The sequence below is a fragment of the Mycobacterium sp. NGS63 genome, assembly GCF_059812295.1.
On sequence record NZ_JCALCJ010000002.1, the window covers coordinates 170,365 to 284,193 of the forward strand.

96 protein-coding genes and 2 pseudogenes (2 of these 98 cut by a window edge) are annotated in these 113,829 nt (G+C 71.2%); 52 read left to right on the forward strand and 46 right to left on the reverse strand.

Features of this window, described 5'->3' with window-relative positions; genetic code table 11:
• The 5 genes in view from AC5Y4Z_RS04175 to AC5Y4Z_RS04195 are tightly spaced (each overlapping or abutting the next) and all read right to left on the reverse strand, a layout consistent with a single transcriptional unit that may run on beyond the window.
• Positions 1-405 carry the 5' portion of a TetR/AcrR family transcriptional regulator gene (locus AC5Y4Z_RS04175; RefSeq protein ID WP_499961809.1) on the reverse strand. 210 nt of this gene lie to the left of the window's left edge, so 405 of the gene's 615 nt are visible here — the first part of the coding sequence; its start codon is at positions 403-405; its stop codon lies off the left edge, out of view.
• The gene (locus tag AC5Y4Z_RS04180; RefSeq protein ID WP_499961067.1) at positions 402-1,565 is read right to left on the reverse strand and encodes a lipid-transfer protein; all 1,164 of its coding nucleotides are present in this window, start codon (positions 1,563-1,565) and stop codon (positions 402-404) included. Before AC5Y4Z_RS04180 ends, AC5Y4Z_RS04175 begins: the two co-directional genes overlap by 4 nt.
• Positions 1,562-2,005 carry a MaoC family dehydratase gene (locus AC5Y4Z_RS04185; RefSeq protein ID WP_499961068.1) on the reverse strand — a complete coding sequence of 148 codons (444 nt, stop codon included), beginning with the start codon at positions 2,003-2,005 and terminating at the stop codon, positions 1,562-1,564. The genes AC5Y4Z_RS04180 and AC5Y4Z_RS04185 overlap by 4 nt, the downstream gene beginning before the upstream one ends.
• Positions 2,002-2,415, reverse strand: a complete 414-nt coding sequence (locus AC5Y4Z_RS04190; protein WP_499961069.1) for a Zn-ribbon domain-containing OB-fold protein — start codon at positions 2,413-2,415, stop codon at positions 2,002-2,004. Before AC5Y4Z_RS04190 ends, AC5Y4Z_RS04185 begins: the two co-directional genes overlap by 4 nt.
• Entirely contained in the window at positions 2,415-2,963 is a 549-nt protein-coding gene (locus AC5Y4Z_RS04195) for an FAS1-like dehydratase domain-containing protein (RefSeq protein ID WP_499961070.1), read from the reverse strand. Before AC5Y4Z_RS04195 ends, AC5Y4Z_RS04190 begins: the two co-directional genes overlap by 1 nt.
• Before the next feature lie 201 nt (positions 2,964-3,164).
• Here AC5Y4Z_RS04195 and AC5Y4Z_RS04200 point away from each other — a divergent pair, with 201 nt between their 5' ends.
• A complete protein-coding gene (locus AC5Y4Z_RS04200; protein WP_499961071.1) occupies positions 3,165-4,613 on the forward strand; it encodes an aldehyde dehydrogenase family protein in 1,449 nt (482 codons plus the stop codon).
• A gap of 7 nt (positions 4,614-4,620) precedes the next feature.
• On the opposite strand, the gene AC5Y4Z_RS04205 is transcribed toward AC5Y4Z_RS04200, so the two are convergent.
• Positions 4,621-4,878 (reverse strand): hypothetical protein, encoded by a 258-nt coding sequence (locus AC5Y4Z_RS04205; RefSeq protein WP_499961072.1) that lies wholly within the window; start codon positions 4,876-4,878, stop codon positions 4,621-4,623.
• A 160-nt stretch (positions 4,879-5,038) separates the two neighbouring features.
• On the opposite strand from AC5Y4Z_RS04205, the gene AC5Y4Z_RS04210 reads away from it, so the two are divergent.
• The 3 genes from AC5Y4Z_RS04210 (at position 5,039) to AC5Y4Z_RS04220 (ending at position 8,931) form a co-directional block, all read left to right on the forward strand.
• Positions 5,039-5,947 carry an alpha/beta fold hydrolase gene (locus AC5Y4Z_RS04210; protein ID WP_499961073.1) on the forward strand — a complete coding sequence of 303 codons (909 nt, stop codon included), beginning with the start codon at positions 5,039-5,041 and terminating at the stop codon, positions 5,945-5,947.
• 110 nt (positions 5,948-6,057) lie between these two features.
• On the forward strand, positions 6,058-7,470 hold the full coding sequence (locus AC5Y4Z_RS04215) for an acyl-CoA synthetase (protein ID WP_499961074.1): 1,413 nt from the start codon (positions 6,058-6,060) through the stop codon (positions 7,468-7,470).
• A 198-nt stretch (positions 7,471-7,668) separates the two neighbouring features.
• Positions 7,669-8,931, forward strand: a complete 1,263-nt coding sequence (locus AC5Y4Z_RS04220; protein WP_499961811.1) for an MFS transporter — start codon at positions 7,669-7,671, stop codon at positions 8,929-8,931.
• Here AC5Y4Z_RS04220 and dapD read toward each other — a convergent pair.
• Positions 8,928-9,881, reverse strand: a complete 954-nt coding sequence (gene dapD, locus AC5Y4Z_RS04225; RefSeq protein ID WP_499961075.1) for a 2,3,4,5-tetrahydropyridine-2,6-dicarboxylate N-succinyltransferase — start codon at positions 9,879-9,881, stop codon at positions 8,928-8,930. The two genes, AC5Y4Z_RS04220 and dapD, sit on opposite strands and share 4 nt — an antisense overlap.
• 91 nt (positions 9,882-9,972) lie before the next feature.
• Here dapD and dapE point away from each other — a divergent pair, with 91 nt between their 5' ends.
• From dapE to AC5Y4Z_RS04240, 3 genes are read left to right on the forward strand one after another with little or no spacing between them, the layout of a single operon-like run.
• Positions 9,973-11,037 carry a succinyl-diaminopimelate desuccinylase gene (gene dapE / locus AC5Y4Z_RS04230; protein WP_499961076.1) on the forward strand — a complete coding sequence of 355 codons (1,065 nt, stop codon included), beginning with the start codon at positions 9,973-9,975 and terminating at the stop codon, positions 11,035-11,037.
• 32 nt (positions 11,038-11,069) lie between these two features.
• Entirely contained in the window at positions 11,070-11,318 is a 249-nt protein-coding gene (locus AC5Y4Z_RS04235) for a type II toxin-antitoxin system Phd/YefM family antitoxin (RefSeq protein WP_499961077.1), read from the forward strand.
• Between the two features lie 3 nt (positions 11,319-11,321).
• Positions 11,322-11,717 (forward strand): type II toxin-antitoxin system VapC family toxin, encoded by a 396-nt coding sequence (locus tag AC5Y4Z_RS04240; protein WP_499961078.1) that lies wholly within the window; start codon positions 11,322-11,324, stop codon positions 11,715-11,717.
• Between the two features lie 3 nt (positions 11,718-11,720).
• Here AC5Y4Z_RS04240 and AC5Y4Z_RS04245 read toward each other — a convergent pair whose 3' ends face one another.
• Both AC5Y4Z_RS04245 and AC5Y4Z_RS04250 read right to left on the reverse strand, forming a co-directional pair.
• On the reverse strand, positions 11,721-13,217 hold the full coding sequence (locus tag AC5Y4Z_RS04245; RefSeq protein ID WP_499961079.1) for a cellulase family glycosylhydrolase: 1,497 nt from the start codon (positions 13,215-13,217) through the stop codon (positions 11,721-11,723).
• 90 nt (positions 13,218-13,307) lie between these two features.
• Positions 13,308-15,440 (reverse strand): AAA family ATPase, encoded by a 2,133-nt coding sequence (locus AC5Y4Z_RS04250; RefSeq protein WP_499961080.1) that lies wholly within the window; start codon positions 15,438-15,440, stop codon positions 13,308-13,310.
• A gap of 61 nt (positions 15,441-15,501) precedes the next feature.
• On the opposite strand from AC5Y4Z_RS04250, the gene log reads away from it, so the two are divergent.
• The 7 genes from log to AC5Y4Z_RS04285 all read left to right on the forward strand — a co-directional run bounded on the left by log (position 15,502) and on the right by AC5Y4Z_RS04285 (position 21,152).
• Positions 15,502-16,065, forward strand: coding sequence for a cytokinin riboside 5'-monophosphate phosphoribohydrolase (gene log / locus AC5Y4Z_RS04255; RefSeq protein WP_499961081.1), 564 nt, complete (start codon positions 15,502-15,504; stop codon positions 16,063-16,065).
• Between the two features lie 31 nt (positions 16,066-16,096).
• Positions 16,097-17,881: a long-chain-acyl-CoA synthetase FadD6 gene (gene fadD6 / locus AC5Y4Z_RS04260; protein WP_499961082.1), complete on the forward strand. Its 1,785-nt coding sequence runs from the start codon at positions 16,097-16,099 to the stop codon at positions 17,879-17,881.
• Positions 17,882-18,023: 142 nt separating this feature from the next.
• The gene (folP, locus tag AC5Y4Z_RS04265; protein WP_499961813.1) at positions 18,024-18,848 is read left to right on the forward strand and encodes a dihydropteroate synthase; all 825 of its coding nucleotides are present in this window, start codon (positions 18,024-18,026) and stop codon (positions 18,846-18,848) included.
• Positions 18,845-19,825 carry a glucosyl-3-phosphoglycerate synthase gene (locus tag AC5Y4Z_RS04270; RefSeq protein ID WP_499961083.1) on the forward strand — a complete coding sequence of 327 codons (981 nt, stop codon included), beginning with the start codon at positions 18,845-18,847 and terminating at the stop codon, positions 19,823-19,825. The genes folP and AC5Y4Z_RS04270 overlap by 4 nt, the downstream gene beginning before the upstream one ends.
• A gap of 35 nt (positions 19,826-19,860) precedes the next feature.
• Entirely contained in the window at positions 19,861-20,229 is a 369-nt protein-coding gene (locus tag AC5Y4Z_RS04275) for a DivIVA domain-containing protein (protein ID WP_499961084.1), read from the forward strand.
• Positions 20,226-20,807, forward strand: coding sequence for a DNA-3-methyladenine glycosylase I (locus AC5Y4Z_RS04280; protein WP_499961085.1), 582 nt, complete (start codon positions 20,226-20,228; stop codon positions 20,805-20,807). The genes AC5Y4Z_RS04275 and AC5Y4Z_RS04280 overlap by 4 nt, the downstream gene beginning before the upstream one ends.
• 177 nt (positions 20,808-20,984) lie before the next feature.
• Complete coding sequence (locus AC5Y4Z_RS04285) at positions 20,985-21,152, forward strand: DUF3117 domain-containing protein (protein WP_003406247.1); 168 nt, start codon at positions 20,985-20,987, stop codon at positions 21,150-21,152.
• A gap of 7 nt (positions 21,153-21,159) precedes the next feature.
• Here the strand turns inward: AC5Y4Z_RS04285 and glgA are convergent, their stop codons facing one another.
• Entirely contained in the window at positions 21,160-22,323 is a 1,164-nt protein-coding gene (gene glgA, locus AC5Y4Z_RS04290) for a glycogen synthase (protein WP_499961086.1), read from the reverse strand.
• Between the two features lie 167 nt (positions 22,324-22,490).
• Between glgA and glgC the strand changes: the two genes are divergently transcribed.
• Positions 22,491-23,705: a glucose-1-phosphate adenylyltransferase gene (glgC, locus tag AC5Y4Z_RS04295; protein ID WP_499961087.1), complete on the forward strand. Its 1,215-nt coding sequence runs from the start codon at positions 22,491-22,493 to the stop codon at positions 23,703-23,705.
• 15 nt (positions 23,706-23,720) lie between these two features.
• Here the strand turns inward: glgC and AC5Y4Z_RS04300 are convergent, their stop codons facing one another.
• The 6 genes from AC5Y4Z_RS04300 to AC5Y4Z_RS04325 all read right to left on the reverse strand — a co-directional run bounded on the left by AC5Y4Z_RS04300 (position 23,721) and on the right by AC5Y4Z_RS04325 (position 34,169).
• Entirely contained in the window at positions 23,721-25,397 is a 1,677-nt protein-coding gene (locus tag AC5Y4Z_RS04300; RefSeq protein WP_499961088.1) for a CocE/NonD family hydrolase, read from the reverse strand.
• Positions 25,394-26,068: a methyltransferase family protein gene (locus AC5Y4Z_RS04305; RefSeq protein ID WP_499961089.1), complete on the reverse strand. Its 675-nt coding sequence runs from the start codon at positions 26,066-26,068 to the stop codon at positions 25,394-25,396. The genes AC5Y4Z_RS04300 and AC5Y4Z_RS04305 overlap by 4 nt, the downstream gene beginning before the upstream one ends.
• Positions 26,065-27,699 (reverse strand): ABC transporter permease, encoded by a 1,635-nt coding sequence (locus AC5Y4Z_RS04310; RefSeq protein WP_499961090.1) that lies wholly within the window; start codon positions 27,697-27,699, stop codon positions 26,065-26,067. The genes AC5Y4Z_RS04305 and AC5Y4Z_RS04310 overlap by 4 nt, the downstream gene beginning before the upstream one ends.
• Positions 27,696-28,613, reverse strand: coding sequence for an ABC transporter ATP-binding protein (locus AC5Y4Z_RS04315; RefSeq protein WP_499961091.1), 918 nt, complete (start codon positions 28,611-28,613; stop codon positions 27,696-27,698). Before AC5Y4Z_RS04315 ends, AC5Y4Z_RS04310 begins: the two co-directional genes overlap by 4 nt.
• On the reverse strand, positions 28,603-29,241 hold the full coding sequence (locus tag AC5Y4Z_RS04320) for a TetR/AcrR family transcriptional regulator (RefSeq protein ID WP_499961092.1): 639 nt from the start codon (positions 29,239-29,241) through the stop codon (positions 28,603-28,605). Before AC5Y4Z_RS04320 ends, AC5Y4Z_RS04315 begins: the two co-directional genes overlap by 11 nt.
• Positions 29,242-29,432: 191 nt before the next feature.
• Positions 29,433-34,169 carry a PE family protein gene (locus tag AC5Y4Z_RS04325; RefSeq protein ID WP_499961093.1) on the reverse strand — a complete coding sequence of 1,579 codons (4,737 nt, stop codon included), beginning with the start codon at positions 34,167-34,169 and terminating at the stop codon, positions 29,433-29,435.
• A gap of 367 nt (positions 34,170-34,536) precedes the next feature.
• On the opposite strand from AC5Y4Z_RS04325, the gene AC5Y4Z_RS04330 reads away from it, so the two are divergent.
• The gene (locus AC5Y4Z_RS04330) at positions 34,537-37,137 is read left to right on the forward strand and encodes a helix-turn-helix transcriptional regulator (protein WP_499961094.1); all 2,601 of its coding nucleotides are present in this window, start codon (positions 34,537-34,539) and stop codon (positions 37,135-37,137) included.
• On the opposite strand, the gene AC5Y4Z_RS04335 is transcribed toward AC5Y4Z_RS04330, so the two are convergent.
• Positions 37,134-37,799 (reverse strand): O-methyltransferase, encoded by a 666-nt coding sequence (locus tag AC5Y4Z_RS04335; RefSeq protein ID WP_499961817.1) that lies wholly within the window; start codon positions 37,797-37,799, stop codon positions 37,134-37,136. The two genes, AC5Y4Z_RS04330 and AC5Y4Z_RS04335, sit on opposite strands and share 4 nt — an antisense overlap.
• Positions 37,800-37,992: 193 nt before the next feature.
• On the opposite strand from AC5Y4Z_RS04335, the gene sigE reads away from it, so the two are divergent.
• Entirely contained in the window at positions 37,993-38,742 is a 750-nt protein-coding gene (sigE, locus tag AC5Y4Z_RS04340) for an RNA polymerase sigma factor SigE (protein WP_499961095.1), read from the forward strand.
• 2 nt (positions 38,743-38,744) lie between these two features.
• Here sigE and AC5Y4Z_RS04345 read toward each other — a convergent pair whose 3' ends face one another.
• The gene (locus AC5Y4Z_RS04345; protein WP_499961096.1) at positions 38,745-40,547 is read right to left on the reverse strand and encodes a PE family protein; all 1,803 of its coding nucleotides are present in this window, start codon (positions 40,545-40,547) and stop codon (positions 38,745-38,747) included.
• A 126-nt stretch (positions 40,548-40,673) separates the two neighbouring features.
• Positions 40,674-43,250 carry a helix-turn-helix transcriptional regulator gene (locus AC5Y4Z_RS04350; protein WP_499961097.1) on the reverse strand — a complete coding sequence of 859 codons (2,577 nt, stop codon included), beginning with the start codon at positions 43,248-43,250 and terminating at the stop codon, positions 40,674-40,676.
• Between the two features lie 217 nt (positions 43,251-43,467).
• On the opposite strand from AC5Y4Z_RS04350, the gene AC5Y4Z_RS04355 reads away from it, so the two are divergent.
• From AC5Y4Z_RS04355 to tatB, 4 genes are all read left to right on the forward strand, one after another.
• Positions 43,468-43,776, forward strand: a complete 309-nt coding sequence (locus AC5Y4Z_RS04355) for a hypothetical protein (RefSeq protein ID WP_499961098.1) — start codon at positions 43,468-43,470, stop codon at positions 43,774-43,776.
• A gap of 146 nt (positions 43,777-43,922) precedes the next feature.
• A complete protein-coding gene (gene rseA, locus AC5Y4Z_RS04360; protein ID WP_499961099.1) occupies positions 43,923-44,309 on the forward strand; it encodes an anti-sigma E factor RseA in 387 nt (128 codons plus the stop codon).
• 87 nt (positions 44,310-44,396) lie between these two features.
• Positions 44,397-45,920, forward strand: a complete 1,524-nt coding sequence (gene htrA / locus AC5Y4Z_RS04365; RefSeq protein WP_499961100.1) for a serine protease HtrA — start codon at positions 44,397-44,399, stop codon at positions 45,918-45,920.
• Positions 45,921-46,316, forward strand: a complete 396-nt coding sequence (gene tatB / locus AC5Y4Z_RS04370) for a Sec-independent protein translocase protein TatB (protein ID WP_499961101.1) — start codon at positions 45,921-45,923, stop codon at positions 46,314-46,316. It begins immediately after the preceding gene.
• Positions 46,317-46,395: 79 nt separating this feature from the next.
• Here the strand turns inward: tatB and AC5Y4Z_RS04375 are convergent, their stop codons facing one another.
• From AC5Y4Z_RS04375 to AC5Y4Z_RS04395, 5 genes and pseudogenes are all read right to left on the reverse strand, one after another.
• Positions 46,396-47,541 (reverse strand): Mrp/NBP35 family ATP-binding protein, encoded by a 1,146-nt coding sequence (locus tag AC5Y4Z_RS04375; RefSeq protein WP_499961102.1) that lies wholly within the window; start codon positions 47,539-47,541, stop codon positions 46,396-46,398.
• A 36-nt stretch (positions 47,542-47,577) separates the two neighbouring features.
• Positions 47,578-48,837: a lytic transglycosylase domain-containing protein gene (locus AC5Y4Z_RS04380; protein WP_499961103.1), complete on the reverse strand. Its 1,260-nt coding sequence runs from the start codon at positions 48,835-48,837 to the stop codon at positions 47,578-47,580.
• A gap of 100 nt (positions 48,838-48,937) precedes the next feature.
• Positions 48,938-49,480, reverse strand: a complete 543-nt coding sequence (locus tag AC5Y4Z_RS04385; RefSeq protein ID WP_499961104.1) for a DUF1003 domain-containing protein — start codon at positions 49,478-49,480, stop codon at positions 48,938-48,940.
• Positions 49,477-50,787, reverse strand: a complete 1,311-nt coding sequence (locus AC5Y4Z_RS04390; RefSeq protein ID WP_499961105.1) for a magnesium transporter MgtE N-terminal domain-containing protein — start codon at positions 50,785-50,787, stop codon at positions 49,477-49,479. The genes AC5Y4Z_RS04385 and AC5Y4Z_RS04390 overlap by 4 nt, the downstream gene beginning before the upstream one ends.
• 38 nt (positions 50,788-50,825) lie before the next feature.
• A pseudogene (locus AC5Y4Z_RS04395) lies at positions 50,826-51,254 on the reverse strand (DUF4190 domain-containing protein); the annotation flags it as partial.
• 103 nt (positions 51,255-51,357) lie between these two features.
• Here AC5Y4Z_RS04395 and AC5Y4Z_RS04400 point away from each other — a divergent pair.
• Genes AC5Y4Z_RS04400 through AC5Y4Z_RS04425 form a run of 6 tightly spaced genes read left to right on the forward strand, consistent with a single transcriptional unit; the run spans position 51,358 to position 56,703 of the window.
• Positions 51,358-51,885 carry a YflT domain-containing protein gene (locus tag AC5Y4Z_RS04400; protein WP_499961106.1) on the forward strand — a complete coding sequence of 176 codons (528 nt, stop codon included), beginning with the start codon at positions 51,358-51,360 and terminating at the stop codon, positions 51,883-51,885.
• 2 nt (positions 51,886-51,887) lie between these two features.
• Positions 51,888-53,282, forward strand: coding sequence for an extracellular solute-binding protein (locus AC5Y4Z_RS04405; protein ID WP_499961107.1), 1,395 nt, complete (start codon positions 51,888-51,890; stop codon positions 53,280-53,282).
• Positions 53,279-54,139 carry a carbohydrate ABC transporter permease gene (locus AC5Y4Z_RS04410; protein ID WP_499961108.1) on the forward strand — a complete coding sequence of 287 codons (861 nt, stop codon included), beginning with the start codon at positions 53,279-53,281 and terminating at the stop codon, positions 54,137-54,139. Before AC5Y4Z_RS04405 ends, AC5Y4Z_RS04410 begins: the two co-directional genes overlap by 4 nt.
• On the forward strand, positions 54,136-54,960 hold the full coding sequence (locus AC5Y4Z_RS04415; RefSeq protein ID WP_499961109.1) for a carbohydrate ABC transporter permease: 825 nt from the start codon (positions 54,136-54,138) through the stop codon (positions 54,958-54,960). The genes AC5Y4Z_RS04410 and AC5Y4Z_RS04415 overlap by 4 nt, the downstream gene beginning before the upstream one ends.
• Before the next feature lie 4 nt (positions 54,961-54,964).
• Positions 54,965-56,131: an ABC transporter ATP-binding protein gene (locus AC5Y4Z_RS04420; RefSeq protein ID WP_499961110.1), complete on the forward strand. Its 1,167-nt coding sequence runs from the start codon at positions 54,965-54,967 to the stop codon at positions 56,129-56,131.
• Positions 56,128-56,703, forward strand: a complete 576-nt coding sequence (locus tag AC5Y4Z_RS04425; RefSeq protein WP_499961111.1) for a suppressor of fused domain protein — start codon at positions 56,128-56,130, stop codon at positions 56,701-56,703. The genes AC5Y4Z_RS04420 and AC5Y4Z_RS04425 overlap by 4 nt, the downstream gene beginning before the upstream one ends.
• 112 nt (positions 56,704-56,815) lie before the next feature.
• Here the strand turns inward: AC5Y4Z_RS04425 and corA are convergent, their stop codons facing one another.
• Positions 56,816-57,901, reverse strand: coding sequence for a magnesium/cobalt transporter CorA (gene corA, locus AC5Y4Z_RS04430; RefSeq protein WP_499961112.1), 1,086 nt, complete (start codon positions 57,899-57,901; stop codon positions 56,816-56,818).
• A gap of 83 nt (positions 57,902-57,984) precedes the next feature.
• Between corA and AC5Y4Z_RS04435 the strand changes: the two genes are divergently transcribed.
• The gene (locus AC5Y4Z_RS04435; RefSeq protein ID WP_499961113.1) at positions 57,985-58,974 is read left to right on the forward strand and encodes a malate dehydrogenase; all 990 of its coding nucleotides are present in this window, start codon (positions 57,985-57,987) and stop codon (positions 58,972-58,974) included.
• A 4-nt stretch (positions 58,975-58,978) separates the two neighbouring features.
• Here AC5Y4Z_RS04435 and AC5Y4Z_RS04440 read toward each other — a convergent pair whose 3' ends face one another.
• Entirely contained in the window at positions 58,979-60,649 is a 1,671-nt protein-coding gene (locus tag AC5Y4Z_RS04440; RefSeq protein WP_499961114.1) for a PE family protein, read from the reverse strand.
• Between the two features lie 115 nt (positions 60,650-60,764).
• On the opposite strand from AC5Y4Z_RS04440, the gene AC5Y4Z_RS04445 reads away from it, so the two are divergent.
• Together AC5Y4Z_RS04445 and AC5Y4Z_RS04450 are read left to right on the forward strand one after the other, a co-directional pair.
• Positions 60,765-61,937 (forward strand): NAD(P)-dependent malic enzyme, encoded by a 1,173-nt coding sequence (locus AC5Y4Z_RS04445; RefSeq protein ID WP_499961115.1) that lies wholly within the window; start codon positions 60,765-60,767, stop codon positions 61,935-61,937.
• Positions 61,934-62,773 carry a glycine betaine ABC transporter substrate-binding protein gene (locus tag AC5Y4Z_RS04450; RefSeq protein WP_499961116.1) on the forward strand — a complete coding sequence of 280 codons (840 nt, stop codon included), beginning with the start codon at positions 61,934-61,936 and terminating at the stop codon, positions 62,771-62,773. Before AC5Y4Z_RS04445 ends, AC5Y4Z_RS04450 begins: the two co-directional genes overlap by 4 nt.
• 84 nt (positions 62,774-62,857) lie before the next feature.
• Here the strand turns inward: AC5Y4Z_RS04450 and AC5Y4Z_RS04455 are convergent, their stop codons facing one another.
• On the reverse strand, positions 62,858-63,685 hold the full coding sequence (locus tag AC5Y4Z_RS04455; protein WP_499961117.1) for an SDR family NAD(P)-dependent oxidoreductase: 828 nt from the start codon (positions 63,683-63,685) through the stop codon (positions 62,858-62,860).
• Between the two features lie 140 nt (positions 63,686-63,825).
• On the opposite strand from AC5Y4Z_RS04455, the gene AC5Y4Z_RS04460 reads away from it, so the two are divergent.
• Both AC5Y4Z_RS04460 and AC5Y4Z_RS04465 read left to right on the forward strand, forming a co-directional pair.
• On the forward strand, positions 63,826-65,046 hold the full coding sequence (locus AC5Y4Z_RS04460) for a class I SAM-dependent methyltransferase (protein ID WP_499961118.1): 1,221 nt from the start codon (positions 63,826-63,828) through the stop codon (positions 65,044-65,046).
• Between the two features lie 16 nt (positions 65,047-65,062).
• Positions 65,063-66,763, forward strand: a complete 1,701-nt coding sequence (locus AC5Y4Z_RS04465) for a PE family protein (RefSeq protein WP_499961119.1) — start codon at positions 65,063-65,065, stop codon at positions 66,761-66,763.
• On the opposite strand, the gene AC5Y4Z_RS04470 is transcribed toward AC5Y4Z_RS04465, so the two are convergent.
• Both AC5Y4Z_RS04470 and AC5Y4Z_RS04475 read right to left on the reverse strand, forming a co-directional pair.
• On the reverse strand, positions 66,760-70,437 hold the full coding sequence (locus AC5Y4Z_RS04470) for a multifunctional oxoglutarate decarboxylase/oxoglutarate dehydrogenase thiamine pyrophosphate-binding subunit/dihydrolipoyllysine-residue succinyltransferase subunit (RefSeq protein ID WP_499961120.1): 3,678 nt from the start codon (positions 70,435-70,437) through the stop codon (positions 66,760-66,762). The genes AC5Y4Z_RS04465 and AC5Y4Z_RS04470 overlap by 4 nt on opposite strands.
• 158 nt (positions 70,438-70,595) lie before the next feature.
• Positions 70,596-71,360, reverse strand: a complete 765-nt coding sequence (locus AC5Y4Z_RS04475; RefSeq protein WP_499961121.1) for a hypothetical protein — start codon at positions 71,358-71,360, stop codon at positions 70,596-70,598.
• 145 nt (positions 71,361-71,505) lie between these two features.
• Here AC5Y4Z_RS04475 and AC5Y4Z_RS04480 point away from each other — a divergent pair, with 145 nt between their 5' ends.
• On the forward strand, positions 71,506-73,089 hold the full coding sequence (locus AC5Y4Z_RS04480) for a DHA2 family efflux MFS transporter permease subunit (RefSeq protein ID WP_499961122.1): 1,584 nt from the start codon (positions 71,506-71,508) through the stop codon (positions 73,087-73,089).
• Here the strand turns inward: AC5Y4Z_RS04480 and AC5Y4Z_RS04485 are convergent.
• Entirely contained in the window at positions 73,054-76,476 is a 3,423-nt protein-coding gene (locus AC5Y4Z_RS04485; protein ID WP_499961123.1) for a TM0106 family RecB-like putative nuclease, read from the reverse strand. The genes AC5Y4Z_RS04480 and AC5Y4Z_RS04485 overlap by 36 nt on opposite strands.
• A 63-nt stretch (positions 76,477-76,539) precedes the next feature.
• Here AC5Y4Z_RS04485 and AC5Y4Z_RS04490 point away from each other — a divergent pair, with 63 nt between their 5' ends.
• Genes AC5Y4Z_RS04490 through AC5Y4Z_RS04500 form a run of 3 tightly spaced genes read left to right on the forward strand, consistent with a single transcriptional unit; the run spans position 76,540 to position 77,599 of the window.
• Entirely contained in the window at positions 76,540-76,899 is a 360-nt protein-coding gene (locus AC5Y4Z_RS04490) for a hypothetical protein (RefSeq protein WP_499961819.1), read from the forward strand.
• A gap of 17 nt (positions 76,900-76,916) precedes the next feature.
• Positions 76,917-77,168 carry an antitoxin gene (locus AC5Y4Z_RS04495; protein ID WP_499961124.1) on the forward strand — a complete coding sequence of 84 codons (252 nt, stop codon included), beginning with the start codon at positions 76,917-76,919 and terminating at the stop codon, positions 77,166-77,168.
• Complete coding sequence (locus tag AC5Y4Z_RS04500; protein WP_499961125.1) at positions 77,165-77,599, forward strand: PIN domain-containing protein; 435 nt, start codon at positions 77,165-77,167, stop codon at positions 77,597-77,599. The genes AC5Y4Z_RS04495 and AC5Y4Z_RS04500 overlap by 4 nt, the downstream gene beginning before the upstream one ends.
• A gap of 9 nt (positions 77,600-77,608) precedes the next feature.
• Here AC5Y4Z_RS04500 and AC5Y4Z_RS04505 read toward each other — a convergent pair whose 3' ends face one another.
• Positions 77,609-78,157, reverse strand: coding sequence for an LppP/LprE family lipoprotein (locus AC5Y4Z_RS04505; protein ID WP_499961126.1), 549 nt, complete (start codon positions 78,155-78,157; stop codon positions 77,609-77,611).
• A 119-nt stretch (positions 78,158-78,276) separates the two neighbouring features.
• Here AC5Y4Z_RS04505 and AC5Y4Z_RS04510 point away from each other — a divergent pair, with 119 nt between their 5' ends.
• The 8 genes from AC5Y4Z_RS04510 to AC5Y4Z_RS04545 all read left to right on the forward strand — a co-directional run bounded on the left by AC5Y4Z_RS04510 (position 78,277) and on the right by AC5Y4Z_RS04545 (position 86,259).
• Entirely contained in the window at positions 78,277-78,522 is a 246-nt protein-coding gene (locus AC5Y4Z_RS04510; protein WP_499961127.1) for an AbrB/MazE/SpoVT family DNA-binding domain-containing protein, read from the forward strand.
• A complete protein-coding gene (locus AC5Y4Z_RS04515; protein WP_499961128.1) occupies positions 78,519-78,923 on the forward strand; it encodes a type II toxin-antitoxin system VapC family toxin in 405 nt (134 codons plus the stop codon). The genes AC5Y4Z_RS04510 and AC5Y4Z_RS04515 overlap by 4 nt, the downstream gene beginning before the upstream one ends.
• Before the next feature lie 46 nt (positions 78,924-78,969).
• The gene (locus AC5Y4Z_RS04520; protein ID WP_499961129.1) at positions 78,970-80,649 is read left to right on the forward strand and encodes a DEAD/DEAH box helicase; all 1,680 of its coding nucleotides are present in this window, start codon (positions 78,970-78,972) and stop codon (positions 80,647-80,649) included.
• Entirely contained in the window at positions 80,646-81,800 is a 1,155-nt protein-coding gene (locus AC5Y4Z_RS04525) for an acyltransferase family protein (RefSeq protein ID WP_499961130.1), read from the forward strand. The genes AC5Y4Z_RS04520 and AC5Y4Z_RS04525 overlap by 4 nt, the downstream gene beginning before the upstream one ends.
• A gap of 39 nt (positions 81,801-81,839) precedes the next feature.
• Positions 81,840-83,381 (forward strand): MFS transporter, encoded by a 1,542-nt coding sequence (locus AC5Y4Z_RS04530; RefSeq protein WP_499961821.1) that lies wholly within the window; start codon positions 81,840-81,842, stop codon positions 83,379-83,381.
• Between the two features lie 11 nt (positions 83,382-83,392).
• Positions 83,393-84,199 (forward strand): GNAT family N-acetyltransferase, encoded by an 807-nt coding sequence (locus AC5Y4Z_RS04535; RefSeq protein WP_499961131.1) that lies wholly within the window; start codon positions 83,393-83,395, stop codon positions 84,197-84,199.
• Positions 84,186-85,442, forward strand: a complete 1,257-nt coding sequence (locus tag AC5Y4Z_RS04540) for a lysine N(6)-hydroxylase/L-ornithine N(5)-oxygenase family protein (RefSeq protein WP_499961132.1) — start codon at positions 84,186-84,188, stop codon at positions 85,440-85,442. Before AC5Y4Z_RS04535 ends, AC5Y4Z_RS04540 begins: the two co-directional genes overlap by 14 nt.
• A gap of 85 nt (positions 85,443-85,527) precedes the next feature.
• Positions 85,528-86,259 carry a siderophore-interacting protein gene (locus tag AC5Y4Z_RS04545; RefSeq protein WP_499961133.1) on the forward strand — a complete coding sequence of 244 codons (732 nt, stop codon included), beginning with the start codon at positions 85,528-85,530 and terminating at the stop codon, positions 86,257-86,259.
• Here AC5Y4Z_RS04545 and AC5Y4Z_RS04550 read toward each other — a convergent pair.
• The 4 genes and pseudogenes from AC5Y4Z_RS04550 to tap all read right to left on the reverse strand — a co-directional run bounded on the left by AC5Y4Z_RS04550 (position 86,229) and on the right by tap (position 90,741).
• The gene (locus AC5Y4Z_RS04550; protein WP_499961134.1) at positions 86,229-86,819 is read right to left on the reverse strand and encodes a TetR/AcrR family transcriptional regulator; all 591 of its coding nucleotides are present in this window, start codon (positions 86,817-86,819) and stop codon (positions 86,229-86,231) included. The genes AC5Y4Z_RS04545 and AC5Y4Z_RS04550 overlap by 31 nt on opposite strands.
• Positions 86,819-88,036, reverse strand: coding sequence for a cytochrome P450 (locus AC5Y4Z_RS04555; protein ID WP_499961135.1), 1,218 nt, complete (start codon positions 88,034-88,036; stop codon positions 86,819-86,821). Before AC5Y4Z_RS04555 ends, AC5Y4Z_RS04550 begins: the two co-directional genes overlap by 1 nt.
• Positions 88,037-88,140: 104 nt before the next feature.
• Positions 88,141-89,508 carry an FAD-binding oxidoreductase gene (locus tag AC5Y4Z_RS04560; protein ID WP_499961136.1) on the reverse strand — a complete coding sequence of 456 codons (1,368 nt, stop codon included), beginning with the start codon at positions 89,506-89,508 and terminating at the stop codon, positions 88,141-88,143.
• Positions 89,498-90,741 (reverse strand): annotated as a pseudogene (gene tap, locus AC5Y4Z_RS04565) (multidrug efflux MFS transporter Tap). The gene AC5Y4Z_RS04560 and the pseudogene tap overlap by 11 nt, the downstream one beginning before the upstream one ends.
• Before the next feature lie 76 nt (positions 90,742-90,817).
• Between tap and AC5Y4Z_RS04570 the strand changes: the two are divergent.
• The 3 genes from AC5Y4Z_RS04570 (at position 90,818) to AC5Y4Z_RS04580 (ending at position 93,916) form a co-directional block, all read left to right on the forward strand.
• A complete protein-coding gene (locus tag AC5Y4Z_RS04570; RefSeq protein ID WP_499961137.1) occupies positions 90,818-91,630 on the forward strand; it encodes a uracil-DNA glycosylase in 813 nt (270 codons plus the stop codon).
• The gene (locus AC5Y4Z_RS04575) at positions 91,627-92,742 is read left to right on the forward strand and encodes an FAD-binding protein (RefSeq protein ID WP_499961138.1); all 1,116 of its coding nucleotides are present in this window, start codon (positions 91,627-91,629) and stop codon (positions 92,740-92,742) included. The genes AC5Y4Z_RS04570 and AC5Y4Z_RS04575 overlap by 4 nt, the downstream gene beginning before the upstream one ends.
• A 142-nt stretch (positions 92,743-92,884) precedes the next feature.
• The gene (locus AC5Y4Z_RS04580; protein ID WP_499961139.1) at positions 92,885-93,916 is read left to right on the forward strand and encodes an LLM class flavin-dependent oxidoreductase; all 1,032 of its coding nucleotides are present in this window, start codon (positions 92,885-92,887) and stop codon (positions 93,914-93,916) included.
• Between the two features lie 34 nt (positions 93,917-93,950).
• On the opposite strand, the gene AC5Y4Z_RS04585 is transcribed toward AC5Y4Z_RS04580, so the two are convergent.
• The 3 genes from AC5Y4Z_RS04585 to AC5Y4Z_RS04595 form a co-directional block, all read right to left on the reverse strand.
• On the reverse strand, positions 93,951-97,871 hold the full coding sequence (locus tag AC5Y4Z_RS04585; protein WP_499961140.1) for a diguanylate cyclase domain-containing protein: 3,921 nt from the start codon (positions 97,869-97,871) through the stop codon (positions 93,951-93,953).
• Between the two features lie 107 nt (positions 97,872-97,978).
• On the reverse strand, positions 97,979-98,428 hold the full coding sequence (locus AC5Y4Z_RS04590) for a nitroreductase family deazaflavin-dependent oxidoreductase (RefSeq protein ID WP_499961141.1): 450 nt from the start codon (positions 98,426-98,428) through the stop codon (positions 97,979-97,981).
• A gap of 4 nt (positions 98,429-98,432) precedes the next feature.
• A complete protein-coding gene (locus AC5Y4Z_RS04595) occupies positions 98,433-98,867 on the reverse strand; it encodes an HIT family protein (protein ID WP_499961142.1) in 435 nt (144 codons plus the stop codon).
• Positions 98,868-99,048: 181 nt separating this feature from the next.
• Here AC5Y4Z_RS04595 and AC5Y4Z_RS04600 point away from each other — a divergent pair, with 181 nt between their 5' ends.
• From AC5Y4Z_RS04600 to abmR, 3 genes are all read left to right on the forward strand, one after another.
• Positions 99,049-100,395, forward strand: a complete 1,347-nt coding sequence (locus AC5Y4Z_RS04600; protein ID WP_499961823.1) for an amidase — start codon at positions 99,049-99,051, stop codon at positions 100,393-100,395.
• Complete coding sequence (locus tag AC5Y4Z_RS04605) at positions 100,392-101,486, forward strand: adenylate cyclase regulatory domain-containing protein (RefSeq protein ID WP_499961143.1); 1,095 nt, start codon at positions 100,392-100,394, stop codon at positions 101,484-101,486. Before AC5Y4Z_RS04600 ends, AC5Y4Z_RS04605 begins: the two co-directional genes overlap by 4 nt.
• A gap of 246 nt (positions 101,487-101,732) precedes the next feature.
• A complete protein-coding gene (gene abmR / locus AC5Y4Z_RS04610) occupies positions 101,733-102,299 on the forward strand; it encodes an ATP-binding transcription factor AbmR (protein ID WP_499961144.1) in 567 nt (188 codons plus the stop codon).
• A 17-nt stretch (positions 102,300-102,316) separates the two neighbouring features.
• On the opposite strand, the gene AC5Y4Z_RS04615 is transcribed toward abmR, so the two are convergent.
• The 6 genes from AC5Y4Z_RS04615 to AC5Y4Z_RS04640 all read right to left on the reverse strand — a co-directional run bounded on the left by AC5Y4Z_RS04615 (position 102,317) and on the right by AC5Y4Z_RS04640 (position 111,241).
• Entirely contained in the window at positions 102,317-104,122 is a 1,806-nt protein-coding gene (locus AC5Y4Z_RS04615; RefSeq protein ID WP_499961145.1) for a serine/threonine-protein kinase PknH/PknJ, read from the reverse strand.
• A 124-nt stretch (positions 104,123-104,246) separates the two neighbouring features.
• Positions 104,247-105,953: a serine/threonine-protein kinase gene (locus AC5Y4Z_RS04620; RefSeq protein ID WP_499961146.1), complete on the reverse strand. Its 1,707-nt coding sequence runs from the start codon at positions 105,951-105,953 to the stop codon at positions 104,247-104,249.
• Positions 105,954-106,021: 68 nt separating this feature from the next.
• Positions 106,022-107,155, reverse strand: coding sequence for a BTAD domain-containing putative transcriptional regulator (locus AC5Y4Z_RS04625; protein WP_499961147.1), 1,134 nt, complete (start codon positions 107,153-107,155; stop codon positions 106,022-106,024).
• A gap of 104 nt (positions 107,156-107,259) precedes the next feature.
• Positions 107,260-107,559: a DUF732 domain-containing protein gene (locus AC5Y4Z_RS04630; RefSeq protein ID WP_499961148.1), complete on the reverse strand. Its 300-nt coding sequence runs from the start codon at positions 107,557-107,559 to the stop codon at positions 107,260-107,262.
• A 62-nt stretch (positions 107,560-107,621) separates the two neighbouring features.
• Positions 107,622-109,502, reverse strand: coding sequence for an ABC transporter ATP-binding protein (locus tag AC5Y4Z_RS04635; protein WP_499961149.1), 1,881 nt, complete (start codon positions 109,500-109,502; stop codon positions 107,622-107,624).
• Positions 109,499-111,241, reverse strand: a complete 1,743-nt coding sequence (locus AC5Y4Z_RS04640) for an ABC transporter ATP-binding protein (protein ID WP_499961150.1) — start codon at positions 111,239-111,241, stop codon at positions 109,499-109,501. Before AC5Y4Z_RS04640 ends, AC5Y4Z_RS04635 begins: the two co-directional genes overlap by 4 nt.
• 110 nt (positions 111,242-111,351) lie before the next feature.
• Here AC5Y4Z_RS04640 and AC5Y4Z_RS04645 point away from each other — a divergent pair, with 110 nt between their 5' ends.
• The gene (locus tag AC5Y4Z_RS04645; protein ID WP_499961151.1) at positions 111,352-111,906 is read left to right on the forward strand and encodes a DUF3558 domain-containing protein; all 555 of its coding nucleotides are present in this window, start codon (positions 111,352-111,354) and stop codon (positions 111,904-111,906) included.
• Positions 111,903-112,436 carry a DUF3558 domain-containing protein gene (locus tag AC5Y4Z_RS04650; RefSeq protein ID WP_499961152.1) on the forward strand — a complete coding sequence of 178 codons (534 nt, stop codon included), beginning with the start codon at positions 111,903-111,905 and terminating at the stop codon, positions 112,434-112,436. Before AC5Y4Z_RS04645 ends, AC5Y4Z_RS04650 begins: the two co-directional genes overlap by 4 nt.
• A 74-nt stretch (positions 112,437-112,510) precedes the next feature.
• Here the strand turns inward: AC5Y4Z_RS04650 and AC5Y4Z_RS04655 are convergent, their stop codons facing one another.
• Entirely contained in the window at positions 112,511-113,011 is a 501-nt protein-coding gene (locus AC5Y4Z_RS04655) for a SixA phosphatase family protein (protein WP_499961153.1), read from the reverse strand.
• Between the two features lie 32 nt (positions 113,012-113,043).
• Positions 113,044-113,829, reverse strand: the 3' portion of a protein-coding gene (locus AC5Y4Z_RS04660) for an HNH endonuclease signature motif containing protein (RefSeq protein WP_499961154.1). 573 nt of this gene lie beyond the right edge of the window; the window shows 786 of its 1,359 coding nt (coding positions 574-1,359); its start codon lies beyond the right edge, outside the window — the gene reads right to left on this strand; it ends in the stop codon at positions 113,044-113,046.

Consider the following 113,829-nt stretch of genomic DNA (forward strand, 5'->3'; position numbering starts at 1 on the left):
GGGGGCGAAGAAGTCGACGCACTCGCGCAGCAGCACGGCGGCGTCCTTGGTCAGCAGCAGGCTGATCGCGTCCTCGTCGAAGTACTTCTCGGACGAGATGGCCCGCCGCGCCTGGCTCACGAACACCGCCGCGCGGCTCAGCTTGTCCTCGAGCGAGCTGCCCCGGTCCATCGCCCTGGCCATCTCGCGGTAGAACCGCTCGGACGCGTGCTCGGCGCACGCCTCCACGATCGCGCCCTTGTCGGAAAAGTACTCGTAGACGGTGCTGCGCGAAACGCCTGCGCTCCTCGCGATGTCGACGATCGTCGCCTTCTGCAGGCCCTGCTTGGCGAAACAGGCATACGCGGACTCGATGATGAGCTCGCGGGTGTCGGTCGCCTGGGTGGGGGAGGCGTGAGTCATCAGCCCGGTGCGAGGATCAGGCCGCTGGTCGGCACCCCGGTGCCCGACGTCACCAGCACGTGCTCGACACCCTCGACCTGGTTGTACGACGTGCCGCGCACCTGACGCACGCCCTCGGTGATGCCGTTCATGCCGTGGATGTAGGCCTCGCCGAGCAGCCCGCCGTTGGTGTTGATCGGGAATTCGCCACCCAGCGATAGCCGCTCCACGGTGGCGAAGTCCTTGGCCTCGCCGCGCCCGCAGAAGCCGAGCTCTTCGAGCTGGGTGAACACGAACGGCGTGAAATGGTCGTAGATGAAGGCGGTTTGGATGTCCTGCGGCTTGAGGCCCGAGTCGCGCCACAACCGCTCGGCGACCACGCCCATCTCAGGCAGGCCGGTGATGTCGTCGCGGTAGTAGCTGGTCATCATCTCGCCGTTGGCGGCCGCGCCCTGCGCGGCCGCGGTGATGATCGCCGGCGGCTGGCGCAGGTCGCGCGCCCGTTCGGCGCTCGTCACCACCAGCGCGACCCCGCCGTCGCTTTCCTGGCAGCAATCCAGCAGGCGCAGCACGGGTTCGACGATCCAGCGCGAACTCTGGTGATTCTCCAGCGTGATCGGGCGCTGGTAGAACCACGCGTCGGGGTTGGTGGCGGCGTGCGCGCGGTCGACGACGGCGATCCGGCCGAAGTCCTCGTTGGTCACCCCGTACGTGGACATGTAGCGCTGGGCGTGCATCGCGACCCACGCTGCGGGAGTGAGCAATCCGAACGGCGCGTAGTGCGCCATGAACAGCGGGGTCTCCGCGCTGGTGCGCCCGCTGCCCCCGAACCGGAAGCCGGAGCGTTCGTTGAAGGCGCGCCAGCAGACCACCACGTCGGCGACGCCGGTCGCGACCGCCATCGCCGCGTGCACCACGGTGCCGGCCGCCGCGCCGCCGCCGTGGTGGACGCGGGAAAAGAAGCTCAGGTCGCCGATGCCCACGTTGCGGGCGATGTCGATCTCGTCGCTGGAGTCCATGGTGAAGGTGACCATGCCGTCGACGTCGCCCGGCGTCAGCCCGGCGTCGTCGAGCGCGGCGCTGACCGCCTCGCAAGCCAATTGGAGCTCGCTGCGCCCGGACTCCTTGGAGAACTCGGTCTGGCCGATCCCCACGATGGCGCAGCTGCCGGGCAGCGGGCTCACGAGCCGGCCCCGTCGAGCAGGCTGAGCACCGCGGTGCCCGAGACGTGATCGCCGAGGCTGTTGGCACCCTTGAACGTCACCTCGACGAAGTTCTCACCGCCGGAGCCCTCGGCTTTTGCGGTCACGGCGCCGGTGAAGCGCAGCGGATCGTCGGGGAAGCTGGGCACGCCGAGGCGAATCGAGAGGTTCTTCACCATCGCCTCGGGTCCGGCCCAGTCGGTGAGGAAACGCACGCAGTACCCGTTGGTGGTCAGGATGTTCATGAACAGGTTGGGCGAGCCCTGCTTGTTGGCGTAGTCGCGGTCGTGGTGCACGGGCATGAAGTCCCGCGACGCGATGGCCCCGGCGACGATCATCGTTGTGGTGACGGGGATTTCGAGGGGGGCCACCTCGTCGCCGACGTCGATGTCGGCCCACTTCAGGGTGGTAGCGGTCGTCATCGGGTTCCTTCGCTCGTGCGGGGCCGGAACTGGTGCAAGACCAGGTCGTTGTCGAACGCCTCGTAGTACACCTCGACCGGCATCCCCGCGGCGACGTCGGCCGGGTCGACGCCGCACACGTTCGACACCAACCGGACCCCCTCGTCGAGCTCGATCAGCGCGACGACGTAGGGGTAGTCGAAGAACGGGAACCGCGGTTCGTGCGGCATCACGTAGCTGTAGACCGTGCCGCGGCCCGACGATTCGATCGCCTCCCAGTCGAGGGAACGGCATCGCGGGCACATGGGGCGGGGCGGGTGGCGCAGCGCGCCACACCCTGCGCAGCGCTGGATCAGCAGCTTGTGCTCGCGCAGCCCGTTCCAGAAGAATTCGGTGTCCGGGCTGATGGTGGGGGCCAGGCGGGAGGCCATCAGTTGTCCGGCCTGAATCGCAGCACGCGGAATCGCTGCCGCCCCAGCACTTCACCGTTCTGGTCGGTGTAGGTGGTCAGCCAGGTCAGAAAGAAGCCGGTGCCCAGCGCCGTCTTCTTCTCCTCGGAGACGGACTCGTACACCGCCGTCGCGCTGATGACGTCGCCCAGGCGGGGATAGCGCTCGATCTCGAACTCCGAGTTCGTCGCCACGGTGCTGGTGTAGCCCGCCTCGTCGAGGAATGCCGTGGGGTTGCCGGTGATCTCGACGGGGGAGCCGCCCCGATCGCCGATCCCCTCCAGCTTCGGCGAGGGCATCGTCCAGGTTTGCAGCATGACGGGCGGCGACACGACACCGCCGAACCGCGACGACGCCGCGAACTCGGGATCGAGGTAGACCGGGTTCATGTCGCTGAGTGCGTAGGCCCAGTGCCGGATCATCGGCTGGTTGACCGGATCCGGTGCCACCGAAGGCTTTCCGCTCCCGCCGGTGGGCTGCCCGACCAGCGCCCGGACTTTGGCGCCGACGGCCTCTGAATCGGTGACCAATCCTGCCCTCCTGACGTGTTCGATCCGACAGACGGCCCGGATCTGTCTGCGACCTCGTGTGTACTCTGCGTGGGCCGTCACTGTCAACATGCCCGAACGCCGTGAGATAGCGGGAATTTCGCGCCGCCCACGATTGACGCCGGAGTCCGGCGGGGTGAACACTGAGTCTTTATCTGACCGACGTTCGGGTGAGGGAATCAGATGGGACTTGTCGACGCTTACCGGCTCTACATCGACGGCGGCTGGGTCGAACCGGAGGACGGTCGCTACGACGACGTCGACCCGGCCACCGAGACAACCTTCGCCACCGCGCCCGACGCGAGCGTCGCGCAGACCGGGGAGGCGATCGCCGCCGCACGCCGGGCGTTCGACACCGGGCCGTGGCGCACCGCGAGCCCCGAGGACCGGGCCGCCTGCCTCAACCAGCTCGGCGACGCCCTGGGCAAGCACGCCGACGAGTTCTTCGCGCTGTCGCAGACGGAGTGGGGCTGCGTGGCCAACGAACGGGTGATGCAGATCGACGGCGCCGGGTTCATGTCGATGCACGCGGCCCAGCTCGCCACGAAGCTCACCGACGAGCCGGTCACCGGGATCGGCGCCGGGACGACGCTGCTGCGCCGCGAACCCCTCGGGGTGGTGTCGATCCTGACGCCGTGGAACTTCCCGCACTGCCTCAACGTGATGAAGGTGAACAACGCGCTGGCCGCCGGCAACACCGTCGTGCTCAAGCCGTCGCCGCTGACGCCGCTGGCCGGGCTCGTGCTCGCCCGAATCATCCACGAGCACACCGACATTCCGCCGGGCGTGGTCAACGTCGTCACGCCGTCGAGCGTCGAGGCCGCCAGGCTGCTCACCACCGACCCGCGCGTCGACATGATCAGCTTCACCGGCAGCTCGGCCGTCGGTTGCGAGGTGATGCGCGCCGCGGGCGACGCCATGAAGCGGCTGCTGCTGGAGTGCGGCGGGAAGTCGGCCAGCATCGTCCTCGACGACGCGCAGGTGACCGACGAGATGCTGCGGCAGATGCTGTTCGACTGCTGCTCGCTGCACGCCGGACAGGCCTGCATCCTGCACAGCCGGCTGCTGCTGCCGGACTCGCTGCACGACGACGTCGTCGACCGCCTCGTCGCGCTCGCCCGCGACGTCAAGGTCGGCGACCCCCGGGACACGGAGACCCAGATGGGGCCGCTCATCAGCGCGGCGCAGCAGCAGCGGGTGCAGGCGCACGTCGCGGGCGCGCTGGACGACGGGGCGAAGCTTGCCACCGGCGGCGGCCGCCCCGCGGGACTGGACGCCGGCTACTACTTCGAACCGACGATCCTCACCGGCGTCGACCCCGATTCGGCGATCGCCCAGGAGGAGGTGTTCGGGCCGGTGCTGTCGGTGCTGCGCTACCGCGACGACGACGACGCCGTCGCGATCGCCAACAACTCGCGCTACGGGCTGTCGGGCGCCGTGTGGGGCACCGACGTGGACCGGGCCGTCGGCGTCGCCCGCCGCCTGCGCACCGGTCAGGTCGCGGTCAACGGCGTCGGGCCGGGGGACGCCCCGTTCGGCGGGTTCAAGCTGAGCGGGTTCGGGCGGGAGAGCGGGGGGATCGCCGGCCTGCACCAGTACATGGAGGTGAAGGCCATCGGGGTCCCGGCGTGACCGGGCCTCAGCGGCGGTGAATGCGCCTGCGCTCGAGGCCGACCCAGCTCAAACCGGCGGCGGCGACCACCACCGCCACGACGACCGCCGCCGCGCCGAAGGATGCGTGGTGCCTGGCTAGTCCGGCGATGCCGATCGCCACACCGATGACACCGAATGCGACGAGCAACAGCCCGGGCATCTGCGCCGGGTCCTTCATCGCCTCACCCGCATGGGGACGATTGACGGGAAACTGGTCGACAATCCGGCGGGAAGTGTTGTCCATTGAAATTCTCCTGATTGGTCAATATGGTTCGCCTACCCGGGGCCGCCGAGCGGGAAAACGGTTCACCGTGACCGCGGAGCAGACTCACAGGCGATTCCAGGTTTACGCTGCGACGCCGCCTTTCTTTCGCCAATCGGTCGGGACGTGAAAGGCTTTGGGCATGGCTTTAGAGATCGCCCGCCCCAAGCTCGAAGGCAACGTCGCGGTCGGGAAGAACCGCCAGCTCGGCTTCGCCGAATTCGGTGACCCGCAGGGCCGGGCCGTGTTCTGGCTGCACGGCACCCCCGGCGCGCGCCGGCAGATCCCCACGGAGGCCCGCGTCTACGCCGAGCAACACGACATCCGCCTGATCGGCATCGACCGGCCCGGCATCGGTTCGTCCACCCCGCACCGGTACGAGAACATCCGGGCATTCGGCGAAGACCTGCGGACGGTCGCGGACACGCTCGGCATCGACAAGATGGCGGTCATCGGGCTGTCCGGCGGCGGCCCGTACGCCCTGGCGTCGGCCGCGGTGTTGCCCGATCGGGTGGTGGACGTCGGCGTGCTCGGCGGCGTCGCGCCGTTCCTGGGCGACGAGGGCATCACCAGCGGCCTGATGAACCTGGGTAAGCGGGTGGCGCCGCTGCTGCGGCTGGGCGGCGACCCGCTGCGGATCGGCGCCAGCCTGATGGTCCGGGCCATCCGCCCGGTCGCGAACCCCGCGCTGTACCTGTACGCCGCGATTTCGCCCGAAGCCGACCGGCGCCTGCTGACCCGCCCCGAGTTCGGGGCCATGTTCCTCGACGACCTGCTCAACGGCAGCCGCAAGCAGCTGGCCGCGCCGTTCAACGACATCATCCTGTTCACCCGGGACTGGGGATTCCGGCTCGAGGAGGTCAAGGTCCCGGTCCGCTGGTGGCACGGCGACCACGACCACATCGTCCCGTTCGCCCACGGCGAGCACGTCGTGTCCCGGCTGCCCGACGCCGAACTGTTCCACCTGCCGGAGGAAAGCCATCTGGCCGGGCTCGGCCGCGGCGAGGAGATCCTGTCCACCCTGATGAAGGTCTGGGACGAGCGGGGATGACGTCGCCGGCGTGCGCCGAGTGTGCAGCCACTGCGAGTTTTGCGCGATTTTTTCGCAGCAGCTGCACGCTCGGCGAACGAGCGGGCATGAGCGCTGGGTAACCTGCTCGGGTGCTGCTCGCCTCGCTGAACCCCGCCGGAGTCATCGGCGCCGCCGACGTCGGTGACGCGGTGCGCATCGACGGTGTCACGCTGAGCCGCAGTGACCTGGTCGGCGCGGCCACGTCGGTGGCCGAACGGGTGGCCGGCGCGCGGCGGGTGGCGGTGCTGGCCACGCCGACCGCGGCGACGGTGCTGGCGATCACCGGCTGCCTGATCGCCGGCGTGCCGTTCGTCCCGGTGCCCTCCGACGTCGGCGTGGCCGAGCGCCGGCACATGCTCACCGACTCCGGAGCGCACGCGTGGCTCGGCCCGCTGCCGGAAGATCCAGAAGGGTTGCCGCACATCCCTGTTCGGCTGCACGCCCGCTCCTGGCACCGCTACGCCGAGCCGTCGCCCGACGCGACCGCGATGATCATCTACACCTCGGGCACCACCGGCCTGCCCAAGGGTGTGCAACTGAGCCGCCGGGCGATCGCCGCCGACCTCGACGCGCTGGCCGAGGCCTGGCAGTGGACGCCCGACGACGTGCTGGTGCACGGCCTGCCGCTGTTCCACGTGCACGGCCTGGTGCTGGGACTGCTCGGGTCGCTGCGCGTCGGAAATCGCTTCGTGCACACCGGAAAACCGGCCCCCGCTCTTTATGCCGAGGCGGGCGGCACGCTGTATTTCGGGGTGCCCACCGTGTGGTCGCGGATCGTGGCCGACGCTTCGGCGGCCGAGGCGCTGCGCCCGGCGCGGCTGCTGGTGTCCGGCAGCGCGCCGCTGCCGGTGCCGGTGTTCGACCGGCTGGCCGCGCTCACCGGGCACCAGCCCATCGAGCGGTACGGCACCTCGGAATCACTCATCACCATCTCCACCCGCGCCGACGGCGAGCGCCGCGCCGGCTGGGTGGGCCTGCCGCTGGCCGGCGTGCAGACCAGGCTGCTCGACGACAACGACAACCCCGTGCCCGACGACGGGGAAACCGTTGGGCGCCTTCAGGTTCGGGGCCCGACGATGTTCGACGGCTACCTGAATCGGCCCGAGGCGACCGCCGAGGCCTTCGCCGCCGACGGCTGGTATCGCACCGGCGACGTCGCCGTCGTCGACTCGGGCGGCATGCACCGCATCGTCGGGCGCGAGTCCGTCGACCTGATCAAGTCCGGCGGCTACCGCATCGGCGCGGGTGAAATCGAAACGTCGCTGCTGGGCCACCCCGGCGTGCAGGAGGCCGCCGTCGTCGGGCTGCCCGACGAGGACCTGGGCCAGCGCATCGTCGCCTTCGTCGTCGGCGCGTCGGGCCTGAACGCCGACGAGCTGATCGAGCACGTCGCCCGGGAGCTTTCGATCCACAAGCGGCCCCGCGAGGTGCGGCTGGTGCAGGAGCTGCCCCGCAATGCGATGGGCAAGGTGCTCAAGAAGCAGCTGCTGGCCGACGGCTGAAGAGTCGGTCCCCGGGCCGCGAGCGTCCCCAAATGCACACGTTTTGCGGCGTGTCCCCGTACAGACGCGGCCGCTCGCGCGGAGGCGGGGCAGCGCCGCGACACGCAGGATGTTGCCAGGTTCTCTCGCGGGCGCGACCGCAAACCGTCACCTACCGTCGTACGGGTGAACTCAACCCTGGTGGCCGGCACCACCCCGATGCGGCGGGTCGCGGCCGCCTGCCTCGTCGGCTCGGCGATCGAGTTCTACGACTTCCTGATCTACGGCACCGCCGCGGCGCTGGTGTTCCCGACGGTGTTCTTCCCCCACCTGCGCCCCGCGACCGCGACGATCGCCTCGATGGGGACGTTCGCGACGGCGTTCTTGTCCCGGCCGCTGGGCGCGGCGGTGTTCGGGTACTTCGGCGACCGGCTGGGCCGCAAGAAGACCCTGGTCGCCACCCTGCTGATCATGGGCCTGTCGACGGTGAGCGTGGGCCTGGTCCCCAGCACCGGGGCGATCGGGGCGGCCGCCCCGCTGATCCTGGTCGCGCTGCGGCTGCTGCAGGGCTTCGCCGTGGGCGGCGAATGGGCCGGGTCGACGCTGCTGAGCGCCGAATACGCGCCGGACGACCGGCGGGGCCGCTACGGCATGTTCACCCTGATGGGCGGCGGCACCGCGGCCGTGCTGAGCAGCACGACCTTCCTGGGCGTGAACCTCACCATCGGCGAGGACAGCCCGGCGTTTCTGCAGTGGGGGTGGCGGGTGCCGTTCCTGCTCAGCGCGGCGCTGGTCGGCCTGGCCCTGTACGTGCGGCTGAACATCGAGGAGACCCCGGTGTTCGCCGAGGAGAAGGCGCGCGAGCTGGTCCCGAAGGCCCCGATCGCCGAGCTGCTGCGGCTGCAACGGCGCGAGATCGCGCTGGCCGCCGGCGCCATCCTGGGCGCGCTGGGCTTCATCTACATGGCCAACACCTACCTGGCCGTCTACGCCCACTCCCACCTGGGGTATTCGCGCAACTTCATCTGGTTCGTCGGCGCGCTGGGCGGCTTCGCGAGCATGACGTTCATGGCGACGTCGGCGATCCTGAGCGACCGGCTCGGGCGCCGGCGCCTGATGCTGGTGGGCTGGACCGGCTGCCTGCTGTGGTCGTTCGCGGTGATGCCGCTGCTGAACACCGGCAAACCCGTCGGCTACGCGGTGGCGATCGTGGGCATGTGCGCGGTCGCGGCCGTGGGTTCGGGTCCGACGGCGGCGTTCATCCCCGAGCTGTTCGCCACCCGCTACCGCTACAGCGGGGTGGCGCTGGCGCAAAACATCGCCGGCCTCGTCGGCAGCGCCTCGCCGCCGCTGATCGCCGGGACGCTGCTGGCCACCTACGGCAGCTGGGCGATCGGCCTGATGCTGGCCACCCTCACGGTGGTCAGCCTGATGTGCACCTACCTGCTGCCCGAGACCAACGGGACGGCGCTGGGCGTCTAGTTGGCGTGCAGGTCCTCGTTCAGCGCGATGCCCTGACCGTCGCGGGCCACCACCTCGACGGCCCCGGTGACCGAATTGCGCCGGAACAACAGGTTATTGGCGCCGGAGAGCTCGCGGGCCTTGACCGCTTTGCCGTCGGGCATGGTGACCTTGGTGCCCGCGGTGACGTACAGGCCGGCCTCGACGACGCAGTCGTCGCCCAGCGAGATGCCCACGCCCGCGTTGGCGCCGAGCAGGCACCGCTTGCCGAGCGAAATCACTTGCGTGCCACCGCCGGACAGCGTGCCCATGATCGACGCCCCGCCGCCGATGTCCGTGCCGTCGCCCACCACCACGCCGGCGGAGATGCGCCCCTCGACCATCGAGGCGCCCAGGGTGCCGGCGTTGTAGTTGACGAAACCCTCGTGCATCACGGTCGTCCCCGGCGCCAGGTGGGCGCCGAGGCGCACCCGGTCGGCGTCGGCGATGCGCACGCCGGTCGGCAGGACGTAGTCGACCATCCGAGGGAACTTGTCGACGCCGTAGACGGCCACCGGCCCGTGCCGGCGCAGCCGGGCCCGCACGGCCTCGAAACCCTCGATCGCGCAGGGCCCGCGATTAGTCCACACGACATTGGTCAATACCCCGAACAAGCCGCCGGCGTTCAGCCCGTGCGGCGCCACCAATCGGTGCGAGAGCAGATGCAATCGCAGGTAGGCGTCGTAGGCGTCGGCGGCCACCTCGTCCAGCGAGCCGATGGCCGTGCGCACCGCGATGGTCTCGGTGCCGCGGTCGTCGTCGCGGCCGACCAGCGCGGCCAACTCCGGCGGCACGTCCGACAGCGCGAGCCTGGTCGTGGCGCTCGTGCCCGCCTCGGTCAGTTCCGGTGCGGGAAACCACGTGTCGAGCACCGACCCGTCGGAGGCCAGCGTCGCCAGCCCGATACCTGCAGCTCCAGTCACGTTCGACAAGGCTACTTTGCTCGCCGAGCAGACGCAGAATCGCATCCCGGAGCCACCGGTAGTGCGATTCTCTGTCTGCTCGCCGAAGTAGGGTGAGCACGTGCTGGACCTACGTGGCGATCCCGTCGACCTGACGGCGGCGCTTGTCGACATCCCCAGCGAATCGCGCAACGAGGCGCGCCTGGCCGACGAGGTGGAGGCCGCTCTAAGGGCCCAGACGTCCGGCTTCGAGATCGTCCGCAACGGCGACGCCGTGCTGGCCCGCACGGCGCTGGGCCGGCCGACGCGGGTGCTGCTGGCCGGGCACCTCGACACCGTGCCCGTGGCGGAAAACCTGCCCAGTCGCCTGGCGGGTGGCGATTTGTACGGCTGCGGCACCGCCGACATGAAATCCGGCGACGCGGTCTTTCTGCACCTGGCCGCCACCGTGGCCGAGCCGGTGCACGACCTGACGCTGGTGTTCTACGACTGCGAGGAAATCGACGCGGCCGCAAACGGTTTGGGCCGCATCGAGCGGGAGCTGCCCGATTGGCTGTCCGCCGACGTGGCGATCCTGGGCGAGCCGACCGCCGGTTTCATCGAGGCGGGATGCCAGGGCACGCTGCGCGTGGTGATCAGCGCCGCCGGGACCCGCGCCCACTCGGCCCGACCGTGGTTGGGCGACAACGCAATTCACAAGCTGGGCGCGGTCCTGGACCGGCTGGCCTCTTACCCCGCGCGCGCCGTCGACATCGACGGCTGCCAGTACCGCGAGGGATTGTCGGCGGTGCGCGTCGAGGGCGGCGTGGCCGGCAACGTGATCCCCGACGCCGCCTCGGTGACGGTCAACTTCCGCTTCGCGCCGGACCGTTCGGTGGATGCCGCGCTGCACCACGTGCATGAGGTGTTCGACGGGCTCGACGTGGCCATCGAGCTGACCGACGCCGCGGCCGGCGCGCTGCCCGGCCTGTCCCAGCCCGCCGCCAAGGCACTGGTCGAGGCGGCCGGCGGGCGGGTGCGCGCCAAGTACGGCTGGACCGACGTGGCGCGGTTCGCCGCGCTGGGCATCCCCGCGGTCAACTTCGGGCCGGGCGATCCCAACCTGGCGCACACGCGCGACGAGCGGGTGCCCGTCGCCAACATCACCGCCGCGGTGGAGATGCTGCGGCGGTATTTGGCGTCGTAGCCGGACGTAGCACATTTTGCTACGGTTGGTGGATGGTCCGCACCATCGCCCAACGTGAACTGCGCAATGAGAACGCGAAGGTGATCGAAGCGGTAACCGCCGGTGAGACTTTCGTCGTCACCCGAAATGGCGAACCGGTGGCTGAGCTTCGCCCGGTTCGCGCCGGTCGTCATACTTTCGTCTCCCGCGATGACGTCGCGGCACTGGCGCGTGCCGCGGTCCGTATCGACCATCGTCAGTTCCGCGCGGACCTCGACCGGTCGATCGATCAAGGACTGTAGAACGTGTCGTCGGGCATTCTCGATACCTCGGTGGTCGTCGATTGGCACGACCCGACCGTCGTCGCAGCCCTGCCCGACGAGATCGCGATCTCCGCGATCACCGCCGCCGAATTGGCCGCCGGCCCGCTTCTGGCGGCGGACGCGGTGGAAGCTTCGAAGCGGCAGGCTCGGCTGCAAGAGGTCGAATCGATACTCGAGCCGATTCCGTTCGACGCGGGCGCCGCACGCAGCTATGGGCTCGTCGTCGCGGCCGTCGTCCGCGAAGGAAGGAAGCCGCGCAGCCGTTTCGCCGACCTGCTCGTCGCGGCGACGGCTCATGCCAACCGCCTCGATCTCTACACCCGTAACGGCGATGACTTCGCGGGGCTGGACGGCCTCGTCCGCGTCGTTGCGATCTGAGCGTCAGGGCGTCACGGTGACGTCGACGGTGTCGGCGCCCGCGTTGGCCACGACGGCCAAAACGGGGGCGTTGGGCGGCGAAACCACCTGTCCGCCAGTCACGCTCACGTGGTATCCGTTCGGATACTCGATCGGCGGCACCGAGACGAGCGTCTGCGCGGCGGGGGAGAAGCGGGCCGCGCGGTCGACCCGCAGGGTCGAGTAGCACAGCCGAAAGACCCCGCCCCGGAACGACCAATCCCTGGGCGTTCCGGCGATCACCTGCGGGTAGGGCGCGGCGAGCACGGCCAGCTTGGCGGTGTTGACGTTGGCGCCGGTCGGGGGCTGGCTGGGGTCGAAGACCAACGCCTGCCCGTTCGGCGACGAGCTGGTCTTGTCGTTGCCGGTGTAGGCCCACTCGAACCAGCCCATCCGGTGACGGTCGGTGTGGCGCATCACCTCGGCGAGGTTGCTCAGGTCGTCGGTCGCGCCGAACTCCGTCAGCAGCGGCGGGATGTGCATGAAGTCGGCATACAGGCTCGCGTTGGTGATCGTGAGGCCATCCTCGAAGCGGCAGCCGATGTTTTTCTGCAACACCGATTCGATGGCGCAGTAGTCGTGGAAGGTGAACCCGGTGCTCGGGTCGACGACGTGTCCGACGTCGGTGTGAATGCCCTCGGCGAACAATGTGTTCGGCTCGTAGAACACCAGCGTGGTCGGGTCGGCGGCACGGATCGTCGGCACCACCTTGCGGTAGAACACGGTCAGCTTGTGGTCCTGCAGCGGGCAGCCCAGGATCGGGTTGAAGCAGCCCTCCCAGATGAAGCCGGGCCACGGCTCGTTGATCACCTCGTAGCCGAAAACCCCTGGGTTGCCGCGGAAGAACGACGCGACGTGCGCCCAGGCCCGCGCGTAGTGGTCCTGCAGCCCGATCCCGTCGGGCCCCGGGGCGTCGCTCCAGAAGGCGTGCCAGGCGTGCTCCTCGGCCGGGTTGAGGAAGTAGTTGCCGGGAAAGCCCAACTGCGGGTTGGGCAGCCCCGCGGTCTGCACCGCCCAGGCCGGCGCGCCCTCGCCCTGGAACGCCTCGTTGTAGAGGTCCTGGTGGAAGTCGAGCAGGCTGACGATGCCGTGCGAGGCCAGCGTCGCCACCGTCTGCGCGATCGAGGTGAGGTAGTTGTCGTCGTAGCTGAGCGGCTGCGGCTCCACCGCGGCCCAGATGACCCCGACCCGCATCGCGTTGAAGCCGTTGGCCTGCAGGAAGGCCGCGTCGTCGTCGCCGAACCCGTCGGCCGACGGCTCGTACGGCGGCACCTTGTACACGTGGTTGAGCCCGTGCAGGACGACGACGCGCCCGTCGGTGTCGGTCAGCCACCGCCCGACATGGCCGAGCGGCAGCGTCGGCCCGGTGGCCGCCGCCCGCGCGGCCGGCGGCGCGACGACCGAGGACGCGTCAGTGCTCAGCGCGGCGATCAGCAGGCCGGCGGCGAGCAGGGCGGCCGCGCGCGAAGGGCGGGTACGCATCGTGCCTCCATAGCCCCCAGGTGAATTCGGCTAGCGAAATCACTCTGGGAAACAGTGAGGCGTCATGGTCACCGCGGTGGCACGGCGGTGTCACGGTTCGCGCACAATGCGGCGCGCCTGCGCGTCGGCCGCTGAACGTGCCGAGGCGGCGGCCGCGCGCAGCCCGGCCGCCGAGAGCTCGTCGGACACCGCGCGCAGCCCGGCCTCGTCGCCGGCGGCCAGCGCGCGGGCGTGGGCGAGCGCGAGCCTGCCGACCGCGCAGTCGATTTCGTCGCACAGCCGGGCCAGCGGATCGACCGCGCGAGTGTCGCCGAGGCGGACGGCCTCGTGCCAGGCGCGCAGCGCCGCGGCGGACTGCCCGCCGCGTTCGGCGGTTCGGGCGGCGTCGCGGGCGGCGGCCACCGCGCCGTGCGCGTCGCGCATCAGGGCCAGCCGCCACGCCCGCGCCACACCGAGCTCCGGGGCGAACAGCGCCGACTTGGTCCCGTGCCGGGATTCCGCGCGGCTCAGGGCCTTCGCCGCGGCGGCGGTGTCGCCCTGCTGGCCCAGCGCGGTGGCCAGCAGCGTCAGCGACAGCGGGCCCCACGAGTAGCCGGTGCGCTCCAGGGTGGCGGCCGCGGGGGCGAGCAGCGCTGCGGCCCGGGCGAATTCGCCGTCGGCGATCAGCACGTGTGCCAGCAACACCTCGCCGATCGCGCGGCCGGGCTGCTGCAGTTCGGCGAAATCGGTGAACTGCTGGGCCATTTCGCGCGCGGCGTCGAGCCGCCCGGCCATCACCAGCGCGGTGGTCTGCCCGAGCCCGATGGTGAAGCGCAGCAACCCGGGATGTTCGGCGGCCAGGGCGCGCTGCGCCAGCGGTTCGACGTCGCCGAATCGTCCCTGCCGCGCCGCGCACAGCGCCGACGCGCTGGCCGCCCAGGCCACCGCCTGCTCGTCGGCCGCCGGGGAGCCCAGCACCTCGCCGGCGACCTTGACCGCGTAGGCGACGTTGCCCGCGTTCATCGCGAAGGTGGCGCTCAGCGCGTCGAGGGTCAGGCGCGGCCCGGCGTCGGAGACCCGACCCCGGATGGTGCGCAAAAACGCGGTGGCCCGCTCCGGTTCGCTGAGCATCCAGAACTGGTTGGCCGCGCGCAGCAGCGCCCAGTCCATCAGCGCCGGCTCGGCCAGCGCCGCGGAGTCGACCCCGGCCAGCACGGCGTCGGCCTCGCGGCCGCGGCCCTGCCAGCCCAGCGCGTGGGCCAGCGCCAGCCGCGCCGCCAGGCCGCCGGAGCGCTGCAGCGCCGAGCGGGCCAGCCGCTCGCCGAGCGCGAGGTCGCCCAGCCGCAGCGCCTGCTGCGCGGCGGCGACGACGTCGGCGGCGCGCTGGGGGGCGTCGCTGTCCAGTGCCAGCGACGCCAGCCGCAGCCGGTCGCTGAGGCGCTCGGTCGGCCGCGCCGACAGCAGCTCGACGACGTCGGTGCGCCGTCGTCGCGCCTCGTCGGCGCCGAGCGCGGCGCGCGCCCGCTCGGCGAACAGCGGGTGCGCGGTGTACACGACCGGATCCCCGCCGCCGCGCTCCCGGGTTTCGGCGGCCCCCAGCTCCTCGGCCGCGGCGACGGCGCCGTCGCCGGCGAGGGCGGTCAGGCCGGCCAGCGACAGCGGCTCGGCGACGGCGAGGTAGTCGAGCACCGCCCGCGCCGGGCCCGGCAACCCGGCGATGAACGCGTCGACCTCACCGGGTGTGGTCGCGCCGCCGGGCGCCTCGATGTCGATGCGCTGCAGCAGGCCGTCGGTCCACAGCGCGGCGATGGCCTCGGGCGCGGTGTCAGCGCGGGCGGTGACGATCATCCGGGCGCCGCCGGCCAGCGCCAGCTGGTACACCAGCGTGGCGGACAGGACGTCCAGCTCGTGGGCGTCGTCGACGACCAGCAGCAGCTCGTCCTGCCGGGCGCCCAGCGAGGCCCGGGCCGCCCGCAGCAGCGCCGCGGGCTTGCCGATGTCGGTGATCGCAACGAGGTGGCTGAAGGCGCCGAACGGGACGGCGCGCTCGGTCGGGGTGCCGGTGACCCAGCGGACGAGCGTGGCCGGGTGCGCGCGGCCGTAGCCCTCGGCGGCCAGCCGGGCCAGCGTGGATTTGCCGCAGCCGTCGGGGCCCAGGACGACGGCGCCCCGCCCGGCCGCCAGGGCGTCGCCCAGCCGCTGCAACTCCGCTTCGTGCTGCGGGACGTTCCAACGAATCGGCACCAGCCGGATTTTATTGCGCGCGGCGTGCGGGCCGCACCCGGCTTGGTCTACCTTTCGTGGTATGCCCGCGCCCAACGATCCCGCGCCGCCGTGGGCGGTGTGCGTGTACTGCGCGTCGGGCCCCGAGCATCCCGAATTGCTCGGCGTCGCTTCGGAACTCGGCGAGGCGATCGCCGAGCGCGGCTGGACGCTGGTCTGGGGCGGCGGCCGGGTTTCGGCGATGGGCGCGGTGGCCAGCGCGGCGCGCGCCCGGGGCGGGCGGACCGTCGGCGTCATCCCGCAGCACCTGATGCGCCTCGAGGTCGCCGACACCGCGGCCGACGAGCTGATCGTCAGCGACACCATGCACGAGCGCAAGCAGATCATGGAGGACCGCGCCGACGCGTTCGTCGTGCTGCCCGGCGGCGTCGGCACCCTGGACGAGCTGTTCGACGCCTGGACCACCGGTTTCCTCGGCGTGCACGACAAACCCGTGGTCCTGCTCGACCCCTTCGGGCACTACGAGGGCCTGTGGCTGTGGCTGTGCGGGCTGCTCGACCGCGGATACGTCACCCAAGCAGCGATGGACCGTTTGATCCTGGTCGATAAGGTGGGTGCCGCAGTGGAGGCGTGCGCCCCCGCCTGAGGGCGGCGTCGAAGGGGAATCGAGGGTCCAATTGTCCGATCACGACGGGGGAGCGCGCACCGCGGTCCGGCTGGCCGACATCGCGGCGCGGGTGCCGGGTGTCCTGGCCGACACGCCGGCGATCGTGCGCGGCATGATGACCGGGCTGCTGGCCCAGCCGGGCTCGCACCGGTCGATCGGCAGCGTCTTCCAAGACCGCGCCGCCCGCTACGGCGACCGGGTCTTTCTGCGGTTCGGCGATCAGCAGCTGACCTACCGCGACGCCAACGCCGCGGCCAACCGGTATGCGGCGGTGCTGGCCGCGCGCGGGGTCGGCAGCGGCGACGTCGTCGCGATCATGCTGCGCAACTCGCCGCACGCGGTGCTGTCGATGCTGGCCGCGGTCAAGTGCGGGGCCGTCGCCGGCATGCTCAACTACCACCAGCGCGGCGACGTGCTGGCCCACAGCCTGGGCCTGCTGGACGCCAAGGTGTTGATCTCGGAGACCGACCTGGTCAGCGCCGTGGCCGAGTGCGGCGGCGCGGGCGCCACCGAGACGCTGACCGTCGAGGACCTGGAGCGCTTCGCCGAGAGCGCGCCGGCCACCAACCCGGCGTCGGTGTCGGCGGTGCGGGCGCGCGACACCGCGTTCTACATCTTCACCTCGGGCACGACGGGTTACCCCAAGGCCAGCGTGATGACGCACCTGCGGTGGCTGAAGGCGCTGGCCGCGTTCGGCGGGATCGGGTTGCGGCTGAAGAGCTCCGACACGCTGTACAGCTGCCTGCCGCTGTACCACAACAACGCGCTGACGGTGGCGCTGTCGTCGGTGATCAACTCCGGGGCGACGCTGGCGCTGGGCCGGTCGTTCTCGGCGTCGAAGTTCTGGGACGAGGTGATCGCCTACGACGCCACGGCGTTCATCTACATCGGCGAGATCTGCCGCTATCTGCTCAACCAGCCGCGCAAGCCAACCGACCGCGCGCACAAGGTGCGGCTGATCGCCGGCAACGGGCTGCGCCCGGAGATCTGGGACGAGTTCACCGAGCGGTTCGGGATCGCGCGCGTCTGCGAGTTCTACGCCTCCAGCGAGGGCAACACCGCGTTCATCAACGTGTTCAACGTGCCGCGCACCACCGGCATCTTCCCGATGCCGCTGGCCTACGTGGAGTACGACCCCGACACCGGCCAGCCGCTGCGCGACGAGAGCGGGCGGGTGCGCCGGGTGCCGGCCGGCCAGCCCGGGCTGCTGCTCAGCCCGGTCAACAAGCTGCAGCCCTTCGACGGCTACACCGATAAGGAGTCGAGCGAAAAGAAGTTGGTGCGCAACGCTTTTCGTGAGGGCGACTGCTGGTTCAACTCCGGTGACGTGATGAGCCCGCAGGGCCTGGGGCACGCCGCGTTCGTCGACCGTCTCGGCGACACGTTCCGGTGGAAGGGCGAGAACGTCGCCACCACCCAGGTCGAGGCGGCGCTGGCCTCCGACCCCTCCGTCGAGGAGTGCACGGTGTTCGGCGTGGAGATCCCGCGCACCGGCGGGCGCGCCGGGATGGCCGCGGTCCAGCTGCGCGACGGCGCGGAGTTCGACGGCAAGTCCCTGGCCGGCGCCGTGTACGGTCAGCTGCCCGCCTACGCGCTGCCGTTGTTCGTGCGGGTGGTGCAGTCGCTGGAGCACACGTCGACGTTCAAGAGCCGCAAGGTGGAGCTGCGCGAGCAGGCCTACGGCCCCGACATCAAGGATCCGCTGTACGTGCTGGCCGGCCGCGACGAGGGCTACGTGCCGTACTACGACGGATATCCCGACGAGGTGGCCGAGGGCAAGCGCCCGCAGGGTTGACGCCTGCGCCGAGTGCGCGGCAGGCCGCACGTTCGGTGCCCAGGGTGCGGCTGGCCGCACACTCGTGGATGTGACCAGGCACCATAGACGCGTGCACTCGACGCTCTGCGGCCGGCCGGTCGCCGGGGATCGCCCGCTGATCATGGCGATCGTCAACCGCACGCCCGACTCGTTCTACGACCGGGGTGCGACCTTCAGCGACGAGGCCGCCCGGGACGCCGCCCACCGCGCCATCGCCGAGGGCGCCGACGTCGTCGACGTCGGCGGCGTCAAGGCGGGCCCGGGCGAGGCCGTCGACGAGGACACCGAGATCGCCCGGCTGGTGCCGTTCATCGAATGGCTGCGCGGCGCCTACCCCGACCAGCTGATCAGCGTCGACACCTGGCGCTCGCGGGTGGCGAAGGTGGCCTGCGCGGCCGGCGCGGACCTGATCAACGACACCTGGGCCGGCATCGACCCGGGCCTACCCGAGGTGGCCGCCGAGTTCGGCGCCGGCCTGGTGTGTTCGCACACCGGCGGCGCCCTGCCGCGCACCCGGCCGTTCCGGGTGAGCTACGGGACCGCCACGCGCGGGGTGGTCGACGACGTCATCCGCCAGGTCACCGCCGCGGCGCAGCGGGCGGTCGCGGCCGGCGTGGCCCGCGACCGGATCCTGATCGACCCCGCCCACGACTTCGGCAAGAACACCTTCCACGGCCTGGCCTTGTTGCGCCATGTCGACGATCTCGTTAAGACCGGGTGGCCGGTGCTGCTCGCTTTGAGCAACAAGGACTTCGTCGGGGAGACTCTGGGTGTGGAATTGACCGAACGCCTCGAGGGAACGCTGGCGGCCACCGCGCTGGCGGCGGCGGCCGGCGTCCGGATGTTTCGGGTGCACCAGGTCGCGGCCACCCGCCGGGTGCTGGAGATGGTGTCCTCGATCCAGGGCACGCGGCCGCCGGCGCGCACGGTGCGGGGGCTGGCATGACCGAGCTGGTGGACCTCGCCGAAGCGGGCGTGCTGGCCGCGCGGCCCGGCGACGTGTGGCTGTCCGACCGCACCTGGAGCCGTCCCGCCTGGTCGGTCGGCGAGCTGGAGGACGCCAAGGCCGGGCGGACGATCTCGGTGGTGCTGCCGGCCCTCAACGAGGAAGCCACCGTCGAGTCGGTGATCGAGAGCATCTCGCCGCTCGTCCGGGACTCTGGAGGCCTGGTCGACGAGCTGATCGTGCTGGACTCCGGCTCGACCGACGACACCGAGATCCGCGCCATCGCCGCGGGCGCCCGCGTCGTCAGCCGCGAACAGGCGCTGCCCGAGGTGCCCACCCGGCCCGGCAAGGGCGAGGCGCTGTGGCGCTCGCTGGCGGCCACCACCGGCGACATCGTCGTGTTCGTCGACTCGGACCTGATCAACCCGCACCCGATGTTCGTGCCGTGGCTGGTGGCCCCGCTGCTCACCGGTGACGGCATCCACCTGGTCAAGAGCTTCTACCGGCGGCCGCTGGCGGTCGGCGACGCGGGCGGCGGCGCGGGCGCCACCGGCGGCGGGCGGGTGACCGAGCTGGTGGCCCGGCCGCTGCTCGCGGCGCTGCGCCCGGAGCTGGGCTGCATCCTGCAGCCGCTCGGCGGCGAGTACGCGGCCAGCCGGGAGCTGCTGACGTCGCTGCCGTTCGCCCCGGGCTACGGCGTGGAGATCGGCCTGTTGGTGGACACCTTCGACCGGCTGGGCCTGGACGCGATCGCCCAGGTCAACCTCGGCGTGCGGGCGCATCGCAACCGGCCGCTGGCCGAGCTGGGCGCGATGAGCCGCCAGGTCATCGCGACGCTGTTGTCGCGCTGCGGGATCCCCGACTCCGGGGTCGGGCTGACCCAGTTCTTCGCCGACGGGCCGGCCGGCTACGTCGCCCAGACGTCGCCGGTCTCCCTCGATGACCGCCCGCCGATGAACGGCGTGCGGCCACGCTGATCGGAGTGTCGGGGGTATAGGGCAATATCGAACGCGTGGCGTTGGTGTTGCTGTACCTGGTCGTGCTGGTCCTGGTGGCGATCGTGCTGTTCGGCGCGGCCAGCCTGCTGTTCGGTCGCGGCGAGCAGCTGCCGCCGTTGCCGCGCGGGACGACCGCGACCGTGCTGCCCGCCTACGGCGTCACCGGCGCCGACGTCGACGCGGTGAAGTTCACCCAGGTGCTGCGCGGCTACAAGACCAGCGAGGTGGACTGGGTGCTGGACCGGCTCGCCCGCGAGCTCGAGGCGCTGCGCGGCCAGCTGGCTTCGGTCTCGGAGGTGCACGCCGCGTCGGTGGCCGAAACCGCGGGCGAACGCGATCCGGTGGAACCGGAGGACGGCGAAGATCGTCAGGACTCAATGTGAGCGACGACGGGCTGATCCGGTGCGGCTGGGCGGGCATTCGGCCCGGGCCGGACTTCCAGATGTACCGCGACTACCACGACCAGGAATGGGGTCGGCCCCTGCGCGACGGGGTGGCGCTGTTCGAGCGGATGAGCCTCGAGGCCTTCCAGAGCGGGCTGTCGTGGCTGATCATCCTGCGCAAACGGGAGAACTTCCGGCGCGCGTTCGACGGGTTCGACATCGAGACCGTCGCCGGCTACACCGACGCCGACGTGGCGCGGCTGATGGCGGACACCGGAATCGTGCGCAACCGGGCCAAGATCGACGCCACGATCGCCAACGCCCGCGCCGCCGCCGAGCTGGGCTCCACCGAGGACCTGTCCAAGCTGCTGTGGTCGTTCGCGCCGTCGCGGCGGGCCCGCCCCGCCGACGCGTCCGAAATCCCCTCGGCCACCGACGAATCGAAGGCCATGGCCGAGGAGCTGAAACGGCGCGGTTTCCGGTTCGTCGGGCCGACCACCGCCTATGCGCTGATGCAGGCAACGGGCATGGTCGACGACCATCTGCGCGATTGCTGGGTGCCCGCAAACCCGCTCTGACGGCCCGCTGAGTGACCAGAAACGGGTCTTTGTGTTCCTGCCGACCCGGATAGGGAACAATGGGGGGGTGATTTGGCACTTCAACGTCGGGTATGGCTGGGAATCCACTGGCGGGGCATGCTCGGCGCCGACCAGGTCCGCGAAGCCGGGCCAGCTCGAATCTGGAGGGAGCACTCGATGGCGGCGATGAAGCCCCGTACCGGAGACGGTCCTTTGGAAGCGACCAAGGAGGGGCGCGGCATCGTGATGCGGGTACCGCTCGAGGGAGGCGGTCGGCTGGTCGTCGAGCTGACGCCCGACGAAGCCGCCGCCCTGGGTGACGAACTCAAGGGCGTCACCAGCTAACTGCGGCTTACGCGCGCACCTTCCGATAGATCTCCAGCGTCTGCTCGGCAACCTGCGCCCACGAGAAGTCCTCGATGCAGCGCTGGCGTCCCGCCTCGCCGTAGCGCTTCGCCTTGTCCGGGTCGGCGACCAGCTCGTTGACCGCGTCGGCCAGTCCGGCCTCGAAACCGATCGGGTCGTCGGCGTCGTAGTGCACCAGCGACCCCGTCACGCCGTCGGCGACCGCCTCGGGGATGCCGCCGACGTCGGAGGCCACCACCGCCGTCGCGCACGCCATCGCCTCGAGGTTCACGATCCCCAACGGCTCATACACCGACGGGCAAACGAAAACCGTTGCCGCCGAGACTATTTCGCGTATCTCCGCGATGGGCAGCATGTCGCGGATCCAGAACACCCCGTCGCGGCCGCGGGCCAGCTCGGCGATCGCGGCGCCGACCTCCTCGGCCAGCTCCGGGGTGTCGGGCGCGCCGGCGCACAGCACCAGCTGCACCCCGGGGGCCAGCCGGTGCGCGGCCGCCACCAGGTGGGCGACGCCCTTCTGCCGGGTGATGCGCCCGACGAACGCCACGATGGGCCGTTGCCGATCGACGCCGAGTTCGGCCAGCACGGACCCGGATTCCCCCGGGCCGGCGGGATGCCAGACGCTGGCGTCGACCCCGTTGCGGATGACGTGCACCAGGCTCGGGTCCAGCGTCGGGTAGACGCGCAGGATGTCCTCGCGCATCGCCGCGCTGACGGCGATGACGGCGTCGGCGGCCAGCACCGCCGTCCGCTCCACCCACGTCGAGATCCGGTAGCCGCCGCCGAGCTGTTCGGCCTTCCACGGCCGCAGCGGCTCGAGCGAATGGGCGGTCAGCACGTGCGGGATGTCGTAGAGCAACGCGGTCAGGTGCCCGGCCAGGCCGGTGTACCAGGTGTGCGAATGCACGACGGTCGCCGCCGACGCGGCGTTGGTCATCATCAGGTCCGCCGACAGCGCGGCCAGCGCCGGGTTGGCGCCGGGCATGCGCGGGTCAGGCTGCTGCGCGAAGGCGTCCGGGCGGGGTGCGCCGATGCAGTGCACGTCGACCGCGCACAGCCGGCGCAGCTGGGCGACGAGTTCGGTGACGTGTACCCCCGCCCCGCCGTAGACCTCGGGCGGGTACTCCCGGGTCATCATCGCCACCCGCATATCCGCACGGTAGTTGGATGTCACGGCGGCGCGCGAGTGGGAGGTGGGCAATAATGGATGAATCGGGTCCTGAATCACGCCAAACACATTGAATGACAATCCCGTCAGCCCAGCGGGCACGCCGGTTTCCGCTGGCAGCGGTTGGCGGCGGCCGATAGTTTGGAGCCATGAGGGAAGCGCCACACGTGCTGGGCATTGTCCTGGCCGGCGGGGAGGGCAAGCGGCTGTACCCTCTGACCGCGGACCGCGCCAAACCCGCCGTTCCCTTCGGGGGCGCCTACCGGCTGATCGACTTCGTCCTGTCCAACCTCGTCAACGCCCGCTATTTGCGGATCTGCGTTCTGACCCAATACAAGTCGCATTCGCTCGACCGCCACATTTCGCAGAACTGGCGGCTGTCCGGCCTGGCGGGGGAGTACATCACGCCGGTGCCGGCCCAGCAGCGCCTCGGCCCGCGCTGGTACACCGGCTCGGCCGACGCGATCTATCAGTCGCTCAACCTGATCTACGACGAAGATCCCGACTACCTAGTCGTTTTCGGTGCCGACCACGTCTACCGGATGGATCCCGAGCAGATGGTCCGCTACCACATCGACAGCGGCGCCGGCGCGACGGTGGCCGGCATCCGGGTGCCGCGCGCCGAGGCCTCGGCGTTCGGCTGCATCGACTCCGACGAGTCCGGCCGCATCCGCGATTTCGTGGAGAAGCCGCTGGAGCCGCCGGGGACCCCGGACGACCCCGCGCAGACGTTCGTGTCGATGGGCAACTACATCTTCACCACCAAGGTGCTCGTCGACGCGATCCGCGCCGACGCCGACGACGACCATTCCGATCACGACATGGGCGGCGACATCATCCCGCGGCTGGTGGCCGACGGGATGGCCTCGGTCTACGACTTTTCCGACAACGAGGTGCCCGGCGCCACCGACCGCGACCGCGGCTACTGGCGCGACGTCGGGACGCTGGACGCGTTCTACGACGCGCACATGGACCTGGTGTCGGTGCATCCGGTGTTCAACCTCTACAACAAGCGCTGGCCGATCCGTGGCGAGTCGGAGAACCTGGCGCCGGCCAAGTTCGTCAACGGCGGCTCGGCCCAGGAGTCGGTGGTGGGCGCCGGCAGCATCATCTCGGCGGCCTCGGTGCGCAACTCGGTGCTGTCGTCGAACGTCGTCGTCGACGACGGCGCGATCGTGGAGGGCAGCGTGATCATGCCGGGCGCCCGGGTCGGCCGCGGCGCGGTGGTGCGCCACGCGATCCTGGACAAGAACGTCGTCGTCGGCCCCGGCGAGATGGTCGGGGTGGACTTGGAGAAGGACCGCGAGCGTTTCGCGATCAGCGCCGGCGGCGTGGTCGCCGTCGGCAAGGGCGTCTGGATTTAATACCGCTCGGCGTACTCAGGGGATCTCCGGGATCAGCAGGTGCGCGTCGTAGCCCGGCCCCCAATGCAGCGTGACGCGACCGCGCGGTGAGCCGGTGTAGGCCGCGGGCATCTGACCGATCAGCGGGTTTCGCGGCCACAGCCACCGCCCGGCGACCACCAGCCGCAGCTGCTCGCCGGCGCGGAACAGCGTCGCCGACGGGCCCAGTGCGACGTCGACCGCGACCACCTCGCCGGGGGAGACGGGCCGCGGCTCGGCGCAGGCCGCTACCGGCTGCCACGGCCGCGAGTGCTCGGGGTCCAGCGCGCGCAGCGCGACCCGCTGCCAGCCGGTGGTGACCCGGTCGCGGCCGAAGCCGTAGGACCCCTCGAAGCCGACGAACCGCCCGTCGCGCCACTTCTCCACCCCGACGAACAGGTGGGCGTCGTCGCAGCCGGCCAGCTCGACCCACAGTCGCGCGGCCATCGGTCCGGTCAGTTCGGTGTCGATGGGCAGGGTCCAGCTGAATGCCGCTGCGCGCGAACCGGTTTCGAAGGTGACGCTGCCCGCCTCCACCGTCTCTTCGGGCGCCAGCACCCCGGCGCCGGCGAGATGCAGTGGGCGCCAACGGGTGCGGGCCAGCGGCCATTCGGCCTCCTCGCGCACCGCGGCGATGGTGTCGCGGTCCTCGCGGACCTCGAGGCGGACGGTGCGGGAGCCGCCCTTGTTCTTGGTGCCGTCGAGCACGCCGCGGAAGAAGCGCAGCTGTTCGTCGAGTGCGGCCTCGGAGTAGAACGTCGCCCACTTGCCGCCGCGATGGGTGTAGAGACGGGCGTGCTCGGAGCCGGCGTGGGTGAACGCCCGGATCGAACCGCGGGAGTGCAGGTTGTTGTCGGAGAAGCTGCCGCACACCAGCATCGGGACCTTGATCGCCGACAGGTCGGGCACCAGCGAGCGCCAGAAGTCGTCGCGCAACGGGTGCTCGTCCTGCATGCGCTCGAGGTCGTAGTCCTCGCGCGTGTCGCGGCGGACGTTGCGCGACCACATGTGGGTGAAGCCGGTCTCGCGCACGCCGCCGGGAAAGGTCAGGTCGCGGTAGGCGTCGGTGAAGCCCTCCCAGGGGCAGATCGCCCGCAGCGCCGGCGGCGCCAGGGCGGCCACGGCGTACTGGCTGATGGCCAGGTACGACACCCCGAGCATGACGACGTTGCCGTCGCACCATGGCTGGCCGGCGATCCACTGAACCAGGTCGTAGCTGTCCTGCGCCTCCTGGCGCGACAGCAGCTTCCCCGTGCCGTCGGAGCGCCCGCAGCCGCGCGAGTCGGCGTTGACGACGGTGAAGCCGCGCGCGGTCCACCACGCCGGATCCGGTGCCTCCCAACCGGTCAGCGCCGAGAATCGCACCGGTTGCGGCTGGCGCAACATGCGGTACTGCGCCGAGAACGTCCACTTGTTGCCCCGCCGCTTGGGCAGGTTGTCCTTGCCGTAGGGATGAATGCTCAGGATGACCGGGCGGGGATCGTCGCTGGTCCGAAAGAGGTTGACCCGCAGGGTGGTTCCGTCCCGGGTGGGGACGTCGACGTCGCGGTCGACGGCGATGTCGGGCGGCGGGTCGGTGACGGTGACGGGCGGTTTGGCGATGCCGCGGATCCGGCCCAGCGCGTATCGCAGCGCGCCCGGGCGCCGCCATGGCAGGTCGAGGGTCGAGCTCACCACACGTGGGGAATCAGCCGATAGCGCACCCGTTGCATGTAGTCACCGTACCCGGGCAGCTCCTGGGCGAGCAGCCGTTCCTCGTCGCGGATGCGCAGCACGTGCACCGCGATGCCCGGGATGAGGAACAGCAGCCCCCAGTACGAGCCGAGCGCCAGGGGTATGCCGGGCATCAGGAACATGTTGCCGACGTACATCGGGTGGCGCACGTGCTTGTACAGTCCGGTGGAGGCCACGGTTTGGCTCGACTCGACCGTGACCGTTGCTGCCGCGTAACTGTTTTGGATGACCACCAGCATGGCGATGCCGAGGCCGGTCGCCACCAGGACGTCGCCGAGCACCGACACCCAGGCGGGCACCGACGACCAGCCCATCCGATGGTCGAACGCGCTGAACACCATGACGCCGAACAGGGTCAGGAACGCGAAGGCGATCACCACCTTCTGCACCGTCCTGGTTTCCGCCAGCGGGCCGACGCGCATGCGGCGTTGCAGGGCTTCGGGGTTCGTCTTGAAGAGGTAGATGCTCGGGAGGGTGGTCGCCGCGGTGAAGGTGGCGGCGAAAGCCCATGCCTGCCAATAGTCGAACGTGCCGGCCGGCAGGAACAGCATCAGCCCCAATACGGCCAGCCCCCACACCGACGACGCCGCCGCGCGAATGCCCGTCCTCATAGTCGCAGATCCCTCCGTCGAAAGGCGCTGGCTCCCAAGACGATCAGCGCCGCGTCGATCGCCAGCAGCCACAGCAGCGGCACGGCGGTGAAGTCGGCGCCGACCCGGGAAATGTGCGCGAACGGTTCGAGGTCGAGCACCCATTGCGGGAACCGGGCCAGCGAGCCGATCAGGTAGACCGCGACGATCGCCACCAGCACCCCCCACGACACGGGCGTGAACCGCGGCGCCAGGCCGAACACGACGACGGTGACGGCGGCGAGCAGCCAGACGGCGGGCAGCTGGATCGCCGCGGTGCCGACGACGACGGCCAGCTTGCCGCCGACGTCACCGGCCGCGGCGCCGTAGACGAGCCCGCCGGCCACGCCGGCGGCTAGCAGCGCGACCGCGGGCCCGAGCAGCGCGGCGGCCAAATGGCTTGCCAGCCAACGGGTCCGGGATACCGCGCCGGCCAGCATCGGCTCGGCGCGCTGACCGGATTCCTCCTGATGCAGCCGCAGCGTGAGCGAGATCGCGAACGCGGCGGCCGCCATGCCGATCATGGTGAACGCCACCGCGATGAAGGCCTCCTCCAGCGCGCTGGTGCCGCCCATGCGCGCGACGATGTCGCGCACGGCGGTGCTGTCGCCGAGCTCGTCGCCGATGCCGTGCGCCACACTGCCCATCAGCACGCCGTACAGGCACAGGCCCACGGTCCACAGCAGCACCGCGCCCCGATCGAGCCGCCACGTCAGCCCGTCGACGCCGCGCAGCCGGGCCCCGGCGGCACCGGGTCCGGCGCGTTCGGCGATCAGCCCGGCGCCCACGTCGCGCCCGGCGAGCAGCCGATAGGCCACCAGGGTGAGCGCGGCCGTCGTCGCCAGGTGCAACGCCAGCACCCACCAGCGGTCACCCGCGTACGGCCGCACCTGCAGCGACCACCCCAGCGGCGAGAGCCACGACAACCCGCCGTCGCCGGCGTCGCCGACGGCGCGCAGCGTGAACGCGACCCCCAGGGCGGCGAACGCGGCGCCGCGGGCGAACCGGGCGCTCGGCGACAGCTGGGCGGTCACCGCGGCGACGGCGGTGAAGACCAGGCCCGAGCAGGCCAGCGCGGCACCGAAGGCGAGCGACCCGCCGGCCGGGACGGCGGTGCTCAGCAGGCCGGCCGCGCCGATCGCGCCGGTGGCGATCGACGCGCCGAACGACAGCAGCAGCGCCGCGCTGAGGGCGGCGTAGCGGCCGACCGCGGTGGAGTCCATCAGTTCGGTGCGGCCGGTCTCCTCGTCGGCGCGGGTGTGGCGGATCACCGTAAGGATGACGGCCACCGCGATCAGCAGGTGGAACATGCCGGCCTTCCAAATGCCCACGGCCCCAAGGCTGTCGTTGTAGACCTGTCCGTAGAGTGCGCGCTGGGCGGGGCTGGCCATGATGGAGGCCGCGAACCCGGCGCGCAGCGCCTGGGTGGGGTAGACCTTGTCGATGCTGCCGACATACACGGTGGCCAGCGGCACCGACAGCAGCAGCACCCACAGCGGCAACGAGACCCGGTCGCGGCGCAGGTAGAGCCGCAGCATGCCGAGCGTGCCGGCGAAGTGGGACGCGGCCCGCGGTTGCGTCGGGCGCGGGCGGTCCAGGGTGGCGGTGCTCATACCGAGACCTTCTTGGTCTCGGCGCCGTTGTAGTGGCGCAGGAAGAGCTCCTCGAGGGTCGGGGGCTGGCTGACGAGGCTGCGCACGCCGGCGTCGCCGAGGGCCCGGATGAGCTCGCCGAGGCTTTCGCTGTCGACCTGGGCGCGCAGCGTGTTGCCGTCGTAGCTGACGTCCTCGACGCCCTTGATGCGGCTGAGATCGCCCGGGTCGCCGATCATTTCGGCCCTGATCGAGGTGCGGCTGAGGTGGCGCATCGACTCCAGCGTGCCGCTCTCGACGGTCTTGCCGGCGCGGATGATGGTCACCCGTTCGCACAGCGCCTCGGTCTCGGCCAGGATGTGGCTGGACAGCAGGACCGTCGCGCCGCGGTCGCGGGCCTCGGCGACGCATTGCTGAAACACGTTCTCCATCAACGGGTCCAGGCCGCTGCTGGGCTCGTCCAGCAGCAGCAGCCGCGCGTGCGACGAGAAGGCCGAGATCAGGGAGACCTTTTGCCGGTTGCCCTTGGAGTAGGTGCGCGCCTTCTTGTGCGGGTCGAGATCGAAGCGCTCGACGAGCTCGGCGCGCCGGCGTTCGTCGATGCCGCCGCGCATGCGGGCCAGCAGGTCGATCGTCTCGCCGCCCGTCAGCGAGGGCCACAGGGTCACGTCGCCGGGCACGTAGGCGATGTGCCGGTGCAGCGCGACCGCGTCGGTCCACGGGTCGCCGCCGAGCAGCCGCACGCTTCCGCCGTCGGCGCGCACCAGGCCCAACAGGATGCGAATGGTCGTCGACTTCCCGGCCCCGTTGGGCCCGAGGAAGCCGTGCACCTCGCCCTCGCGCACGGCCAGGTCGAGGCCGTCCAGCGCTTTGACGGCGCCGAAAGCCTTTGTCAGGCCGCGTATTTCGATAGGCGCGGGGTGTTCAGTCGCCATGGGATTCTCCTTGATCGTCGGCGGCCAGGAATGCGTCGTACATGGTGCGGTCTACCATCAGGCCTTCGGTGTAGATCTCCAGCGCGGGCAGCAACATGTCGCGGGCGTAGTCGCGTAGTACGGCACGCAGATCGGTGGGTGTGTCGTGCATTTGCATATACAGCAGGAGGCCCCCGCCGCCGGTGATGCCGAGATATTTGGCCCTGGCCTTCGGATCGCGGCTGGGCTTTATCGTTCCCGCGCGCACGCCTTCTTCCATGTATTGCTCGGCGTTGTCAATCATCCTCTGCCACAACATCTTCGCCAAGTCGCCACCGGTTTGCATGCTGCGCAACAGGTAGGCGGTCACCGCTGCGAATTCCTCGATCTCGGCCAGCTGCGCGAGCCAGGTGGCGGGGTCGTTGGAGCGCATCGCCTCCGACTTGGTGTTGCGGATCTCTTCGGCGACGAACTGGTCGCAGGCGTTGCGCAGGCCCTCCTTGGAGCCGAAGTGGTGAATGACCAGCGCCGCGCTCACGCCGGCGGCCTCGGCGATGGCGCGCAGCCCGATGCCGAACCCGTGCTGGCCGAACTGGTCGATGGCCGCCTCGCGGATCCGGGCGGCGGCCGTCAGGTCGGCTGAACGCATGTTCAGTACACTAAACGTGCGTTCAGTCTCGGGTCAAGGAGGCGCGTTGTCAGGATTTCGTCAAGGCCACCTTGGATCTGTGGGGAAATTGCGGCTTCGCGCGCGTCGCGCATCCGGTGACGCAATCTGGCCGGGTGAGCGCTATCCGTGCAGGTTGGTTGACGGGCTTGGGGGATCACCGCGATGTGTCGTTACCCCAGCACGATGCCGTTGGAGCCCTTGCCGCCGGGCTGTCCGCTGAGCCCAGGGCCACCAAAGCCGGTGCCGCCCGTGCCGCCGGGTCCACCGTCGCCGCCGGCGCCGGCTTGAGCATGGGAACTGAGGCCGTTGGCAGAACCGGTGTTGCCGCCGTTCCCGCCGCCGCCGCCGTTGCCGCCGTTGCCGCCTTGATACAACCCGGTGTTGGGAGGCGCCAGCACTGGCGCGGAACCTGTGCCGGTGTCGCCGCCGACGCCGCCGGCACCGCCGGTGCCGCCTTGACCGCCGTTACCGCCGTTCAACTGGCCGAAAGCACCACTGCCACCGTCGCCGCCGACACCGCCTGCACCGCCGGCACCACCGGTACCACCCGTGCCCCCGTGACCGGCAGCGCCGTCGGGCCCGCCCGACAGGCTGGCGGCGCCGTTACCCCCGGTTCCGCCGTGGCCGCCGGTGCCGCCGTTGCCGCCCGCCCCGCCCGGAAGTCCTGGGGATCCGCTGAGGCTGTTGCTGCCGTTGGCGCCGGAGCCGCCGTGGCCGCCGGTGCCGCCGGTGCCTCCGTTGCCGGCCAGGCCTCCGCCGCCGGGGGTGCCGGGCTGGCCCGAAGGTGCGGTGGCCGCTCCGGGCGCGCCGCCGTTGCCGCCGTTGCCGCCGTTGCCGCCGTTGTCGCCGGTGCCACCGCCACCACCGGTGCCATTGGTGCCGGCCGTGCCGGTGGCGCCGTTACCGCCGTTGCCAGCCGCCCCGCCGGTGCCTCCGTTGCCGCCGTTGCCGGAGAAGGGTCCACCGGTACCGCCGTAGCCGCCGTTGCCGCCGTTGCCGCCGTTGCCGTCGAGTCCGCCCGCGGCACCGGCCCCGCCGTTGCCGCCGTTGCCGCCGTTGCCGGACGTCGATCCACCGGCGCCGCCGTAGCCGCCGTCCCCGCCGTCGCCGCCGTTGGTGTAGCTGCCGCCCCCGAAACCGGCTCCGCCGTTGCCGCCGTTGCCGCCATTGCCCACGACCCCGGCGTCGCCACCATGTCCGCCTGCGCCGCCTTGACCACCGTTGGTCGCGGCGTCGCCGCCGTTGCCGCCGTTGCCGCCGTTGCCCCCGGTCCCGGGTCCGATACTGCTGGCGGTAGCGCCGTTGGCGGCGAAAGCGCCGTTGCCGCTGGAGCCGCCGGCACCGCCGACCCCGCCAAAGCCCGGGTTGCCGCCGTTGCCGCCGTCACCGCCCGTAACGCCGGCGATGCTGGAATGGTCAAACCCGTTGCCGCCGTTGCCGCCGTTGCCGCCGGCTCCGCCCAGGGCACCGTCGCCGCCGGCACCGCCGGCGCCGTGGGTGCCGGTGGTGCCTGATGATGCCAGGGCCGCGCCCCCCGCGCCGCCGTTGCCGCCGGCTCCGCCGCCTCCGCCGTTGCCGCCGTCGCCGCCGCCTCCGCCGGCCCCGCCATCAACAGACCCGGTGACGAAGCCGTCCGCCCCGGCAGCGCCGTCACCGCCGTTGCCGCCTACGGCGCCGTTGCCGCCGGTCCCTCCCGCGCCGCCGTTGCCGCCGTTACCGGACACCGACCCGCCGTGGCCGCCGGCCCCGCCGTCGCCGCCGGCGCCGCCCGTGCCGCCTGTGCTACCGGTGCCGCCGCTACCGCCGTCACCGCCCGCGCTGGTCGGCGAAGTACCCGCGGCGCCCGTGGTGCCGGCGCTGCCGTTGCTGCCGTTGCCGCCGTTTCCGCCGTTGCCGCCGTTGCCCAAAGTCCCCGCGTCGCCGCCGGCCCCGCCCGCGCCGCCGTGACCGCCGGCGGTCGCGCCGTTGCCGCCGTTGCCGCCGTTTCCGCCGTTTCCGCCGGTCCCGGGGCCGTTGTTGCCGGCGGCAGTGCCGCCGTGCGTGTATGTGCCGTTGCCGCTGTAGCCGCCGGCCCCGCCGGCCCCGCCAAGGCCCGGGTCACCGCCGTTGCCGCCGTTACCGCCGGCTCCGCCGGCGAGGGATTGGCCGAAGCCGAAGACCGTGCTGGCTCCGTTGCCGCCGTTACCGCCATCGCCGGCGCCCCCGCCCAGGCCACCGGCCCCGCCGGCCCCGCCGGCGCCGTGGGTGCCGGCGTGGCCTGTTGGTGCCAGGGCCGCGCCTGCCGCGCCGCCGCTGCCGCCGGTCCCGCCGGCTCCGCCGGCGCCGCCGTCACCGCCAGCTCCACCGGCCCCGCCGGCGGGCGCGAAGAAGGAGCCGTCGGCCCCGCGAGCGCCGTTACCGCCAGTGCCGCCGGTGCCGCCGTTGCCGCCGGCCCCGCCGGTGCCGCCGTTGCCGCCGTTGCCGGACAGCACCCCGCCGTGGCCGCCCGCGCCGCCGTCGCCGCCGGCGCCGCCCGTGCCACCGGTGCCGCCGAGGCCGCCGTTGCCGCCGTCGTTGTTCGACGGGCCTGGCGTGGTACCCGCGGTGCCCGTTGCGCCGGTGCTGCCGGTGGCACCGGCCCCGCCGTTGCCGCCGTTTCCGCCGTTGCCGACCCAGCCGCCATTACCGCCGGCCGCTCCGCTGCCGCCCCGGCCGCCGGGGGCCAACGCGTTGCCGCCGTTGCCGCCGTTGCCGCCGTTGCCGTCGGTTCCGCCCCCGTTGGTGTCGGGGTAGCCACCGGCCACGGCGACGGTGCCTGAGCCGCTATTGCCGTCGACCCCGCCGACGCCCGGGTTACCGCCGTTACCGGCCGCGCCGCCGTTACCGCCGAAATACCCGTCGCCACCGTTGCCGCCGTTGCCCCCCGTGCCACCCACCCCACCTGTGCCGCGGGTCCCACCGATGCCGTGCGTGCCGGCATGCCCGGACGGGGCCAGGGCCGCGCCGCCGGCCCCGCCGTCGCCGCCGTTGCCGCCGGTGCCGCCCAGGCCGCCGTCGCCGGCCGCGCCGCCGGCCCCACCGGCCGCCACGGGAGTGCCCGTGAAACTCGGGCCCGCGGCGCCGTTGCCCCCGGCGCCGCCGGCCCCGCCGACCCCGCCGTTCCCGCCGGCGCCGCCGGCGCCGCCATTGCCGCCGTCGCCGGCCAGCGACCCGCCGCTGCCGCCGGCGCCGCCTGCGCCGCCGCTGCCGCCGGTGCCGCCGGTGAAGCCGCTGCCGCCGGTGCCCCCGTCGGCGCCCGGGCTGGTTGCCGCCGCACCCTGACTGCCGGCCGCGCCGATGCTGCCGACCTTGCCGGCGCCGCCGGCCCCGCCGTCGCCACCGTTGCCGACCGCCCCGCCGTTGCCGCCGGCACCGCCGGCCCCACCGGCACCACCAGCGACGACCGCGTCGGCGCCCTTGCCGCCGGCCCCGCCGTTGCCGCCGGTGCCGGGCAGGTGGCCCGCCGCACCGTTCGCACCGTGGTTAGCGCCCGCGCCGCCGGCCGTGCCGCCGATCCCGCCGGCACCGCCGACACCGGGGTTGCCGCCGGTTCCGCCGGCGCCGCCGGCCCCGGCGACGCCATCGACGACGTTGCCGTCACCACCGGAGCCGCCGTTGCCGGGAATCCCACCGGTTCCCCCGTCCCCCGCCCTCCCGCCGTCACCGGCGATGCCCGCATGACCCCAATAGCCGCCCTGGCCAGCCCTGCCGCCGTGACCGCCGGCCCCGCCGTCCCCGCCGGCGCCGCCGTCTCCACCAGCCCCACCAACTGCGCCCGGGCCGCCCGTGAACCCATCGGCGCCTTGCCCGCCGGCGCCCCCGTCGGCGCCCGTGCCGCCGAGCCCGCCGTGCCCCCCGATACCGAAGATCAGCCCGCCATTGCCGCCTGATCCGCCGGCCCCGCCGGCGCCCCCGGCTTGCCCCGCGCCGCCGACGCCGCCGGGCGGCACGGCGGCGGCACCCTGAGCGCCTGCCAAGCCGGAGCCACCGGCCCCACCAGGGCCGCCGTTACCGAACAGCAGCCCGCCGCGGCCGCCGGCCCCGCCGCCCCCACCGGTAGCGCCGGCGACGGCGGCGGCCCCGCCGTTGCCTCCGGCCCCGCCGTTGCCGTACAGCGGCCCGCCGTTACCACCGTTGCCGCCGGTGCCGGCGAGTCCGGCGGCTCCACCGTCGCCGCCGTTGCCGTAGAGCCATCCGCCGTTGCCGCCGTTGCCGCCGTGGCTGCCGCCTACCCCGCCGGCGCCGCCGGTGCCGATCAGCCCGGCCGCGCCGCCCGTGCCGGCGATGCCGCCGGCCCCGGCATTGCCGCCGGCCCCGCCGTAGCCGTAGATCCATCCGCCCCGGCCGCCGGCACCTCCATGGGCGCCGCCGCCTCCGCCGGCGCCGCCGTTGCCGATGAGCCCGGCCGCCCCGCCGTTACCACCGGCTCCCGCTCCGGAATAGCCGTTGCCGCCGTTGCCGTAGAGCAGCCCACCGGCCCCGCCGTCGGGGTGGGCGGCCGTCCCGTCCGCCCCGTTGCCGATCATCGGGCGGCCCAGCAGCGCTTCGGTGTGGGCATTGACCACGCCCAGCGCATCCTGCTGGAAGGCCTGCAGCTGCGAGACGTTGGCCGCCTCGTCCGCCGCGTAGGCCTGCGCGCCGGCGTCCAGCGCCCGCACAAACTCGGCGTGAAACACCGCCGCCTGGGCGCTGAGCGCTCGATATTCCTGCCCGTAGCTGCCGAACAATCCCGCTATCGCGACCGACACCTCATCGCCGGCCGCAGCCAACAGCTGCGTCGTCGAGCCGGCCGCCGCCGCATTGGCGGCCCCGACCGCCTGCTCGATCCCGGCCAAGTTCTGCGCGGCCGCCACCAAGAACCCCGGCGTCGCGACCACGAAAGACGACATCAGCGGCCCCCGTCACGACGCGGCCACTGCGCTACCGGGAGCGCTACCGCACCACCGAGGCGTCTCCCCGTCGACACCGTCATGGGCGTCTCCCTTGCCCGTAGAAAGCTCAGACCATCCGAATCGTCGACAAACAAACGTGTGCGGGGGCCGTAGCCGACTACCTCATTCCCACCCCGGGACGCGCATCCGACTACCCCACGTCAGCAACTACCGGCACCAGACGATCGGCCTCGACCGCCACCCCTGATCGAGCCATCGCTGACCCGCGATTGCCGCCCGCGCAAAACATTGCACCCGAAATAAATGCGATGAATTTTCGGCCGAGCGGCGGGCATAAATTGATAGCAGAACCTACATTCAACATGTGACGATTAGTGGGCCTTTAATCGGCCGCGGCAAGGAACTTCTGGTGATTGCCGACGCGCTGCGCGCGGACAATTGCCGAGGCGTGCTGATCGTCGGCGCTGCCGGTGTCGGCAAGACGCGCCTCGCCGAGGAAGCGGCGGCCGCGGCGTCGGGCTGGGTCGTCCACCGCGTCACCGCCACCGTCACCGCGCAGTCAATCGCGTTGGGCGCCTTCACCACATGGTCGAGCGGGAGCCAGGAGAACCCGCACGACGCCGCCCGCGAGGTGGTGGCGGCGATGACCGCCGGCACGTCAGGCCCGATGCTGATCAGCATCGACGACGCGCATCTGCTCGACCACCTGTCCGCCTTCGTCGTGTATAGCCTGCTGCAGCACCCGAGGGCCAAATTTCTCATCACGGTCCGCAGCGGCGCCCCCGCGCCCGACGCGGTGCTGACGCCGTGGAAAGAAGGAATCTTTCGCCGCCTCGATTTAGCGCCACTATCCCAATCGGAAAGCGACGATCTACTTCGCAGCGCATTGCGCGGACAGGTCGGCGGCGAATGCGCCGAGCAGCTTTGGGAATTGACACGTGGTAACTGCGCGTACCTGACCCACCTCATCGGTCAGGAACGCGCGGTGGGCAATCTCGTCGAGGACGACGGCACGTGGCGCCTGCGCGCGGCGCCGACGGTGTCGCCGTCGCTGCGTGATCTGGTGCGGCTGCAATTCGGGGCGCTCTCCGAATCCGTGCAAGGGGTCGTCGATCTGGTCGCGGTCGCCGGATCGCTTGGCCGATCACTGCTCAATTCGCTCACCGACAACGAGGCCGCGGCGGAGGCCGAGCGGCTAGGAGTGATCCGCGCCGACGAGGCGGCGCCCGACCTGATCCGGATCGCACACCCGCTGTATTCGGCCATCACGCTGGCACAGTGTGGTCGGCTGCGGCAGAGTCGTCTGCGCGGTCGGCTTGCCACCGCGATGACCAGCCCACACAACACAGCCCCGGTCGATCCCGTTCAGCTGGGGTTGCTCTGGCTCGAATCGGATCTGCCGCCCAACGCCGAGGTCTTGCTGGCGGCCGCGGAGGCCGCGCTCGCGCAACTCGACATCGAGTTCGCCGAACGGTGCGCGCGTGCCGCCGTCGACGCCGGTGGCGGCATCGGGGCGAAACTCCAGCTCGCCTACTGCCTGTTTCTTCTCGGCAGCAGTAGTGAGGCCCAGGCCGAGTTGAGCCGCATTCGCCCGGATGAACTGCGCGGCAACGATTTCCTCAACGAGTTCAGCTTGATGGTGATGAACCTGCAGTTTGGTTTCGCTCAACCGGACGAAGCGCTCCGCCTGATCGAGGGGGCGCAGCAGGGTTCGACGGGTATCCGCGCGCAGGAGCTCAATTTGTTGCGCGGTTTCCACCTGGGTTTCGCCGCCGACCCAGTTGGCGCCATCGATGCCCTACAGTTCGTCGATCCTGATCAATTCGACAGCTTCGGTGCCGTCGTCTGCCTTGGGATCCGAACCCTCGCCCATGGGGAGCGCGGGCAGCTCAGCAAGCTGCGGCTGGAGGCGGCACGGGGCTGGAAGGTTTTCGACGACGAGCCCGACGCGTTCATGGTGGCCAATCTCGCCAAGCTGCAGACCTACGTGCTGATTCTCGCTGGAGACGTCGCCGGTGCCGCCGAGGTGGCCCAGCATGCGTACCGGCGTTGCGCCAGGTCGGCGCCGGTGGCGCGCACGCTCTGCTCGGCCACCATCGGTCTGGTGGCCCTGGCCGCGGGGGACCTCGCGGCGGCACGGCGTCGCCTGCATCCCGGCCAGGTCGAGTTGGGGCAGTTTGGGCTGATCACGGGCCACACGTATCGGTACCAGGTGCACTACACCACCGCGCTGGCGCGATCGGGAAAGGTCGAGGACGCGGTACAGGCACTCGAACGGACCGCCGATGCCCGCCGGCCCCATCTGCTGTACGTCGAAGCCATCTACCTGTTGGCCCAGGCCTGGGTCGCTGCGGCGCAGGGGCAGATCGAACGCGCACGCGACATTTCCGCGCAGGCCGCAACCTTCGCGCGCCGGCACGGCGAGCTGGCCACCGAGGTCTTCTGCCTGCAGACCTCGGTTCAGTTCTGCGACACCACCGTCGCGGACCGGCTGGCAGAGTTGGCCACCTTCGTCGAAGGACCGCGCGCACCGATTGCCGCGCGCTACGCGAAAGCGCTCGCCGACGACGCCGCGGCGGAGCTCGAATCGGTAGCCGCGGACTTCGAGGCGATGGGCGATCTCCTTGCCGCCGCGGACGCGGCCGCCCATGCGTCGTCGGCCTACCGAGTGGCCAGCCGAAACGGCAGCGCCTTGACCGCTGGTGCTCACGCCGAGAGCCTCGCCAAACGTTGTGGCGGCGCGACCAGCCCGGCGCTGACGGGCGCCAAGATCGCCTTTCCGTTCAGCCACCGTCAGCGCGAGATCGCGCTGCTGGTGTCGAAGGGCCTCACCAACCGGGAGATCGGCGAGGCCCTGTCGTTGTCGATCCGCACCGTCGAAGGCCATATCTACCGCGCCACCTTCAAGGCTGGAATCTCTTCTCGCGCCGAATTGGCGAGGGTTGTCCAGCAGTTCTCTGACTAGTCGCGGACCGCGGCCAGCAGCCCGTCGCCCAGCGGCACCAGCGCCGGCGTGAGCCGCTCGTCCTCGGCGATGAGGCGGGCCGCCTCGCGCACCGCGGTCACCTCGGCGTCGCGGGCGGCGGGATCGCCCGCCCGGCCGCCCAGCGCCGCGCGGTGCACCACGATCACGCCGCCGGAGCGCAGCAGCCGCACGCCCTGGACGACGTAGTCCGGCTGGTCGATCGGGTCGGCGTCGACGAACACCAGGTCGTAGGACTCGTCGGCGAGCCGGGTGAGCACCTCCTGGGCGCGGCCGCCGATCAGCCTCGTGCGCGACGGCCCGACGCCGGCCTCGGAGAACGACTGCTTGGCCAGCCGCAGATACTCGGGCTCGATGTCGATGGTGGTCAGCACGCCGTCGTCGCTCATGCCCGACAACAACCACAGCCCGCTGACCCCCGCGCCGGTGCCGACCTCGGCGACGGCCTTGCCGCCGCTGAGCTTGACCAGCAGGCTCAGCAGCGCGCCGACGGCCGGCGTCACCGCCCCGGCGCCGATCTCCTCCGCGCGCTCGCGCGCCGCGGCCAGCAGCGCGTCCTCGGAGATGGACGCCTCGGCGTGCGCGCACAGCGCGTCGGCTCGACTCGGTGCGGCCTGAGGAGGTTCGGTGTCGGTGCCGTCCATGCCCCGCAGCGTATTCCAATTCGCGCCGCCGTCGGGCAGGCGCGCCTGGGACGACACGCCCGGCATCCGCGTGGCGACCAAGCTCACTCACCGAGCGGTTCAGCCTGCTCAACGTAGGTAACGATCTGGTTTCTCAGGCAAACCTCAGGTTGCTCCTATGCCGCGTATACGCCGATGGGCGACGGTATCTCCTATGGAGCGCGGAGTTCGGGGGACCGGGAATACAACTCGCCGGAATGGGAATACGCACTGGCAGCTTCGCGTTGACGCCGTCGAAGAACTGCCGAACCTGGAGGACCCAATCACCACAGCGCTTTTGAGCCCGACGACCATGTCGCACGCCCAGGACTGCCGCGACGACGAATGGGTGGAGACGACCGAGGAGTTGCAGGGCACCGCGGTGTTCGACGCGACCGGGGACAAGGCGACGATGCCGTCGTGGGACGAGCTGGTCCGCCAGCACGCCGACCGCGTGTACCGGCTGGCCTACCGCCTGTCCGGCAACCCGCAGGACGCCGAGGACCTCACCCAGGAGACGTTCATCCGGGTCTTCCGCTCGGTGCAGAACTACCAGCCGGGCACCTTCGAAGGCTGGCTGCACCGCATCACCACCAACCTGTTCCTCGACATGGTGCGCCGGCGCGCCCGCATCCGCATGGAGGCGCTGCCCGAGGACTACGACCGGGTGCCCGCCGACGAGCCCAACCCCGAGCAGATCTACCACGATTCGCGGCTGGGGCCCGACCTGCAGGCGGCGCTGGACTCGCTGCCGCCGGAGTTTCGCGCCGCCGTGGTGCTCTGCGACATCGAGGGTTTGTCGTACGAGGAGATCGGCGCCACCCTGGGCGTGAAGCTGGGCACCGTGCGCAGCCGCATCCACCGCGGACGCCAGGCGCTGCGCGACTACCTGGCCGCGCACCCCGAGCACGCCACGTCGGCTTAGCCCTAACCGTCCTGGCCCGACGCCCCGTGGCCGCCGGCGACGCCGTTGGCGCCGTCGTTCGCGGTGAAGCTGGTGCCGACGCCGCCCTTGCCGCCGGTCCCGAACCCCCCACCGGTGCCCCCGCCGCCGCCGAGGCCGCCCTGGCCGGCCCCGCCGTTGATGCCCGCATCGCCGAACAGCGACCCGCCGCGCCCGCCCGCGCCGCCCAGGCCGCTGCCGCCGCCGTTGCCCCCGGTACCGCCCGTGCCGCCGTCGGCGCCGTTGCCGCCCAGCTGACCGTCGCTGGTCGGGGCGCCCGAGGCGTTGCCGCCGTTGCCACCGCTGCCGCCCACACCGCCGGTGCCGCCGATACCGCCGGCACCACCGGACCCGGCGAAGCCGCCGTTACCTCCGGTGCCGATCAGCCCGGCGGCGCCGCCGTCACCGCCCTGGCCACCCATGCCCCCGGTGCCTCCGACGCCGCCGGTGCCACCGGTGCCGCCGGTGCCACCGACGCCACCGAGTGAGATGGTGGTGCCGTCGAGGGCTGCCCCGGCGAAGCCCCCGGTGCCGCCCGCGCCGCCGAGGGCGCCGCCGCCGCCGATCCCGCCGGTGCCGCCGGCGCCGCCCGCCCCGCCGTTGCCGACGAGCAGGCCACCGTGGCCGCCGTTGCCGCCCGCACCCCCGATGCCGCCGATGCCGCCGGCCGCGCCGGCGCCACCGTCGCCGCCGGTGCCGCCGAAGCCGCCCAGGTTGGAGTTGCCGAAGAGGACGAAGCCGCCCGGGCCCCCGGCGCCACCCGCACCGCCGGGCGCCGATCCGATGGTCCCGTTGCCGCCGAAACCGCCGTTGGCGAAACCGGTGACGGCGCCGGAGGGTCCGGCGGCGGTCCCGCCGGACCCTCCGGCGCCCCCGTTGCCGCCGGCGCCTCCGGTTCCACCACTACCGCCCTGAGCGATCCCGGTGCCGGTCAGGACGTCCGCCGCGCCGCCCGTGCCGCCGGTCCCGCCGGTGGCGCCAAGTCCGCCGGGAGCGCCGTCGGCGCCGTTGGTGGCGGTGACGTTGGTGTTGTTCGCCGAGACGGCGGGGCCGGTCGCCCCGGTGGCCGCCTGCCCGCTCAGAGTCGGGTTGACGCCGTTGGCCCCGGTGAGGCCGGTGCCGCCCTGCCCGCCGGCGCCCCCGGCGCCGAACAGCACCGCGTTGCCGCCGGCGCCGCCGTGCCCGGGAATCCCGCCGTTGACGCCGGCCAGCGCGGCCCCGCCCGCGCCGCCCGCGCCGCCGTTGCCGTACAGCCAGCCGCCGCTGCCGCCGGCGCCGCCGGCCGCCCCGGCCCCGCCCGCCCCGCCGGCCCCGCCGTTGCCCAGCAACCCCGCGGCCCCGCCGTTGCCGCCCGCCTGGCCGGGCAGGCCGCCGCCCCCGGCCCCGCCGTTGCCGAACAGCAATCCCCCCGGCCCGCCGGCCTGCCCCGGCGCCCCAGGCGTCCCGTCGCCGATCAGCGGGCGCCCGAACAGCGCCTGGGCGGGCGCGTTGACCACGGCCGCCGCGTTGGCGGCCTCCGCACCGGCATACGCCGCCGCGCCCGAGGTCATGGCCGTCACGAACTGCCCGTGAAACGCGGCCGCCTGGGCGCTGGCCGCCTGATAGGCCTGGGCGTGTGCGCCGAACAGCGCCGCGACCGCCTCTGACACCTCGTCGGCGCCCGCCGCCAGCACCGCCGTCGTCGGGCCCGCCGCCGTCAGGTGGGCCGCTTGGAGCGCGGCGCCGATGTTTTCCAAATCAGTTGCCGCAGTGGCCAAGTACTCCGGCGCCGCACTAACCCAGGACATCGCCGCCTCCTGCGGACTCGTGAGGCCTAGGCGGGGGGTGCCGACGGCAGCATCAGCCTGGGCGCTCGATGTGAAGTGTGCGCGGCTGGCTGCTTCGGTTGATGGGCAATTTTGCCCATTTAGTTGTTACCGCGTGGGCGCTGTGCGGGCGTGAGTGGCCGCCTGGGTGCGGTTGTCGACGCCGAGTTTGGCCAAGATCGCGCCGACGTGCTTTCCCACGGTTCTGGGGCTGATGGACAGCTTGGTGGCGATGTTGGCGTCGCTGTGCCCGGCCGCGATCAGCTCGAGTACTTCGCGTTCGCGCCGACTCAGCCCGTCGGGATCGGCGAGGATCTCGGAGCGGCGGCTGCGGCGGGTGCGGCCACGCAGATCGGTGAGACGGTGTTGGGCGCGGCGGGCGGCCGCCCGCGCGCCGAGGCGGCGGAACGTTGCCAATGCGTTTTCGACGGCTGCCGCATCGCCGGCGAGTTGGGCGAGGGCGGCCTCGTAGGGGCATCCGCGGCGGGTCCATTCGGCCGCGGCGGCCCGCCAGTCGCCGTCGACCGGAAGCTGTGCCCATTGCCGCAACTGCCACGCCACCCACGGATCCCGGTCGGCGCCCGGTTTGGCCAACGCGCGCTGCGCTTCGACGCGGGCGGCGTCGTCGTCGCCGGCCAGCCACGCCAGCTCGGCGCGCGCCGGCTGCACCGGAAAGAGCCTCATCAATCTGGGGTCGGAGTGCGCGGCGATGTCGTCGAGCAGCGCGGCGACGGGTCGCTCGCCCCGGCGAGCAGTCAGCAGCGCCAGGGTGAGCCGCGGCAAGATCCGCAGCAGCGCCATCAGCCCAGGGCGGGTGGCGACATTCTCGGCGCCGGCGCGGGCGCGTTCCCATGCGCCGCGGCGCAGGTCGACCCACGCGGAAATGCCGACGGTGAACGCCTCGAACGCGAACTGGTTGCGTTCCCGGCAGTAGGCGAGGTTGTCCGCGGCGTAGCGGTCGGCGCGATCGAGGTCGTGGTGCAGCACCGCGATCCAGCAGATGTTGTTGCCCAGCATGGCCGCGTTTTCGCCGTGCGCATCGATGGCCATCGCATCGCGCCAGGCCGATTCGAGCTCGTCCCACCCAATTCCCGTGCGCAGCACGTGGGTCAGCGCGGCGATTCCGCGGGCGCGGACGACGACGGCGTCGTCACCTACCTGGGTGCCCACCACGATCGCCCGGGCGGCGTAGTCGGCCGCGGTCGGGTCAAAGCTCCACACGCCCAACTCGGCCATGTTCGCCAGGGACCACGCCAGCTGCGGGCACGGGCCGGCGTCCTCGACCAGCCGCAGCGACGCCCGCGCCGCGTCGGCGGCCTCGCGGGTGCGGCCCACCGGGAAGAGCTGGTAGGAGAGCCAGCGCAGGTCCTCACTTTCGGCGAGCCGATCGCCCAAGTCGTGGCGCAGCGCGGCCGCCTCGCGCCACGACGCCACCGCCGCGTCGCCCCGGCCGCCCGCGTAGCTGGTGAACGCGTGCTGCTCGAACCATTCCACCCTCTGCTCGGCGGGGACGTCGTCGGCGTGCCGCAGCGCCAGCTCGTACAGCTCGGCGGCCTGGCGGTGTGCCCCCAATCCGCTGGCTCGCTGCGCGGCGGCGATGCCGAACCGTATGGCCGCTTGCTGATCGCAGGCGTGATCGGCATGAAATGCCAACGCCGCCAACGTGTTCGGATCGACGGGTGGTTCGGCCAGCGCGGCCAGGGCCCGGCCGTGCAGCTCGGTGCGCTTGTAGTCGGGGATGCGGTCCACGGTGGCGCGCCGGGCTAACTCATGGCGAAACCGGATCGCGTTCCCGTCGGCAACCAGCACCCCGGCGTCGAGGCATTCGCTCAGCGCTGTGCGGGCCGCCGGGCACACGCGACTTACCAACGCCGCCTCGGCGCGGGGCCCGCACACCGCCGCGGCCCGCGCGGTCTCACGGGCGTCGGCCGACAGCCCGGCCAGCCGGCCCCACACGGCCTCGGAAACGCTGCGCGGCAGGGAGTTTCGGGCCAGCGCGTCGGCCCCGGCCGCCAAAACTTCGGTGACGAAAAAGGGGTTGCCGCCGGTAAGTTCGTGCAGCTGCTCGCCGTTCAGCCCGCTGCCGCTCGCCAGCACCGTCACCGCCTCGCGGCTGAGCGGATCCAATTCGACGCGGCGCACCCCCGCGCACCGGGCGACATCCCCCAGCGTGACCAGCAGCGGATGCTGCCCGCCGAGCTCGTCATCGCGATACGACACCACCAGCAAGAGCGGCAACGACTCGATGCGCCGCGCCACAAAGCGCACCAGGTCCAGGGTGGCCCCGTCGGCCCAATGCGCGTCCTCGATCACCCACACCCACCGGTGCCCGTCGCGCAACGCCGACAGCAGGCGACGGTAGATCGCCGCGGTGTCGGCGGCGTCGATCGCCGCGGCCAGCCCGTCGGCCGCGGGGCCCAGCGCGACCAGCGTGTCGAGTAGCGGACCCAACGGCCGCGGCGCGCCCAAGGGGTCACACCAACCGCGCAACACCCGCACCGATGGCTCCAGCCCCGCGGTGAACCGGTTGATCACTGCCGTCTTGCCGACCCCGGCCTCCCCGCGCAGCAACACCATCCGGCCCGCGGCCCGCCGCGGTGCGCGAGCCAGTCCGCCGAGCTCGGCCAGCACCGCCTCTCGCTCGAGCAGGCGCTCCGCCAGACCGGTCCGGTTCTGGCTAGTCATCGCGGCCCGGCCGGGAAGCGGGCGTCCAAGAAGGGGCAAAAATGCCCATCAAGTGCATCCGTCCGCCGGCGCAGGCTAGACAGCAAGCGCCCCGGGCGGGCGGGGAAAATCCAGCGGCCCCAGCAAACGCACATCCGGACATGATGCGGATTCACTGTAGTCGCGTCACCGCCCGGGCGCGCGACTTGCGTTGGCTCGGATCAGTGGGAGGTGCGCGATGGCGCAACTGGTCGCGGCGAGGCGCCGGCGGCCGCATCCGCGGCTGGCGACAACCGTGTTGCTGTCCGGCGGGCTCGCGGCCGCCGGACTGGGCCTGTCGGCGCCGGCCCAGGCCGGCCCGTCGTATTGGCATTACTGCCCGGGGCATTGGCAGTACACGGTTCCGGTCCCGGCGGGAACGGACCTGAGCGTGTGCCATTGGTTCGCGGTCACGGTGACTCGCGGCCCGTCGGGCCCGATGTACAACTTCGTCGAAGTCGACCCGTCCCAGGTGCCCCCACCGTCGCCCGGCTTCCCGTGGCCGTGAATCGTCGCTGATCCCTCGAGCGTGAATTTCGCGACGCGACGCGCCGAAATTGTGTCGCGGAATTCACGTTCGGCGGGCTATCACCGCGATATCGGCACTACCTCGCGCTACATTCGAGGGATAAGTGTGCGACGAAGGGATCCGGTATGGCCGAGCGAGGAGAGGTGTTTCGCCGCGCGTTCTCCTGGCTGCCCGCACAGTTCGCCTCGCAGAGTGACGCGCCCGTCGGTGCGCCGCGCCGGTTCCGGTCCACCGAGCACCTGTCCATCGAGGCGATCGCGGCGTTCGTCGACGGCGAGCTGCGGATGAACGCCCACCTGCGCGCCGCGCACCACCTGTCGCTGTGCCCGGACTGCGCCGCGGAGGTCGAGGACCAGAGCCGCGCGCGTGCGGCGCTGCGCGACTCCCGCCCGATCCGCATCCCCAGCAACCTGCTCGGGCTGCTGTCCGAAATTCCGCATTACCCGTCCGACCCGTCCAACGAGGACACCGCGACCGAGTTCGACGACCGCGACCAGCGCAAGCGCCGATAGCGCCGCACCCGTGGATACTAGGGTGGACACGGACAACGGCCGTGCGGCCCGAACCGGCCGGTAAGCGGCATGTTTCGAGGGGATGATGTGACCTCCGACGGCAACGACAGCGGTAACGACAGCGGCGCCAACGGGGCGGAGCGCCTGCCGCCGCGCCCCATCTCCCGGCCGCCGGTCGACGCCGCATCGGCTCAGACGTTCAGCCGTCCGACCGGCCTGCGCGGCTCCTTCGTCGCCGAGCGCGTCCGCCCGCGCAAGTACCAAGAGCAGGTCGAGTACGTCCCCCGCGATCGCCCGGCCGATCCCGTCCTCGGCGAGGCGTTCGGCCGGCCCGCCGGCACCGCGGACTCGCTGCAGCGCCACCCGATCGACGCCGGCGCGCTGGCCGGCGAGAAGGACGGCGCCGAGCCCGAAGGCGCCGACGACCCGTGGCGCGACCCCGGCGCCGGGGCCGCGCTGGGGACCCCGGCGGTGGCCCCGTCGGGGCCGCAGGGCGTGCCGGGCTACCGCGGCAAGCTCGGGGTGCGCGACGTGCTGTTCGGCAACAAGGTGTCCTACCTGGCGCTGGCCGTCCTGCTGGCGATCGCGCTGGTGATCGGCGCCATCGGCGGGGTGATCGGCCGCAAGACGGCCGAGGTCGTCGAGGCCTTCACCACCTCGAAGGTGACGCTGTCGACCAGCAACAACGGGGAGTCGCCGGCGGGCCGGTTCGCCAAGGTGGCGTCGGCGACGGCCAACTCGGTGGTGACCATCGAGTCCAAGAGCGACCAGGAGGGCATGCAGGGCTCCGGCGTCGTCGTCGACGGCCGCGGCTACATCGTCACCAACAACCACGTCATCTCCGAGGCCGCCAACAACCCCAGCCAGTTCAAGACGACGGTGGTGTTCAACGACGGCAAGGAGGTCCCCGCCAACCTGGTCGGCCGCGACCCCAAGACCGACCTGGCGGTGCTCAAGGTCGACAACGTCGACAACCTGAGCGTGGCCCAGCTGGGCGACTCCGACAAGGTCCGCGTCGGCGACGAGGTGCTGGCCGCCGGCGCGCCGCTGGGCCTGCGCAGCACCGTGACCCACGGCATCGTCAGCGCCCTGCACCGGCCCGTCCCGCTGTCCGGGGAGGGCTCCGACACCGACACCGTCATCGACGCCGTGCAGACCGACGCATCGATCAACCACGGCAACTCCGGTGGCCCGCTGATCGACATGAACTCCCAGGTGATCGGCATCAACACCGCGGGCAAGTCGCTGTCGGACAGCGCCAGCGGGCTGGGCTTCGCGATCCCGATCAACGAGGCCAAGCAGGTCGCGCAGACGCTGATCAAGGACGGCAAGATCGTGCACCCGACGCTGGGGGTCAGCACCCGCAGCGTGAGCAACGCGATCGCGGCCGGCGCCCAGGTCGCCAACGTGAAGGCGGGCAGCCCCGCGCAGAAGGGCGGGATCCTGGAGAACGACGTGATCGTCAAGGTCGGCAGCCGCAAGGTCGCCGACGCCGACGAGTTCGTCGTCGCCGTGCGGCAGCTGACCATCGGGCAGGACGCGCCGATCGAGGTCGTCCGCGACGGCCGGCACGTCACGCTGACGGTGAAACCCGACGGGGACAAGGGCTAGATGTTCGCCAACGTCGGTTGGGGAGAAATGCTCGTCCTGGTGGTGGTCGGGCTGCTGGTGCTGGGCCCCGAGCGGCTGCCCGGCGCCATCCGCTGGTCGGCCACCGCGCTGCGCCAGGCCCGCGACTACCTGTCCGGCGTGACCAACCAGCTGCGCGAGGACATCGGCCCCGAGTTCGACGACCTGCGCGGCCCGCTGTCCGAGCTGCAGAAGCTGCGCGGCATGACCCCGCGCGCCGCGCTGACCAAGCATCTGTTGGACGGCGACGACTCGTTCTTCACGGGCAACTTCGAGAAGCCGGTGAACGGCGCCCCGCCGAAGCCGGCCGAGCCTTCTGGGCCTGTTGAGGCGGCCGGGCCGTCGGGGCCGGCGCCGTTCGACGCCGACGCGACCTGATCCTGGGGCGCGAGCGACCCCAAATGCACGCCCTCGACGGCGTGTCGGTGTACCGACACGGCCGCTCGCGGGGAGGGGGTTAGTGCTTCGTCGGGTCGAGCCCCAGCGACACGCCGGCCAGGCCGCGCCGCCGCGACGACAGGCTGTCGGCCACGCTGCGCAGCTCCTTGCCGGCCGGGGAATCGGGGGCGCTCAGCACGATCGGCACGCCGGAATCGCCGGCGCTCACCAGCGCCGGGTCCAGCGGGATCTGGCCCAGCAGCGGCACGTCGGCGCCGACGGCGCGCGACAGCCGCTCGGCGACCTGCCGGCCGCCGCCCTCGCCGAACACCTGCAGCGTGCTGCCGTCGGGCAGCGTGAGCCCGGACATGTTCTCCACCACGCCGACGACGCGCTGGCGGGTCTGCAGCGCGATGCTGCCGGCCCGTTCGGCGACCTCGGCCGCGGCCGCCTGCGGCGTGGTCACCACCAGGATCTCGGCGTTCGGCAGCAGCTGCGCCAGCGAGATGGCGACGTCGCCGGTCCCCGGCGGCAGGTCGAGCAGCAGCACGTCCAGGTCACCCCAGTAGACGTCGGCCAGGAACTGCTGCAGCGCCCGGTGCAGCATCGGCCCGCGCCACACCACCGGGGTGTTGCCCTCGGTGAACTGGGCGATCGAGATGACCTTCACCTCGTGGGCGATCGGCGGCAGGATCATCGACTCGACCTGGGTGGGCCGGTCGGTGCTGCCCATCATCCGGGGCACGGAGTGGCCGTGAATGTCGGCGTCGAGCACGCCGACCGATAGCCCGCGCGCGGCCATCGCCGCGGCGAGATTGACTGTGACGCTTGACTTTCCGACGCCGCCCTTGCCGGAGGCGACGGCGTACACCCGGGTCAGGGAGTTGGGCTGCGCGAACGGGATGACGGGCTCGCGGGCGTCCCCGCGCAGCTGCTTGCGCAACTCGGTGCGCTGCTCGTCGCTCATCACGTCGAGGGTGACCTTGACCGCCCCGGTGCCCGGCACGTCGGCGACCGCGGCGGTGACGCGCTCGCTGATCTCCGTCTTCTTCGGGCAGGCGGCGGTGGTCAGGTAGATCCCGACGTGCACGCGGCCGTCGGGCTCGACGTCGACGCTCTTGACCATCCCGAGTTCGGTGATCGGACGGCGCAATTCGGGGTCGATCACCTTCCCCAGGGCGGTGCGGACGGCCGCGCTCAGGTCAGCGGCATCATGACTGGACATCACGCCCGAGTGTAGGCGTGCGAGGTTGCCGGCAGGTCAGGCGCCCGGGCGCGGCCCGGCCGGCGGCGCCGGCGGCGCGGGGGGCGGGGGTGGCGGGGGTGGCGCCCCGAACGCCGGCGGCGCGAACGGCGGCGGCGCGAACGGTTGCGGCGCGAAGGCGGGTGGCGTCGGCATGTTCGAGCCGATGCAGATCACGGTGCAGCCGGGCAGTTGCGTCGGCGACTGCTGCTGCGGGGGCGTCATCCACGGGAACATCGGCTGCTGGGCGACGGTGGGCTGCGTTCCGCTCAGGTCGATCAGCGGCGTGCGGGCGAACGGATCGTCGGTCGGCAGGCCGATGACGTTCATCGGCAGGCCGGGTCCCAGCCCCTCGGGGTTCTCGTCGTGCGCGTTGCCCAGCGGCGGCGGCGGCCCGGTCAGCGCCGGCAGGTCGACCGGGACCACGCCGGTGGCGTACGCCGCGGCCCACCCCAGCACGTTCTGCGCGTAGGGCACCGAGTTGTTGTAGCGCAAGATCGCCGACATCACCTGCGACGGGTCGCGCAGGTTGAGCCCGCCGCTGCACAGGTAGCGGGCGGCGGCCAGCGCGGAGTCGAAGATGTTCTGCGGGTCGGCCGTCCCGTCGCCCTTGCCGTCGGAGGCGTAGCGCGCCCAGGTGCCGGGCAAAAATTGCATCGGCCCCATGGCCCGCGCGTAGGTGGGGCGGGTGCCGACGCTGCTCTGCAGGATGACCTCGTTGCCGGGCAGCGTGCCGTCCAGCGCGGGGCCGTAGATCGGGACGACCGCGGTGCCGCGCGCGTCGACGGCCCCGCCGCCCGCGTGGCCCGACTCGATGCGCCCGATGCCGGCGAGCAGGTTCCAGCTGACACCGCAGCCGGGCGCGGCGGCGGCCATCTTCATCTCCGCGCTGCGGTAGGCGGCCAGCGCGATCGACGGGATCCCCAGCGCGCCGGGCGTATTCACGATCATCGGCGGCGGCGGCGCCGACGGGGCGGCCTCGGCGATGTGGAAGGCCGTCGGCGCGCGGTCCAAAGCGATGACGACCGGCCCGGTGGTGTCGGGGACCGTCGGCGACACCGCGGCGACCGGAAAAATGGCCGCGCTCACCGGCGCGACCTGGCTGTGGACCGGCGGGGCGTGGCCGCCGACGGTGGGCGCGGCACCTCCCACTGCGCCGGCGAAAACGAGGGGAGTGATCACCGCGACGCCGAACGCCGGGCTCTTCGTGGCGCGCTGTGCTCGCTGCCGCACGGCCGCGGCGGCCGGGCGTGCACCCCAGCGTCCCCCAATGCGCACTCGACCGTCCTAAGGTCGGGAAACTACCTGCTTAGCTTCGTGAACCAGATCACAATACATAACCCCCGTGACGGGAGTGGCGCAATGGCGGATTTGATAATTAGCGGGATTTCTTTGCCGCCCGCTCACCGTCTTCACCCGCCCCCACGGCCTCCCCGTCCGCGCCTTCCGGCAGTAGCCCGGCCAGCATAGAACGTATGTCCTCCAGCTCGTGACGCAGGTACTCGCGCGTCGCGACCTCGCCCACGGCCAGCCGCAACGCCGCCAGCTCGCGCGCCAGGTACTCGGTGTCGGCCTTGGTCTGCGCGGCGCGACGGCGGTCCTCCTCGAGCGCGACCCGGTCGCGGTTCTCCTGGCGGTTCTGGGCCAGCAGGATCAGCGGCGCCGCGTAGGCGGCCTGCGTGGAGAACGCCAGGTTGAGCAGGATGAACGGGTAGGGGTCCCAGCGCAGCGCCGCGGCGAACACGTTCACCAAAATCCAGACCACCACGACGATGGTCTGCAACAGCAGGTAGCGGCCGGTGCCGAAGAACCGCGCGATGGACTCGGTGATCTGCCCGACGGCCTCGGGGTCCAGCCGCGGCGAATACCGGCGGGACGTTCGCGGGGTGTACAGCCTGCGCGGCGCCGAGGATTTGCTCACCCGGATCCTCCCAGTCGTCGTTCGATTCGGCCGGTGGTGTCCAGCTCCTGCGCGTCGCGGCGCCAGTCGTGCGGCAGCAGGTGGTCGAGCAGGTCGTCCACGGTCACCGCGCCCAGCAGGTGGTTCTGGTCGTCGAGCACCGGCCCGCACACCAGGTTGTAGGCGGCCAGGTAGCGGGTCACCGCGCCCAGCGGGGTCTCGGGCGTCAGGGTCAGCAGGTCGCTGTCGACGATCCCGCCGACCAGCTCGGCCGGCGCCTCGCGCAGCAGGCGCTGCAACTGCACGACGCCGAGGTAGCGCCCGGTGGGGGTGGCCGTCGGCGGGCGCGCCACGAACACCATCGACGACAGCGCCGGGGTGAGGTCGGGATCGCGGACGCGGGCCAGCGCCTCGGCGACCGACGTGTCGGGGGTCAGCACCACCGGGTTCGACGTCATCAGGCCGCCCGCGGTGTCGGGGGAGTGGGTGAGCAGCCGGCGCACCGGCTCGGACTCGTCGGGGTCCATCCGGGTCAGCAGCATCTCGGCGTCCGTCGGGTTCAGCATGCCCAGCAGGTCGGCGGCGTCGTCGGGGTCCATCTCCTCGAGCACGTCGGCGGACCGGTCGGTGCCCAGCTGGGACAGCACGTCGGCCTGGTCGACCTCGGGCAGCTCCTGCAGGATGTCGGCCAGCCGGTCGTCGTCGAGCGCCTTGAGCACCTCGTAGCGCCGCTTGGGCGGCAGCCCGCGGATCGCGTCGGCCACGTCGACCGCCTTGCGGCCGTCGAACTGGTCCAGCAGCTGCGCCACCCCCTGGCCGGGCAACGCCAGCGCCGACGGCGTCAGGCCCTGCACGTTGTGCCAGTCCACGACGTGCACGGGGCCGCGCCGGCCCAGGCGGCGGTGGCTGCGCACGGCGACGCGGGACACCAGCCAGTCCCGGGTCCGGGTCTGCTCGATGCCCAGATCGGTGATGACGACCTCCTGGCCGGCGAGCTCCGGCAGTTCGGGGTCGTTGACCTTGACCGGGGTGTCGAGCACCTGGCCCATCGCCAGCACCTCGCCGGGCCGCTGCTCGAAGTGGCGCAGCGACACGTTGCCGGTGTTGAGCGTGACGGCGTTGGGCTCGATCGCCGCGACGCGCAGCATCGGGATGAAGATGCTGCGCCGCGTGGCCAGATCGACGACCAGCCCCAGCACGCGGGGCTGCTGGCGCACGATGCTGATGCTGATCACTACGTCGCGGACGCGGCCGAAGCTCTCGCCGAGCGGGCCCAGCACCAACATGCGGGGGAGCCGCGCGACATAGACCCGGTTGACCGATCCCATGGGTGAGAGCCTATTCAGCCGTCACCCGGATGGCTCGGCTAGTGCGAATGGATGCTGAACATCGCGATGATCAAAAACACCACCAGGCTGCCGACGCCGATCACGATGCCGGCCACGGCCATGCCGTAGCCCTCCTGGCGCGTCTGCTTGATCTGGTTCAGCGCGATCACGCCCAGCACGATCGCCAGGATCGAGCCGATGACGCAGCACAGAAACCCGGTGAACGACGCGACGAGCGACGCGATCGCCAGGCCGTTGGTCCCGGCCTGCGCCGGGTAGTCCGGCGTCGGGTAATACCCGCCGGGATACTGGGGCGGATATCCGGGTGGCCCGTAGCCGGGCGGCGGCGGCGGTGGTGGGGCGCCGTAGCCCGGCGGCGCATAGGCCGGGGGATAGCCGGGCGGCGGCTCCCACGGCGGGGTCCAGTCGTCCCGGCCGGGCGGCGGCGTGGCCTCGTCGCCGGGGGGAGCTGACATGGATTCAACCTAACCCATGCGCCGCGCGCGACTCCGCCGCGAATCCGCCGCCCGGAAGTGAGAAGATGGCCGAGGCGGAGGAGAGTGAGCAGCGATGACTAGTCCGTTCCAGCCGGGACAGGTTCCCGGCGCCACGCCCCCGGGCGCCGCGGCCGCTCGGCGTGGCGTGCCGTCGTTGCCGACACCGCCCAAGGGGTGGCCGGTCGGCTCCTATCCCACCTATGCCGAGGCGCAGCGCGCGGTCGACTACCTGTCCGAACAGGAATTCCCGGTGCAGCAGGTGACGATCGTCGGCGTCGACCTGATGCAGGTGGAACGGGTCACCGGCCGGCTGACGTGGCCGAAGGTGCTCGGCGGCGGCGTGCTCAGCGGGGCCTGGCTCGGCCTGTTCATCGGGTTGGTGCTCGGTTTCTTCAGCCCCAACCCGTGGGCCGCGCTGGTCACCGGTCTGGTCGCGGGCGTGTTCTTCGGCCTGATCACCTCGGCCGTCCCGTACGCGATGGCCCGCGGCACAAGGGATTTCAGCTCGACCATGCAACTGGTGGCCGGCCGCTACGACGTGCTCTGCGATCCGCAAAACGCAGAGAAGGCGCGGGATCTGCTGGCGCGCCTGGCGATTTGACGTTGGTGGGTCGTCCTGGGCGGGCGCGCCGGATCGGCGCAATCGCCCTGGCGACGCTGGCGGTCGCATCGTGTGGTTCGGGCCGTGGCGGGCCGGTGGTCAGCTTCTACACGCCGGCCACCGATGCGGCCACGTTCACCGCGGTCGCGCGGGAGTGCACCCGGCAATTGGGGTTTGAGATCCGGCACGTCAGCCTGCCCCGGGGCCCCGGCGAGCAGCGGGTGCAGCTGGCGCGTCGGCTCAGCGCGCACGACCGCGGACTGGACGTGATGGCGCTGGACGTGGTGTGGACCGCGGAGTTCGCCGAGGCGGGCTGGGCGCTGCCGCTGTCCGACGACCCGGCGGGGCGCGCCGAGTCCGACGCGGTGTCCGACACGCTGCCGGGGCCGCTGGCGACGGCCCGGTGGCGGCACCGGCTGTACGGCGCGCCGGTGACGACCAACACCGAATTGCTGTGGTATCGGCCGGATCTGGTAGGCCAACCGCCGGCGACCTGGGACGCCATGGTGGCCGAGGCCGCCAGGCTGCACGCCGCGGGTGGGCCATCCTGGATCGCCGTGCAGGCCAACGAGGGTGAGGGCCTGGTGGTGTGGTTCAACACGCTGCTGGTGAGCGCGGGCGGTCAGGTGCTCTCCGAGGACGGGCGGCAAGTCACGCTGACCGACACGCCCGCGCACCGCGACGCCACCGTGCGCGCGCTGCGGACCCTCAAATCGGTGGCCACCGCGCCGGGCGCCGACCCGTCGATCAGCCGCACCGACGAGTCCACCGCGCGCCTGGCGGTGGAACAGGGCAGGGCCGCCCTCGAGGTCAACTGGCCGTACGTGCTGGCGTCGCTGCTGGAGAACGCGGTCAAGGGCGGGGTGCCGTTCCTGCCGCTGAACCGCGACCCCGCGCTGGCCGGCAGCGTCAACGACGTCGGGACGTTCGTGCCGACCGACGAGCAGTTCCGCATCGCCTACGACGCCAGCCGAAAGGTGTTCGGTTTCGCGCCGTATCCCGGTGTGGCGCAAGGCGTCCCGGCCAAGGTGACGATCGGCGGGCTGAACCTGGCGGTGGCCGGCACCACCGGTCACCGCGCGGAGGCGTTCGAGGCGGTGCGTTGCCTGCGCAGCCTGGCGAGCCAGAAGTACGTGTCGGTGCAGGGCGGCCTGCCCGCGGTGCGGACGTCGCTGTATTCCGATCCGCAGTTTCAGGCCAAGTATCCGATGTGGGCGGTGATCCGCCAGCAGCTCACCGACGCCGCGGTGCGCCCGGCCACGCCGGTGTACCAGGCGTTGTCGCTGCGGCTGTCGTCGGCGCTGAGCCCCATCACCCGGATCGACCCGGAGCGCACCGCCGACGCGCTCGCCGCGCAGGCGCAACAGGCCCTCGACGGCAGGGGGCTGCTGCCGTGACCGAACGGCGGCTGGGCCTCTTTTTGGTGGCCCCGGCGGCGATTCTGATGCTGGTGGTGACGGGCTACCCGATCGGCTACGCGGTGTGGCTCAGCCTGCAGCGCAACAACTTTGCCACTCCCGGCGACACCGCGTTCGTCGGGCTCGGCAACTACCAGACGATTCTGACCGACAAGTATTGGTGGACGGCGCTTTTGGTGACCGCGGCGATCACCGTGGTGTCAGTGGCGATCGAGTTCGCGCTCGGCCTGGCGCTGGCGCTGGTGATGCACCGCACGCTCGTCGGCAGGGGCCTGGTGCGCACCGCGGTGCTGATCCCGTACGGAATCGTCACCGTCGTCGCGTCGTACAGCTGGTACTACGCGTGGACGCCGGGGACGGGCTACCTGGCGAATTTGTTGCCCGCTTCGAGCGCGCCGCTGACGCAACAGATTCCGTCGCTGAGCATCGTCGTGCTCGCCGAGGTGTGGAAGACGACGCCGTTCATGTCGCTGCTGCTGCTGGCCGGGCTGGCGCTGGTGCCCGAGGATCTGGTGAAGGCCGCGCACGTCGACGGGGCCGGCGCCTGGCGGCGGCTGACCCGGGTCACCCTGCCGATCATCAAGCCGGCGGTCGTGGTGGCACTGTTGTTCCGGACGCTGGACGCGTTTCGCATCTTCGACAACATCTACGTGCTGACCGACGGCGCCAACAACACCGAGTCGGTGTCGATCCTGGGCTACGACAACCTGTTCAAGGGTTTCAACGTGGGGCTGGGTTCGGCGATCAGCGTGCTGATCTTTCTGTGCGCGGGCGTGATCGCGCTGGTGTACATCAAGGTGTTCGGCGCGGCCGCACCCGGCGGTGATGCGGAATGAACGCGCGGCGGGTTGCGTTCTGGGCCGTGGTCGACGCGCTGGTCGTGGCGTACGCGCTCGTCCCGGTGCTGTGGATCGTGTCGCTGTCGCTCAAGCCGGCGTCAACGGTCAAGGACGGCAGGCTGATTCCGTCGTCGGTGACGCTGGAGAACTACCGCGGCATCTTCCGGGGCGAGTTCTTCAGCTCGGCGCTGGTCAATTCGATCGGGATCGCGTTGATCACCACGGCGATCGCGGTGGTGCTCGGCGCGATGGCCGCCTACGCGATCGCCCGGCTGAACTTTCCCGGTAAGCGGCTGCTGATCGGCGCCGCCCTGCTGATCACCATGTTCCCGGCCATCTCGCTGGTCACCCCGCTGTTCAACATCGAGCGCTATATCGGCCTGTTCGACACCTGGCCCGGCCTGATCCTGCCCTACATCACTTTCGCGCTGCCCCTGGCGATTTACACGTTGTCGGCGTTCTTCCGGGAGATCCCGTGGGACCTGGAAAAGGCCGCCAAGGTGGACGGCGCGACGCCGGGTCAGGCGTTCCGCAAGGTGATCGTGCCGCTGGCGGCGCCCGGGCTGGTGACCGCGGCGATCCTGGTGTTCATCTTCGCCTGGAACGACCTGCTGCTGGCGCTGTCGCTGACCGCCACCGAGGCCGCGATCACCGCGCCGGTGGCGATCGCGAACTTCAGCGGCAGTTCGCAGTTCGAGGAGCCCACCGGTTCGATCGCGGCCGGCGCCGTCGTGATTACCGTCCCGATCATCGTTTTTGTTCTAATTTTCCAACGACGGATTGTCGCCGGGTTGACCTCTGGCGCTGTGAAGGGATAGCGCGATGGCCGAGATTGTGTTGGAGAACGTCAACAAGAGCTACGCCGACGGCTCCGCGGCGGTGCGGGACCTGAACGTCACCATCGCCGACGGCGAATTCCTGATCCTGGTGGGGCCCTCGGGCTGCGGCAAGACGACGACGCTGAATATGATTGCCGGGCTTGAGGATATCTCGTCGGGCGAACTGCGCATCGACGGTGTGCGGGTCAACGAGAAGGCGCCCAAGGACCGCGACATCGCGATGGTGTTCCAGTCGTATGCGCTGTATCCGCACATGACCGTGCGGCAGAACATCGCGTTCCCGCTGACGCTGTCGAAGATGAAGAAGGCCGAGATCGCGCGGAAGGTCGCCGAGACCGCGAAAATCCTTGACCTGACCGAGCTTTTGGACCGCAAGCCCGCCCAGCTGTCGGGCGGGCAACGGCAGCGGGTGGCGATGGGTCGCGCGATCGTGCGGCAGCCCAAGGCGTTCCTGATGGACGAGCCGCTGTCCAACCTGGACGCCAAGCTGCGGGTGCAGATGCGCGGCGAGATCGCCCGGCTGCAGCGCAGGCTGGGCACCACCACCGTCTACGTCACCCACGACCAGACCGAGGCCATGACGCTGGGGGACCGCGTGGTGGTGATGCACGGCGGCGTCGCGCAGCAGATCGGCACCCCCGAGGAGCTTTACGAGCGCCCCGCCAACCTGTTCGTCGCGGGCTTCATCGGCTCGCCGGCGATGAACTTCTTCCCGGCGACCCTCACGTCGTTCGGGCTGGCGCTGCCGTTCGGCGAGGTGACGCTGGCGCCGGAGGTGCAGGAGGTGATCGCGCAGCACCCCAAGCCGGCCGCCGTGATCGCCGGGGTGCGCCCCGAGCACCTGGCCGACGCCGCGTTGATCGACGGCTACCAGCGCATCAGGGCGCTGACCTTCGAGGTGCAGGTCGACCTGGTCGAGTCGCTGGGCGCCGACAAGTACGTGTACTTCACCACCGCGGGCCCGGCCGTGCACGCCGCCCAGCTGGACGAGTTGGAGGCCGAGGGCGAGGTGCACGAAAACCAGTTCGTGGCACGGGTTCCCGCGGCGTCCCGGGCCGCTCTGGGGCAGTCGATCGAGCTGGCGCTGGACACGTCGACGGTGGCGGTGTTCGACGCCGACTCCGGGGCGAACCTGACCGTCGCGCCGTGACCGCGATCCTGGAGCTGGCGCGCGCGCACCTGCGCGAACACTTCTGCGTGCAGCCGGATTCGGCGAGCGTGACGTTCCTGGGCGTCGAACCCATCGAGGTGCTGCGCTTCGCCGCGGGGACGGTGGTGCACTACGTGTCGCTGGGGTGCGCGCGGCATCCGATGGTCGATCCCGCGCAGGTGGCCGCGGACCCGGTGCGCGGCCCGCGCGCCGAAGTCGTGCTGCGACTGCGTAACCCGGGCGCGCTGGCCGGGCTGGCGCGCGGGGTGGCGATCGTCGCGGCCACACCCGCCGTGGAGGGGACGGTGCTGGTTCCCAACGCGCTGATCGACCTCGGCTCCCCGCTGTGGGCGGGCGCGCCGTTCACCGCGGTGTTGTTGGGCGACAGCGACATCCCGGAGCTGCCGCTGGACCCGCCCGCCGACCCGGTGACGTTTCTGTCGGCTATTCCGATCACCGCGACCGAGGCGGCCTGGGTGCGGCTCAAGGGCGCCGACGCGATGCGGGCCGCCTGGGAGCAGGACGGCGTCGACGTGCTGGATCCGAATCGCCCCGCCGTGCAACCCCGCTGACGGCTAAGCGCCTTCGCCGAACGTGCTCTCATGGCGGGAAATCGGCCGTTTTTCCGCTTTTTTCCGCCACAGTTTCACGCTCGGCGAAGGAGGGGGAGGGAGGGGGCGAACGCTACAGCCAGTTGCGGTTGCGGAATTGGAAGTACAGCACCAGGCACACGACGGCCATCGCGGCCATCACCGCCGGGTAGCCCCACGTCCAGTTCAGCTCGGGCATGAAATGGAAGTTCATCCCGTAGATCGCCGCGACCATCGTGGGCACCGCCAGGATGCCGGCCCAGGCCGCCATCTTGCGCATGTCGTTGTTCTGCTGCATCCCGACGCGCGCCAGCGCGGCCTGCACCAGGGAGTTGAGCATGTCGTCGTAGCTGGCGATCTGGTCGGCGGCCTCGGTGTGGTGGTCGGTGACGTCGCGCAGGTAGCGGCGCACCTCCTTGGAGATCAGGTCCTTGTACTCGGTCTGGATCCGCTGGAACGCCACGCTCAACGGGTTGACGCAGCGGCGCAGCTCGACGACCTCGCGCTTGAGCAGGTAGATGGGTTCGACGTCGATCTTGCGGCCCGGCGAGAACGCCACCTCCTCGATGGCGTCGATGTCGTTTTCCATCAGGGCGGTCACCTCGAGGTAGTGGTCCACCACGCAGTCGGCGATGGCGTGCATCACCGCGTACGGGCCCAGCCGCAGCTGGCCGGGGTCGGCCTCCATCCGCTTGCGCACGTCGGACAGCCCGCCGTGCTCGCCGTGGCGGACGGTGACCACGAAGTCCTTGTCGACGAACGCCATCACCTCGCCGGTCTCGACGATCTCGCGCGCCAGCGCCACCGATTCGTGCGGGACGTAGTTGACGGTCTTGAGGACCAAAAACAGCGTGTCGTCGTAGCGTTCCAGCTTGGGCCGCTGGTGGGCGTGCACGGCGTCCTCGACCGCCAGCGGGTGCAGGCCGAACACGTCGGCCACCTCCTGCATGTGGCTCTCGTCGGGCTCGTGCAGCCCGATCCACACGAACGCGTCGGCGCCGAGCTCGCGCACCTTGCCCAGCGCGTCGGCGTAGCCGTAGGTGCCGGGCAGCCGCTCGCCGTTGACGTAAACGCCGCAGTCCACCAACGCGGGCTGCGCAACGGGATGGACGTCGGCCACGGGACGCGGTTTGGCGACCGGCCGCAGCGCCTCCGGCAGTGCGTCATACCCGGGAAACACGGTGCTCAATGCTACGCGTCGGCGCGGGTGCGCTAGTTTCGAGCTGATCCGAAAAACCTTCTCCAACAAGGAGCAGAACCGACGTGAGCGCAAGTCCTGTCAAGGTCGCCGTCACCGGCGCCGCCGGCCAGATCGGCTACAGCCTGTTGTTCCGCCTGGCCAGCGGCTCGCTGCTGGGGCCCGACCGCCCGATCGAGCTGCGCCTGCTCGAGATCGAGCCCGCGCTCAAGGCGCTCGAGGGCGTGGTGATGGAGCTCGACGACTGCGCGTTCGGCCTGCTCTCGGGCGTCGAGATCGGCGCCGACCCGAACAAGATCTTCGACGGCGTGAACCTGGCCCTGCTCGTGGGCGCCCGCCCGCGCGGGCCGGGCATGGAGCGCGGCGACCTGCTCGAGGCCAACGGCGCGATCTTCACCGCCCAGGGCAAGGCGCTCAACTCGGTGGCCGCCGACGACGTGCGCGTCGGCGTGACCGGCAACCCGGCCAACACCAACGCGCTGATCGCGATGAGCAACGCGCCCGACATCCCGCGCGAGCGGTTCTCGGCGCTCACCCGCCTGGACCACAACCGGGCGATCACGCAGCTGGCGCGCAAGACCGGCGCCAAGGTCACCGACATCAAGAAGATGACGATCTGGGGCAACCACTCCGCGACCCAGTACCCCGACGTCTTCCACGCCGAGGTCGGCGGCAAGAACGCCGCCGAGGTGGTCAACGACCAGGCCTGGATCGAGAATGACTTCATCCCCACCGTCGCCAAGCGCGGCGCGGCGATCATCGACGCGCGCGGCGCCTCGTCGGCGGCGTCGGCCGCGTCGGCGACCATCGACGCCGCCCGCGACTGGCTGCTGGGCAGCCCGGCGGGCGACTGGGTGTCGATGGCGGTCCTGTCCGACGGCTCCTACGGCGTGCCGGAGGGCCTGATCTCGTCGTTCCCGGTGACGACGAAGGACGGCGACTGGTCGATCGTGCAGGGCCTGGACATCGACGAGTTCTCCCGCGGCCGCATCGACAAGTCGACCGCCGAGCTGGCCGACGAGCGCAAGGCCGTTACGGAGCTGGGCCTGATCTAACCCCTCACCCGGTGTGGCCGGGGTTGCCCGGCGCGCCGTTCGCGCCGGTCCCCCCGGGTGTGCCGTTGGTGCCGGCGACGTTCCCGCCGCCGCCGAGGCCGGCGGCGCCGCCCGTGCCGCCGGCTCCGCCGCCGCCGGGCGTCCCTCCGGCGCCTGGGCTGCCCAGCTGCCCGAGCAGCCCGCCCGCGCCGCCCGCGCCGCCGTCGCCGCCGTTACCGCCGGCGCCGCCGCCGCCACCGGCGCCGCCGTTGCCGCCGTTGCCGCCGTTGCCGTCCTGGAAGGCGGCCTGGCCCGTCCCGCCATTGCCGCCGAACCCGCCGGCGCCGCCGCCGGCGCCGGCGCCGCCGAGGCCGCCCGACCCGCCGGCGCCGCCGGCGCCGCCATTGCCGAGCAGCAGTCCACCGTGCCCGCCCGCGCCGCCGGCGCCGCCGTTGCCCGCCGGCGAGCCGGACGCGCCGGTGCCGCCGTTGCCTCCGGTGCCGCCCAGCCCGCCCGCCGGCGTGGCCGCACCCACGCCGTTGCCGCCCCTGCCGCCGGCGCCACCGGCGGCGCCCGTTCCCCCATTTCCGCCGTTGCCGCCGGCGCCGCCGACTGCGGTGCCCGCGGTTGCGGCGACGCCGTTGCCACCGGGCCCGCCCGCACCTCCCGGGGCGCCGGCCCCGCCGTCGCCGCCTTGGCCGCCGGTGCCGCCGACGGCCGTCGCGGTGAGTGCCGTGGTGACGGCGGTGCCGCCGGCGCCGCCGTTACCGCCGGGCGCGTTGGCTCCGCCGTTGCCGCCCGCGCCGCCGCCGCCCCCGCTGAACGTGGTGTTGCCCGTCACCGTGACGCTGCCGCCGGAGCCGCCGTCGCCGCCGGCCACCCCCGGTAAGCCGGCGCCGGTGATGCCGGCGCCGCCGGCGCCGCCTGCGTGGTTGACCTCGTTGGTGCCCGCGCCGCCCGATGTGGCCCTGGCGGTGGGAGCGTCGACGGGGTTGACGCCGGCCGCGCCGGCCGCGCCGGCTCCGCCGTCGCCGCCCGCGCCGCCGTGGCCCCACAGCCCTAGGGCGTTGCCGCCCGCACCGCCGGTGCCGCCGGCCGCCGTGGCCGTGCCGAGGCCGCCGGCGCCGCCATGGCCGCCGTTGCCGAACAGGATCCCGCCGGTCCCGCCCGCCCCGCCGGCCAGGCCCGGCCCACCGGTCCCGCCGGCTCCGCCGTTGCCGATCAGCCCGGCGGCGCCGCCGTTGCCGCCGGCCTGGCCGGCCAACCCGGCCCCGCCGTTGCCGCCGTTGCCGACCAGCAGGCCGCCGGTCCCGCCCTGCTGCCCGGGCCCGCCGTCGGCGCCGTTGCCGATCAGCGGGCGCCCCAGCAGCGCCTGCGTGGGCGCGTTGATCACGTTGAGTAGGTTCTGCTCGACGTTGACGGTCTCGGCGCCGGCATACGCGGTCGCGCCGGCGTTCAACGCCTGCACGAAGTGCTGGTGAAACGCGTCCGCCTGGGCACCGAGGGCCTGATACCCGCGGCCGTACGCGCTGAACACCGCCGCGATCTGCGCCGACACCTCATCGGCCCCGGCGGCCAGCACGCCCGTCGTGGCGGCCGCCGCGGTCGAGTTGGCTGCCCCGATCGTCGCGCCCACGCTCGCCAGCTCCGCGGCCGCCGCCGTCACCGTCTCGGGTGCCGTGATCACGAACGACATCTGCCGCACCTCCCCGCCGGGTCCACATAGCGGTATGCAAATAGTAGCCACGGCCGGGCGGGGCGGGGGCCAATCCAAATTAGGCCTACTAAGGGGTAGTCAGTACCCTGATTCCGTGCCAGAAACCGTGCATCCTCAGGTCGCCATCGGAGACGACGAGATCTTCGAGGCGCACGTAGGCGGAAAGCTCTCCGTGGCGCTGCAGGCGCCGCTGGACACCCAGCGCGCCCTGTCGATCGCCTACACCCCGGGCGTGGCGCAGGTCAGCCGCGCGATCGCCGCCGACCGCACCCTGGCCGCCCGCTACACCTGGTCGAACCGGCTGGTGGCCGTTGTCAGCGACGGCAGCGCGGTGCTGGGCCTGGGCGACATCGGGCCCGAGGCGTCGCTGCCGGTGATGGAGGGCAAGTGCGCCCTGTTCCAGGCGTACGGCGGGCTGAACGCGATCCCGATCGTGCTGGACACCAAGGACCCCGACGAGATCGTCGAGACCCTGGTGCGGCTGCGGCCGACGTTCGGCGCGGTCAACCTCGAGGACATCTCCGCCCCGCGCTGCTTCGAGATCGAGCGCCGCGTCATCGAGGCGCTGGACTGCCCGGTGATGCACGACGACCAGCACGGCACCGCGATCGTCGTGCTGGCCGCCCTGATGGGCGCTTCCAAGCTGCTCGGCCGCGACATGTCCTCGCTGCGCGTGGTGGTCTCCGGTGCCGGCGCGGCGGGTGTCGCGTGCACGAAACTCCTTCTGACGATGGGGGTTTCGGACATCACGGTGCTCGACTCGCGGGGCATCCTGCACGCCGGGCGCGACGACATGAACGTCGTCAAGGCCGACCTGGCCCGCAGCACCAACCCCGACGGCCTCACCGGCGGCATGGTCGAGGCGGTCGAGGGCGCCGAGGTGTTCCTCGGGCTGTCGGGCGGCGTGGTCCCCGAGGAGCTGATCGCCACGATGGCGCCGGGCGGGATCGTGTTCGCTTTGAGCAACCCGGACCCGGAGATCCATCCCGACGTCGCTTCGAAGTACGCGGCCGTGGTGGCCACCGGCCGCAGCGACTTCCCGAACCAGATCAACAACGTGCTGGCGTTCCCCGGCGTGTTCCGCGGCGCGCTGGACGCCGGGGCGCGGCGGATCACCGAAAAGATGATGGTGGCCGCGGCCGAGGCGATCTTCTCCGTCGTCAGCGACGACCTCGCGATCGACCGGATCGTGCCCAGCCCGCTGGACGCGCGCGTCGGGGAGGCCGTCGCCGCCGCCGTCGCGATCGCCGCCGACACCTCCGTGTGAGCAGGCTGGCCTTAACCCTGCTGGCCGCGCTGCTGGCGGTGGCCGGCTGCGGAACCGGCCGTCCCCCAGCGGAATTGGTGGTCGGCTCCGACTCGGCGCTGCTGGCGAGCATCTACACCGCGGCGCTGCGCTCGTACGGTTTCGCGGCGCGGCCCGAGACCGCCGCCGACCCGCTCGCCGGACTGGACTCCGGCGCGTTCACCGTCGTGCCGGCATTCACCGGCCGGACGCTGGCTCGCGTGCAACCCGGCGCTTCCGCCGTGGGTGACGCGCAGGTCTACCGCGCGATGATCGCGGCGCTGCCCGAGGGCGTCCTGGCCGGCGACTACACCACCGCGGCCGAGGACAAGCCCGTGCTGCTGGTCACGCAGGCCACCGCGCGGGCGTGGGGTGGCCACGACCTCACCGCGGACCTGGCCGCGCTGCCCAAGCATTGCGACGGGCTGACGGTCGGGGCCGTCGCCGGGTTTCCCGCGCCGGCTTCGGTCGGATCGTGCCGGCTGCCGGTGCCGCGCGAATTCCCTTCTACGGCAGCGGTTTTCGATGCGGTGCGGGCCGGTCAGCTGACGGCGGGGTGGACCACCACCGCCGACCCCGGCAACCCCGCCGACCTGGTCGCGCTGGCCGACGGCAAGCCCGCGCTGATCCGGGCCGAGAACGTGGTGCCGCTGTATCGCCGCAACGCGCTGGGCGAGCGGCAACTGCTGGCGATCAACGAGGTGGCCGGCGTGCTGGACACCGCGGCGCTGGCCGACATGCGCCGCCAGGTGGCCGCCGGCGCCGACCCGCAGGCGGTGGCCGGCCGCTGGCTGGCCGAACACCCGCTGGGGCGCTGATTCGCGGCGCATCGAAACTGCGCCCAGAGCGTGCCGCGAGCGGTTTTGGTCGCGCTGAGCGCAGTCTCGGCGAGAAGGGTGGAGTCAGACCTTGGGCATCAGGCGGCCCATCACGGGGCCGAACAGCTGCTGATAGTAAGGCCCCGCGACGCGCACCATCACGTCCAGTAGCTTGGCGTCGGTGCCGACGAGGACGCGGGCCTTCTTCTTGCGCACGGCGTCCAGGATGATCTTGGCGGCCTTTTCGGGGCTGGTCCGGGCCAGCCGCTTGTCGAACAGCTTGGCCAGTTGTTCGGGGTCCAGCCCGTCGGCGGCGGTGGCGTTGCGGGCGATCGCGGTCTTGATGCCGCCGGGGTGCACCGTGGTCACGGCGACGGGGTGGCCGGCCAGCACCATCTCCTGGCGCAGCGCCTCGGTGAAGCCGCGCACGGCGAATTTGGCCGCGTTGTAGGCCGCCTGCCCCGGCACCGAGAACAGCCCGAACACGCTGGAGACGTTGACGACGTGGCCGTCCCCGGAGGCGATCAGGTGCGGCAGGAAGGCCTTGGTGCCGTTGACGACGCCCCAGAAGTCGACGTCCATCACCCGCTCGATGTCCTTGAACTGGCTGACCTCGATGTCGCCGGTGAAGGCGATGCCGGCGTTGTTGTAGATCTGGTTGACCTTGCCGAAGTGCTCGGCGACCTGGTCGGCGTAGGCCAAAAACGCCTCGCGCTCGGTGACGTTGAGCCGGTCGGCCTTGACTCCGGCGCCGATCGCCTTCAGCTTTTCTTCGGTCTGCCCCAGGCCCTCGAGGTCGACGTCGCTGATCGCCACCTTGGCGCCCGAGCGGGCCAGTTCGATGGCCAGCGCCTGCCCGATGCCCGATCCCGCGCCGGTGACCACGGCGACCTTGCCCGCGAACCCCTGCATGAGCACCCTCCTGTCCGTCGATCCCCGTCGAGGCTAGCCGGTACCCCGGGTACCGGGAGCAGGGGGGACAGCGTCGGCCATATTCGCACCCCGCGCGGCACCGGATCTGCGATGCTTCCCCACATGGAGGCAGCGCTGCAATGAACACCGATCCCCGCGCCGACGTCGTCTCCCAACAGTACGAGCGCTGGCGCTACCCCCAGCCCATCACCGACCTCACCCAGATGCCCGACCACATCTGGCACTGGTACGACCCGACGCATTTTCACCGAAATCTGTGGCCGGACCGGGAATACAAGCCCGACCTCGACATCCTCATCGCGGGGTGCGGCACCAACCAGGCGGCCGTCTTCGCGTACAAGAACCCCGGCGCCAAGGTGGTGGGGGTCGACATCAGCCGGCCGTCGCTGGACCATCAGCAATACCTCAAGGACAAGCACGGCCTGTGGAACCTCGAACTGCACCTGCTGCCCATCGAGGAGCTGGGTTCGCTGAACCTCGACTTCGACCTCATCGTCTCGACCGGCGTTCTGCACCACATGGCCGATCCGCTGGTGGGCATGAAGGCGCTCGGCGCCTGCCTGCGCACGGACGGCGCGATCGGCCTGACGCTGTACGCCAAGTACGGGCGCGTCGGCGTGGAAATGCTGCAGTCGGTGTTTCGCGACCTGGGGCTGAGCCAGGACGAGATGTCGGTGGAGATCGTCAAGGAGCTGATGGCATTGCTGCCGGCGGATCACCACATCCAGAGTTACCTGCGCATCGAAGGAGCCGAACTGCGCTACGACGGCGCCGTCGTCGACACCTTCCTGCACGGCCGCGACCGCAGCTACGACGTCGACGACTGCATCGACCTGGTCACCGGTGCCGGGCTGGCTTTTCAGGGCTGGCTGCTCAATGCGCCCTACTACCCGCATGATTCGTTCGCGCCGGGAACCGATCTCAACCGGGCCGTGAACGCGTTGCCGGAGCGCCAGATCTGGTCGGTGATGGAGCGGGTGCACACGTTCGGCGGTTGTCACTTCTTCATGGCGTGCCGGCCGGAGCGCCCGAAAGAGAGCTACACGGTTGACTTTTCGGCCGACGCCTGCCTCGACTACGTTCCGATGTTCCGGATGCGCTGCGGGCTGTCCGGCAACGAGATCTTCCGCACGGACTGGCGCATGGCGCTCAACGCCGCGCAGCTGCCGTTCGTGCAGCAGGTCGACGGCCGCCGCACGATCCGGGAGATCGCCGCGTCCGTGGCGCAGACCGCCGCGTCGCCGCGGGCCAGCGCCGCCGACCTAGAGACGTTCGCGCGCAAGCTGTTTCAGTCGCTGTGGCGGCTGGACTTCCTGGCGATGGCGCTGCCGGCGGCGTAGCACGAGGGAGGCTGGAATGTCGTTTGTCACGGCGGCGCCCGAGGCGCTGGTACGGGCGGCCGCCGAGTTGGCGGGCGTCGGCTCGGCGCTGGGCGAGGTGAACAGCGCGGCCGCGATCGCCGAGGTGCGCCCGGCGGGCGCCGACGACGTGTCGGCGGCCATCGCCGCCGTGTTCGGTGCCCGCGGCCAGGCCTATCAGCGGATCAGCAGGCAGGCCAACGTGTTTCAGCAGCAGTTCGTGCAGGCGCTGACCGCCGGCGCGGGCTCGTACGCCGCCGCCGAGGCCGCCAACGCCAACCCGCTGCAGGATCTGCTGGGCGCGGTCAACGCGCCCACCCAGGCGCTGCTGGGGCGCCCCCTGATCGGCAACGGAACCGACGGGACGGCGGCGAGCCCGAACGGCGGGGCCGGCGGACTCCTGTTCGGCAACGGCGGGACCGGGTTCAGCCAAACGGCGAGCGGCGTGGCCGGCGGCAACGGCGGCAACGCCGGGCTGATCGGCAGCGGCGGGGCCGGCGGTGGCGGCGGGGCCGGGGCCAGCGGCGGTCACGGCGGCACCGGCGGCCTGTTCTACGGCAACGGCGGCGTGGGCGGGTCCGGCGGGGCCGCCGCGCCCGGCGTCAACGGCGGCAGCCCCGGCACCGGCGGCGCGGGCGGCAGCGCGGTCGTCTTCGGCAACGGCGGGTCGGGCGGGCAGGGCGGCATGGGTCTGGCGGGCACCACCGCGGTAACCCCCGACGGCGGGACGGCCGGCACCGGCAACACCGGCCTGGCCGCCGGCAACGCGGGCGGCCCCGGCGGCCCGGGCAGCGGCGGGGCGGTGGGCCAGGTCGGCGGCACCGGCGGGGCGGGCTACGGGCCCAACGTCTCCGGGTCCGACGCCGATGCCCAGGGCGGCAACGGGGGGATCGGCGGCGCCGGCGGCGGTGGCCTCGGTGCGAGCGCCGGCGCGGGCGGCACCGGCGGTGCCGGCGGGATCGGCGGCAACGGCGGGCTGCTCTTCGGCAGCGGCGGCGCCGGCGGCCGCGGCGGCATTGGCGGCACGGGCGGGACCGGCGGCATCGCCGCGAACGGCGGCGTGGGCGGCGCCGGCGGTACCGCCACCACCTCCGGCAACAACGACCTCAACGCCGTCGGCGGTGGCGGCGGCGACGGCGGCACCGGCGGCGTCGGCGGCACGGGCGGGGTCGGCGGCACCGGGGGCGTCGGGGGCGACGGCGGTCGCGGGGGGCTGCTGTTCGGCACCGGCGGCGCCGCGGGCGACGGCGGGGCCGGGGGCGCGGGCGGCTCCGGCGGTCGCGGCGGTGACGGCGGACTCGGCGGCGCCGGCGGCAATGCCTACGCGATCAGCGTGGGCAACGAGTTCGGGATCGGCGGCGACGGGGGCACCGGCGGCAGCGGGGGCGCCGGCGGCACGGGCGGCCAAGGCGGTTCCGGCGGCGCGGCCGGTAAGGCGGGGGACGGCGGCTTCGGCGGCCACGCGGGTTCCGCCGCCAGCCAGGGGGCGGGCGGCGCCGGGGGCACCGGCGGGAATGGCGGTGCGGGCGGTGCTGGTGGCTCCGGCGGCATCACGGACAAGCAACCCGGCGGGGGTTCTCCCATCGGCCCGTCCGGCACCGCCGGCGGGCAGGGCAGCGGTGGCGGCGGCGGCGCCGGCGGCGCGGGCGGGTCGGGGTCAACCCCCGGCGCGACCGGCGGCAACGGGGCTACGGGCTAGCGGAAGGCCGTGTCGAGGATCTCCTGCTGCTCGACGGCGTGCACCTTCGACGAGCCCGACGACGGCGCGGACATCGCCCGCCGCGAGATGCGCTTGAGCCCGATCAGCTTGTCGGGCAACAACTCCGGCAGCTCCAGGCCGAACCGCGGCCAGGCGCCCTGGTTGGCCGGCTCCTCCTGCACCCAGAAGAACTCCGCGGCGGACGGGTAGCGGTCCAGCGTCTCGTTCAGCCGGCGCTTGGGCAGCGGGGCGAGCTGCTCGATGCGCACGATCGCCACGTCGTCGCGGTTGTCCTTGGCCTTGCGCGCCGCCAGTTCGTAGTAGATCTTGCCGCTGGTCAACAGGATTCGCCGGACCTTGGTGCGGTCGCCGATGCCGTCCTCGTAGGTGGGTTCCTCCAGCACCGAACGGAACTTGATCTCGGTGAAGTCCCTGATGTCGCTGACCGCGGCCTTGTTGCGCAGCATGGACTTCGGGGTGAACACGATCAGCGGTCGCTGGATGCCGTCGAGAGCGTGCCGGCGCAGCAGGTGGAAATAATTCGATGGGGTGGACGGCACGGCGATCGTCATCGAGCCCTCCGCCCACAGCTGCAGGAAGCGTTCGATGCGGGCCGAGGTGTGGTCGGGGCCCTGGCCCTCGTGGCCGTGCGGCAGCAGCAGCACCACGTTGGACAGCTGGCCCCACTTGGCCTCACCGGAGCTGATGAACTCGTCGATGATCGACTGCGCGCCGTTGACGAAGTCGCCGAACTGCGCCTCCCACAACACCAGTGCGTCCGGGTTGCCCACCGTGTAGCCGTACTCGAAGCCGACGGCGGCGTACTCCGACAAAGGCGAGTCGTAGACCAGGAACTTGCCGCCGGTGGGGCTGCCGTCGAGGTTGGTCGCCAGCAGCTGCAGCGGCGTGAACTCCGCGCCGGTGTTGCGGTCGATGATCACCGAATGCCGCTGGGAGAAGGTGCCGCGGCGGGTGTCCTGCCCCGACAGCCGCACCAACTTGCCCTCCGACACCAGCGAACCCAGCGCCAGCAGCTCGCCGAAGGCCCAGTCGATCTTGCCCTCGTAGGCCATCTCCCGGCGCTTGTCGAGCACCGGCTGCACCCGCGGGTGCACGGTGAAACCGTCGGGCACGGAAAGGAACGCGTCGCCGATGCGCGCCAGCAGCGACTTGTCCACCGCGGTGGCCAGCCCGGCCGGCACCAGCTGGTCGGCCTCGACCGACTCGCTGGGCTGCACGCCGTGCTTCTCCAGCTCACGGACCTCGTTGAACACCCGCTCCAGCTGGCCCTGGTAGTCGCGCAGTGCGTCCTCGGCCTCCTTCAGCGAGATGTCGCCGCGGCCGATCAGGGCCTCGGTGTAGCTCTTGCGGGCCCCGCGCTTGGTGTCGACGACGTCGTACATGTACGGGTTGGTCATCGACGGGTCGTCGCCCTCGTTGTGGCCGCGGCGGCGGTAGCACAGCATGTCGATGACGACGTCCTTCTTGAACCGCTGGCGGAAGTCGACGGCCAGCTTGGCCACCCACACGCACGCCTCGGGGTCGTCGCCGTTGACGTGGAAGATCGGCGCCCCAACCATTTTCGCGACGTCGGTGCAGTACTCGCTGGAGCGCGAGTACTCCGGCGCGGTGGTGAAGCCGATCTGGTTGTTGACGATGATGTGGATGGTGCCGCCGACGCGGTAGCCGGGCAGGTTGGCCAGGTTCAGCGTCTCGGCCACCACCCCCTGGCCGGCGAAGGCGGCGTCGCCGTGCAGCATCATCGGCACCACCGAGAAGGCCTTCTCGTCGCCGTGGTCCTCGGCGCCGCGGTTGAGCAGGTCCTGCTTGGCCCGCACCAGGCCCTCGAGCACCGGGTCGACGGCCTCCAGGTGCGACGGGTTGGCGGTCAGCGACACCTGAATGTCGTTGTCGCCGAACATCTGCAGGTACACGCCGGTGGCGCCGAGGTGGTATTTGACGTCGCCGGAGCCGTGCGCCTGCGACGGGTTGAGGTTGCCCTCGAACTCGGAGAAGATCTGCGAGTACGGCTTGCCGACGATGTTGGCCAGCACGTTGAGCCGGCCGCGGTGCGGCATCCCGATGACCACCTCGTCGAGGCCGTGCTCGGCGCACTGGTCGATCGCCGCGTCCATCATCGGGATCACGCTCTCGGCGCCCTCCAGCGAAAAGCGCTTCTGCCCAACGTATTTGGTCTGCAGGAAGGTTTCGAAGGCCTCGGCTGCGTTCAGCTTGCTCAGGATGAACTTCTGTTCTGCCACAGTCGGTTTGACGTGCTTGGTCTCCACGCGGTGTTGCAGCCACTCCTGCTGTTCGGGTTCCAGGATGTGGGTGTACTCCACGCCGATGTGGCGGCAGTAGGCGTCGCGCAGCAGGCCTAGCACGTCGCGCAGCTTCTTGTACTCGGAGCCGGCGAAGCCGTTGACCTTGAACACGCGGTCGAGGTCCCACAGCGTCAGGCCGTGGGTCAGCACTTCCAGGTCGGGGTGGCTGCGGAACCGGGTCCCGTCCAGGCGCAGCGGATCGATGTCGGCCATCAGGTGCCCGCGGTTGCGGTAGGCCGCGATCAGCTCCATCACCCGGGCGTTCTTGTCGACGATCGAGTCGGGGTTGTCGGTGCTCCAGCGCACCGGCAGGTAGGGGATGGACAGCTCGCGGAAGATCTCGTCCCAGAAGCCGTCGGAGAGCAGCATCTCGTGGATGACGCGCAGGAAGTCGCCGGACTCGGCGCCCTGGATGATGCGGTGGTCGTACGTCGACGTCAGCGTGATCAGCTTGCCGATGCCCAGCTCGGCGATGCGCTCCTCGCTGGCCCCCTGGTACTCGGCGGGGTACTCCATGGCGCCGACGCCGATGATGGCGCCCTGCCCGGCCATCAGCCGGGGCACCGAGTGCACGGTGCCGATGGTGCCCGGGTTGGTCAGCGAAATCGTCACGCCCGCAAAGTCTTCGGCGGTCAGCTTGCCGTCGCGGGCCCGGCGCACGATGTCCTCGTAGGCGGTGACGAACTGCGCGAAGCGCATGGTCTCGCAGCGCTTGATGCCGGCCACCACCAGGGAGCGCTTGCCGTCCTTGCCCTGCAGGTCGATGGCCAGCCCGAGATTGGTGTGCGCGGGGGTGACCGCGTTGGGCTTGCCGTCGACCTCGGCGTAGTGCCGGTTCATGTTCGGGAACTGCTTGATCGCCTGCACCAGCGCGTAGCCCAGGATGTGGGTGAAGGAGATCTTGCCGCCGCGGGTGCGCTTGAGCTGGTTGTTGATGACGATCCGGTTGTCGATCAGCAGCTTGGCCGGGACCGCCCGCACGCTGGTCGCCGTCGGCACCTCCAGCGACGCGGACATGTTCTTGACGACGGCCGCGGCCGCGCCGCGCAGCACCTGCACCTCGTCGCCCTCGGCGGGCGGGGGGGCGGCGGGCTTCGGCGCGGCCTTGGCCGGGGCGGTCGGGGCCGCGGCCGGCGTCGGTGCGCCGTTGCCTGCCGTCGGCTTGGGTTCCGGCGCGGCGGCGGGGGCGGCCTGTCCGTCGCCCGAGGGGGCTTCGGTGGCCGGCTCGGGGTTGTAGTCGACCAGGAACTCGTGCCAGCTGGGGTCCACGGACGAGGGGTCGTCACGGAACTTGCGGTACATCTCCTCGACCAGCCATTCATTTTGCCCGAACGGAGATATGTTGCTCACGGCCGCTGTTCGCCTCAATCCTTGTGGTCCTGGAACGATTCCGCCCCCAATAAAGGCTAGCCGTTCGCGGGGAGTTTAGGGCGATCGAGCCTGCGCACAGATCGCGTTCCACCCGCTCCGGGACGCTCTGAGTGCAGTCTCGGCGCAAACGCGGCGGGCTAGCCGGCCTCGTGCACCGGCGGCAGCAGCCGCAGGGTGCCCGGCCAGCGAGCCGGCGGCGCGCCGAACGCGTCGCGGGCGTTGCGCACGATCTTCTTGCCCGCCATCCGGTTGCCGGCGCCCCCGACCACGGCGCCGATGCCGACCGGCAGCAGCTTGCCGAACATCAGGGCGCCCTTGCGCACCGTGTACCGCTTGACGAAGTAGCGCAGCATGCGGTTGTTCAGCCCCGACAGCGTCGACAGCGGCAGCGACGCCATGCCCTCGGCCAGCCAGCCGCCATTGGTGCGCCCAGGGCCGATCAGCTCGCCGATGGCGCGCTTGCTGTCGTCGCCGACCAGGACCGACAGCACCAGCGCGCGGCGGCGCTCCCGGTGGTCGGCGGGGATGTTGTAGACCACGGCCTTGGCCAGCACGAACAGGGCGGTGGCCTCGACGAAGAAGACGGTCTCCCCGGCGCCCGCGGACACCGCCGTCAGCGTCCCGACGCCGGGGAACGTCGCGGCCGAACCCACCGCGGCGCCGCTGGCCGTCAGCGCGGCCAAAAAGCGCTTTTCCAGCTTGGCGTCGATCTGGGCGGGGCTGGCGCCCGGGTGGGCCCGTCGCAGCCGCGTCACGTAGGCCTGCGCGGCCGGGCCGTGGATCCGGGTGCTGCGCTCGATGACCTGGGCCAAGGCCCGCGCGGACGCCTTGGGCCGGCCGCCGTCGTCCGGCGTCCGGTCCGGCCGTGACATCAGTCGAGCTCTGTTCCGTCGGGCCCGCATATTGTCTCTCCTGCCAATTGCGTCCCTTCAGGCTAACCGCTGCGAGTGGGTATCCGCGGGCGAGCGGCCCGTTGGCCGGCGGGCAATAATGCGGGCAGGGTGAGATGCGGCCATTTCGTTGGAGGGGCGAGAGGGGGTAGGCCACATGACCACGGCGACCCCCCGTGGGCCGGAGTTCGTCCGGCGCTGGAACTCCGCGATGGTGTCGCGTTCGCAGAACCCGTGGCACGCGCTGTGGGCGATGATGATCGGCTTCTTCATGATCATGGTCGACTCGACGATCGTCGCGATCGCCAACCCGACCATCATGGCCGACCTGCGCATCGGCTACGCCTCCGTGGTCTGGGTGACCAGCGCCTACCTGCTGGGCTACGCGGTGGTGTTGCTGGTGGCCGGGCGGCTCGGGGACCGGTTCGGGCCCAAGAACCTCTACCTGATCGGCCTGGTGGTGTTTACCGTGGCCTCGATGTGGTGCGGGCTGTCGGGCAGCGCCGCCATGCTGATCGCCGCGCGGGTGGTGCAGGGCGTGGGCGCCGGGGTGCTCACCCCGCAGACCCTGTCGACGATCACCCGGATCTTCCCGGCGGCCCGCCGCGGCGTGGCGGTCAGCCTGTGGGGCGCCACCGCCGGCGTCGCCAGCCTGGTGGGGCCGCTGGCCGGTGGCGCGTTGGTCGACGGGCTGGGCTGGCAGTGGATCTTCTTCGTCAACGTCCCGATCGGGGTCATCGGGCTGGCGCTGGCGGTGTGGCTGATCCCGGTGCTGCCCACCCAGACGCACCGCTTCGACCTGATCGGCGTCGGGTTATCCGGGGTCGGGGTGTTTTTGATCGTCTTCGGCCTGCAGCAGGGCCAGGCCGCGCACTGGCAGCCGTGGATCTGGGCGATGATCGTCGCCGGCGTCGGGTTCGTCTCGGCGTTCGTCTACTGGCAGTCGGTGAACACCGGCGAACCGCTGATCCCGCTGGCGATCTTCGCCGACCGGGACTTCGGCCTGTGCAACGCCGGCGTGGCCATCGTGTCGTTCGTGGCGACGGCGATCATGCTGCCGCTGACGTTCTACGCGCAGGGGGTGTGCGGGCTGTCGCCGACGCGCTCGGCGCTGCTGATCGCGCCGATGGCGGTGGCCAACGGCGTGCTGGCGCCGTTCGTCGGCACGCTGGTCGACCGCTACCATCCGCGGCCCGTCCTCGGGTTCGGCTTTTCGGTGCTGGCGATCGCGCTCACGTGGCTGTCGTTCGAGATGGCGCCGCAGACGCCGATCTGGCGGCTGGTGCTGCCGTTTTTCGCCGTCGGCGTCGGGATGGCGTTCGTGTGGTCGCCGCTGACGGCCACCGCGACGCGCAACCTGCCCGCGGACCTGGCCGGCGCGGGCTCGGCGGTGTACAACTCGATCCGCCAGCTCGGGGCGGTGCTCGGCAGCGCCGGGATGGCCGCGTTCATGACATCGCGCATTGGGGCCGAGATGCCCGCGGGGGCGGGCGCCGAGGAGGGTGCCGCCGGCCTGCAGCTGCCGTGGTTTCTGCGCGACCCGTTTTCCGCCGCGATGGCGCAGTCGGTGCTGCTGCCCGCGTTCATCGCGCTGTTCGGGATCCTCGCCGCGCTGTTCCTGGTCGGGTTCGTCGGGGCCGCGCCGGTCGACAAGGTTGCCGACGACGACGACGGCTTCGATGATTACGACGACTACGTCGAGTTCCTACTGGTCCGCGAACACGACGCGCGACGCTTGTAACGCCGTTTCGGTCAGCGTCAGGAACGCGCCCAGGTCGACCAGCCCCTCGGGCGTGCCGGGCAGGTACTCGGTCAGCAGCTGCGAGCGCACGATCACCGCCGCGTACTGCGCCCGGCTGACGGCGACGTTGAGCCGATTCCTGTTGAGCAGGAACGAGATTCCGCGCGGCACGTCGTCGATGGACGAGGCCGTCATCGACACCAACACCACCGGCGCCTGCCCGCCCTGGAACTTGTCGACGGTGCCGACCCGCACCGCGCCGAGGCCGGCGGAGCCCAGCCGCCGGCGGATCAGCGTCACCTGCGCGTTGTAGGGCGCCAGCACCAGCACGTCGGACGCGGCCAGCGGCCGGGTGCCGCGCTCGTCGGTCCACGCCCGCCCGAGCAGGCGCCCGATCTGCTCGGCGATGGCGTCGGCCTCCTCGGGGCTCTCCGTCGAGTTCCCCTGGTGAGCAACCGAACTCACGTGCACCCCGGGCTCATAGCCGTCGAGGCGGCGCGCGGCGGCGCACTCGTGGGCGCCCAGCCTGCCCTCGTAGGACAGCGCGGACACCGCGGCGCACACCGCCGGGTGCATGCGATACGAGCGGTCCAGGAAGTAGCCGCGCTCGTCGGGCAGCGTGCGCTTCCCGTCGACCAGCCAGTCCAGCGCCGACGTGTCGACCGGCTCGGGATGGGTGCCCTGGCTGACCTGCGGCAGCTGCTGGGGGTCGCCGAGCAGCATCAGGTTGGCGGCCGCGGGTGCCACGGCGATGGTGTTGGCCAGGCAGAACTGCCCCGCCTCGTCGATCACCAGCAGGTCCAGCGCGCCGGGCGGTATCCGGCTGGCGTTGGCGAAATCCCATGCCGTGCCGCCGATCACGCATCCGGGGTGGTCGGCGATGAAGGCCGCGTACTGGCCGGCGTCGATCTGCTGCCAGCGCGGCCCGTCGTGGTGGTGGGGCTTCTTGGCGACCCGGCCGGGATCCAGCCCGGCGTCGATCACGCAGTCCAGCAGGTTCTCCACCGTGGCGTGCGATTGCGCCACCACGCCGACGCGCCAGCCGTGCTCGGTGACCAGCCGCCCGATCACCCGGGCGGCGGTGTGGGTCTTGCCGGTGCCCGGCGGGCCGTGCACGGCCAGGTACGACGCGCCCAGATCCAGTGCGGCGCGGGTGATGTCGGCGACGGTGTCGCCGCCATGCGGCAGGGGTGCGCCGCTGCGGGTGCGGGGCGCGCGGCGCAGCAGGATGTCGACGGCGGCGGTGCCCGGCAGCCGCGGCAGCCCGGCGGCCACGGTGGCGGCCGTCGCTTCGATCGACTCCCGCAGCGCCGTCGTCGGGATGGGCGGGCCGGGGGTCAGGGCGAAGGGGAGTTGGTGAAAGGTGTTGCCGTCATTGCCGGTTCGCTCGCAGATCACCACCTGGGTGGGCACCTCTGGATCGTCGACGGTTATCACCTCGGCGCGCCCGGCCGCGCGCCGGTCGGGATTGTCGGACAGGCCCGTCGGGGCCGGGGGGTCGTAGAGCGCGAAGACGTCCCTGGCCAGGTCGCCGCGCGCCAGCGCCCCGCGCAGCCGCACCTCGCGCCGCGGCTTGCGCGCGCGGGGTGGGGTGTGCCAGTCGGTTTCGGGCGATGCCGTCTCGGCGAGGAAGACGTCGGTGTCGTCGGCCCACTCCTCGACGGGGAAGTTCAGCCGGTCGAAATGCGCCCACCAGAACGGCTTGTCCTCGCGCCGGTGGTAGCCGCGCGCGGCGGACACCAGCGCCACCGCCGTCTGCTCGGGCGTGCGGTCGCCGACGCCGGCGTCGCCGGCGAACGCCGTCAGCTTCGTCGCCAGCTCGTCGCGGTCCTCGACGGTGTTGCCGTCCGGAACCGGTTGGGCGCCGACGGGCACCACGCCGGACTCGTAGGCGCGCAGCATCAGCCAGTTGCGCAGCTCGCGGGTCGAGCGGCAGTCGTAGTGGTTGTAGTCCTCGATCTCCTTGAGCACCGACGCGGCGTCGTCGGCCTGGCCGGCGGCCTGCAGCTCGCAGTAGCGGGCGTAGGAGGTGATGGATTCGGCGGCCGTGGTGACGTCGCCGGCGCGCAGCTGCGAACCCATGTAGAGCGGCTCGAGCGCCTTGAGGCTGAACGACTCCGCGCCCACCCGAATGCTCTTGCGCACCAACGGGTACAGGTCGACCAGCGTCCCGCTGCGCAGCAACTCGTCGACGTCGTCCTCGCCGACGCCGTAGCGGCCGGCTAGCCGCAGCAAAGCGGTCTTCTCGTAGGGCGCGTAGTGGTAGATGTGCATGTTCGGGCGGCGGCGGCGGCGCTTTTTGACCAGTGCCAGAAAGTCGATGAGCGCCGCGCGCTCGTCGATCCGGTTGTGCGCCCACAGCGGATGGAAATCGCCGCCGGCCTCCAGGACGCCGAACAGGTACTCCAGGCCCCAGTCGTGTCCGTCGGCCGTCCACAGCGGGTCGCCCTCGAAGTCGAAGAACAGGTCGCCGGGGTCCGGCTCGGGCAGCAGTGCCAGCTGTTGTGCGTCGACGACCTCGAATTGCGGGACGCCGCTGTCGCGTTGGCGCACTTGGAGTTTCGCCTGTTGCGCGAGCCGGCCCAGCGCTGTCGGGAGTGGCTCGTCGTGCTCGGCCAGCTCGGCGACCGTGCTGATGCCGGCTTCGATCAGCTTGTCGCGCTGGGTGATTCGCATGCCGGCGACCAGCAGCAGGTCGTCGGCGGCGCGCACCTGCTCGCTGCACAGCGGGCAGCGCATGCACGCGTTGACGCCCTCGTCGTCCCAGCGCACCGGGGCGCCCGCCGCGTGGTGCTCGTCGAGCAGGCGCTGCAAAAGGGCGCGCTGGGAACGGTATACCGGGATCAGGTCACCGACCCGGTAGCGCACGACGGCGCCGTCGCCCAGCTCCAGTTCGGCCTCCGGCGCCACCGGCACACCCGATTCGGCCAGCGTGTCGGCGTAGGCGGCCAGCTGCAGCAGCGCGGTGACCTTGGGCGAGCGCGCCAGCTTGGTGTCGGTGACCCGGTAGCGCTCGCCGTCGCGCACCAAAAAGTCGGCGAACCCGACGAACCGGCCGTCGAACATCGCGGCCTGGTACACCACCGGGGCGCGTTGGGCGATCGCGCGCCGGGTGGCCTCGGCGGCGGCCGTCAGCCCGGCGATCGTGTAGGCCGGGCGCCCGATGATCGCGACCCCGTCGGCGTACTCGTCGCGCAGCTCGTCCAGCCGTCGTCGCTCGTGCTCGGTGCCCAGGGCGGCCGTCCGCGCGAACAGCTCGTCCTCGACGGACACGGCGGGCCCCCAGCCGAGTTTCGCGTCGAAATCGCGCAGCAGGGCGTACTCGCATCGGGCCGCGGCCGCGAGATCCGACGCGCTGTAGATGACGCTGTCGCCGGTGACGAACACAGCCGCAACTGTAGGCGAGACGTCCGACACCGCCGGGGATGAAGAGGTAACTTCGGCCAGGTGATCGTGACGGGGGCCTTTCTTGCCGAAGCGGCCTCGGTGGTCGACAACAAGCTCAGCGTGTCCGGCGGCGTGTTGTCGGGGTACGTGGTGGGCCCCGACAGGTCGGCATCGTTTCTGCTCGTGGTGCTGACCCAGTCGGAGGCCGACGACTCCGACGCGAAGGTGCGTGTGGAGATCTGGCCCCCGACGGGTGAGGAGCCGCGTTGCCTCGTCTACGAGATGCCCGGGCAGGCCATGGTCGGCGAGATCGGGTTCGCGTACTTCCCGGTCGAGGTGACGCTGCCCGTCGACGGCCGGTGGGTGATCGTCGTGGCCGGCGGCCCGGGGGTGATCTCGCTTCCGCTGGTGGTCAGCGCCTAACAACAGCATGCTAATGTATGAGCATGTTCGAGCACCGGCTTCAGATCCTGCTCGACGACGAGCGTCATCGGCGCATCCTTGCGGTGGCGCGCGAGCGTGGAGTCTCGGTCGCAACGGTCGTGCGTGAGGCCATCGACCGCGGCATCGCCAGCCCCGGGGATCGCCGGAAGTCCGCCGTCCGGCGGCTTCTTGACGCCGCCGACATGCCCGTGCCCAACCCGCAGGAGCTGAAGGAAGAACTGGACGCGGTGCGCGCCAACCGCCGATGATCGTCCTCGACACGACGGTCCTCGTCTATGCCAAAGGCGCCGATCACCCGCTTCGCGATCCGTGTCGCGAGCTGATCGTCGCGATCGCCGAGGGGCGGATCGAGGCGACGACCACGGCCGAGGTGATTCAGCAGTTCGTCCATGTCCGCGCCCGGCGGCGCGACCGCGGCGACGCGGCGGCTCTCGGCCGCGACTACGCCGAACTGCTTTCGCCGTTACTCCAGGTGGGTCGCGAGCAGCTCGACCGTGGTCTCGCCTTGTTCGAGACGACGCCACGCCTGGGCGCGTTCGACGCGGTGCTCGCGGCGGCCGCGATCCACGCCGGCGCCGCGGCTCTGGTATCTGCCGACAGCGCGTTCGCCGAATTGCCCGGCATCGCGCACGTCGCCCCCGACGCGGCCGGCGTTTCCCGTCTCCTGCGGGAGCCGTGACGCAGCCCCTCAGTGCCCCGGGGCGTTACCGATCAGCTCGACGCCGTTGCCGTTCCAGCGGAACTTGACCGTGGTCGCCACGCCGATGGCGTTCGGGTACGTCAAAGCGACTGTGTCGCCGGTGGTTTGGGCGGCGTCGATGCCGTTGAACCCGTAGGTGTCCGGGACGCCCTGCGGGATGAACTGGCCGAGGTGGAACAGCACCGCCCGGGTGGTGGGATTGACCACGTTGGTGTTGGCCTTGATGATCACCGCCGACAGCTGGGCGCACTCGTTGTAGTTGCCGGCCAGCGGCTCGGGGTTCCAGGACTGCTGGCTGCGCGGGTCGCGGGGCAGCTCGGAGACCACCTTGGCGATCGTCGGCGAGGCGAGGTTGACCGCGCACGGATCCGCCGGCGCCGCGGCGGTCTGCGACGTCGGGCTGGGTGTGGCGGGTGCGGTGATCGAGGGCGTCGCGCTCGTCGTCGTGGCCTGCGGCGTCTTGGCGACGGTGGAGTCTCCCGACCCGCAGCCTGCCAAAGTCGTTGTGACCGAGGCGAACACGACCAGAACCGTCATTGCACGGGAACGTAGCGACCACACTCGCGCAACCGTACCGTTATCGGGCCCGCGGGTGTGGCAGGCGTGGCCGCGTCGCCGGGGATTGCCGTTCGCAACCGAATGGTAAAATTCCTACCATGCGCACTACCATCGACGCCGCGGGGCGCCTTGTGATCCCGAAGCGCATCCGCGACCGGCTTGGCCTGCGTGGCAACGACCAGGTGGAGATCACCGAGCGCGACGGGCGCATCGAGATCGAACCGGCACCGACGAGCGTCGAACTCGTTCGGGAGGGTTCGGTTCTGGTCGCGCGGCCGGAACGCCCGCTGCCGCCGTTGACCGACGACATCGTGCGGGAAACGCTGGATCACGTACGGCGGTGATTGCCCCAGATACCAGCGTCCTCGTTGCCGGATTTGCGACGTGGCACGAGGGGCATGAGTCCGCCATATTGGCGCTGGGGCGTGGCGTCCGGCTGATCGCACACACCGCGCTGGAAACCTATTGCGTTCTGACCCGCCTGCCACCGCCGCATCGCGTCGCACCCGCAGCGGCCCACGCGTACCTGGCGGACATCACGTCCCGCGACTACCTGACGCTGGAGGCGCCCTCGCATCGTGGCCTCATCGGCCACCTCGCCGAAAACGGTGTCACCGGTGGCGCGAGCTACGACGCGCTGGTCGGACTGACGGCAAGAACCGCGGGAGCCACGCTGTTGACTCGCGACGCACGGGCGCTGAGGACATACGAGCGGCTCGGGGTGGACGTCGAGCTGGTGACGTGAGGAGTGACCCCCTCAGCTCGCGATCAGCACTAGACTCCAAGGCCTGATGACCCTCCCCGACAGCCCGCCCGAGGCTGCCTCTCCGACGTTCGCCGACCTGCAGATTCACTCTGCGGTCCTGCGGGCCGTCGCCGACGTCGGCTACGAGACGCCCACGGCCATCCAGGCGGCCACCATCCCGCCGCTGATGGCCGGCTCCGACGTGGTCGGGCTGGCGCAGACGGGCACGGGCAAGACGGCGGCGTTCGCGACCCCGATCCTGTCCAAGATCGACGTCAAAAGCACCGCGACGCAGGCGCTGATCCTCGCGCCCACCCGCGAGCTGGCCCTGCAGGTCGCCGAGGCGTTCAGCCGCTACGGCGCGCACCTGCCCAAGATCAACGTGCTGCCGGTGTACGGCGGCTCGTCCTACACCGTGCAGCTGGCGGGCCTGCGACGCGGCGCGCAGGTGGTGGTCGGCACCCCGGGCCGGGTCATCGACCACCTGGAACGCGGGACGCTGGACGTGAGCCGGATCGACTACCTGGTGCTCGACGAGGCCGACGAGATGCTCACCATGGGCTTCGCCGAGGACGTCGAGCGCATCCTGGCCGACACCCCGGAGTACAAGCAGGTGGCCCTGTTCTCGGCGACCATGCCGCCGGCCATCCGCAAGCTCACCAAGAAATACCTGCACGACCCGGTCGAAATCACCGCGAAGGCGAAAACCGCCACCGCCGAGAACATTTCGCAGCGCTACCTTCAGGTCGCCGGGCCCCGCAAGATGGACGCGCTCACCCGTATCCTCGAGGTCGAGCCGTTCGAGGCGATGATCGTGTTCGTGCGCACCAAGCAGGCCACCGAGGAGGTCGCCGAAAAGCTGCGCGCCCGGGGCTTTTCCGCGGCCGCCATCAACGGCGACATCCCCCAGGGCCAACGGGAAAGAACCATCAGCGCACTCAAGGACGGCAGCATCGACATCCTGGTCGCCACCGACGTCGCCGCCAGAGGCCTTGACGTGGAACGCATCTCGCACGTGCTCAACTACGACATCCCGCACGACACCGAGTCCTACGTCCACCGCATCGGGCGCACCGGCCGGGCCGGCCGCAAAGGGACAGCCGTGCTGTTCGTCTCCCCGCGGGAACGCCACCTGCTCAAGGCGATCGAAAAGGCCACCCGCCAGCCGCTCACCGAAACCGAGCTGCCCACCGTCGAGGACGTCAACGCCCAGCGCGTCGCGAAATTCGCCGACTCCATCACCGACGCGCTCACCAGCCCCGGCATCGAGTTGTTCCGCAGGCTGGTGCAGGACTACGAGCGCGAGCACGACGTCCCGCTGGCCGACATCGCCGCGGCGCTGGCCGTGCAGTCCCGCGACGGCGACGCGTTCCTGATGGTGCCCGAGCCGCCGCCGGAACGGCGCGAACGTCGAGAACGACCGGAGCGCAGCGAAAGACCAAGAACCCCAAGGGAATTCGCCACCTACCGGATCTCGGTGGGCAAGCGGCACAAGATCGGGCCCGGCGCGATCGTCGGCGCCATCGCCAACGAGGGCGGCCTGCACCGCAGCGACTTCGGCCACATCGCCATCGGGCCGGACTTCTCGCTGGTGGAGCTGCCGGCCAAGCTTCCCAGGGCGACGCTGAAAAAGCTTGAGCACACCCGCATCTCGGGTGTCAAGATCGACCTGCGCCCCGACCGCTCGCCCCACAAGTCCAAGCCACGCAAGAGGCGCGCCGGATGACGCTGTCCAAGCAACAGTCCGAGGAACAGGACGCCCAGGGCGGGCTCGAGCAGACCTCCCGCGTCGACCGCGTCGCGTCGCTGACCGGGATCCGCGCCGTCGCCGCGCTTCTCGTCGTCGGCACCCACGCCGCCTACACCACCGGCAAGTACGTGCACGGCTACTGGGGGCTGGTCGGCTCCCGGATGGAGATCGGCGTCCCGATCTTCTTCGTGCTGTCGGGCTTCCTGCTGTTTAGGCCGTGGGTGAAAGCGGCCGAAACAGGCGGCGCGCCGCCGTCGCTGAGTCGCTATGCGTGGTACCGGGTTCGGCGCATCATGCCCGCCTACGTCATCACCGTGCTGTTCGCCTACGTGCTGTATCACTTCCGCGAGGCGGGACCCAACCCCGGGCACAGCTGGCTCGGGCTGGTCCGCAACCTCACGCTGACGCAGATCTACTGCAACGGCTACCTGGGCAAGTACCTGCACCAGGGCCTCACCCAAATGTGGAGCCTGGCAGTCGAAGCCGCGTTCTACGTCTCGCTGCCGCTGCTGGCCTACCTGCTGCTGGTGCTGATCAGCCGGCGACGGTGGCAGCCGAAGCTGGTGCTCGCCGCGCTGGCGGGGATGGCGCTGATCAGCCCGGCGTGGCTGGTCCTGGTGCACACCGACCACTGGTTTCCCGACGGCGCCCGGCTGTGGCTGCCCACCTACCTGTGCTGGTTTCTGGCCGGCATGGCGCTGGCCGTGCTGCAGCGCATGGGCGTGCGCTGCTACGCGTTCATGGCCATCCCGCTGGCGGTCATCAGCTATTTCATCGTCTCCACGCCGATCGCCGGCGCCCCCACCACCTCGCCGGCGACCATGAGCCAGGCCGTGGTCAAGACGATGTTCTATGCCGTGATCGCCGCGCTGGCCGTCGCGCCGCTGGGCCTGGGTGACCAGGGGCTGTATTCGCGGCTGCTGGCCAGCCGCCCGATGGTGTGGCTGGGCGAGATCTCCTACGAGATCTTCCTGATCCACCTCATCACCATGGAATTCGCGATGGTCTACGTGGTGCGCGCGCACGTCTACACCGGGTCGATGGGTTACCTGTTCGTCGCGACGCTGGTGATCACGATCCCGCTGGCGTGGCTGTTGCACCGCTTCACCCGGGTCAGGGACGGCTAGGTGGCAGGCGACCGCGGGGATGGGCCTCGTCATCCTCGCCTGACGCTGCTCGCGGTCTGCCTCGCGGTGTTCATGTTGTTGCTCGACATGACGATCGTCTCGGCCGCACTGGCCAACATCCAGGCATCCCTGAACGCCGAACTGAGCGGCCTGCAATGGGTCGTCGACGCCTACGCGCTGCCGATGGCGGGGCTGCTGCTCACCGCCGCCACGCTGGGCGACCGACTCGGGCGGCGACGCCTCTACCTGGGTGGGATGACCGTGTTCACCCTGGCCTCGGCCGGCTGCGCGCTGGCCCACAGCATCGAGGCGCTCAACGCCTGCCGGGCGCTACAGGGCGCCGGTGGGGCGGTGCTGCTGGGGGTCTCGCTGCCGATGGTGGCCGCGGCCTTTCCCGACCAGCGGGCCAGGGGCATGGCGATCGCCATCTACGGCGCGGTGATGGGCGCGGGCGCCGCCGTCGGCCCGCTCCTGGGCGGGGCGCTGGTCGGAGCCTTCGGCTGGGAGTCGATCTTTTTGATCAACGTGCCGATCGGCGTCGCCGCCCTGGCGATCGCCGTGCGGTTCGTCCCGGAAACCCATGCGGCGCAGGATCATCCGCTCGACTTGGTCGGCACCGCGTGGCTGTCGGCCGCGCTGTTCGCGGGCGTGTACGCGCTGATCGAGGGCAACCACCGCGGCTGGACCAGCGGGCCGATCCTGGCGCTGAGCGCGTTCTCCGTGTTGGGGCTGTGGGTGTTCGGCGTCTGGGAGTCGCGGGTGAGCGCGCCGATGCTCGACCTGCGGGTGGTGCGTCGCCCGGGTTTCGCGGGGGTGTCCCTCGCCGCGTTCGCGGCCGCCGGAACGCTGATCGCCTCGACCAACTACCTGGCGCTGTATTTCATGAACACGTTGGGATACAGCCCCTTTCAATCCGGCCTGCGGGCGCTCCCGCTGACCATCGCGTGCGTGCTGGGCGCGCCGCTGGCCATGGCCGCCGCGCGTTATTTCCCGGCGTGGCTGTCGATCCCGGGTGGGGTGGCGCTCATCGCGGTGGGGCTGTGGCTGATGACCGGGGTGGAGCAGAACACCCAGTGGACCCACTTCATCGCCGGTTCCATCGTGGCTGGGCTCGGCCTGGGCGGCCTGTTCGCGTTGACGTCCGACATCGCACTGCAATTCGTGCCGGTAGCCGACGCCGGCATGGCCACCGGCGCGGTGAGCACCGTTCGCCAGGTCGGCATCCTGGCCGGTGTCGCCGGCCTGGGCGCCCTGTTCGGTCGGCGGGCCTCCGACAGCGCCACGCAGGGGTTGGCCCAGCTGCGCATCCTCGACCCGGGACCCGCGCACCGGCTCGTCGACGGGTTGTCCGCCGGCGCGGGCCTGCGGGTGCTCGATTTCCTGCCCGCCGACTACCGCCCGGCGCTGCCGGCCATCGCGCGGGCGGCCCGCCAGGCCAGCGCCGCCGGGATGCAGGCCGCCCTGGTGGCCGCGGCGATCGCCGCCACCGTCGCGGCCGTCGGGGCGCTGATCTTGATTGCCGTCGGCGCGCTGCGCCACGGTAAGCCCGAAATACCGTTTGCTGAGGACCTGCCGGTGTAACGTTCGACTCCATGATGGGCGATGCGGTCATCATCCCGGCGACGGATAACAACCGTTACAGCGTCATCATTTCGACGGACCCCGCAAACATCGAGGCCGCCCAGCGGCTGCGCTACCAGACGTTTGCCGAGGAAATGGGCGCCGCACTGCCGCGGGCGATCCGCGGACCGCTGACCGGGGACATGATCGACGTCGATCAGTTCGACCCGTACAGCGATCACCTGCTGGCCCGCGACGAGACGACCGGCCAGATCGTCGGGTGCTACCGGCTGCTGCCGCCCGACGGCGCCCGGGCCGCCGGCGGCCTGTTCGCCGACACCACCTTCGACATCGGCGGCCTGAACGAGTTGCGCCCCGAGCTCGTCGAGCTCGGCCGGGCCAGCGTGCACGCCGACCACCGCAGCGGGGCGGTGATGGGTTTGTTGTGGTCGGGGATCTTCCGGTATCAGGAGATCACCGGCTACCAGTGGGGGATCGGGTCGCTGTCGGTGCGGATGGAAGGCGGTGGGCCACGCGGCGCGCTGGTGCGAGGGGTGCGCGACGCGGCCTTCGGCGGGCATCCCGCCCCCGCGCAATACCGGGTCTTTCCGCGAAATCCCGTGACGGTCAACGGGTTGAGCCTCTCCGAGTTGCCCGATCCGGGACGGGTGCGCATCCCGCCGATGGTGCAGGGGTCGCTGCGGATCGGCGGGATGATCTGTGGGGAGCCCTCCTACGATCCGGACTTCGACATGGCCGATTTCGTTGTCCTGATCAACAAGACCATGGTCCGTGAACGTTATCTGGAACGGTTGGCACGGTCCTATGCCCATTCCTGAAAAGACCGGTCTGCTGGGCGTCGGCTTCGGCCCGTCCAACCTCGCGTTGGCGATCGCGCTGGCCGAGCGGAACCTGGCCGCGGTGTTCGTCGAGCAGCAGCCCGAGTTCGGCTGGCACAAAGGGATGCTGCTGCCGCACGCGCGCATGCAAGTGCCGTTCCTCAAAGACCTGGTGACGCTGCGAAACATCAAGAGCGACTTCACGTTTCTCAACTACCTCAGCGAGCGCGACCGGCTGGTGGAGTTCATCGGCCGGCACACGCTGTTCCCGAGCCGGATGGAGTTTCACGACTATCTCGAGTGGGCCGCGGCGCGCGTCGTCGCCGACGTCCGCTACGGCCACCGCGTCGTCGACGTCGCCGCCGGCGACGCCGGGTTCGTGGTGCGCACCGAGCCCGAGCGCGTCATCCACGCGGCGACGCTGGTGTTGGCGACGGGCCTGCGACCCGCGCTGCCCGACGGCGTCGACGAAACCCCCCGGCAGTGGCACAGCCACCGGCTGCTCACCAATCTGGCCGCGCTGAACCCTTCCGGCCCATGCCGATTCGCCGTGGTCGGCGCGGGCCAGAGCGCGGCCGAGGCCCTCGCCCACCTGCACGAGACCTACCCGCAGGCCGAGGTGCACGGGATTTTCGCCCGGTACGGGTACAGCGGCACCGACGACAACCCCTACGCGAACCGGGTTTACGACCCGTCGGCGATGGACGAGTTCTATCGCGCCGACCCGCAGGTGCGCCAGCGGCTGCTCGACTACCACCGGTCGACCAACTATTCGGCGGTGGACCCGCGGCTGATCGACGAGATCTATTCGCGCGAGTACGCCGAGCGGGTGGCGGGCGCACGACGGCTGTTCATGCACAACGCTTCCGAAGTCGTTGGCGCGCAGGAGTATCCGCGCATGGTGCGACTGACGGTGGCGCGCCTGATCGACTACTCTCAGGTCACGCTGGACTGTGATGCGGTGGTGTACGCGACCGGCTACGCGCCGCTGGACGTCCGGAGTTGCCTGGGGGACCTGGCCGCCCGCTACGACTTCGACTCCGACGGGCGCCCGGCGGTCACCCGGGACTATCGGCTGGTACCCAAGGCGGGGGCGCCGGGCGACATCTATCTCAACGGCGCCGTCGAACACACGCACGGCCTGTCGTCGTCGTTGCTGTCCAACGTGGCGGTGCGCGCGGGGGAGATCGCAACCGCGTTCGCGGCGCGCGAGCAGCCGGGGCCGCACGCCGCGTCGGCGTAGCGTCGCTGAGCGCTCGAGTGTGATCCGCGGCTCTGGATTTTTCCGCCCAGGATTCACGGCCAATGCGATGGGTACACGCAACCCGATGACCGAACACAAGCCATCGCGGGGCTGGGCGGGCGCGGTGCTCAAGCTGATGCGCGCGGGCGACTACCGGCTCACCGTCACCGGCCGGCGCGAGATCAGCCCGCACTACCTGCGGCTCAGCTTCGATTCGGGGGGCCTGCTCGCCGACCACGCCGTGCACCCGACCATGTGGGTGCGGATGTGGTTCCCGGACGGCGAGCGACTGCACCAACGCGGCTACACCCTGGTCGATCCCGACCCCGCCGCCGACACCGTGGACGTCGAGTTCGCCCTGCACGACGGCATCGCTTCGCAGTGGGCGCGCGCCGCGCAGCCCGGTGACACCATCGAGGTGACCGTGCTGGGCAGCAAGTTCGCAGTCCCCGAGCCGCCCCCGGCCGGCTACGTCATCGTCGGCGACAGCGCCTCACTGCCCGCGATCAACTCGCTGCTCGACGCGATCGACGGCGCGCCCGCCCGGGTGTTCCTGGAGGCCGGCTACGACGACGACAAGGGCCTGCCGGTGGCCGGCGGCGCGGAGGTCACCTGGGTGGACCGCGAGGACGACGGGGACGGCCTGGTGCGGACGGTGAAATCCGCCGCCTTCGACGCGCGCGACCATTTCGGCTGGGTGGCGTGCGACAGCCGCACCACGCGGTCGGTGAAAGGCGTGCTGCAGGACGACTTCGGCATACCGCGGAAATCCATTGCCGCGCGGGCCTATTGGATGGTCGGGCGCTCCATGTCGTGACGGGGCGCCACGATCGGGACCACGAACTCCTCGATCATCGCCCGCTCGTCGGCCTCGTCGCGGCCCGGGAACATCAGCAGCGAGGTGAGCACCCGCACCACCCAGCGGGCCCGGCGCTCGACGGTGCCGGAGTCCTCCGGGCCGAGCGAGCTGACGAAGGCGGCGGCCAGCGCGGTGATCACCTCGGAGTGCCCGGCCAGCTCGCCGCCGATCGGCGGTCGGGTGACGGCGAACCACGACGACAGCGCCGGGCTGTCGCGGACCATCCGCAGCGTGGCGACCATGCTGGCCACCAGCCGCTCGCGGGGGTCGTCGATGCCGCCGATCTCGTCGGCGATCGCGCGCCCGAGCCGCCGCGTCTCGCGGTGCACATACGCGGTCCGCAGGGCCTCGCGGTTCTCGAAGTACCGGTACAACGTCGCGCGGGAACAGCCTGCGGCCCTGGCGATCTCGTTCATGCCGATCGAGGCCTGGTCGCGCTGGGTGTAGAGCTCCTCGGCGGCGTCCAGGATCCGGTCGGCGGCCGCCTCGCCCCGGTGCGGGGCCAGCCAGTCGGGCATCAGGACTTCACCCTGATCGGCACCGACAGCGGCCGCCGCACGTAACTGCCGCCGGCCCAGACGATGCCGGACTCGTCGACCTCGAAATCCGGGCAACGGGCCAGCAGCTCGGTCAGCGCTACCCGGGACTGCATGCGGGCCGCGGCGGCGCCCAGGCAGTGGTGCGCGCCGTGGCTGAACGTCAGGATGTTGCGCGGACAGCGGGTCACGTCCAATTCGCCCGCGTCCGGGCCGTATTGGCGTTCGTCGCGGTTGGCCGAGCCGTAGAGCAGCAGCGCCTTGCGCCCCGCCGGGACCGTCGTGTCTTCGATCGTGACGTCGCGGGTGGCCGTGCGAGCCAAGCCCTGCACCGGGGAGGTCAGCCGCAGCAGCTCCTCCACGGCGTCGGGGATCAGCCCGGGATCGTCGACCAGCCGTTGGCGCTGGTCGGGGCGCCCGTGTAGCAACGGCATTGAGCCGCCGAGCATTCCGGTGACGGTGTCGTTGCCGCCGGTGACCATGGTGAATGTGAACGCCAGGATCGACAGCGTCCCGGCGATGTCCCCGTCGGCGCCCACCCCCGCGGCGACCAGATGCGATATCGTGTCGTCCCCGGGCTCGGCCCGGCGCCGCTCGATGAGCCCGGTGAAGTAGGCCATCATCGACCCCACCGCGTCGCCGACGCTGGCGATCCCGCCCTCACTGGTGTTGGCCGCGACGATCGCCTGGGTCCAGCCGTCGAACTGCGCCCAATCCTCCTCGGGCACACCGAGATAGTGCGCCACCACCATCGACGGCAGCGGCTTGAACAGCTCGGCGACGATGTCGCCGCCGCCGGCGGCGCGCAGCCGCTCGATGCGCTCGACGACGAACTCGCGCACGGTGGGCTCCACCGCCTCGACCTGCCGGGGCGTGAAGCCGCGTGACACCAGCTTGCGAAACTCGGTGTGCACCGGGGGATCCTGCATGACGAACGGCGGATTGTCCTGCAGGCCGATCATTTCCAGCTCGCCGTAGGTCACCGTCAGCCCCTGCGCCGAGGAGAACGTCTCGTGGTCGCGCGCCGCCGCCCACACGTCGGCGTGCCGCGACAGCACGAAGTAGTCGTCGCCGGGCCTGCCGTCGGGCACGACGTGGTGCGCCGGGTCGTGGTCGCGCAGCGCCCGGTACATCGGCCACGGGCTGGGCCAGGTGTCGGCGTTGCACAGCTTGAAGCCGTGAGACATAACCGAGGTCATGTCTCATTCGTACGACAGTATTGGCAGCATGTCAATCGCCGAGCGTGAAATTCACGACGCGACACGCCGTCAAAGCGTCGTGTGATTCACACTCGGCGGAAGGGCTAGATCGCCGAGCCCGGGTTCAGGATGCCGTCGGGGTCCAGCGCGCGCTTGATGCGCTGGTTGAGCTCCATCACCTCGGGCCCCAGATAGCCGTGCAGCCAGGGGCGCTTCAAACGGCCGACGCCGTGCTCGCCGGTGATGGTGCCGCCCAGGCCGACGGCCAGGTCCATGATCTCGCCGAACGCCAGGTGCGCGCGCTCGGTCATCGCGGCGTCGGCGGGGTCGTGCACGATCAGCGGGTGCGTGTTGCCGTCGCCGGCGTGCGCGATCACCGAGATCATCAGATCCCGCTCCGCCGCGATGCGCTCGATGCCGCCGACCAGCTCGCCCAGCCTCGGCACCGGAACCCCGACGTCCTCCAGCAGCAGCGAGCCCTTGGCCTCCACCGCCGGGATGCAGAACCGGCGGGCGGCCACAAAGGCCTCGCCCTCGTCCGGGTCGTCGGTCGAAAAGACCTCCGTCGCCGCGTTCTCCGCGAACACCGCGGCGATCACCTCGGCGTCCTGACCGGCGGCGCGGCCCCGTTCGTCGGAGCCGGCCACCAGCATGGCGGCCGCCGAGCGATCCAAATCCATGCGCAGCGTGTCCTCGACGGCGTTGATCGCCACCGAATCCATGAACTCCAGCATCGAAGGGCGCAGCCGCGCAACGGTTCCCAGCACCGCGTCGACGGCCGCCTGCACCGACGCGAAGGTCGCCACCACCACGCTCGACGTGTTCTGCGCGGGCAGCAGCCGCAGCGTCACCTCGGTGATGACGCCCAGCGTGCCCTCGCTGCCCACGAACAGCTTGGTCAGCGACAGCCCCGCGACGTCCTTCAGCCGCGGCCCGCCGAGGCGCACCGCGGTGCCGTCGGCCAGCACCACCTGCATGCCCAGCACGTAGTCGGTGGTGACGCCGTACTTCACGCAGCACAGCCCGCCGGCGTTGGTGGCGATGTTGCCGCCGATGCTGCAGATCTCGAACGACGACGGGTCCGGCGGGTACCACAGCCCGTGCGCGGCGGCGGCCTTCTTCACCTCGGCGTTGAACAGGCCCGGCTGGCACACCGCGGTGCGGGTGACGGGGTCGATCGTGATGGCGCGCATCTTCTCCGTCGACAGCACGATGCCGTTGTCCAGCGCGGTCGCCCCGCCCGACAGGCCGCTGCCGGCCCCGCGCGTCACCACCGGCACCCTTTTGGCCGTGGCCCAGCGCAGCACCGTCTGGACCTCTTCGGTGCTCGCGGGCCGCACCACGGCCAGCGGCTTGCCGGCCGACGGGTCGAACGCGCGGTCCTGGCGGTAGCCCTCGGTGATCGCGGGGTCGGTGACGACGGTCCCGTCGGGCAGCTCGGCGATCAGGCCGGTCAGCGCATCACGATTCACGTGCCGATCCTACGGTCGCGTCGTCCAGCTCACGCAGCGACGGCAGTCCGCACGCCACCAACCCGATCAGCAGGATGGGCACCGCCAACACGAGGAAGGTGACCTTCAGCCCGGCCGCGTCGGCCAGGGGACCGGCCACCAGCAGGCCGAGCGGGCCCGCGGCGTAGGTCAGCCCCGTCATCACCCCGACCACCCGGCCGCGCAGCCGCTGCGGGGCCCGCGTCTGCATGACGTAGTTGTAGATCGGCTGGATCGGCCCGTAGACCACGCCGGTCACAGCGCACAGCACCAGGATCACCGGCAGCGGCGGCAGGAACGCGATCCCGGCGTCGCCGCACCGAAGGTCAGCGTCGCCGTCAGCACGGCCGTGCGGCGCCGCGTGTGTCGCGCCAGCGCGGCGTAGCCCAGCGCGCCCGCGACGCCGCCGACCGCCAGCGCCATCAACGCCCACCCCAGCTGCGCGGGCTGGTGGCGGTCGGCGAAATACTTTGGGAACAGCACGCTTTCCATCGGCAGGTACAGGGCGGTCACGGCCAGGTCGATCAGCCCGAGCGTGCGCAGGACCCGCAGGTTCCAGACGAAGCGCATGCCCTCGGCGATGCCCGACAGCAGCCCCTCGGGCCGGGTCGCCGGCTCGGGCCGGCCGGCGCCCTCGAGCCGCAGCGCCGCGATCGCCAGGATCGACGACCCGAAACACCCCGCCGTCACCCACATCGTGTTGACACCGCCGACCGTGGCGATCATCAGGCCGCCGACGCCCGGGCCCACCATGAAACCCAGGTTGAGGATCGCCTCGTAGAGGCTGTTGGTGCGGTCCAGCGACCAGCCCGCGCGGCCGGCGGCCTCGGGCAGCATGGACTGGCGCGCCGTCGTCCCGGCCGGGTCGAAAGCCGCCGCGCAGCAGCCCAACCCGGCCAGGACCGGGACCTCGATCGCGTGCGTGCCGGACCACCAGGCGAGCAGCGGCACGGCGGCCACCGCGGCGCCGGACAACGAATCGGAGACCAGCGAGATCCGGCGGCGCCCGAAAAAGTCGACCGAGGTGCCGGCGACCAGCGTGGAGACCACGAGCGGCAACGTCATGGCGACGGCCACCAGCGACGCGTCCCTGGCGCTGTGTTGGTGCTGCAGCGCCAGCCACGGGAACGCGACGATCGAGATGCCGGTGCCCGCGGTCGCCATCAGCGAGGCGAACAGGACCAGCAACACGGGGCCGCGACCGGTGCTTTTCATGGGATATCGCGGCTGAATCTAGCGCCGATGCGGTGGGGCCGGCCACCGAATTTCTCCGGCCGGGCACGATGTTCGTGTGCTCGCGCATCCCAATACCGGCCAGCCGTTCGATTCTCCCGTCGCGCCCGGCAGCGGATGGCCCGGCGACCCGGCCACCCCGCGGACGCCGGTGGCCGCCGACGCGGCCGGGGTGGTCGCGTTGAGCGCCGCGGCGGCCTCTATCCCCGAGCTCGACGCGGAGGTCAGCGTCTGCCGCGCGTGCCCGCGGCTGGTCACGTGGCGCGAGGAGGTCGCCGAGCTCAAGCGCCGGTCCTTCGCCGACCAGCCGTACTGGGGGCGCCCGGTGCCGAGCTTCGGCTCCGAGCGGCCGCGGCTGCTGATCGTCGGCCTGGCCCCGGCCGCGCACGGCGCCAACCGCACCGGGCGGATGTTCACCGGCGACCGCTCCGGTGACCAGTTGTACGCGGCGCTGCACCGGGCCGGCCTGGTGAACCAGCCGACCAGTGTGGATGCCGCGGACGGGTTGCGGGCCAAGGGGATTCGGATCGTCGCGCCGGTGCGCTGCGCGCCGCCGGCCAACGCCCCCACGCCCGAGGAGCGCGACACCTGCTGGCCCTGGCTGGCCGCCGAGTGGAAGCTGGTGTCCGAGGACGTCCGGGTGATCGTGGCGCTGGGCGGCTTCGCCTGGCAGATCGCGCTGCGGCTGCCGGGAGTGGCGAGACCGCCCAAGCCGCGGTTCGGCCACGGCGCGGTGGCGGAACTGGCGTCCGGGGTGCGGCTGCTGGGCTGCTACCACCCCAGCCAGCAGAACATGTTCACCGGTAAGTTGACTCCGGCGATGCTCGACGACGTGTTCACCGATGCGAAGAGGCTGGCAGGGATCAAGTGACCGACGTTCTGGTTTCCGGCGCCAGCGTGGCGGGGACGGCCGCGGCGTACTGGCTTGGGCGCCAAGGCTATTCGGTCACCGTGGTGGAGCGCCACCCCGGCCTGCGGCCGGGCGGTCAGGCGATCGACGTGCGGGGCCCGGCGCTGACGGTGCTCGAACGCATGGCGTTGCGGGCGGCCGCCGACCATCGCCGGACGCGAATCCGGGGCTCCTCCGTCGTCGACCGCGACGGCAACGAGGTCTCCCGCGACACCGAGTCCACACCCACCGGCGGGCTCATCGCCAGCCCCGACATCGAGCTGCTGCGCGACGATCTGGTCGAATTGCTGTACGAGGCAACCCAATTGAACACCGAGTACGTGTTCGGCGACAGCATCGCCGCGCTGAACGACGACGGCAGCTCGGTCACCGTGACCTTCGAGCGCGGCCCCGCCCGCAGCTTCGACCTGGTGATCGGCGCCGACGGCTTGCACTCCAACGTGCGCCGGCTGGTCTTCGGCCCGGAGGAGCAGTTCATCGAGCGGCTGGGCACGCACGCGGCGATCTTCACCGTGCCCAACTTCCTGGACCTCGACCACTGGCAGATGTGGCACTACGGCGACTCCACCATGGCCGGCGTCTACAGCGCCCGTGGCAACGCCGAGGCCCGGGCGATGCTGGGCTTCATGGACACCGACCTGCGCATCGACTCGCGCGACACCGAGGCGCAGTTCGCCGAGCTGGAACGCCGGATGGCCGACGACGGCTGGGTGCGCCCGCAGCTGCTGGCCTACATGCGCACCGCGGCGGACTTCTACTTCGACGAGATGTCGCAGATCAAGATGGATCACTGGTCGAAGGGCAGGGTGGCCCTCGTCGGCGACGCCGGGTATTGCTGCTCGCCGCTGTCGGGCCAGGGCACCAGCGTCGCGCTGCTGGGCGCCTACATCCTGGCCGGCGAACTGGCCGCCGCCCCCGACTTCGAGACCGGTTTTGCCAACTACCACAAGGAGTTTGGCGACTACGTCAAGCGCAACCAGTGGCTGGTGGTCGACAACATCCCGGGCGGCGCGCCGATCCCCCAGGAGGTCTTCGAGCGCATCGTGGGCTCGATCACGCTGAAGGACTACTGACGACCTTGGGCCGAGCAGACGCAAAAGCCCGCGACACGCCGAGTGCTCGAGGGCTTTTGCGTCTGCTCGCAGCTGCGCGGGGGCGCCCCCAGCTCGCCGTAGATCCGGGAACGTTCGCACCCCGAAAGGCGTTGACGCCATCGTGCGACTTTCCGTCCTTGACCTCGTCCCAGTGCGCAGCGACCAAACCACCGCACAAGCGCTGGCGGCCACCGTGCAACTGGCGCAGGCCGCCGACCGGCTCGGTTTCACCCGCTACTGGGTCGCCGAGCATCACAACATGCCGTCGGTCGGCGCGACCAGCCCGCCCGTGCTGATCGCCTACCTGGCCGCGCAGACCGCGCACATCAGGCTGGGCTCGGGCGGGGTGATGCTGCCCAACCACGCGCCGCTGGCCGTCGCCGAGCAGTTCGCGCTGCTGGAAGCCGCCGCCCCGGGCCGCGTCGACCTGGGCCTCGGGCGCGCGCCGGGCTCCGACCCGGTGACGTCGTACGCCCTGCGCGGCAGCCGCGGCGAACAAGACGTCGAGAACTTCCCCGAGTACCTCGACGATGTGGCGGCGCTGATGAGCGCGCGCGGCGTGGTGGTGCCCCTGCGCTCGGGGGACCACCGGCTCAAGGCCACGCCGGCCGCGGCGAGCGAGCCGCGGCTGTGGCTGCTGGGCTCGTCGATGTACTCCGCGCACCTGGCCGCGGCCAAGGGGCTGCCGTACGTCTTCGCGCATCACTTCTCCGGCCAGGGCACCGAGGAGGCGCTCGCGGTCTACCGCTCCCGGTTCCAGCCCAGCACGCTGACCCCCGAGCCGGTGACGTTCCTGACCGTCAACGCCGCCGTGGCCGAAACCCGCGACGAGGCAACGGCTCTCATGCTGCCCAACCTGCAGATGATGGCGAAGCTGCGCACCGGGCAGCCGCTCGGCCCGGTGCCGCTGGTCGAGGAGGCCGCAACAGCCGAGCTCACCGACCAGCAACAGCACATCGTGGACAGCGGGTTGCGCCGCGCCGTGCTGGGCACCCCGGCGGAGGCCGCCGCCCAGCTGCGCGGGCTCGCCGACAAATTCGGCGTCGACGAGGTGATGGTGCACCCGGTCGCGTCGGCCCATCGCGGCACCGACCCCGCCACCGCACCCGCGCGGGTCGCGACGCTGGAACTGCTGGCCAAAGAACTGTTCTAGGTGCCGTCGCAATTCGCCCGCCCAGAGCAGGGTTTCAGTCGGTCACCCTCGCCCGCCGAGACGGGTCCGGCGCGTGGCTGTCGATCCAGTCGCGCAGTTCGGCCGGCGGCAATGGTGGGCTGTGCACGAAACCCTGGGTGATGGTGCAGCCGTACCGGCGAAGGGCCGAGAGCGTGAGGTCGTCCTCGACCCCCTCGGCGACCAAATCGGCGCCCAGACTGCGCGCCAGCGCGACGGTCGACCGCACGATGGCCACCGACCGCGGGTCCTGGGCCAGCCGAGCCACGAAGACCCGGTCGAGTTTGAGCTCGTCGACCGACACGTCCTGCAGCCGCGCCAGGGACGACCAGCCGGTGCCGTAGTCGTCGAGCGAGATGCGCACGCCGAGTTGCTGCAGCGCGGCGACGGTGCTGCGCGACCGCGCCGAGTCGACCAGCGCGCTCTCGGTGATCTCGACGATCAGCGAATCGGGCGGCAGGTCGTGGGTCCGCAGCAGCCCCTCGATCGTGCTCACCAGGTCGAGGTCCAGCAGGTTCGTCGTCGAGAGGTTCACCGCGACGGTCAGCGGCATGCCCTCGTCGCGCCAGGACCGGACCTGCGCCAGGGCGACGCCGATGGTGCAGCTGGCCACCTTGCGCATCATCCCGGCGCGTTCGGCCGCGGACAGGAATTCCTCCGGCAGCAGCAACCCGCGGCTGGGATGCTGCCAGCGCAGCAGCGCCTCGACGCTGTGCACGCTGCCGTCGCTCGCGTTGATTTTCGGCTGGTAATGGACGGTCAGCTGACCACCCTCGAGGAGCGCGGCGCGCAGCTGCTCGACGAGGTTGGGGTCGTTGTCGCGAAACATCTCGAACGCCGTGTCGTACACCGCGATCTTGCTGATCGCCGATTTCGCATGCGGCAGAGCCGTTTCGGCGCGGTTCAGGAGTTCCTGCGGGTGGTCGCAGTGGTCGGGGCACAGCGCTATGCCGATGCGGGCGTCGACCTGCACGGTGATCGGATCGAGTGCGAACGGTTCGCTCAACGCCTCGAGTAACCGGCCCGCCTGGGCGCGCGCGGCGATCATGTCGGACCCCTCGGCGAGCAGGACGGCGAAACCGTCGTCGCTCACCCGCGCGAGCATGTCGTCGCGACGCACGCACTGCGCCAGTCGGCTCGCGATGTGGCACAACAACTCGTCACCGAAGTGGCGGCCGACCGAGTCGTTGATCTCTTGGAACTCATGCAGATACAGCAACAGCAGCGCCCGCCGCGACGACGCCCCGGTCACCGTCGACACCGAGGCGGACAGCGCCGTCAGGGCCGTCGCCAGCGACCGCCGGTTGGCCAGGCCGGTCAACTCGTCGGTCATCGCCTGCTTGTGGTTCTCGGCCTGCAAGCTGACCTCGCGGAAGGTCGCCGAGAACCGCGCGGCGACCGCGATCAGGCTCAGCGCGGCGAGAACCGTTGCCAGCCTGGAGTTGTGCTCGACCACGACGCCCAGCGCCACGACGGTGCAGATCACCGGCACGGCGTAGGAGCCCAGCCCCCGCGTGGGCGGGGGAGCCGTCGCGGTTCGCGGCGCCCAGCTCGCGATGGCCACCAGCAGCGACGCGGCGGGCCACAGGGCATCGAGCATGGTGCCCGACCGATAGGCGCCTTCGGCCGTCTCGAAGAGGTATGCGGTGTCGGCGACCGCAAACCCGATGAACCCGACGACCAGAAGGCCCCAGCGGAACTCGTTGCGCCAGCCCAGGATCGGCAGCATGCCCGCGGTCACGGCCAGCAGGATCAAATCGCCCCACGGGTAGACCAGCCCGACCAGCACGGTCTCCGGCACACGGACCGCCGCCGCGTGGATGGGGCCCTCGCGCAGCAGCACGCCGACCCCGGCGGCGGCCAGCGCGCAGACCAGCGAATCGAGCCGGATCGGCAGCGGCACCCGCTTCAGTCGCGACCGCATCAGCAGTAGCAGCCCGGTGTAGACCAGCGGGTAGAACGCCAGGTACTCCGGGTCCGCCGCCGATGGGGACTGGCCGTCCGGCACCCACGCGGCATAGACGATGTCGCCCAGCGCCGAGATCGCCATGCCGGTCGCGATCAGAATCCAAGCGAAGCGGTCGGCCGTAACGCGGTAGGCGCGAACGGCCACCAGCGCCGCGGCCCCCAGGTTCAACGCGGGGTACAGGCATTTGACGAAGAAGTCGCTGCGCGCCACAGCAGGGTCTAGGACGCTCGTCACAGCTACAGCCGCAACTCCGATCCCTAAGGCCGCCAACGCGATCCGGATCGCCGGCGACGGCCACCGCACCCCGTCGGGCGCGTCGCGCGCCCGCTCCCGGGATGCCGTCGCGGCCGCGGCGACCGGCGCCAGCGACCGGGCCAGCTTCGTTTCGCTGCCGAAGGGAACCGAGCCGCCCGCCGACGCCGGGTCCGGTGACCCGGCCACCTGTGGGAAGGTGAACGGGAACGGCAGATCGGGCACGAAGCCCCGAATGCATTGCCCGCCTTCGCGTTTGGCGGCGTACATGGCCAGGTCGGCGTGGCGCAGAAGTTGATCGACGGTGGTGTGCGACGCGGCGGTGGCCACCGTGAACCCGATGCTGGGCCTGACCTCGATGGGCACCCCGTCGATCACGATCGCCGTGCCGAACGCGTCGAGGACCCGGTGCGCCGCCGCCTGCGATTCCTCCACCGAAGCCTCGATGAGGACGGCGAATTCGTCGCCCCCGAGGCGCGCGACGGTGCCGGTGTCGCCCAGCGCCGCGGTGAGCCGCCCGGCGACCCGGATGAGCAGCTCGTCGCCGGCCGGGTGACCCAGTGCGTCGTTGACCGCCTTGAAGTTGTCCAGGTCGAGGCACAACACCGCCACGCTCACCCCGTCGCGGCGCTGCCGCGCGACGGCCTGCTCCAGGCGGTGCAGGAAGTGGGCCCGGTTGGCCAGGCCGGTCAGGCTGTCGCGGAACGCTTCCCGCGCGACTTCGGACAGCAGGCCCTGGTTTTCGACGAGCACGATGAACTGCCGCGCGAGCACGGCGGCGACGAGGATGCCCAGCGCGGCCAGCAGCGGCCCGTGCGCCATCAGGCCCACCGCCTGACCCAGGCCGACCGTCGCGGCCACCAGCAGCGGCAGGTAGGGCAGCCACAGCAGGGCGGGGGACAGCATCTCGGTCCGCGTGTTCGCCGCGGACACCTCGTGCACGCTGGTCAGGCCGGCCAGCGCGATCAGCCCGAAACCGGCCACCCGCCCCAGGTCGGTCAGGTCGCCCATGTGATAGCTGCCCACCCCGGTCTGGAACACGATCGCGATGTCGGCGACGGCGATCGTCGCGATGCCGCCGGCCAGCAGGCTGCGGCTGGGCAGGTCGTTGGAGCGGATGCGGGCCAGCATCAGGATCGCCGTTGTCAGCAGGACCACGTCGACGAAGATCTCCTCGAGCGTGGCCAGCCGCCAGCCGCCGTTCTCGCGCAGCTGCTTGTCGAGGACGAACACCCACGAGATGACGAACAGCGACGTCGCCACGATGAGGCCGTCCAGCACCAGCCGCCGGGGGCTGTGGCGCGACAGGTGCGACAACAGCGCCAGGGACACCATCGCGCCGACGGGATACAGCGTGAACACGACCTCGGCCGCGGCCGGGTGGGTGGCGTGCTCCACGGCCGGCCGCACCTCGTACACCGACCAGAGGACCTCGCCGACGGCCCAGCCGACGAGGGCGATCATCACGGCCAGCCATCCGAATCTGCGCCGCCCCGTTGAGAATCGCGCCGCGTAGGCGGTGCAACTCGCCGCGAACAGCAGGCACAGCACCAGCACGGTCTCGTCGACCGGGCGCGACCCGTACGCGCCGCGAAAGCCCCAGACCGAGGACGTCACGACCAGCAGCGCCGCGACGCCGTAGACCCCGACGACCAGCCACCCGACGGGCGCGGACAGCCCGAAGCGCCGCCACGGATTTCCCGTCCAGCGTGTCATAGCCGCTCCACCCGATCCCGCGCGTTGCGGTGAACGCAGAAAAAGTGCCACCGCGCGCTACAGGAGAATAATCCGCTGCGCGCTTGTCGTGGTCTACCTGGCAATATTCAGCGCGGTCTCAGGGCGACGACGGGGATGGGCCGCGTGGTGCGGCGCTGGTAGCCGTTGTAGCGATTCCCGTTGTTCGCGTTGACGATGTCCCACAGCCGCGCGTAGTCGGCGTCGTCGGGCCCGACCCGCCGGGCGGTGACCGCGACCCGCTTCGCGCCGACGTTGACCTCGCAGTCGGGGTGCTCGCGCAGGTTGTGCAGCCAGCCGGGGGACCGGTCGCCGCCGCCGTTGGACGCGACGATCAGGTAGGAGTCGCCGTCGCGCGCGTACGTCAGCGACGTGGTGCGCGGCTGCCCGGTCTTGGCGCCGACGGTGTGCAGCAACAGGTTCGGGGGCATGCCCGGGATGCGGTGCCCGATCCGGCCGTTGGTCTTCTGGTAGATCGCGTTGTGCAGGCGCAGCGCCGGCATGCCGACGTATCGCTCGAACGCGTTGAGGCTGCTCATCGGCTCACTCCGACTGGCTCGCGTCGATCCGGGCCAGGGCCTCGCGCAGGATCTCCGCGGTGCCCTCCCGGTCCGGGTCGCGGCGCAGCAGCATCCCCTTGGCCACCGACAACTTGTCGCCGTTGCGCCGCGGCAGCACGTGCAGGTGGATGTGCAGCACCGTCTGGAAGGCCGCCCGGCCGTCGTTGAGCGCGATGTTGGTCGCGTCGGCCAGCTCCGTCGCGCGGGCGGCGCGGGCGACCCGCTGGCCGATGGTGACCATGTCGGCCAGGGTCTGCGGCGGGGTGTCGGTGAGGTCGACGCTGTGGCGTTTGGGGATCACCAGCGTGTGACCGCGGGTGAACGGCCGGATGTCCAGGATCGCCAGGTAGTCGTCGTCTTCGTAGATCTTGAGCGCCGGGGCCTCCCCGGCGGCGATCGCACAGAACACGCAAGCCATGTCGCCCACGGTACTGGCCGGCCCCCGTCGGGTGTGAGCGCACGGCTTCCGCTGTGAGCCCAGGGCGGCCTGCACGCCCGGATCGCCGCCCTAGCTTCACACTCAATCCGCAACGGCGGGATACGCTGCGGCGGTGGACGCTCGCGAGGTGGCCTTCGCCGGCGCGGCCGCGCAGGCACGGATGCTGGCCGACGGCGAACTGACCGCGCCGGAGCTGCTCGAGATCTACCTGGACCGGATCGCCGCCCTGGACAGCCGGCTGCGCTGCTACCGGGTGGTGCTGTCCGACAGCGCGCGCTACGAGGCCGCCGTGGCCCAGGACCGCCTCGACGACGGCGAGCGGCTGCCGCTGCTCGGCGTGCCGATCGCGATCAAGGACGACGTCGACGTCGCCGGCGAGGTGACGACGTTCGGCAGCGGAGCGCACGGCCCCGCGGTGACCTCCGACGCCGAGGTGGTGCGCCGGCTGCGCGCCGCGGGCGCCATCGTCATCGGCAAGTCCAACGTGCCCGAGCTGATGATGTTCCCCTACACCGAGTCGCTGACGTTCGGGGCGACCCGCAACCCGTGGAACCCCAAGCGCACGCCGGGCGGCAGCAGCGGGGGCAGCGCCGCCGCGGTGGCCGCCGGGCTGGCCCCGCTGGCGCTCGGCTCCGACGGCGGCGGCTCGATTCGCATCCCGGCGGGCTGGTGCGGCCTGTTCGGCATCAAGCCGCAACGCGACCGCGTGCCGCTGGAACCGCACGACAACGCCTGGCACGGGCTGAGCGTCAACGGCCCGTTGGCCCGCTCGGTGCTGGACGCGGCGCTGTTCCTGGATGCGACGGCTGGGGTTTCCGACGTCCCCGACTCCGAGTTCGTCGCCGCCGCACAGCGCCCACCCGGCCGGCTGCGAATTGCCTTGAGCGCCAAGAGTCCAACGCCGCTGCCCGTGCGGGTGGGCAAGCCCGAGCTGACCGCGCTGCACGAGGCCGGCGCGCTGCTGCGCGACCTGGGCCACGAGGTGATCACCCGCGACCCCGACTACCCGCCGTCGGCCATCCTCACCAACTACCTGCCCCGCTACCTGCGCGGCATCAGCGACGACGCCGATGCCCAGGCCCACCCCGATCGCCTCGAAGCGCGCACCCGCAACCTGGCGCGCGCCGGCTCGTTGTTCTCCGATCGCCGGATGTCCGCACTGCGCGACGCGGAGGAGCAGGTGACCGCGCGCATCCAGTCGATCTTCGAGGACGTGGATGTCGTCATCACCCCGGGCAACGCGTCCGGCCCGTCGCGCATCGGGGCCTACCAGCGCCGCGGCGCGATCTTCACGCTGCTGGCGGTGGCCCAGCAGGTTCCCTACCAGCAGGTCTGGAACCTCACCGGGCAGCCCGCCGCGGCGGTGCCGTGGGACTACGACGGCGACGGCCTGCCGGTCGGGGTGCAGCTCGTCGGCCGCCCGTACGACGAGGCGACGCTGCTGTCGCTGGCGGCCCAGATCGAGACCGCCCGGCCGTGGGCCCACCGGCGACCGCCGGTGTCATGAACATCGACGACCTGCTCGAGGGACTCGACGGCGACGCGCGCGCCGAGCGGGCCGAGCTCATCGAGTGGCTGTTCGAGCAGGGCATCACCGCCGACGAGATCCGCGCCACCAACCCGCCGCTGTTGCTGGCCACGCGCCACCTCATCGGCGACGACGGCACCTACGTCTCGACCCGCGAGATCAGCGAGAGCTACGGCATCGACATCGGGCTGCTGCAGCGGGTGCAGCGCGCCATCGGCCTGGCCCGGGTGGACGACCCCGACGCCGTCGTGCACATGCGCGCCGACGGCGAGGCCGCCGCCCTGGCCCAGCGGTTCGTCGAGCGGGGCCTGGACCCCGAGCAGGTGGTGCTCGTGGTCCAGGTGCTCGCGGAGGGGCTGTCGCGCGCGGCCGAGGTGATGCGCTACAGCGCCCTGTCGGCGATCATGCGCCCGGGCGCCACCGAACTCGAAATCGCCAAGGCCTCAAAGGCTTTGGTCAGCCAGATCGCGCCGCTGCTCGGCCCGATGATCCAGAACATGCTGTTCATGCAGCTGCGGCACATGATGGAGACCGAGGCGGTCAACGCCGCGGAGCGCGCCGCCGGCAAGCCGCTCCCCGGCGCCCGCCAGATCACCGTGGCCTTCGCCGACCTCGTCGGCTTCACGCGGATCGGCGAGGCGGTGTCGGCCGAGGAGCTGGGGCACCTGGCCAACCGGCTGGCCGCCCTCGCCCGCGACCTCACCGTCCCGCCGGTGCGGTTCGTCAAGACCATCGGCGACGCGGTCATGTTCGTCTGCCCCGACCCGCGGCCCATGCTCGACGTCGTGCTCAAGCTCGTGGACGCGGTCGACAGCGACAACGACTTCCCCCGCCTGCGGGCCGGCGTGGCGTCGGGCATGGCGGTCAGCAGGGCCGGCGACTGGTTCGGCAGCCCGGTCAACGTCGCGAGCCGGGTCACCGCGGTGGCGCGCCCGGGCACGGTGCTGGCCGCCGATTCGGTGTCGGAGGCGCTCGGCGAGCACGGGGACTACAACGCCTCGTTCGCCGGCGCGCGCCGCCTCAAGGGCATCAAAGGCGAGGTCAAGCTCTTCCGCATCCGCCGGGCCTAGCGCATAGGGCAGGCCCGGGCGACATCAGGGGGCGTCTGACACTTAAGTCGTACGCGGCCGGTTTCCTACCCCATATCCGGCGCTTCGAATTGGTCGCTTCCGGGCCTGCTTCGCTACCAAAAATACGCCGCCGAGCAGCACATATCAACGGGTCTTCCGCCACCACAAAGCCCCCGGGCGGCCGCCAGACGTTCGCCGCCGGCGAACGGCCTTCCATTACATCTGTAACGGTGTAATTATGTAATCATGAAAGCGCATCACCACACATCGCGGCGGTACGGCCGCCCCGGGGGTTGGCAGCAGGCCCAGCAGCCCGACGCCAGCGGCGCGGCGGAATGGTTCGCCGGCCGCCTACCGGAAGCCTGGTTCGACGGCGACCCCACCGTCATCGTCGACCGCGAGGAGATCACCGTCATCGGCAAGCTCGCCGACCCGGAGAACGCCCAGGAGAGCGAGGCCCGCGCCGAGGGCCGCGTCTCCCGATTCCGCGAGGAAACCCGTTCGGAGCGAATGCGAATCGCCGACGAAGCGCAGGATCGCTACGGGCGCAAGGTTTCCTGGGGCGTCGAGGCCAACGGCGAGCGAATCCTGTTCACCCACATCGCCGTACCGGTGATGACGCGCCTCAAGCAACCCGAGCGCCAGGTGCTCGACACGCTGGTGGACGCCGGCGTCGCGCGTTCGCGCGCGGACGCGCTGGCCTGGTCGGTCAAGCTGGTCGGCGAGCACACCGAGGAGTGGCTGGCCAAGCTGCGCGAGGCCATGTCGGCCGTCGACGACCTGCGCGCCCAGGGCCCCGACCTGCCGTCGTAACCCGCAGCGCCCGTTGGCTATTCGTTCTCGACCTTGGTCATGACCTTGTCCACGATCTGCGCGCCCTGATCGACGACGTGGTAGCCGCACGCGCTGACGTCGACGATCACGTTGTTGGACACGCCCATCGCGCGCTGGCACGCCCAGCCGTCGGCGCCCTCCTGCGTCTCGACCATGGTGATCTTCGGTGGGGCGCCGTTGAGTTGGGCGAACGTCCACCGGTGGACCTTCGTCTTCTTTGTCACCGTCACCGTCTTGCCCGAGCAGTCCTTCCACTTGTCGGCCGAACTCTGCAGGAACGCTTTGGCTTTCGCGGCCGACGGGAATCCCACGGCGGCCTGGCTGACCCAATGGTCGTAGTTATCGCCCGGCTCCGACGACACCAGCCCGCTCACGCCGGTGTAGCCGCTGCCCGCATACGCCGGGTCCTGGCTGGTGTACAGCGCCCCCTGGCAGCTCGGCATCGAGATCGTCGCCGGGGAGGTGTCCATCGACGTGATGGGGTCGCCGGGGGTCATCGACGACGACTCCATCACCGAGTTGATGCCCGACGGGTCCAACAGCATGGCGCCGAGCCGATCGGGGGGCACCGGGTCCAGCGGCGGCGGTGGAGGCGGTGGTGCGGGCCGGGTGAACAGCCAGATTCCCACGCCGCCGGCGGCGACGGCGATCAGCACGGCGACGGCTGCGACGATCGGCCACGGGTTGCGCTTGCGCCTGGGCTGCTGGCCCCACGGCGACCCCCCGGCGAATCCCGGGGGTGGGCCGCCCCAGTTCCCGCCGCCGCCTTGGTAGTACGGGCCGGCGGCGGGCATGGGGCCCGAACTCGGACCGGCCGTCGCGGCGTAGGGCACCGGCGCGGGCGGCGGGGTGGCGGCCTGCGGCTGGGGCGGCGGGGCCATGGCCGTCGCGGTCTGGGTCGGCTCGGCGGTGGGCAGGGTGGCTTCCTGGCTGCGGCGCACGATGTTGGCGGCGTGGTCCTGGTCGGGGTTGCTGAGGGCCTCGTGGGCGGCCAGGGCCAGATCGCCCGCGCTGGCGTAGCGGTCCTCGGGCTTCTTGGCCATCCCGCGCGCCATGACGGCGTCGAAGGCCTTGGGGACGCCCGGGCGCAACGCGCTGGGCTGCGGGATGGGGTCCAGCAGGTGCGCGGTGACCAAGGTGCTGGCGCTGTCCGCGCGGTACGGCGGCGACCCGGTCAGCGCCTCGTGCAGCACGCAGGCCAGCGCGTAGATGTCGGCGCGGTAGGTGACCTCGTCGTTGGAAAACCGTTCGGGCGCCATGTATTTCCAGGTGCCCACGGCGGTGCCCAGCTGGGTGAGCTTCTCGTCGGTGGTCGCGCTGGCGATGCCGAAGTCGACCAGGTACGCGAAATCGTCGCGGGTGACCAGGATGTTGGGCGGCTTGACGTCGCGGTGCATCACCCCGGCCGCGTGCGCGGCATCCAGCGCCGAGGCGATCTGGGTGATGATCGCCACCGCGCGCGGGGCGGTCAGCGGGCCGAACCGCTTGAGCACGGTGTCCAGGTCGACGCCCTCGATCAGGCGCATCTCCATGAACATCTGCCCGTCGATCTCGCCGTAGTCGTGGATCGGCACCACGTGGGGTTCCTGCAACCGGCCGGCGATGCGGGCCTCGCGCTTCATCCGCTCGCGGAACACCGGGTCCTTGCTGAACGTGTCCGACATCAGCTTGACGGCCACCGTCCACTCCTTGACGGTGTGCTCGGCCTCGTAGACCTCGCCCATGCCGCCGCGGCCCAGCAGCCGCTTGAGGTGGTAGGGCCCGAACATCGAACCCACCCGTGAGGCCTGCGCGTCGCTCATCTGTGACCCTCCAAAGCAAACCCCGGACCCGCCGACCTTATCAACAAGGCGGCATCAGGTCCGGCCGGACCGCGAATGCGCCCGCGCCGCAACCGACCTCGAGCACCCGCTCGCAGCGGCCGCCTCAAGAGTGCGACGACCACCACTTGTACAGCTGATCCATGTTCGGCCCCTGCGGATTCCCGCTGACCACCGCGAACATCAGGGTCTGCTGGTTACTCCACATCACCTGCGGCTCATCGCCCTTGTAGGTGCCGCAGGCGATCTGGCCGAGGATCGTGTTCGGGTCCTTGTTGTGCCACCAGGTGCCCGGCGACGCCTTGTCGCCGGGGCACTTGACGAGCGTGTCGCTTCCGGTGAAACCGGTGAAGGCGTCCTGCACGCCCTGCAGGTTGGCAAACAGCCCGAACGCCGACACCGACGGCCCGTTGGGATCGGTGTTCTGCCCGCACATGACCGACACGACGGCGCCCGGCATCGCCGCCCGGTCCGGCTTGCACGTGCCGGGCGGGTAGCCCGGCGGCAGCAGGCCCAGCAGCCGGTTCAGCGCACCCGCCGGAGGTGTCGACGACGGCGGGCTGGTGGTGGTCGTGGTGGTCGTCGTGGTCGTGGTGGTGGTCGCCGCGTTGGGTGTTTGGTTGTCGTCGTTGCCGACGGCCAGCGAGATGCCGACCACGACGACGACGAGGACGAGCACGACGGCGGCCGCGCCGGCGACGATCGCCCACGGGTTGCGCTGCCGCGGCGGCGGGTGCCCGTAGTACGGCGGCGGGCCGGCGAACTGCGGCGGCGGGCCCGTCCATTGCGGTTGGTAGGGCGCGGGATTCGGTGCGGGCGCGCCCGCGCGCTGCATCGGGCCGCTGGCCGGGTCGGGGTTCGGGTTCCACGCCGGCGCGGGCGGCCGGGACGGCGGCTGGACCGGGGGAGCGGCCGGCAGCTTCGGCAGCGTGGATTCCGTACTGCGGCGCAGGATGTCGACGGCCTGGGTCTGGTCGGGGTTGGTGAGCGCGTCGTGCGCGGCGCGGGCCAGGTCGCCGGCGCTGGCGTAGCGGTCCTCGGGCCGCTTGGCCATGCCGCGGGCGATCACCGCGTCGAAGGCCCGGGGGATGCCCGAACGCTTGGCGCTGGGCTGCGGGATCGGCTCCATCAGGTGGGCGCTGACGAGCACGCCCGCGCTGTCCGAGGCGTAGGGCGGGGAGCCCGTCAGGCACTCGTAGAGCACGCAGGCCAGCGAGTAGATGTCGGCGCGGTAATCCACCGCGCCGTCGGAAAACCGTTCGGGCGCCATGTATTTCCAGGTGCCCACGGCGGTGCCCAGCTGGGTCAGTTTCTCGTCGGTGGTCGCGCTGGCGATGCCGAAGTCGACCAGGTAGGCGAAGTCGTCGCGGGTGACCAGGATGTTGGGCGGCTTCACGTCGCGGTGCGTCACCCCGGCCGCGTGCGCGGCGTCGAGCGCGGAGGCGATCTGGGTGAGGATGGCCACCGCGCGCGGCGGGCTCAGCGCGCCGTACCGCTTGAGCAAAGTGTCCAGGTCGGTGCCCTCGATGAGGCGCATCTCCAAAAACATTTGCCCATCGATCTCGCCGTAGTCGTGGATGGGCACCACGTGCGGTTCCTGCAAACGGCCGGTGATGCGGGCCTCACGGCGCATCCGCTCGCGGAACACCGGGTCGCTGCTCACCGATTCCGACATCAGCTTGACGGCCACCGTCCACCCCTTGACGGTGTGCTCGGCCTCGTAGACCTCGCCCATCCCGCCGCGGCCGAGCGCGCGTTTGAGCTCGTAGGGTCCGAACGTCGACCCTGCCCGCGAGCCCGGCGCCCCGCTCATCGATCCTCCCAAGCACACCGCAACTGCGCCGACAATATCAACAATGATTGCGGGCCAACCCGTTTGAGCTAGCTCCCCGCGATCTCGAAGGTGAACTCGTGCTCGCCGATGCGGACGTGGTCGCCGTCGCGCAGCGTGGTCGCCTTGCGGATGCGCTGGTATTGCACGTGCACCCCGTTGGACGAGCGCATGTCGTTGATGATCCAGCTGGTGCCTGTGTCGACGATGACGGCGTGCAGTCGGCTGACCTTGGGGGTGGCCAGCACGATGTCGTTGTCGCTGAGGCGGCCGATGCGCGTCGCCGCCTCCTGCAGCGCGTAGCTCTCCCCGGACTTTTCGCGCAGGTACGCGACGGCGTTGCGGTCGGAGACCATGCTGTGCTCGTCCATGACGGTCAGCGTGACGGCGGCGGTGGTCACGGCGGTCTTCTTGACGTCCAACGGCTCCTGGCGCAGGATCCGGTCGTTGAGGTCGCGCAGGGTCTGGCCCGGGTCGATGCCGAGGTCGTCGGCCAGCGTCTGCTTGACGCGGCGGTAGGCGGCCAGCGCGTCGGTTTGGCGGTCGGTGAGGTAGTAGGCCGTGATCAGCTGCGCCCACAGCGGCTCGCGGTAGGGGTGCTCGGCGGTCAGCGCCTCGAGTTCGGTGGTCACGCCAACGGCGCGTCCGCAGGCGATTTCGGCCTCCGCCTTGGCGGTGTGGACGAGGATCTTCTCCTCGGTCAGGGAGGTGGCGAAGGTGTCGACGAACTGAAAGTCGCGCAGGTCCTCGAGCACCGGCCCGCGCCATTCCGCCAACGCCGCCGACAGGTGCTTGCTGGCCTGTTCGAAGTGGCCGGCGGCCGCGGCCTGCACGCCCGCGGTCTTTTCGGCCATGAATCGCCCGAGGTCGCACGCGTTGTCGGGGATGGTCAGGCGGTAGCCGGGCGGCGCCGCGGCCAGCACGATACGCGAGTCGATCCCGGCCCCGCTGAGCAGCTTTCGCAGGTTGGACACGTACGAGTGGATGCTGGCCCGCGCCCCGGACGGCGGCCAGTCCTCCCACAGCGCCGTGCTGAGGCGGTCGATGCCGACCGGGCTGTTGCGGTTCATCAGCAGCATGGCCAGCACCGCCCGCTGTTTGGGGGTGCCCAGCGGCACCAGCGTGCCGTCCACGCTCATTTCCAGCGGTCCGAGCAGGCCGAACTCGAGACGCTTGTCCATCATGGTCTTGTAATTGTGATACGAACCTTTCGCCCAGCGTGAAGCCATGGCGAGATTTCGCCGATTTTTTCGCCATGGCTGCACGTTCGGCGAACTAGGGGCTCGAACTAGGGGCAGTACGCTTCCGCGGCGGCGCCGACGAAATACCCCGCCTGCCGGGCGGACAGTCGCGCGTGGCTGATCATCATCAGCGACACGGCGACCTTGCTCTTGCCGGCGCCCAGTTCGGTGCACACCTGGTGGCCCTGCTGGACGGCCTCCTGGGCCGAGCCGAAGGAGATGCCCTGGCTTTCCAGCTGGGCGACGAAGGCGTCGTCGTCGGTCCCATGGGCCGCCGCGGTGCCGGCGGTCGCGAGTCCGAGGGCCGCAAAACCAAGGGCGGTGGCGATGATGCGTCGTGCGAACATGCGCCCAGGCTCGGGCGCGCGCCTTGAGGGATCCTCAACGAATCCTTGGCGTCCCCCTTTATCTACGCCTGGGTCATCGCGTAGTAGGCGCCCCGGCGCGCGAGCAACTCGGCGTGGTTGCCCTGTTCGACGATGCGGCCTTCCTGCACCACCAGGATGCGGTCGGCGTCGCGGATCGTCGAAAGACGGTGCGCGATAATGAAACTCGTTCGGTCCCGGCGAAGCTCGCGCATGGCGCGCTGAACCAGCGCCTCGGTGCGGGTGTCCACCGAACTGGTCGCTTCGTCCAGGATCAACAGCTGCGGGCGGGCGAGGAACGCCCGGGCGATGGTGATGAGCTGCTTCTCGCCGGCGCTGATGTTGGCGCCGTCGCCGGAAACCCGGGTCTGGTAGCCGTCCGGCAGCGTGTGCACGAAGCGGTCGACGTAGGCCGCGCGGGCGGCCTCGACGATCTCGTCGTCGCTGGCCCCGGGCCGCCCGTAGGCGATGTTCTCGGCGATCGTCCCGTCGAACAGCCAGGTGTCCTGCAGCACCATGCCGATGCGCGAGCGCAGCGATTGCCTGCTCACGGTGGTGATGTCGACCCCGTCGATGAGGATCCGGCCGGAGTCGACGTCGTAGAAGCGCATGAGCAGGTTCACCATCGTGGTCTTGCCCGCCCCGGTCGGCCCCACGATCGCCACCGTGCTGCCGGGTTCGGCCACCAGCGACAGGTCCCGGATCACCGGGGCGCCCGGCCGGTAGGCGAAGTCGACGTGCTGGAACTCGACGCGCCCGCCGCCACGCGGGAGCGCCGGCACGGGGTCCGTCGGCTCCTCGGGCTCGTCGAGCAGGTCGAACACCCGCTCGGCGCTGGCCACGCCCGACTGCAGCGTGTTGTACATCCCGGCCACCTGGCTCAGCGGTGCGTTGAACTGCCGGACGTATTGGATGAAGGCCTGGATGCTGCCGAGTGTGATCTGGCCGGTGGCCACCTGCAGGCCGCCCACCACGGCGACGGCGACGTAGCCGATGTTGCCGATGAACGTCGTCGCCGGTCCCACCAGGCCGGAGAAGAACTGGGCGCCGAAGCTGGCCCGGTAGACGTCGTCGTTGTAGCGGCGGAACTGCTCGCGCGCGGCGGCCGCGTGACCGAACGTCTTGACCACGGTGAACCCGCTGTAGGTCTCTTCGATGTGGGCGTTGAGGCGCCCGGTGCTCTGCCACTGCGCCACGAACAGGCGCTGCGAGCGCCGCGCGATCGCGCGGGTCGCCAGCAGCGAGACGGGCACGGTCAGCAGCGTGATCACGGCCAGCAGCGGCGAGATCGACACCATCATCGCCAGCACGGCCACCACGGTCAGGATCGCGGTCACCAGCTGGCTGATCGTCATCGACAGCGACGACTGCACGTTGTCGACGTCGTTGGTGACCCGGCTCAACAGCTCGCCGCGCTGGCGCCCGTCGAAATACGACAGCGGCAGCCGGTGGATCTTGTCCTCGACGTCGGAACGCAGCGCCACCATGGTGCGCTGCACGGTCAGGTTGAGCAGCCGCGCCTGCGCCCAGATCAGCAGCGCGGCAACGAGGTAGAGGCCCAGCGCCAGCGCCAGCGTCCGGCCCACCGCGCCGAAGTCCACGCCCCGCCCCGCCACCACGTTCATCCCGGACAGCAGGTCGGCAAAGGCGCGGTCACCGCGGGCCCGGGCCGCGGCGACGGCCTGCGCCTTGCCGATCCCGGCGGGCAGTTGCCGGCCGATGACGCCGTTGAACAAGAGGTCGGTGGCGTGGCCGAGGATCCGCGGGACGACCACCCCGATCGCCGTGCCGGTGACGCCCAGCGCGATCACCGCGACGCTCAGGCCCCGTTGCGGCGCAAGGCGTTTCGCCAGCCGGGCGGCGGTCGCCCAGAAGTCGCGAGAACGGCCGGCCGGGGCCACGGGACGGACGGGGGCCACCGTCATGGCGCGCCCCGCAACGCGCCCACCGACTGCGAGTCGGCGAATTCCGCGTAGGTGGCGCAGTCGGCCAGCAGCGACTCGTGGGTGCCGGCGCCCACCAGCCTGCCGTTGTCGACGACGATCACCTGGTCGGCCTGGGCGGCCGTCGAAACGCGTTGGGTGACAACGATTACCGTCGCCCCGCCCGACACCTCGCCCAGCGCCGCGCGCACCCGCGCGTCGGTGTGCACGTCGAGCGCGCCGAAGGAGTCGTCGAACAGGTAGATGGCGGGGCGGCGGATGACGGCCCGCGCGATCGCCAGCCGTTGCCGCTGACCGCCGGAGAAGTTGATGCCGCCCTGGGCGACGCGCATCCGCAGCCCGTCATCATGGGCCCGTACGAACCCGTCGGCGTCGGCCACCCGCAACGCTTCCCACATCTCCTCGTCGGACGCGGCGGCAGCGCCGTACCGCAGGTTGTCGGCCACGGTCCCGGAGAACAGGTAGCCGCGCTGGGGGACCAGCCCGATCGCCGACCACAGCCGCTCGGTGTCGTAGTCGCGCACGTCGACGTCGTCGATCAGCACCGCGCCGCCGGTCACGTCGTAGAGCCGGCAGATCAACGACACCAGCGTCGACTTGCCCGACCCGGTGCTGCCGACGATCGCGGTGGTGGTGCCGGGCCGCGCGGTCAGCGAAATGTCGTGCAGCACCGGGCGATCGGCGCCCGGATAGGTGAACGTCGCGCCGTCCAACCGCACGACGCCGGTGATCCCGCCCGACGGGAACGTCGGGCGGGGCGGATCCTGCACCGCGGCGCGGGTGGCGAGCACCTCGGTGATCCGCTCGGCGCAGACCGACGCGCGCGGCAGCACCACCAGCGTCATCGTCGCCATCAGCACCGCCATCAGGATCTGGGTGAAGTAGGCCAAAAACGCGATCAGCGATCCGACCTGCATCTGGCCGCGATCGATGCGCAGCCCGCCGAACCAGATCAGCGCGACGCTGGACACGTTGACGGTCAGCGTGGTCACCGGCAGCATCAGCGCCTGCAGGTTTCCGGCGTGCAACGAGGTGTTCGACAGCGCGGCGTTGGCGCGGGCGAACCGGTCGCGCTCGAAGCCCTCGCGGGCGAACGCCCGCACCACGCGGACACCGGAGAGCTGGTCGCGCAGCACCCGGTTGATGCCGTCGATCAGGCCCTGCATCCGGCGCAGCAGCGGCAGCATCCGCGACATGATCAAGTAGTTGGCCACGGCCATGATCGGCACGCTGACCAGCAGCAGCCACGTCAGCGCGGCCTCCTGGTGGATGGCCATGACGATGCCGCCCGCGCACATCAGCGGCGCGGTGACCAGGACGGTCGCGCTGATCTGAATCAGGTATTGGATCTGCCGGACGTCGTTGGTGCTGCGCGTCAGCAGGGTCGGGGCGCCGAACCGGGCGGTCTCGCGCTCGGAGAAGGTGGTGACGCGCTCGAAGATCGCCCGGCGCAGGTCGCGGCCGAATCCCATGCCGGCGCGCGAGCCGAAGTAGACGGCGCCGACGGCGCACAGCACCTGCAGCCCGGTGACCGACAGCATCACCATGCCGAGGCGGACGATCGCCGCGGTGTCGCCCTTGGCCACGCCCTCGTCGATGATCGCGGCGTTAACCGTGGGCAGGTACAGCGACGCCAGGGTGCTGGTCAGCTGGAGCGCCATCAGCACCGCAACCAGCCGGCGGTACGGCCGGATGTACTGGCGCAGCAGTGCCAGGAGCATGTGGTAACTGTCGCACATCGGCGGCGCGCCGGTCGCCCGCACCGCCGCGAAACGCCTGCTCAGAAGCGGCTTCCCCGGTTGACGCCGGGGCTGCCGCTACAGTGCATCGTGTGACCGGGAGAAGGAAAGTTAGGGCGCTGGCCCTCGCGGTGTCGGCCTTGACGATCCTGATCTCCGGTTGCTCGGGTTCCGGCGACAACAAGCCAGGAGCGACGGCATCGTCGACGCCCGGGGGCGGGGACGGCCACCACGGGCCGATGTTCCCGCAGTGCGGCGGCATCAACGACCAGACGGTGGCGGAACTGACCAGGGCGACCGGGCTGGTGAACACCGCCCGCAATTCCGTCGGCTGTCAGTGGCTGGCCGGCGGCGGCATTCTCGGGCCGCACTTCTCCTTCTCCTGGTATCGCGGCAGCCCGATCGGGCGCGAACGCAAGACCGAGGAGCTGTCACGCGCGAGCGTCGACGACATCAACATCAATGGCCACGGCGGATTCATCGCGGTGGGCAACGAGCCCACCCTGGGCGACTCGCTGTGCGAGGTGGGCATCCAGTTCCAGGACGACTTCATCGAGTGGTCGGTCAGCTTCAGCCAGAAGCCGTTCCCGCCGCCGTGCGACATCGCCAAGGAGCTGGCCCGTCAGTCGATTGCGAACGCGAAATGATCAGGCGAAGCGTCGTCGTGTTGCTCGCCGCGCTGTTGGTGTTGACCGGGTGCTCGCGGTCCATCGGCGGTAACGCCGTCAAGGCGGGCGGAAACGTGCCGCGCAACAACACCTCTCAGCAGCAGTATCCGAACCTGCTCAAGGAATGCGAGGTGTTGACCAGCGACATCCTGGCCAAGACCGTGGGCGCCGATCCGCTCGACATCCAAAGCACGTTCGTCGGCGCGATCTGCCGCTGGCAGGCGGCCAACCCGGCCGGCCTGATCGACATCACCCGGTTCTGGTTCGAGCAGGGCAGCCTGAGCAACGAGCGCAAGGTGGCCGACTTCCTCAAGTACAAGGTCGAGAACCGTTCGATCGCCGGCATCGAGTCGATCGTGATGCGCCCCGACGACCCCAACGGCGCCTGCGGGGTGGCCAGCAACGCGGCGGGCGTGGTCGGCTGGTGGGTCAACCCCCAGGCGCCCGGCATCGACGCCTGCGGGCAGGCGATCAAGCTCATGGAGCTGACGCTGGCGACGAACTCCTAGCTGGGCGCGCCTCGAACGTCGACTTGTTGTCGACGATTTCGGCTGTTGAGCTCAACAAGTCGACGTTCGGCCGGCTAGCGCGGGACCTCGAAGCCGGTCAGCGCCGCCCGGCCCGGTTCCAGGTCGCCCCACGCGCCCGGAACCGCCAGCACCGCGATCGCCGACGTCGGGAACTTGGTCGAAATGCGTTCCAGGACAGCGGTGTCCGTGCCGTCGTCGTCGGCCAGGATGATCGCCAGCCCGGACATGGTCGGCTCGTGCCCGATGACCAGCAGCGTGGCGACGTCGCCGGCGGTCGCGTTGATCTCCTCGATCACGTTTCCTGGCGTGGCGCCGTAGAGCCGCTCGCTAAACCGCGCCGGGGCGTCGATGCCGGTGTTGGCCAGGGTCTGCCGGGCGCGGGTCGCGGCGGAGCACAGCACGGCGTCGACGGATGCGTTGGCGCGCAGCCAGTCCCCGGCCAAACCGGCCTCGCGAATCCCGCGCGGCGCCAGCGGCCGGTCGTGGTCGGCCACGCCCTCCGGATAGTCCGACTTCGCGTGCCGCATCAGCAGCAACGTGCGCCGCTCGTTCATCGGCTCACCGTAGTCAACGCGACGCCAAAGCACTACGGCACGTCGTCGTCGTTGTCGGTGAATCGTTCGGGGTGGTGGTAGGCGTTGGTTCTTGGCTGGCCGTGGTCGAGGTGTGCGGGTGGGATCCATTCGGTTTCGCCGTGGGCGTTGATGCGGGTGGTCCAGCCTTGTTCGGCGAGGCGGTTGTCGGGGCCGCAGGCTAGGGTGAGTTCGTCGATGTGGGTGCGCCGGCTGGCTTGCCAGCCTTTGATGTGGTGGACCTGGCTGTGATAGGCCGGGGCGGTGCAGCCGGGTTTGGTGCAGCCGCGATCGCGGGCGTAGAGCATGATTCGCTGCGCCGGAGAGGCTAGGCGTTGGGTGTGATACAGCGCCAGCGGTTTGCCGTCGTGGAAGATGGCCAGGTAGTGACGGGCGTGGGAGGCCATGCGGATCACGTCGGCCATCGGCAGCAGGCTGCCGCCGGCGGTCAGGGCCTTGCCCGCGGCGGCCTCGAGCTCGCGCAGCGAGGCGATGGCCACGATCCCCACCGGTAGCCCATAATGCGAGCCCAGCTTTCCCGAGGCGAGCAGGGCGCGCAGCGCGGCCACGAAGGCGTCGTGGTTGCGCTGGGCTGTCGAACGGGTATCGCGGCGCACCGCGGCCTCATCCGGAGGATCATCGACCACCGGCTTTTCGTCCTCGGGGTTGCAGGCGCCGGGGGCGGCCAGCTTGGCCAACAGCGCCTCGATCGCGGCGCGCAGCTCCGGGGTGACCAGCCCGCTGATGCGTGGCATGCCGTCGAATTCCTGCTTGCCGAAGACGATGCCGCGGCGGCGGGC

Bases quoted from the DNA above. Each gene is read 5' to 3' on its own strand.
- AC5Y4Z_RS04185 (WP_499961068.1), bottom strand. From the start codon at position 2,005: ATGACGACCGCTACCACCCTGAAGTGGGCCGACATCGACGTCGGCGAC.
- AC5Y4Z_RS04190 (WP_499961069.1), bottom strand. From the start codon at position 2,415: ATGGCCTCCCGCCTGGCCCCCACCATCAGCCCGGACACCGAATTCTTC.
- AC5Y4Z_RS04200 (WP_499961071.1), top strand. From the start codon at position 3,165: ATGGGACTTGTCGACGCTTACCGGCTCTACATCGACGGCGGCTGGGTC.
- AC5Y4Z_RS04205 (WP_499961072.1), bottom strand. From the start codon at position 4,878: ATGGACAACACTTCCCGCCGGATTGTCGACCAGTTTCCCGTCAATCGT.
- AC5Y4Z_RS04210 (WP_499961073.1), top strand. From the start codon at position 5,039: ATGGCTTTAGAGATCGCCCGCCCCAAGCTCGAAGGCAACGTCGCGGTC.
- AC5Y4Z_RS04220 (WP_499961811.1), top strand. From the start codon at position 7,669: ATGCGGCGGGTCGCGGCCGCCTGCCTCGTCGGCTCGGCGATCGAGTTC.
- AC5Y4Z_RS04235 (WP_499961077.1), top strand. From the start codon at position 11,070: ATGGTCCGCACCATCGCCCAACGTGAACTGCGCAATGAGAACGCGAAG.
- AC5Y4Z_RS04245 (WP_499961079.1), bottom strand. From the start codon at position 13,217: ATGCGTACCCGCCCTTCGCGCGCGGCCGCCCTGCTCGCCGCCGGCCTG.
- log (WP_499961081.1), top strand. From the start codon at position 15,502: ATGCCCGCGCCCAACGATCCCGCGCCGCCGTGGGCGGTGTGCGTGTAC.
- folP (WP_499961813.1), top strand. From the start codon at position 18,024: ATGGCGATCGTCAACCGCACGCCCGACTCGTTCTACGACCGGGGTGCG.
- AC5Y4Z_RS04270 (WP_499961083.1), top strand. From the start codon at position 18,845: ATGACCGAGCTGGTGGACCTCGCCGAAGCGGGCGTGCTGGCCGCGCGG.
- AC5Y4Z_RS04285 (WP_003406247.1), top strand. From the start codon at position 20,985: ATGGCGGCGATGAAGCCCCGTACCGGAGACGGTCCTTTGGAAGCGACC.
- glgA (WP_499961086.1), bottom strand. From the start codon at position 22,323: ATGCGGGTGGCGATGATGACCCGGGAGTACCCGCCCGAGGTCTACGGC.
- glgC (WP_499961087.1), top strand. From the start codon at position 22,491: ATGAGGGAAGCGCCACACGTGCTGGGCATTGTCCTGGCCGGCGGGGAG.
- AC5Y4Z_RS04305 (WP_499961089.1), bottom strand. From the start codon at position 26,068: ATGAGGACGGGCATTCGCGCGGCGGCGTCGTCGGTGTGGGGGCTGGCC.
- AC5Y4Z_RS04310 (WP_499961090.1), bottom strand. From the start codon at position 27,699: ATGAGCACCGCCACCCTGGACCGCCCGCGCCCGACGCAACCGCGGGCC.
- AC5Y4Z_RS04315 (WP_499961091.1), bottom strand. From the start codon at position 28,613: ATGGCGACTGAACACCCCGCGCCTATCGAAATACGCGGCCTGACAAAG.
- AC5Y4Z_RS04320 (WP_499961092.1), bottom strand. From the start codon at position 29,241: ATGCGTTCAGCCGACCTGACGGCCGCCGCCCGGATCCGCGAGGCGGCC.
- AC5Y4Z_RS04325 (WP_499961093.1), bottom strand. From the start codon at position 34,169: ATGTCGTCTTTCGTGGTCGCGACGCCGGGGTTCTTGGTGGCGGCCGCG.
- AC5Y4Z_RS04335 (WP_499961817.1), bottom strand. From the start codon at position 37,799: ATGGACGGCACCGACACCGAACCTCCTCAGGCCGCACCGAGTCGAGCC.
- sigE (WP_499961095.1), top strand. From the start codon at position 37,993: ATGGAGCGCGGAGTTCGGGGGACCGGGAATACAACTCGCCGGAATGGG.
- AC5Y4Z_RS04345 (WP_499961096.1), bottom strand. From the start codon at position 40,547: ATGTCCTGGGTTAGTGCGGCGCCGGAGTACTTGGCCACTGCGGCAACT.
- AC5Y4Z_RS04350 (WP_499961097.1), bottom strand. From the start codon at position 43,250: ATGACTAGCCAGAACCGGACCGGTCTGGCGGAGCGCCTGCTCGAGCGA.
- AC5Y4Z_RS04355 (WP_499961098.1), top strand. From the start codon at position 43,468: ATGGCGCAACTGGTCGCGGCGAGGCGCCGGCGGCCGCATCCGCGGCTG.
- rseA (WP_499961099.1), top strand. From the start codon at position 43,923: ATGGCCGAGCGAGGAGAGGTGTTTCGCCGCGCGTTCTCCTGGCTGCCC.
- tatB (WP_499961101.1), top strand. From the start codon at position 45,921: ATGTTCGCCAACGTCGGTTGGGGAGAAATGCTCGTCCTGGTGGTGGTC.
- AC5Y4Z_RS04375 (WP_499961102.1), bottom strand. From the start codon at position 47,541: ATGTCCAGTCATGATGCCGCTGACCTGAGCGCGGCCGTCCGCACCGCC.
- AC5Y4Z_RS04390 (WP_499961105.1), bottom strand. From the start codon at position 50,787: ATGGGATCGGTCAACCGGGTCTATGTCGCGCGGCTCCCCCGCATGTTG.
- AC5Y4Z_RS04400 (WP_499961106.1), top strand. From the start codon at position 51,358: ATGACTAGTCCGTTCCAGCCGGGACAGGTTCCCGGCGCCACGCCCCCG.
- AC5Y4Z_RS04415 (WP_499961109.1), top strand. From the start codon at position 54,136: ATGAACGCGCGGCGGGTTGCGTTCTGGGCCGTGGTCGACGCGCTGGTC.
- AC5Y4Z_RS04420 (WP_499961110.1), top strand. From the start codon at position 54,965: ATGGCCGAGATTGTGTTGGAGAACGTCAACAAGAGCTACGCCGACGGC.
- AC5Y4Z_RS04440 (WP_499961114.1), bottom strand. From the start codon at position 60,649: ATGTCGTTCGTGATCACGGCACCCGAGACGGTGACGGCGGCGGCCGCG.
- AC5Y4Z_RS04455 (WP_499961117.1), bottom strand. From the start codon at position 63,685: ATGCAGGGGTTCGCGGGCAAGGTCGCCGTGGTCACCGGCGCGGGATCG.
- AC5Y4Z_RS04460 (WP_499961118.1), top strand. From the start codon at position 63,826: ATGAACACCGATCCCCGCGCCGACGTCGTCTCCCAACAGTACGAGCGC.
- AC5Y4Z_RS04465 (WP_499961119.1), top strand. From the start codon at position 65,063: ATGTCGTTTGTCACGGCGGCGCCCGAGGCGCTGGTACGGGCGGCCGCC.
- AC5Y4Z_RS04475 (WP_499961121.1), bottom strand. From the start codon at position 71,360: ATGCGGGCCCGACGGAACAGAGCTCGACTGATGTCACGGCCGGACCGG.
- AC5Y4Z_RS04480 (WP_499961122.1), top strand. From the start codon at position 71,506: ATGACCACGGCGACCCCCCGTGGGCCGGAGTTCGTCCGGCGCTGGAAC.
- AC5Y4Z_RS04495 (WP_499961124.1), top strand. From the start codon at position 76,917: ATGAGCATGTTCGAGCACCGGCTTCAGATCCTGCTCGACGACGAGCGT.
- AC5Y4Z_RS04500 (WP_499961125.1), top strand. From the start codon at position 77,165: ATGATCGTCCTCGACACGACGGTCCTCGTCTATGCCAAAGGCGCCGAT.
- AC5Y4Z_RS04505 (WP_499961126.1), bottom strand. From the start codon at position 78,157: ATGACGGTTCTGGTCGTGTTCGCCTCGGTCACAACGACTTTGGCAGGC.
- AC5Y4Z_RS04510 (WP_499961127.1), top strand. From the start codon at position 78,277: ATGCGCACTACCATCGACGCCGCGGGGCGCCTTGTGATCCCGAAGCGC.
- AC5Y4Z_RS04520 (WP_499961129.1), top strand. From the start codon at position 78,970: ATGACCCTCCCCGACAGCCCGCCCGAGGCTGCCTCTCCGACGTTCGCC.
- AC5Y4Z_RS04525 (WP_499961130.1), top strand. From the start codon at position 80,646: ATGACGCTGTCCAAGCAACAGTCCGAGGAACAGGACGCCCAGGGCGGG.
- AC5Y4Z_RS04535 (WP_499961131.1), top strand. From the start codon at position 83,393: ATGATGGGCGATGCGGTCATCATCCCGGCGACGGATAACAACCGTTAC.
- AC5Y4Z_RS04540 (WP_499961132.1), top strand. From the start codon at position 84,186: ATGCCCATTCCTGAAAAGACCGGTCTGCTGGGCGTCGGCTTCGGCCCG.
- AC5Y4Z_RS04545 (WP_499961133.1), top strand. From the start codon at position 85,528: ATGACCGAACACAAGCCATCGCGGGGCTGGGCGGGCGCGGTGCTCAAG.
- AC5Y4Z_RS04550 (WP_499961134.1), bottom strand. From the start codon at position 86,819: ATGCCCGACTGGCTGGCCCCGCACCGGGGCGAGGCGGCCGCCGACCGG.
- AC5Y4Z_RS04555 (WP_499961135.1), bottom strand. From the start codon at position 88,036: ATGACCTCGGTTATGTCTCACGGCTTCAAGCTGTGCAACGCCGACACC.
- AC5Y4Z_RS04585 (WP_499961140.1), bottom strand. From the start codon at position 97,871: ATGACACGCTGGACGGGAAATCCGTGGCGGCGCTTCGGGCTGTCCGCG.
- AC5Y4Z_RS04590 (WP_499961141.1), bottom strand. From the start codon at position 98,428: ATGAGCAGCCTCAACGCGTTCGAGCGATACGTCGGCATGCCGGCGCTG.
- AC5Y4Z_RS04595 (WP_499961142.1), bottom strand. From the start codon at position 98,867: ATGGCTTGCGTGTTCTGTGCGATCGCCGCCGGGGAGGCCCCGGCGCTC.
- AC5Y4Z_RS04600 (WP_499961823.1), top strand. From the start codon at position 99,049: ATGCTGGCCGACGGCGAACTGACCGCGCCGGAGCTGCTCGAGATCTAC.
- AC5Y4Z_RS04605 (WP_499961143.1), top strand. From the start codon at position 100,392: ATGAACATCGACGACCTGCTCGAGGGACTCGACGGCGACGCGCGCGCC.
- abmR (WP_499961144.1), top strand. From the start codon at position 101,733: ATGAAAGCGCATCACCACACATCGCGGCGGTACGGCCGCCCCGGGGGT.
- AC5Y4Z_RS04615 (WP_499961145.1), bottom strand. From the start codon at position 104,122: ATGAGCGACGCGCAGGCCTCACGGGTGGGTTCGATGTTCGGGCCCTAC.
- AC5Y4Z_RS04620 (WP_499961146.1), bottom strand. From the start codon at position 105,953: ATGAGCGGGGCGCCGGGCTCGCGGGCAGGGTCGACGTTCGGACCCTAC.
- AC5Y4Z_RS04625 (WP_499961147.1), bottom strand. From the start codon at position 107,155: ATGATGGACAAGCGTCTCGAGTTCGGCCTGCTCGGACCGCTGGAAATG.
- AC5Y4Z_RS04630 (WP_499961148.1), bottom strand. From the start codon at position 107,559: ATGTTCGCACGACGCATCATCGCCACCGCCCTTGGTTTTGCGGCCCTC.
- AC5Y4Z_RS04635 (WP_499961149.1), bottom strand. From the start codon at position 109,502: ATGACGGTGGCCCCCGTCCGTCCCGTGGCCCCGGCCGGCCGTTCTCGC.
- AC5Y4Z_RS04640 (WP_499961150.1), bottom strand. From the start codon at position 111,241: ATGCTCCTGGCACTGCTGCGCCAGTACATCCGGCCGTACCGCCGGCTG.
- AC5Y4Z_RS04650 (WP_499961152.1), top strand. From the start codon at position 111,903: ATGATCAGGCGAAGCGTCGTCGTGTTGCTCGCCGCGCTGTTGGTGTTG.
- AC5Y4Z_RS04655 (WP_499961153.1), bottom strand. From the start codon at position 113,011: ATGAACGAGCGGCGCACGTTGCTGCTGATGCGGCACGCGAAGTCGGAC.